The 115,343-nt window shown below is 34.6% G+C and carries 96 protein-coding genes, 5 tRNA genes, 3 rRNA genes and 1 pseudogene (1 of these 105 only partly in view); 46 read left to right on the forward strand and 59 right to left on the reverse strand.

Annotation, left to right across the window (positions count from 1 at the left end; all coding sequences use genetic code 11):
• The first annotated feature begins 1,094 nt into the window (after window positions 1–1,094).
• From ACOOWA_RS09825 to ACOOWA_RS09850, 6 genes are all read left to right on the forward strand, one after another.
• Window positions 1,095–2,611 (forward strand): 16S ribosomal RNA (locus ACOOWA_RS09825).
• A 208-nt stretch (window positions 2,612–2,819) separates the two neighbouring features.
• A tRNA-Ile gene (locus ACOOWA_RS09830) sits at window positions 2,820–2,893 on the forward strand.
• An 82-nt stretch (window positions 2,894–2,975) separates the two neighbouring features.
• Window positions 2,976–3,052, forward strand: a tRNA-Ala gene (locus ACOOWA_RS09835).
• A gap of 202 nt (window positions 3,053–3,254) precedes the next feature.
• Window positions 3,255–6,021: ribosomal RNA gene (locus tag ACOOWA_RS09840) — 23S ribosomal RNA — on the forward strand.
• A gap of 149 nt (window positions 6,022–6,170) precedes the next feature.
• Window positions 6,171–6,278: ribosomal RNA gene (gene rrf / locus ACOOWA_RS09845) — 5S ribosomal RNA — on the forward strand.
• The 16S, 23S and 5S rRNA genes sit together here with 2 tRNA genes alongside, the layout of an rRNA operon.
• A 1,057-nt stretch (window positions 6,279–7,335) precedes the next feature.
• Window positions 7,336–7,815 carry a hypothetical protein gene (locus ACOOWA_RS09850; protein ID WP_421374925.1) on the forward strand — a complete coding sequence of 160 codons (480 nt, stop codon included), beginning with the start codon at window positions 7,336–7,338 and terminating at the stop codon, window positions 7,813–7,815.
• Window positions 7,816–7,823: 8 nt separating this feature from the next.
• On the opposite strand, the gene ACOOWA_RS09855 is transcribed toward ACOOWA_RS09850, so the two are convergent.
• Both ACOOWA_RS09855 and ACOOWA_RS09860 read right to left on the reverse strand, forming a co-directional pair.
• A complete protein-coding gene (locus ACOOWA_RS09855) occupies window positions 7,824–8,291 on the reverse strand; it encodes a VanZ family protein (RefSeq protein WP_421374926.1) in 468 nt (155 codons plus the stop codon).
• A gap of 182 nt (window positions 8,292–8,473) precedes the next feature.
• Window positions 8,474–10,102, reverse strand: coding sequence for an acyl-CoA carboxylase subunit beta (locus ACOOWA_RS09860; protein WP_421374927.1), 1,629 nt, complete (start codon window positions 10,100–10,102; stop codon window positions 8,474–8,476).
• A gap of 378 nt (window positions 10,103–10,480) precedes the next feature.
• Between ACOOWA_RS09860 and ACOOWA_RS09865 the strand changes: the two genes are divergently transcribed.
• The 3 genes from ACOOWA_RS09865 to ACOOWA_RS09875 are packed head-to-tail and all read left to right on the forward strand — an operon-like array spanning window position 10,481 to window position 13,226.
• Window positions 10,481–11,359, forward strand: coding sequence for a DMT family transporter (locus tag ACOOWA_RS09865; protein ID WP_421374928.1), 879 nt, complete (start codon window positions 10,481–10,483; stop codon window positions 11,357–11,359).
• A gap of 13 nt (window positions 11,360–11,372) precedes the next feature.
• The gene (locus ACOOWA_RS09870; RefSeq protein WP_421374929.1) at window positions 11,373–12,455 is read left to right on the forward strand and encodes a PorV/PorQ family protein; all 1,083 of its coding nucleotides are present in this window, start codon (window positions 11,373–11,375) and stop codon (window positions 12,453–12,455) included.
• 9 nt (window positions 12,456–12,464) lie between these two features.
• Entirely contained in the window at window positions 12,465–13,226 is a 762-nt protein-coding gene (locus ACOOWA_RS09875; protein WP_421374930.1) for a hypothetical protein, read from the forward strand.
• An 88-nt stretch (window positions 13,227–13,314) separates the two neighbouring features.
• Here ACOOWA_RS09875 and ACOOWA_RS09880 read toward each other — a convergent pair whose 3' ends face one another.
• Window positions 13,315–13,881, reverse strand: a complete 567-nt coding sequence (locus tag ACOOWA_RS09880; RefSeq protein ID WP_421374931.1) for a fasciclin domain-containing protein — start codon at window positions 13,879–13,881, stop codon at window positions 13,315–13,317.
• Between the two features lie 316 nt (window positions 13,882–14,197).
• Here ACOOWA_RS09880 and ACOOWA_RS09885 point away from each other — a divergent pair, with 316 nt between their 5' ends.
• On the forward strand, window positions 14,198–14,707 hold the full coding sequence (locus ACOOWA_RS09885; protein ID WP_421374932.1) for an RNA polymerase sigma factor: 510 nt from the start codon (window positions 14,198–14,200) through the stop codon (window positions 14,705–14,707).
• A 1-nt stretch (window position 14,708) separates the two neighbouring features.
• The gene (locus ACOOWA_RS09890; protein ID WP_421374933.1) at window positions 14,709–15,533 is read left to right on the forward strand and encodes an anti-sigma factor; all 825 of its coding nucleotides are present in this window, start codon (window positions 14,709–14,711) and stop codon (window positions 15,531–15,533) included.
• Window positions 15,534–15,592: 59 nt separating this feature from the next.
• Here the strand turns inward: ACOOWA_RS09890 and uvrC are convergent, their stop codons facing one another.
• A complete protein-coding gene (gene uvrC, locus ACOOWA_RS09895; RefSeq protein ID WP_421374934.1) occupies window positions 15,593–17,386 on the reverse strand; it encodes an excinuclease ABC subunit UvrC in 1,794 nt (597 codons plus the stop codon).
• A 79-nt stretch (window positions 17,387–17,465) separates the two neighbouring features.
• The gene (locus ACOOWA_RS09900; RefSeq protein WP_421374935.1) at window positions 17,466–18,230 is read right to left on the reverse strand and encodes a hypothetical protein; all 765 of its coding nucleotides are present in this window, start codon (window positions 18,228–18,230) and stop codon (window positions 17,466–17,468) included.
• Between the two features lie 126 nt (window positions 18,231–18,356).
• Between ACOOWA_RS09900 and hutH the strand changes: the two genes are divergently transcribed.
• On the forward strand, window positions 18,357–19,847 hold the full coding sequence (gene hutH / locus ACOOWA_RS09905) for a histidine ammonia-lyase (RefSeq protein ID WP_421374936.1): 1,491 nt from the start codon (window positions 18,357–18,359) through the stop codon (window positions 19,845–19,847).
• A 90-nt stretch (window positions 19,848–19,937) separates the two neighbouring features.
• Window positions 19,938–20,384 (forward strand): GNAT family N-acetyltransferase, encoded by a 447-nt coding sequence (locus ACOOWA_RS09910; protein WP_421374937.1) that lies wholly within the window; start codon window positions 19,938–19,940, stop codon window positions 20,382–20,384.
• 166 nt (window positions 20,385–20,550) lie between these two features.
• On the opposite strand, the gene ACOOWA_RS09915 is transcribed toward ACOOWA_RS09910, so the two are convergent.
• Together ACOOWA_RS09915 and ACOOWA_RS09920 are read right to left on the reverse strand one after the other, a co-directional pair.
• Window positions 20,551–21,309: a TIGR03915 family putative DNA repair protein gene (locus ACOOWA_RS09915; protein WP_421374938.1), complete on the reverse strand. Its 759-nt coding sequence runs from the start codon at window positions 21,307–21,309 to the stop codon at window positions 20,551–20,553.
• A gap of 66 nt (window positions 21,310–21,375) precedes the next feature.
• Complete coding sequence (locus ACOOWA_RS09920) at window positions 21,376–22,632, reverse strand: putative DNA modification/repair radical SAM protein (RefSeq protein WP_421374939.1); 1,257 nt, start codon at window positions 22,630–22,632, stop codon at window positions 21,376–21,378.
• Between the two features lie 136 nt (window positions 22,633–22,768).
• Between ACOOWA_RS09920 and ACOOWA_RS09925 the strand changes: the two genes are divergently transcribed.
• From ACOOWA_RS09925 to htpG, 9 genes are all read left to right on the forward strand, one after another.
• Window positions 22,769–24,097 carry a hydroxymethylglutaryl-CoA reductase, degradative gene (locus ACOOWA_RS09925; RefSeq protein ID WP_421374940.1) on the forward strand — a complete coding sequence of 443 codons (1,329 nt, stop codon included), beginning with the start codon at window positions 22,769–22,771 and terminating at the stop codon, window positions 24,095–24,097.
• Window positions 24,098–24,248: 151 nt separating this feature from the next.
• Entirely contained in the window at window positions 24,249–24,635 is a 387-nt protein-coding gene (locus ACOOWA_RS09930; RefSeq protein ID WP_421374941.1) for a DUF423 domain-containing protein, read from the forward strand.
• 318 nt (window positions 24,636–24,953) lie between these two features.
• Window positions 24,954–26,144 carry an ADP-forming succinate--CoA ligase subunit beta gene (gene sucC, locus ACOOWA_RS09935; protein ID WP_421374942.1) on the forward strand — a complete coding sequence of 397 codons (1,191 nt, stop codon included), beginning with the start codon at window positions 24,954–24,956 and terminating at the stop codon, window positions 26,142–26,144.
• 286 nt (window positions 26,145–26,430) lie between these two features.
• The gene (locus ACOOWA_RS09940; RefSeq protein WP_421374943.1) at window positions 26,431–28,629 is read left to right on the forward strand and encodes a reprolysin-like metallopeptidase; all 2,199 of its coding nucleotides are present in this window, start codon (window positions 26,431–26,433) and stop codon (window positions 28,627–28,629) included.
• Window positions 28,630–28,965: 336 nt separating this feature from the next.
• Complete coding sequence (locus ACOOWA_RS09945; RefSeq protein WP_421374944.1) at window positions 28,966–29,094, forward strand: hypothetical protein; 129 nt, start codon at window positions 28,966–28,968, stop codon at window positions 29,092–29,094.
• A gap of 71 nt (window positions 29,095–29,165) precedes the next feature.
• The gene (locus ACOOWA_RS09950) at window positions 29,166–29,744 is read left to right on the forward strand and encodes a response regulator transcription factor (protein ID WP_421374945.1); all 579 of its coding nucleotides are present in this window, start codon (window positions 29,166–29,168) and stop codon (window positions 29,742–29,744) included.
• Window positions 29,745–29,814: 70 nt separating this feature from the next.
• Window positions 29,815–31,011, forward strand: coding sequence for an oxygenase MpaB family protein (locus ACOOWA_RS09955; protein ID WP_421374946.1), 1,197 nt, complete (start codon window positions 29,815–29,817; stop codon window positions 31,009–31,011).
• A gap of 308 nt (window positions 31,012–31,319) precedes the next feature.
• On the forward strand, window positions 31,320–32,324 hold the full coding sequence (recA, locus tag ACOOWA_RS09960) for a recombinase RecA (protein WP_421374947.1): 1,005 nt from the start codon (window positions 31,320–31,322) through the stop codon (window positions 32,322–32,324).
• A gap of 354 nt (window positions 32,325–32,678) precedes the next feature.
• Window positions 32,679–34,568 carry a molecular chaperone HtpG gene (htpG, locus tag ACOOWA_RS09965; RefSeq protein WP_421374948.1) on the forward strand — a complete coding sequence of 630 codons (1,890 nt, stop codon included), beginning with the start codon at window positions 32,679–32,681 and terminating at the stop codon, window positions 34,566–34,568.
• Between the two features lie 103 nt (window positions 34,569–34,671).
• On the opposite strand, the gene ACOOWA_RS09970 is transcribed toward htpG, so the two are convergent.
• Window positions 34,672–34,968, reverse strand: coding sequence for an MGMT family protein (locus ACOOWA_RS09970; protein ID WP_421374949.1), 297 nt, complete (start codon window positions 34,966–34,968; stop codon window positions 34,672–34,674).
• Between the two features lie 411 nt (window positions 34,969–35,379).
• Between ACOOWA_RS09970 and ACOOWA_RS09975 the strand changes: the two genes are divergently transcribed.
• Window positions 35,380–35,526: a hypothetical protein gene (locus ACOOWA_RS09975; protein WP_421374950.1), complete on the forward strand. Its 147-nt coding sequence runs from the start codon at window positions 35,380–35,382 to the stop codon at window positions 35,524–35,526.
• Window positions 35,527–35,686: 160 nt separating this feature from the next.
• Here ACOOWA_RS09975 and ACOOWA_RS09980 read toward each other — a convergent pair whose 3' ends face one another.
• From ACOOWA_RS09980 to ACOOWA_RS09995, 4 genes are all read right to left on the reverse strand, one after another.
• Window positions 35,687–36,778, reverse strand: a complete 1,092-nt coding sequence (locus tag ACOOWA_RS09980; protein WP_421374951.1) for an acyltransferase family protein — start codon at window positions 36,776–36,778, stop codon at window positions 35,687–35,689.
• A gap of 231 nt (window positions 36,779–37,009) precedes the next feature.
• Complete coding sequence (locus ACOOWA_RS09985; protein WP_421374952.1) at window positions 37,010–37,981, reverse strand: deoxyhypusine synthase family protein; 972 nt, start codon at window positions 37,979–37,981, stop codon at window positions 37,010–37,012.
• Window positions 37,982–38,186: 205 nt separating this feature from the next.
• Entirely contained in the window at window positions 38,187–38,579 is a 393-nt protein-coding gene (arfB, locus tag ACOOWA_RS09990; RefSeq protein ID WP_421374953.1) for an alternative ribosome rescue aminoacyl-tRNA hydrolase ArfB, read from the reverse strand.
• Between the two features lie 39 nt (window positions 38,580–38,618).
• Complete coding sequence (locus tag ACOOWA_RS09995) at window positions 38,619–39,650, reverse strand: AMP-binding protein (RefSeq protein ID WP_421374954.1); 1,032 nt, start codon at window positions 39,648–39,650, stop codon at window positions 38,619–38,621.
• A gap of 96 nt (window positions 39,651–39,746) precedes the next feature.
• On the opposite strand from ACOOWA_RS09995, the gene ACOOWA_RS10000 reads away from it, so the two are divergent.
• Together ACOOWA_RS10000 and ACOOWA_RS10005 are read left to right on the forward strand one after the other, a co-directional pair.
• Window positions 39,747–39,817: transfer RNA gene (locus ACOOWA_RS10000), tRNA-Gln, on the forward strand.
• A gap of 121 nt (window positions 39,818–39,938) precedes the next feature.
• Window positions 39,939–40,009: transfer RNA gene (locus ACOOWA_RS10005), tRNA-Gln, on the forward strand.
• Window positions 40,010–40,216: 207 nt separating this feature from the next.
• On the opposite strand, the gene ACOOWA_RS10010 is transcribed toward ACOOWA_RS10005, so the two are convergent.
• Complete coding sequence (locus ACOOWA_RS10010; RefSeq protein WP_421374955.1) at window positions 40,217–43,444, reverse strand: hypothetical protein; 3,228 nt, start codon at window positions 43,442–43,444, stop codon at window positions 40,217–40,219.
• Window positions 43,445–43,630: 186 nt separating this feature from the next.
• Here ACOOWA_RS10010 and ACOOWA_RS10015 point away from each other — a divergent pair, with 186 nt between their 5' ends.
• Together ACOOWA_RS10015 and ACOOWA_RS10020 are read left to right on the forward strand one after the other, a co-directional pair.
• Entirely contained in the window at window positions 43,631–44,569 is a 939-nt protein-coding gene (locus ACOOWA_RS10015; protein ID WP_421374956.1) for a T9SS type A sorting domain-containing protein, read from the forward strand.
• A gap of 166 nt (window positions 44,570–44,735) precedes the next feature.
• Window positions 44,736–45,593 carry a lamin tail domain-containing protein gene (locus ACOOWA_RS10020; RefSeq protein ID WP_421374957.1) on the forward strand — a complete coding sequence of 286 codons (858 nt, stop codon included), beginning with the start codon at window positions 44,736–44,738 and terminating at the stop codon, window positions 45,591–45,593.
• A gap of 54 nt (window positions 45,594–45,647) precedes the next feature.
• Here ACOOWA_RS10020 and ACOOWA_RS10025 read toward each other — a convergent pair whose 3' ends face one another.
• The 15 genes from ACOOWA_RS10025 to ACOOWA_RS10095 form a co-directional block, all read right to left on the reverse strand.
• Window positions 45,648–48,467 (reverse strand): aminopeptidase, encoded by a 2,820-nt coding sequence (locus tag ACOOWA_RS10025; RefSeq protein ID WP_421374958.1) that lies wholly within the window; start codon window positions 48,465–48,467, stop codon window positions 45,648–45,650.
• 301 nt (window positions 48,468–48,768) lie between these two features.
• The gene (gene pyrF, locus ACOOWA_RS10030; RefSeq protein WP_421374959.1) at window positions 48,769–50,127 is read right to left on the reverse strand and encodes an orotidine-5'-phosphate decarboxylase; all 1,359 of its coding nucleotides are present in this window, start codon (window positions 50,125–50,127) and stop codon (window positions 48,769–48,771) included.
• 410 nt (window positions 50,128–50,537) lie between these two features.
• Entirely contained in the window at window positions 50,538–50,879 is a 342-nt protein-coding gene (locus tag ACOOWA_RS10035; protein ID WP_421374960.1) for a YkvA family protein, read from the reverse strand.
• A gap of 81 nt (window positions 50,880–50,960) precedes the next feature.
• A complete protein-coding gene (locus ACOOWA_RS10040) occupies window positions 50,961–51,500 on the reverse strand; it encodes a TlpA family protein disulfide reductase (RefSeq protein ID WP_421374961.1) in 540 nt (179 codons plus the stop codon).
• Window positions 51,501–51,510: 10 nt separating this feature from the next.
• Window positions 51,511–52,074: a thioredoxin family protein gene (locus tag ACOOWA_RS10045; protein WP_421374962.1), complete on the reverse strand. Its 564-nt coding sequence runs from the start codon at window positions 52,072–52,074 to the stop codon at window positions 51,511–51,513.
• Window positions 52,075–52,085: 11 nt separating this feature from the next.
• The gene (aroC, locus tag ACOOWA_RS10050; protein WP_421374963.1) at window positions 52,086–53,156 is read right to left on the reverse strand and encodes a chorismate synthase; all 1,071 of its coding nucleotides are present in this window, start codon (window positions 53,154–53,156) and stop codon (window positions 52,086–52,088) included.
• A gap of 52 nt (window positions 53,157–53,208) precedes the next feature.
• A complete protein-coding gene (locus ACOOWA_RS10055; protein ID WP_421374964.1) occupies window positions 53,209–54,843 on the reverse strand; it encodes an LIC_10190 family membrane protein in 1,635 nt (544 codons plus the stop codon).
• Window positions 54,844–54,896: 53 nt separating this feature from the next.
• Window positions 54,897–55,430, reverse strand: coding sequence for a glycine zipper domain-containing protein (locus ACOOWA_RS10060; protein WP_421374965.1), 534 nt, complete (start codon window positions 55,428–55,430; stop codon window positions 54,897–54,899).
• Window positions 55,431–55,702: 272 nt separating this feature from the next.
• Window positions 55,703–55,773: transfer RNA gene (locus ACOOWA_RS10065), tRNA-Cys, on the reverse strand.
• Window positions 55,774–55,822: 49 nt separating this feature from the next.
• Entirely contained in the window at window positions 55,823–56,320 is a 498-nt protein-coding gene (locus tag ACOOWA_RS10070; RefSeq protein WP_421374966.1) for an RDD family protein, read from the reverse strand.
• A gap of 16 nt (window positions 56,321–56,336) precedes the next feature.
• Window positions 56,337–57,695: a DUF4403 family protein gene (locus ACOOWA_RS10075; protein WP_421374967.1), complete on the reverse strand. Its 1,359-nt coding sequence runs from the start codon at window positions 57,693–57,695 to the stop codon at window positions 56,337–56,339.
• A gap of 28 nt (window positions 57,696–57,723) precedes the next feature.
• A complete protein-coding gene (gene folB, locus ACOOWA_RS10080; protein ID WP_421374968.1) occupies window positions 57,724–58,107 on the reverse strand; it encodes a dihydroneopterin aldolase in 384 nt (127 codons plus the stop codon).
• Between the two features lie 84 nt (window positions 58,108–58,191).
• A complete protein-coding gene (gene nadA, locus ACOOWA_RS10085) occupies window positions 58,192–59,211 on the reverse strand; it encodes a quinolinate synthase NadA (protein ID WP_421374969.1) in 1,020 nt (339 codons plus the stop codon).
• Window positions 59,212–59,297: 86 nt separating this feature from the next.
• Window positions 59,298–59,861: a guanylate kinase gene (gene gmk, locus ACOOWA_RS10090; RefSeq protein WP_421374970.1), complete on the reverse strand. Its 564-nt coding sequence runs from the start codon at window positions 59,859–59,861 to the stop codon at window positions 59,298–59,300.
• Window positions 59,862–59,936: 75 nt separating this feature from the next.
• Entirely contained in the window at window positions 59,937–60,794 is an 858-nt protein-coding gene (locus ACOOWA_RS10095; protein ID WP_421374971.1) for a YicC family protein, read from the reverse strand.
• A 141-nt stretch (window positions 60,795–60,935) separates the two neighbouring features.
• Between ACOOWA_RS10095 and miaA the strand changes: the two genes are divergently transcribed.
• Entirely contained in the window at window positions 60,936–61,868 is a 933-nt protein-coding gene (miaA, locus tag ACOOWA_RS10100; protein WP_421374972.1) for a tRNA (adenosine(37)-N6)-dimethylallyltransferase MiaA, read from the forward strand.
• Between the two features lie 177 nt (window positions 61,869–62,045).
• On the opposite strand, the gene ACOOWA_RS10105 is transcribed toward miaA, so the two are convergent.
• From ACOOWA_RS10105 to ACOOWA_RS10120, 4 genes are all read right to left on the reverse strand, one after another.
• Window positions 62,046–63,458: an efflux transporter outer membrane subunit gene (locus tag ACOOWA_RS10105; RefSeq protein WP_421374973.1), complete on the reverse strand. Its 1,413-nt coding sequence runs from the start codon at window positions 63,456–63,458 to the stop codon at window positions 62,046–62,048.
• 227 nt (window positions 63,459–63,685) lie between these two features.
• Window positions 63,686–66,868, reverse strand: coding sequence for an efflux RND transporter permease subunit (locus ACOOWA_RS10110; RefSeq protein ID WP_421374974.1), 3,183 nt, complete (start codon window positions 66,866–66,868; stop codon window positions 63,686–63,688).
• A 213-nt stretch (window positions 66,869–67,081) separates the two neighbouring features.
• On the reverse strand, window positions 67,082–68,242 hold the full coding sequence (locus ACOOWA_RS10115; protein WP_421374975.1) for an efflux RND transporter periplasmic adaptor subunit: 1,161 nt from the start codon (window positions 68,240–68,242) through the stop codon (window positions 67,082–67,084).
• 471 nt (window positions 68,243–68,713) lie between these two features.
• Entirely contained in the window at window positions 68,714–69,346 is a 633-nt protein-coding gene (locus ACOOWA_RS10120) for a TetR/AcrR family transcriptional regulator (protein ID WP_421374976.1), read from the reverse strand.
• 258 nt (window positions 69,347–69,604) lie between these two features.
• On the opposite strand from ACOOWA_RS10120, the gene ACOOWA_RS10125 reads away from it, so the two are divergent.
• Entirely contained in the window at window positions 69,605–70,162 is a 558-nt protein-coding gene (locus tag ACOOWA_RS10125; protein ID WP_421375583.1) for a thioredoxin family protein, read from the forward strand.
• Between the two features lie 87 nt (window positions 70,163–70,249).
• On the opposite strand, the gene ACOOWA_RS10130 is transcribed toward ACOOWA_RS10125, so the two are convergent.
• Window positions 70,250–71,113: an AraC family transcriptional regulator gene (locus ACOOWA_RS10130; protein ID WP_421374977.1), complete on the reverse strand. Its 864-nt coding sequence runs from the start codon at window positions 71,111–71,113 to the stop codon at window positions 70,250–70,252.
• 122 nt (window positions 71,114–71,235) lie between these two features.
• Here ACOOWA_RS10130 and ACOOWA_RS10135 point away from each other — a divergent pair, with 122 nt between their 5' ends.
• Genes ACOOWA_RS10135 through ACOOWA_RS10145 form a run of 3 tightly spaced genes read left to right on the forward strand, consistent with a single transcriptional unit; the run spans window position 71,236 to window position 76,409 of the window.
• Window positions 71,236–72,465 (forward strand): MFS transporter, encoded by a 1,230-nt coding sequence (locus tag ACOOWA_RS10135; protein WP_421374978.1) that lies wholly within the window; start codon window positions 71,236–71,238, stop codon window positions 72,463–72,465.
• A gap of 2 nt (window positions 72,466–72,467) precedes the next feature.
• Entirely contained in the window at window positions 72,468–73,946 is a 1,479-nt protein-coding gene (locus ACOOWA_RS10140) for a trehalase family glycosidase (protein WP_421374979.1), read from the forward strand.
• Between the two features lie 27 nt (window positions 73,947–73,973).
• On the forward strand, window positions 73,974–76,409 hold the full coding sequence (locus tag ACOOWA_RS10145; protein ID WP_421374980.1) for a TonB-dependent receptor: 2,436 nt from the start codon (window positions 73,974–73,976) through the stop codon (window positions 76,407–76,409).
• Between the two features lie 192 nt (window positions 76,410–76,601).
• Here ACOOWA_RS10145 and ACOOWA_RS10150 read toward each other — a convergent pair whose 3' ends face one another.
• Complete coding sequence (locus ACOOWA_RS10150) at window positions 76,602–77,237, reverse strand: MBL fold metallo-hydrolase (RefSeq protein WP_421374981.1); 636 nt, start codon at window positions 77,235–77,237, stop codon at window positions 76,602–76,604.
• Between the two features lie 61 nt (window positions 77,238–77,298).
• Between ACOOWA_RS10150 and ACOOWA_RS10155 the strand changes: the two genes are divergently transcribed.
• The gene (locus tag ACOOWA_RS10155; protein ID WP_421374982.1) at window positions 77,299–78,510 is read left to right on the forward strand and encodes a DUF5103 domain-containing protein; all 1,212 of its coding nucleotides are present in this window, start codon (window positions 77,299–77,301) and stop codon (window positions 78,508–78,510) included.
• A gap of 131 nt (window positions 78,511–78,641) precedes the next feature.
• Here ACOOWA_RS10155 and ACOOWA_RS10160 read toward each other — a convergent pair whose 3' ends face one another.
• The 4 genes from ACOOWA_RS10160 to ACOOWA_RS10175 all read right to left on the reverse strand — a co-directional run bounded on the left by ACOOWA_RS10160 (window position 78,642) and on the right by ACOOWA_RS10175 (window position 81,340).
• Window positions 78,642–78,908, reverse strand: a complete 267-nt coding sequence (locus ACOOWA_RS10160; RefSeq protein WP_421374983.1) for a hypothetical protein — start codon at window positions 78,906–78,908, stop codon at window positions 78,642–78,644.
• A complete protein-coding gene (locus ACOOWA_RS10165) occupies window positions 78,908–79,135 on the reverse strand; it encodes a hypothetical protein (protein WP_421374984.1) in 228 nt (75 codons plus the stop codon). Before ACOOWA_RS10165 ends, ACOOWA_RS10160 begins: the two co-directional genes overlap by 1 nt.
• Window positions 79,136–79,353: 218 nt before the next feature.
• Window positions 79,354–80,382 carry a ferrochelatase gene (gene hemH, locus ACOOWA_RS10170; RefSeq protein ID WP_421375585.1) on the reverse strand — a complete coding sequence of 343 codons (1,029 nt, stop codon included), beginning with the start codon at window positions 80,380–80,382 and terminating at the stop codon, window positions 79,354–79,356.
• A 79-nt stretch (window positions 80,383–80,461) separates the two neighbouring features.
• Window positions 80,462–81,340 (reverse strand): NifU family protein, encoded by an 879-nt coding sequence (locus ACOOWA_RS10175; protein ID WP_421374985.1) that lies wholly within the window; start codon window positions 81,338–81,340, stop codon window positions 80,462–80,464.
• Window positions 81,341–81,499: 159 nt separating this feature from the next.
• Between ACOOWA_RS10175 and ACOOWA_RS10180 the strand changes: the two genes are divergently transcribed.
• Window positions 81,500–82,015, forward strand: a complete 516-nt coding sequence (locus ACOOWA_RS10180) for a gamma carbonic anhydrase family protein (protein WP_421374986.1) — start codon at window positions 81,500–81,502, stop codon at window positions 82,013–82,015.
• Between the two features lie 320 nt (window positions 82,016–82,335).
• On the opposite strand, the gene ACOOWA_RS10185 is transcribed toward ACOOWA_RS10180, so the two are convergent.
• Window positions 82,336–82,779, reverse strand: coding sequence for a hypothetical protein (locus tag ACOOWA_RS10185; protein ID WP_421374987.1), 444 nt, complete (start codon window positions 82,777–82,779; stop codon window positions 82,336–82,338).
• A 66-nt stretch (window positions 82,780–82,845) separates the two neighbouring features.
• Between ACOOWA_RS10185 and ACOOWA_RS10190 the strand changes: the two genes are divergently transcribed.
• From ACOOWA_RS10190 to ribB, 3 genes are all read left to right on the forward strand, one after another.
• The gene (locus tag ACOOWA_RS10190) at window positions 82,846–84,975 is read left to right on the forward strand and encodes a helix-turn-helix domain-containing protein (RefSeq protein ID WP_421374988.1); all 2,130 of its coding nucleotides are present in this window, start codon (window positions 82,846–82,848) and stop codon (window positions 84,973–84,975) included.
• Between the two features lie 290 nt (window positions 84,976–85,265).
• Complete coding sequence (locus ACOOWA_RS10195) at window positions 85,266–86,267, forward strand: LLM class flavin-dependent oxidoreductase (RefSeq protein WP_421374989.1); 1,002 nt, start codon at window positions 85,266–85,268, stop codon at window positions 86,265–86,267.
• Between the two features lie 334 nt (window positions 86,268–86,601).
• Entirely contained in the window at window positions 86,602–87,723 is a 1,122-nt protein-coding gene (gene ribB / locus ACOOWA_RS10200) for a 3,4-dihydroxy-2-butanone-4-phosphate synthase (protein WP_421374990.1), read from the forward strand.
• Between the two features lie 49 nt (window positions 87,724–87,772).
• Here the strand turns inward: ribB and fmt are convergent, their stop codons facing one another.
• From fmt to folK, 5 genes are all read right to left on the reverse strand, one after another.
• Window positions 87,773–88,720: a methionyl-tRNA formyltransferase gene (gene fmt / locus ACOOWA_RS10205; protein WP_421374991.1), complete on the reverse strand. Its 948-nt coding sequence runs from the start codon at window positions 88,718–88,720 to the stop codon at window positions 87,773–87,775.
• A gap of 67 nt (window positions 88,721–88,787) precedes the next feature.
• The gene (locus ACOOWA_RS10210) at window positions 88,788–90,689 is read right to left on the reverse strand and encodes a RecQ family ATP-dependent DNA helicase (RefSeq protein WP_421374992.1); all 1,902 of its coding nucleotides are present in this window, start codon (window positions 90,687–90,689) and stop codon (window positions 88,788–88,790) included.
• A 77-nt stretch (window positions 90,690–90,766) separates the two neighbouring features.
• Window positions 90,767–92,218, reverse strand: a complete 1,452-nt coding sequence (locus tag ACOOWA_RS10215) for an OmpA family protein (RefSeq protein WP_421374993.1) — start codon at window positions 92,216–92,218, stop codon at window positions 90,767–90,769.
• Window positions 92,219–92,267: 49 nt separating this feature from the next.
• Window positions 92,268–93,377 (reverse strand): OmpA family protein, encoded by a 1,110-nt coding sequence (locus ACOOWA_RS10220; RefSeq protein ID WP_421374994.1) that lies wholly within the window; start codon window positions 93,375–93,377, stop codon window positions 92,268–92,270.
• A gap of 23 nt (window positions 93,378–93,400) precedes the next feature.
• The gene (folK, locus tag ACOOWA_RS10225) at window positions 93,401–93,817 is read right to left on the reverse strand and encodes a 2-amino-4-hydroxy-6-hydroxymethyldihydropteridine diphosphokinase (RefSeq protein WP_421374995.1); all 417 of its coding nucleotides are present in this window, start codon (window positions 93,815–93,817) and stop codon (window positions 93,401–93,403) included.
• A gap of 19 nt (window positions 93,818–93,836) precedes the next feature.
• Here folK and sppA point away from each other — a divergent pair, with 19 nt between their 5' ends.
• Complete coding sequence (gene sppA, locus ACOOWA_RS10230; RefSeq protein ID WP_421374996.1) at window positions 93,837–95,588, forward strand: signal peptide peptidase SppA; 1,752 nt, start codon at window positions 93,837–93,839, stop codon at window positions 95,586–95,588.
• Between the two features lie 69 nt (window positions 95,589–95,657).
• Here the strand turns inward: sppA and ACOOWA_RS10235 are convergent, their stop codons facing one another.
• The 6 genes from ACOOWA_RS10235 to lnt all read right to left on the reverse strand — a co-directional run bounded on the left by ACOOWA_RS10235 (window position 95,658) and on the right by lnt (window position 99,519).
• Window positions 95,658–95,909 carry a GlsB/YeaQ/YmgE family stress response membrane protein gene (locus ACOOWA_RS10235; RefSeq protein ID WP_421374997.1) on the reverse strand — a complete coding sequence of 84 codons (252 nt, stop codon included), beginning with the start codon at window positions 95,907–95,909 and terminating at the stop codon, window positions 95,658–95,660.
• Between the two features lie 55 nt (window positions 95,910–95,964).
• Entirely contained in the window at window positions 95,965–96,918 is a 954-nt protein-coding gene (ftsY, locus tag ACOOWA_RS10240) for a signal recognition particle-docking protein FtsY (protein WP_421374998.1), read from the reverse strand.
• A gap of 146 nt (window positions 96,919–97,064) precedes the next feature.
• The gene (locus tag ACOOWA_RS10245) at window positions 97,065–97,217 is read right to left on the reverse strand and encodes a DUF4295 domain-containing protein (protein ID WP_002976755.1); all 153 of its coding nucleotides are present in this window, start codon (window positions 97,215–97,217) and stop codon (window positions 97,065–97,067) included.
• A gap of 19 nt (window positions 97,218–97,236) precedes the next feature.
• Entirely contained in the window at window positions 97,237–97,419 is a 183-nt protein-coding gene (gene rpmG, locus ACOOWA_RS10250; protein ID WP_027373683.1) for a 50S ribosomal protein L33, read from the reverse strand.
• Window positions 97,420–97,422: 3 nt separating this feature from the next.
• Window positions 97,423–97,665, reverse strand: coding sequence for a 50S ribosomal protein L28 (rpmB, locus tag ACOOWA_RS10255; protein ID WP_034760742.1), 243 nt, complete (start codon window positions 97,663–97,665; stop codon window positions 97,423–97,425).
• 213 nt (window positions 97,666–97,878) lie between these two features.
• Window positions 97,879–99,519: an apolipoprotein N-acyltransferase gene (gene lnt / locus ACOOWA_RS10260; protein ID WP_421375002.1), complete on the reverse strand. Its 1,641-nt coding sequence runs from the start codon at window positions 99,517–99,519 to the stop codon at window positions 97,879–97,881.
• Between the two features lie 55 nt (window positions 99,520–99,574).
• Here lnt and ACOOWA_RS10265 point away from each other — a divergent pair, with 55 nt between their 5' ends.
• Window positions 99,575–99,997 (forward strand): VanZ family protein, encoded by a 423-nt coding sequence (locus ACOOWA_RS10265; protein ID WP_421375004.1) that lies wholly within the window; start codon window positions 99,575–99,577, stop codon window positions 99,995–99,997.
• Here ACOOWA_RS10265 and ACOOWA_RS10270 read toward each other — a convergent pair.
• Window positions 99,986–100,246 (reverse strand): annotated as a pseudogene (locus tag ACOOWA_RS10270) (winged helix-turn-helix transcriptional regulator); the annotation flags it as partial. The gene ACOOWA_RS10265 and the pseudogene ACOOWA_RS10270 overlap by 12 nt on opposite strands.
• A 166-nt stretch (window positions 100,247–100,412) precedes the next feature.
• Here ACOOWA_RS10270 and ACOOWA_RS10275 point away from each other — a divergent pair.
• Complete coding sequence (locus tag ACOOWA_RS10275) at window positions 100,413–100,994, forward strand: hypothetical protein (RefSeq protein WP_421375006.1); 582 nt, start codon at window positions 100,413–100,415, stop codon at window positions 100,992–100,994.
• 149 nt (window positions 100,995–101,143) lie between these two features.
• Here ACOOWA_RS10275 and proC read toward each other — a convergent pair whose 3' ends face one another.
• The 4 genes from proC to ACOOWA_RS10295 form a co-directional block, all read right to left on the reverse strand.
• Window positions 101,144–101,947 (reverse strand): pyrroline-5-carboxylate reductase, encoded by an 804-nt coding sequence (proC, locus tag ACOOWA_RS10280; protein ID WP_421375007.1) that lies wholly within the window; start codon window positions 101,945–101,947, stop codon window positions 101,144–101,146.
• A gap of 234 nt (window positions 101,948–102,181) precedes the next feature.
• Window positions 102,182–103,195, reverse strand: a complete 1,014-nt coding sequence (murB, locus tag ACOOWA_RS10285; protein WP_421375009.1) for a UDP-N-acetylmuramate dehydrogenase — start codon at window positions 103,193–103,195, stop codon at window positions 102,182–102,184.
• A gap of 25 nt (window positions 103,196–103,220) precedes the next feature.
• Complete coding sequence (locus tag ACOOWA_RS10290; protein ID WP_421375011.1) at window positions 103,221–103,658, reverse strand: hypothetical protein; 438 nt, start codon at window positions 103,656–103,658, stop codon at window positions 103,221–103,223.
• Window positions 103,659–103,706: 48 nt separating this feature from the next.
• Window positions 103,707–104,912 (reverse strand): pyridoxal phosphate-dependent aminotransferase, encoded by a 1,206-nt coding sequence (locus tag ACOOWA_RS10295; RefSeq protein WP_421375013.1) that lies wholly within the window; start codon window positions 104,910–104,912, stop codon window positions 103,707–103,709.
• 265 nt (window positions 104,913–105,177) lie between these two features.
• Between ACOOWA_RS10295 and ACOOWA_RS10300 the strand changes: the two genes are divergently transcribed.
• From ACOOWA_RS10300 to ACOOWA_RS10325, 6 genes are all read left to right on the forward strand, one after another.
• Window positions 105,178–107,760, forward strand: a complete 2,583-nt coding sequence (locus ACOOWA_RS10300) for a T9SS type A sorting domain-containing protein (protein WP_421375014.1) — start codon at window positions 105,178–105,180, stop codon at window positions 107,758–107,760.
• A gap of 122 nt (window positions 107,761–107,882) precedes the next feature.
• The gene (locus ACOOWA_RS10305; protein ID WP_421375016.1) at window positions 107,883–108,341 is read left to right on the forward strand and encodes a DUF1801 domain-containing protein; all 459 of its coding nucleotides are present in this window, start codon (window positions 107,883–107,885) and stop codon (window positions 108,339–108,341) included.
• Complete coding sequence (locus tag ACOOWA_RS10310; protein WP_421375018.1) at window positions 108,316–108,969, forward strand: YiiX/YebB-like N1pC/P60 family cysteine hydrolase; 654 nt, start codon at window positions 108,316–108,318, stop codon at window positions 108,967–108,969. Before ACOOWA_RS10305 ends, ACOOWA_RS10310 begins: the two co-directional genes overlap by 26 nt.
• A 271-nt stretch (window positions 108,970–109,240) precedes the next feature.
• The gene (locus ACOOWA_RS10315; RefSeq protein ID WP_421375020.1) at window positions 109,241–109,546 is read left to right on the forward strand and encodes an NIL domain-containing protein; all 306 of its coding nucleotides are present in this window, start codon (window positions 109,241–109,243) and stop codon (window positions 109,544–109,546) included.
• A 105-nt stretch (window positions 109,547–109,651) separates the two neighbouring features.
• Window positions 109,652–110,203, forward strand: coding sequence for a LemA family protein (locus ACOOWA_RS10320; protein ID WP_421375021.1), 552 nt, complete (start codon window positions 109,652–109,654; stop codon window positions 110,201–110,203).
• 3 nt (window positions 110,204–110,206) lie between these two features.
• Entirely contained in the window at window positions 110,207–112,153 is a 1,947-nt protein-coding gene (locus ACOOWA_RS10325) for a DUF2207 domain-containing protein (RefSeq protein WP_421375022.1), read from the forward strand.
• A gap of 289 nt (window positions 112,154–112,442) precedes the next feature.
• Here the strand turns inward: ACOOWA_RS10325 and murA are convergent, their stop codons facing one another.
• The 4 genes from murA to ACOOWA_RS10345 all read right to left on the reverse strand — a co-directional run.
• Entirely contained in the window at window positions 112,443–113,750 is a 1,308-nt protein-coding gene (gene murA, locus ACOOWA_RS10330; protein ID WP_421375024.1) for a UDP-N-acetylglucosamine 1-carboxyvinyltransferase, read from the reverse strand.
• Window positions 113,750–114,415, reverse strand: a complete 666-nt coding sequence (locus tag ACOOWA_RS10335; protein ID WP_421375026.1) for a DUF4290 domain-containing protein — start codon at window positions 114,413–114,415, stop codon at window positions 113,750–113,752. The genes murA and ACOOWA_RS10335 overlap by 1 nt, the downstream gene beginning before the upstream one ends.
• A gap of 118 nt (window positions 114,416–114,533) precedes the next feature.
• Entirely contained in the window at window positions 114,534–114,947 is a 414-nt protein-coding gene (locus ACOOWA_RS10340) for a thiol-disulfide oxidoreductase DCC family protein (RefSeq protein WP_421375027.1), read from the reverse strand.
• Window positions 114,948–114,954: 7 nt separating this feature from the next.
• Window positions 114,955–115,343 carry the 3' portion of a heme-binding domain-containing protein gene (locus ACOOWA_RS10345; protein WP_421375028.1) on the reverse strand. Its footprint extends 70 nt past the window's final position, so only the last 389 of its 459 coding nucleotides appear in the window; the start codon falls outside the window, past its right edge; its stop codon occupies window positions 114,955–114,957.

A 115,343-nucleotide genomic window follows, 5' to 3' on the forward strand; every position in this document is an offset into this window, starting at 1 on the left:
TTTGCTCTTCGTTGCTCATCACAAAAGGATGCCGTTTCGATCGGGGCTATGGGTTTGGGTTTACGAGAGATTTTATGCTCTCGTATCAATATAGGTGATTCTATATCTATAATATGTATTTATAATTTCCATTCTTTTATTTTTGAATCAAGATTTAGCTCAACAACAAATTATCTGCTCCAAGCTTTTACTTAAATTTAATGTAAGTGGAAAATTAATTATAATAATACGTTTCCGGATATTGCTCAAAACTTCCACGAGCTGTATCTTAACAGAATCATTAAAGCAGTTTTATCTACGACTCCGTAGGAGCTAAACCTTTGTAGAAAGATATTTCAAAACAACCAGAGCTCCTTAGGAGCGGCACTTATGTCATCTTTGATAAAAGTTTGCCGGTTCTCGTTTTGTTGATCGCCAAATCTCCTTCAAATCCCCACGAACAGTACTTCTCTTCGTTATATCCACCCCTTTATTGCTCACCGCACATCAAATATCAACCCGTTTGATGCAACCGTAACACCCAACAGTCAAAATTTTCTTTGCACCAAACCAGTGAGTTAAGCTTTAATATGAATTAAATAACAACATTATGTTAAATAAATTAGGTTGGTAAAGGAAAAATTTTCTACTTTTGCCGCACTGAAAAACGAGAGAGCTTCAGTAGCGCAGAGGAGCTTTTAGATAAGCGGGGAACATTAAGAAATACTTTTATTAGGGGATGTGTGATCGAAAGGTGATGCATTATTTAATAGGATATGAATTAAAAAAAACTTTTAAAATTTTTAGAGATAAGAGTTGCGGGGGTTAAAAATATTTGTATCTTTGCAGTCCCAATACGGGGAGCGCAGGAGTAGAATTGAGGAGATGTAAATAAAAGGAATTAAGGTCATCAAAAAACTTTAAATTTTCTTTAAAAACATTTTGTCAATTAGAAATAAAGTTTTACTTTTGCACACGCAAATACGATAAGCGAAACGACAGAAAGTAGCGAAGTAGGAAGCGGAAGATAAGAGATCATTGAAATACAATATAACAACCAAAATAAGGAAAAACTAAAGCGTATTAAATAAACTTTGAGTGAGTCAGACAAACATACAATGGAGAGTTTGATCCTGGCTCAGGATGAACGCTAGCGGGAGGCCTAACACATGCAAGCCGAGCGGTATTTCTTCTTCGGGAGAGAGAGAGCGGCGTACGGGTGCGGAACACGTGTGCAACCTGCCTTTATCAGGGGGATAGCCTTTCGAAAGGAAGATTAATACCCCATAATATATTGACTGGCATCAGTTGGTATTGAAAACTCCGGTGGATAGAGATGGGCACGCGCAAGATTAGATAGTTGGTAGGGTAACGGCCTACCAAGTCAGTGATCTTTAGGGGGCCTGAGAGGGTGATCCCCCACACTGGTACTGAGACACGGACCAGACTCCTACGGGAGGCAGCAGTGAGGAATATTGGACAATGGGTGAGAGCCTGATCCAGCCATCCCGCGTGAAGGACGACGGTTCTATGGATTGTAAACTTCTTTTATACTGGGATAAACCTACTTTCGTGAGAGTAGCTGAAGGTACAGTATGAATAAGCACCGGCTAACTCCGTGCCAGCAGCCGCGGTAATACGGAGGGTGCAAGCGTTATCCGGATTTATTGGGTTTAAAGGGTCCGTAGGCGGATCTGTAAGTCAGTGGTGAAATCTCATAGCTTAACTATGAAACTGCCATTGATACTGCAGGTCTTGAGTAAAGTAGAAGTGGCTGGAATAAGTAGTGTAGCGGTGAAATGCATAGATATTACTTAGAACACCAATTGCGAAGGCAGGTCACTATGTTTTAACTGACGCTGATGGACGAAAGCGTGGGGAGCGAACAGGATTAGATACCCTGGTAGTCCACGCCGTAAACGATGCTAACTCGTTTTTGGGCTTTCGGGTTCAGAGACTAAGCGAAAGTGATAAGTTAGCCACCTGGGGAGTACGTTCGCAAGAATGAAACTCAAAGGAATTGACGGGGGCCCGCACAAGCGGTGGATTATGTGGTTTAATTCGATGATACGCGAGGAACCTTACCAAGGCTTAAATGGGAATTGACAGGTTTAGAAATAGACTTTTCTTCGGACAATTTTCAAGGTGCTGCATGGTTGTCGTCAGCTCGTGCCGTGAGGTGTTAGGTTAAGTCCTGCAACGAGCGCAACCCCTGTCACTAGTTGCCATCATTCAGTTGGGGACTCTAGTGAGACTGCCTACGCAAGTAGAGAGGAAGGTGGGGATGACGTCAAATCATCACGGCCCTTACGCCTTGGGCCACACACGTAATACAATGGCCGGTACAGAGGGCAGCTACTTAGTGATAAGATGCGAATCTCGAAAGCCGGTCTCAGTTCGGATTGGAGTCTGCAACTCGACTCTATGAAGCTGGAATCGCTAGTAATCGCGCATCAGCCATGGCGCGGTGAATACGTTCCCGGGCCTTGTACACACCGCCCGTCAAGCCATGGAAGTTTGGGGTACCTGAAGTCGGTGACCGTAACAGGAGCTGCCTAGGGTAAAACAAGTAACTAGGGCTAAGTCGTAACAAGGTAGCCGTACCGGAAGGTGCGGCTGGAACATCTCATTTTAGAGCGTCTAAAGACGTTAAACAAAACAGTACGCAAGTACAAAAAGTACTTATTTAAAGTTTTTTAGCTTTAGTTTTTTATTTGGTTGTCATATATAATAAAATACAAACCCACTAGAAATTAGTATCAGGGAACAGAAGAGACGGGAGAAGATTTTGTGAATCGTTAAAACTCGAAACACAAAACTCGAAACTCGAAACAACAAAGAGTCTCGTAGCTCAGCTGGTTAGAGCGCTACACTGATAATGTAGAGGTCGGCAGTTCGAGCCTGCCCGAGACTACTAATTGAAGCGGATGGCGAATAGCTTTTAGCTGCTGGCAATTAGTCAATAGCAAGAAGCGATAAGCTGGAAGCACCTAGAGGGGGAATTAGCTCAGCTGGCTAGAGCGCCTGCCTTGCACGCAGGAGGTCAAGGGTTCGACTCCCTTATTCTCCACCATCACCGATGGTTTATTCTTAAAAAAGCAGATAGAGCCAAAAACAATATTTTGCGGAATAGATCAGAAGTAGCAAAAAGATCATTGACATTAACGGTAAAGATATCACAAAGAGAAAACCGAGCGCAATAAAGCGTTTGAGTTTACAAAAATATTTTAGCAGCAATGCTAGGAAAAAAATACTGAACTAATGTAACAATTAGGAAAGAAATCGTTAAGGGCGTATGGCGGATGCCTAGGCTTTCAGAGGCGACGAAGGACGTGGTAAGCTGCGAAAAGCTCGGGGGATTGGCACACACGAATTGATCCCGAGATGTCCGAATGGGGCAACCCGTCTGGTTGAAGACCAGTCATCCCGCTTAATGCGGGAAGCAAACCAGGAGAACTGAAACATCTAAGTACCCTGAGGAAAAGAAATCGAAGAGATTCCGTAAGTAGTGGCGAGCGAACGCGGATTAGCCCAAAAGCTTTTATATGTTTAATAGAATGTTCTGGAAAGAACAGCCGTAGAGGGTGATAGCCCCGTATATGAAAGGCATATTAGAGTGATAAATGAGTAGGGCGGGACACGTGAAATCCTGTTTGAATATGGGGGGACCATCCTCCAAGGCTAAATACTCCTGAAAGACCGATAGTGAACAAGTACTGTGAAGGAAAGGTGAAAAGCACTTCGAATAGAAGGGTGAAATAGAACCTGAAACCGTACGCCTACAAGCGGTCGAAGCCCACAAGTTGGGTGACGGCGTGCCTTTTGCATAATGAGCCTACGAGTTAATGTTACTAGCGAGGTTAAGTACTTCAGGTACGGAGCCGGAGCGAAAGCGAGTCTGAATAGGGCGCTTAGTTAGTAGTATTAGACGCGAAACCTTGTGATCTACCCATGGGCAGGTTGAAGCTTTGGTAACACAAAGTGGAGGACCGAACCGGTTGACGTTGAAAAGTCTTCGGATGACCTGTGGGTAGGGGTGAAAGGCCAATCAAACTGGGAGATAGCTCGTACTCCCCGAAATGCATTTAGGTGCAGCGTCGTGTATAAGTTTATTAGAGGTAGAGCTACTGATTGGATGCGGGGGAGTCAAATCCTACCAATTCCTGACAAACTCCGAATGCTAATAAATGTTCCACGGCAGTGAGGGCGCGGGTGCTAAGGTCCGTGTCCGAGAGGGAAAGAACCCAGACCAACAGCTAAGGTCCCCAAATATATGTTAAGTTGAAGCAACGCGGTTGGACTGCATTGACAGCTAGGATGTTGGCTTGGAAGCAGCCATTCATTTAAAGAGTGCGTAACAGCTCACTAGTCGAGCGGTCCGGCATGGATAATAATCGGGCATAAACATATTACCGAAGCTATGGATTTACAGTCATAGGACTGTATCTGGTAGGGGAGCATTCTATAGGCACAGAAGCTGAGTCGTGAGTCTTGGTGGAGCGTATAGAAAAGAAAATGTAGGCATAAGTAACGATAAAGCGGGCGAGAAACCCGCTCACCGAAAGACTAAGGTTTCCTCAGCCATGCTAATCAGCTGAGGGTTAGTCGGGACCTAACGCGAACCCGAAAGGGGTAGTGGATGGACAATGGGTTAATATTCCCATACTTGCTCACACTAAAAAGGGGACGGAGTGCCGTACTTACTGGAGACTGACGGAATAGTCAAGACCTAGCCTTCGGGCGAAGTTGCTGTAAGGAAAGTGCTTCCAAGAAAAGCCGAAGTGAAGCAACCCGTACCAAAACCGACACAGGTAGTCGAGGAGAGAATCCTAAGGTGCTAGAGTGAATCATGGTTAAGGAACTAGGCAAAATAGTCTCGTAACTTCGGAAGAAGAGACGCCATCAGCAATGGTGGCCGCAGTAAAGAGGCCCAGGCGACTGTTTATCAAAAACACAGGACTCTGCTAAATCGAAAGATGCTGTATAGGGTCTGACACCTGCCCGGTGCTGGAAGGTTAAGGAAGGGCGTTAGCAGCAATGCGAAGCGTTTGACTGAAGCCCCAGTAAACGGCGGCCGTAACTATAACGGTCCTAAGGTAGCGAAATTCCTTGTCGGGTAAGTTCCGACCTGCACGAATGGTGTAACGATCTGGGCACTGTCTCAACCATGAGCTCTGTGAAATTGTAGTCTCGGTGAAGATGCCGAGTACCCGCAATGGGACGAAAAGACCCTGTGAACCTTTACTATAACTTCGTATTGACTTTGAGTAAGTAATGTGTAGGATAGGTGGGAGACTATGAAGCAGGCACGCTAGTGTTTGTGGAGTCAACGTTGAAATACCACCCTTTACTTACTTGGAGCCTAACTTCTGAAAGGAAGGACACTGCGTGGTGGGTAGTTTGACTGGGGTGGTCGCCTCCAAAAGAGTAACGGAGGCTTTCAAAGGTACCCTCAGCACGCTTGGTAACCGTGCGTAGAGTGTAATGGCATAAGGGTGCTTGACTGTGAGACCTACAAGTCGATCAGGTGCGAAAGCAGGACATAGTGATCCGGTGGTTCCGTATGGAAGGGCCATCGCTCATAGGATAAAAGGTACTCCGGGGATAACAGGCTAGTCTCCCCCAAGAGCTCACATCGACGGGGAGGTTCGGCACCTCGATGTCGGCTCGTCACATCCTGGGGCTGGAGAAGGTCCCAAGGGTTGGGCTGTTCGCCCATTAAAGTGGCACGCGAGCTGGGTTCAGAACGTCGTGAGACAGTTCGGTCTCTATCTATTGCGGGCGTTAGATGTTTGAGAGGGCTTGAATCTAGTACGAGAGGACCGATTTGAACAAACCTCTGGTGTATCAGTTGTTCCGCCAGGAGCACCGCTGAGTAGCTACGTTTGGAAGAGATAAGCACTGAAAGCATATAAGTGCGAAACTCGCCTCAAGATGAGACATCTTTTAAGGGTCGTTGGAGATGACGACGTTGATAGGCTACAGGTGTAAAGTTGGTAACAGCATAGCCGAGTAGTACTAATTACCCGTAGATTTATAGCCTGATTGGCTGATGCTTTATTGCGCAATTAAAGGTTCTCTCTTTGTGAATGTTTTTATCGATTAAAATCAGAAGTTAGAAACTAGAGATTAGAAGTTAGTCATTCACTAACCTCTGACGACTAAAATCTAACCTCTTAATATACAGCCTTTAGGGTGGTTTTAGCGGTGGGGCTCACCTGTTCCCATTCCGAACACAGAAGTTAAGCCCACCAGCGCCGATGGTACTGCGAAAGCGGGAGAGTAGGTCGCCGCCAGTTTTTATTCAACTCCTCAATCGAAAGATTAGAGGAGTTTTTTGTTTTTAAGTTTTACAGTCTCATACAGTCTCATAAAGTTTCATACAGTCTCATACATCTTTGTATCAGACTTTTTTTGGATCTAAACTAAAGGATATGCAAAAAGAATTCAAATTAACAATTTAAAAAGGCAAAGGGCAAATTCAAATGCAAAAGGCAAAAGACAAATGCAAAAAGAAAACAACATCCAAAATGTAAGTTTTAATATTCTTAGTTCAATATTTATAGTTCAAAACTGAAACACCATTACCAAAATTAAAACTTCAGAGCTCAACATGAAAATTCTAAATTCTCTGCTGTAAATTATATTGATAGTCAACATCGGAAATTTCTTATCCAAGCTCAAAATTCAGATTCATTTATAGTATAAACTTTATATTAAAGCTGACTAGAATTAACAGCAAAAATCTTGAAAAAGTAATGAATCTAGTAGTTAATGTTTTTAGAATAGTAGTGACTTTAATGCACACTTATTGTAAATAACATTTTACTATCATAAGTAGCTGAAGAAATGTTTCTTGAAACTTCTGAGTATAGAAAAGATAGTAGTGAGGAAGATCGGCTGAGATAATATGAAAATTATAATTTATTTTCCAATTATTGGGATATACTACTTTCTATTATTAACTTTAGCCTAAATATGTACTTTTATGTTCTCCAATATTAAGATTTCTTTTATTTTAAAATTAAGCCTGTTATTGTGTAATATTATTTGGCTACAAGGTTGTAATGAAAGAAGAAATATAAGTATGTTGAGAAGATAAAGAATTCTACAGACATTAAAGCAACCTATAAAACGAATGTTTTTTATTCTGATAATGATACATTAGCATACATAGAAGCATATAGGAAATTTAAGGCTGGTGAAAGAGTAAGCCGTTTTTCCAAAAGTAAATTCAGGGAAAAGTATGTTAAGCCAGTTAATTTTAATCTTTTCAGAGCTGATTCTGATTTAACAAATATAGATTTTGAATCCAAAAATAAACAAATAGCAAAAGTTAATAGTGAATTTTTAAGATTGCAAAGTTCTCCTTCTAAAAAATTAACTTTAAATGAAATTTCACTTCTCAGAAAACAGTTTGATTATAAAAAATTAGATAAAAATTCAGATTTATATCTTCAAAGAAATCAAGATTGGGATAAAAATGTGTCGATGTATGGTTATATTACTGTGGAAAATGACTGCATAAAAATTTTCAGGCTAAAATTTAAAGGAACAGTTGATCAGTTAATTTTACCTTATGAGTGCAATGTCATCATCGATGGTAAAAAGTTTGAAGTTAATCATTATAGTCTTACAGGAAGTATGAATTTAAATGAAGAAGGTTTTGACGATGATATTAGTAAAAACTTACAATTTATTTTGGCTCTTAATGAATCTAAATCGATGGAAATCGAAATGAAAGGAAAAATGCTTTCAAGTCGTAGAGAAATTTCTGAAATTCATATTCAGAATCTTAAAGAAATTGTTTCTGCGTATTTAAACTTAACAAAATAATTATCAAATTAAGAGGCTGGACTTAACTTTTTTTCATCCAAAAGTTGAAAGTGAAACCTAATATTGGCAATATTCTTCCAGGTTGCATATTTAAAAAGGAAAAATCCGATTAACATCCCTAAAGTATTAAGAAAAATATCATCAATATCTGCAACACCGCGACCTGTGATATATTGTAGTGTTTCGACAGAAGTAATAATTAACAGGAAATACAAACTTGTTGGAATAATTTTATTAAATCTCTTTACGCATAATCCCAGCCAACCAAAAGGACTGAAAACGAAAATGTTTCCTACAATATTGATGAAAAAATCTTCTTTACCAATGCTTGAATCCTTGAAAAATTTTTGGATGGTAATAAAAGGTTCTGTCTGAACATAAGAAATATCAGAAGCTTCTCTTCCTGAGCCAAAAAACATCATATAGAGTAAAAAAATAGTGTAAATCGTAATAAATACCGCAAAATATCTTTTCATAGGTTTCCTTTTGGGATTAGTAATAAAAAGAGTTTTGCAGGTTTAGTTTGGTATTGCTATAACATCAAATATCTAACCTTTATTGTGGGCTTTAAAAGACTTTATTATTCTTTAATACTATTTAACATAATAAAAAAGCCTCACTGTTATGTAAGGCTTATTAGTTTTATCTAAATGTTTATTTAAACCTGAATGACTCCCAAGTTAAATTTCTCGGTAATCGGAGAATGATCTGCTGCTTCAATTCCCATAGAAATCCATTTTCTGGTGTCTGCAGGATTGATGATTGCATCAGTCCATAATCTTGCAGCAGAATAAGTAGATTCAGTTTGTTTCTGATATTTTTTAGTAATAGAATCTAAAATTTCGTTATGTTCTTTTTCAGAAATTTCTTTACCTTGTTTTTTCAAAGTTGATTCCTGAATTTGTGCTAAAACTTTTGCAGCCTGAGTTCCTCCCATAACCGCTAAATCTGCCCATGGCCAAGCTACAATTAGTCTTGGGTCATACGCTTTTCCGCACATAGCGTAATTTCCTGCTCCGTAAGAATTTCCTGTAATGATTGTAAATTTAGGAACAACAGAATTAGAAACTGCATTCACCATTTTTGCTCCGTCTTTGATAATTCCTCCGTGTTCGGATTTTGAACCTACCATAAATCCTGTTACATCCTGTAAAAAGATCAAAGGAATTTTTCTTTGGTTGCAGTTGGCAATAAATCTCGTTGCTTTATCCGCAGAATCAGAATAAATAACTCCGCCAAACTGCAATTCGCCTTTTCCGCTTTTTACCAGTTTTCTTTGGTTGGCAACAATTCCTACAGACCAACCGTCAACTCTTGCTGTTGCACAAATAATCGTTTTACCGTAATCGGGTTTGTATTCTTCAAATTCAGAATTATCAACGATACATTTAATGATTTCTAAAGTATCATATTGCTCAGCTCTTGAAGCCGGCATAATTCCAAAAATATTTTCAGGTTTTTCTTTTGGAGGAAAACTTTCAATTCTGTCAAACCCTGCTTTTTCATAGCTTCCGACAGATTTCATAATATTTTTAATTCGGTCTAAAGCATCTTTATCGTCTTTAGCTTTATAATCAGTAACTCCCGAAATCGAACAGTGAGTTGTTGCTCCGCCTAGAGTTTCATTATCAATCGTTTCACCAATCGCAGCTTTTACCAAATAACTTCCGGCCAGGAAAATAGAACCTGTTTTGTCTACAATCATTGCTTCGTCGCTCATGATCGGAAGATAAGCTCCTCCCGCAACACAGCTTCCCATAACCGCAGAAATCTGGATAATTCCTGCAGCGCTCATTTTTGCATTATTTCTGAAAATTCTGCCGAACATTTCTTTATCAGGGAAAATTTCGTCCTGCATCGGAAGATAAACACCTGCAGAATCTACCAGATAAATAATCGGAAGTCTGTTTTCCATGGCGATTTCCTGAGCTCTAAGGTTTTTCTTTCCGGTAATCGGAAACCAAGCTCCAGCTTTTACAGAGGCATCATTGGCTACAACCAAACATTGCTTTCCGGAAACGTAACCCATGACGACTACAACGCCGCCACTTGGGCAACCTCCGTGTTCTTCATACATTTCATAACCTGCAAAAGCACCAATTTCTATGGAATCTGAATCTTTATCAAGAAGATATTCTATTCTTTCTCTTGCCGTCATTTTTCCTTCATCACGAAGCTTCTGAAGTCTTTTTTCGCCACCGCCTTTTTTAATTTCATTCAGCAAACGGTTGATTTCAGATAATTTTAATTTATTTTGATCTTCTCTTTTGTTAAATTCAATATCCATGAAATTTATATTTTAATCTGCCTAAAGATACTATTTTTAGGCAAAGTAGTATAATAAGAAATTTATCTGGTTAAAGTTTTGGTTTTTAGTATTTTGTGAAATTTTTAACGAATTTTGTGTTTTTTTTGGTTCATATTTTGCTAACTTTACAATAGAGTAATTGAAGCGAAAGTTTCTACTCTAAGTTCCTAGTTTATTTTTTTAATAGTTTATTATTTGAAGGCCCTGAAAGTTGCATAAACTTTCAGGGTTTTTAGATTTTTAAAGGTTTTTTGTAAATTTAATTATCTCTGAAAATAATCACCTTTCATTTGTGTTTTTTTTAATTTAATGGAATGCTATTCGTAAATTTGTCTGTTTTAAATTCGACAGATCAACATGCAAAAATTAGCACTTTTCAGATTACATTTAATTGTTTTTTTATGGGGCTTTACAGCAATTTTAGGTAAACTGATTACAGCAAATGCTCAGATTCTGGTTTTCTACAGGATGTTGTTTGCCGCTGTTTTTCTGTATGCTTTTATCAGAATTTATAAAAAAGAAAGCATCCGGGTTTCGAAAAAATTATTTTTCCAGTTAGCGGGAGTAGGTTTTTTCATGGCGCTGCATTGGTACTGCTTTTTTTATTCTATTAAAGTTTCCAATGTTTCTATTGCGTTGAGTTGCCTTTCTTTATCAACGTTATTTGCTTCAGTTTTAGAGCCGATAGTTTTTAAAAGAAAAATAGATATTTCCGAAGTCATTATGGGAATCGTCATTGTTGCCTGTATACTATTAATATTTAAAACAGAATTCCAGTACAAAGAAGGGATTTTCTACGGTATTTTGTGTGCAATTTTCGGAACTGTCTTTTCTGTTTTTAATGGTAAACTTTTCGGAAAAACGAGTTCAGGAAATATTATTTTCTACGAAATTTTCTCAGGATGGTTTATTTTGATGCTATTTTATCTGGTAACGGGACAAATCATGCAGATGAACGAAATAAATTACAAAGATTTGGCGTTAATAGGCTTGTTGGCAAGTGTGTTTACAGCCTATCCGATGTTTGAATCTGTAAAGCTCATGAAATACATTTCGCCTTTCACACTAATTTTAACAGTTAATTTAGAACCAGTTTACGGAATTATACTAGCTTTTTTTATCTTTGGAGAATCGGAAGAAATGAGTCCTGTATTTTATGGGGCATCTTTGGTGATGATTTTAGCAATTGTAGCCAACGCACTGATAAAAACTAGAAAACAAAAAAACATTAACTAAGCATCAATTATACATGATGAAAAAATATCTACTATTAATATTCTCCCTTTTATTCGGGTTTTCTCAATCTCAGATTATCAGAAAATATTCCAATGAATTTCTAAATATCGGAGCCGGAGCAAGAGGTATCGGTATGGGCGGTGCAGTAATTACCAGTCAGGATGATGTATATTCCCCAATGTGGAACCCCGCTGGTTTGAATGGTATTACAAAAGATTGGCAAGGTGCAGCAATGCACGCCGAATATTTCGAATCTATCGCAAAATATGATTATTTAGCTTACTCAAAAGTTTTAGAAAACGGAGTTTTTGGAGTTTCTGTAGTTCGTTTAGGTGTTGATAATATTTTAAATACGACTCAGTTAATCGATACGGAAGGAAACATTGATTATGATAAAATTACAAAATTCTCTCAGTCAGATTATGCAGGAATTATATCTTACGCATTCAATCCTGGTGGAAATCCAAAATTAGATGTCGGTGTGAATGCGAAAATCGTTTACAGAAATGTAGGTAAATTTGCAAGCGGATATGGTTTTGGTTTTGATGTTGGAGCAATTTATAAAGCTGATAACGGTTGGAAATTCGGTGGAGTTCTTCGTGATGCAACAACGACGGTCAATTTTTGGAGTGTTAATCAGAAAGAATTGTCGACCATTGTAAACGGAGAAGAATTCAACCCTGCTCCAACCGATAAAATGGAATTAACAATGCCCAAATTAAATGCAGGTGCGAGTAAATTATTCAATATCAACAGCAGCTTATATGTTTTACCGGAAGCAGGAATTAATGTAGATTTTGCTAAAACTGCCGCACTTCTTTCAACAGATTTTGCAAGTATTACACCTTATGCAGGAGCTGAATTAGGGTATCAGAAAATGATTTTTGTAAGATTGGGAGTCAACAGATTTCAGTCTATTACAGATATTGAAGATCTTCAGAGAAAAGTTTCTTTCCAGCCGAGTGCAGGTATCGGAATTCGTTACAGAGGTTTAACACTGGATTATGCCATCAGCAATTCAGGAATCGGAGGTTCTAATTTTTATTCTAATTTCTTCTCATTAAAACTGGATATGGGAGAATTTAGAAATGACTAATTAAATTTTATGAAAAAATTATCAATCGTTATATCGTCTTTTTGTGTCATGTTATCGTATGCACAGAAAGTTTCAGATTATAAATACGTAGTTGTTCCGAGTACGTTTGAAAGTTTTAAAAAAGATAATTATGGTCTCAGCACTTTTTTAACTACTAAATTAAAATCAAAACAATATACTGTAATCTCAGAAAACAGAGGTCAATGGCCGGAAGAAGCCAATGCAAATCCGTGCAGTGTTTTGAATGCTGATATTACTAATGACAGTGGTTTTCTGAGAAATAAATTAGTTTTAGATTTTAAAGATTGCAACAACAAAGTAATTTCTTCTCAAAAAGGAAGTACATCAATAAAAGAATTTGAAGAAGGTTTTAAAGATGCTTTGTCTAAAGCTTTGGTTAATATTCCTGTTTCAAGACCTGTTGAAAATACTGTTTATAAGCAGGAAGTGAATGTAAATAGAGAAACTGTAAAACAAGATCCGCAAAGTAGCGAGCCAAAATCTCAAGCTTCGACAAAAGCAGAAAGATACAGCAACGGAAAATTGAATCTTCAGAAAATCCAGATGGATGCTTCCCAGTTTATTTTAGTAGATGGAAACAGTTCAGTTCCTTTTGCAACTTTAAAAGAAACAACCAAGAAAGATGTTTTCAGAGTAAAATTAGGTTCAGGAGAATCTACAACCGGTTATTTTGAAAATGGAAACATAGTCATCGAAATGCCTAAAGGTAATGAGGAATTTTCTAAAGAAGTTTTCGCTCCCATAAAATAAGCTCAAAATCTTTTCAATAAAACATAAAAAAGCCTTACCCGATAATTTCAGGTAAGGCTTCCTTAAAATAAACCATAAAAAACTAAAACTACGGCATTAATACCGTATCAATTACGTGAATCACACCATTTGACTGATTAACATCGGCAATCGTAACTTTCGCTTTGTTACCTTTTGCATCAGTCACATATAAATCTTTTCCTTTTGTCCAGAAAGTTAATTCTTCACCTTCAACAGTTTTCATCATTGCTTTTCCGTTTCCTGCTTTTACAGCTGCCCAAACTTGTTTCGAACTGTATTTTCCAGGTAAAACATGATACGTTAAAATCTTAGTAAGCATTGCCTTGTTTTCAGGTTTCACTAAATTTTCAACAGTTCCTGCAGGTAATTTTGCGAAAGCCGCATCTGTAGGTGCGAAAACTGTAAACGGGCCTTTACTTTGCAATGTTTCAACCAAACCGGCTGCTTTTACTGCGGCAACCAATGTTTTGTGGTCTTTAGAGTTCACTGCATTTTCAACAATATTTTTAGAAGGATACATTGCTGCACCACCTACCATTACTGTTTTTTCTTTCATTTGTGCAGCTACATTTCCACTGAATGCGAATGATAAAGCCACCATTCCGAATACTGCGATTTTTGATCTTGAGTTCATTTTTCTTTAATTTTAAATTATTATTACTACTTGAGTGATCTTATAAATTTCTGTTCTTACTCTCATTTACGAATAGCGGATTGCTTTAGATTTAGAAATTTTAATTTTAACTATAATTAACTGTTTTTTAGTTTGTTAAATTTTATACATTAAAATTTGTGTTAAAATTTTTAATTTTTATTTGCTGCTTCCTGATCAAAAGATTTTGTTTTAAAACTTTTTCTGAGAAATTTCTTATTGTCATTTTGTTTTATTATATTTGAATTGAAAATTATTCACAATTAAAACAAAATATTCAGAGGACGAACTTATCATTTTGCTGAGACAGCAAAGTGAATCTGGTTTTCATCATTTGTATGACAACTATTCGGGCGCATTATATGGTGTGATCCTGAGAATTGTTCAGTCTAAAGAATATACAGAAGAAATTATTCAGGATGTTTTTGTGAAAATCTGGAATTCTATTCATCAATATGACTCTGCGAAAGGTAGATTTTATACCTGGATGATTAATATTGCAAGAAATACAGCGATTGATTATCTTAAATCTAAGAGCTTTCAAAACCAACTCAAAAACCAACCTCTTCCGGATTTCGTATATGAGAATGCGGAGCTTTCAACCACCAATAATGCAGATTTTATTGGCTTTAATAAAGTGCTTGAAAGTTTGGAGTCTGATAAGCAGGAACTTATTGATCTTGCCTATTATCAAGGATACACGCAGAGTGAAATATCAGAAAAACTGAATATGCCTTTAGGCACTGTTAAAACTAAGATGCGTAGTGCATTGATGAAACTAAAAGACTTGTTAAAAGATTATCAATAAATTGGATAGTAAAGAATACATATCATCCGGAATTCTAGAATCTTACATTCTAGGTCTTGCTTCTCCCGAGGAAGCAGGTATTTTGGAATGTGTGATGAAGAATAATGCAGAAGTAAAAGCCGCTTTTGAAGAGGCGCAAAAAACTTTCGAATTGCTTGCAACTGCGCAGGCAGTGACACCACCCAACGATTTAAAATCAAAAATCTGGGATAAAATTCAACTTGAACAAAATGTTCCTGATGAAAAACCTGTAGTTCCGATCAATATTGTCGAGCCAAAAGCGGAAATTCAACAATCAGAGCCGGAAATAAAAATTGAGAAAAATAACAGCTGGAAGAACTTCGCAGTTGCTGCCTCTGTTTTATTTTTAGTAAGTATTGGAGGAAATCTTTATTGGATGAATAGCCAGAAAGAAATCAAAAATGAAATTGCTGTTTTAAAATCTGAAAAGCAGTCTCATGACCTTGCAATGCAAAATTTAGAACGAAAATTGCAGGTTACTTCTAATCCGAATATGCTTAAAATTGTTTTGGCAGGTGTAGAAAAACACCCCGAATCCAATGCTGTGGTATATTGGGATAAAACGTCTAAGGATGTTTATTTGACTTCAAATAGCTTGCCAAAAGCTCCTGAAGGAATGCAATATCAATTGTGGGCAATTGCAGACGGAAAACCAGTAAGCGCAGGAATGTATTCTGATGAAAAAGATGCAAAAATAGCTCTTGCCAATATTCCAAATGCGCAGGCTTTTGCTATTACTTTGGAAAAACAGGGTGGAAGTACAGTTCCTACAATGGAAAACATGTATGTAATGGGCGGAGTTTAATTTCCAGCTCTTCTATATCATAAAAAAATCTCTTATCGAAAAAGATAAGAGATTTTATTTTATTCTGCATTGAAAAAATCCCAGATTACTTTTGCTTTAGATTTACCTAAGATTTCTTCTAAAGTTTCGAGATTAGATTCTTTAATTCTTTTTACCGATTTCAGTTTAGATAAGAGCATCTCAATTGTCTTTTCTCCAACACCCGGAATTTCTTCCAGTTCAGATTTTATGGTTGAGTTTTTTCTTCTTGTTCGGTGATGTCTTACTCCAAAACGATGGGCTTCGTCACGTACCTGCTGTAATATCTTCAGTGTTTCAGATTTTTTATCTAAATATAAAGGAATGGGATCTTCGGGAAAGAAAATCTCTTCCAGTCTTTTTGCGATTCCTACGATGGTTATTTTTCCGTAAAGTCCCAGAAGTTTTAAACTTTTTACTGCGGAAGATAATTGCCCTTTTCCACCGTCAATCAGAATTAATTGGGGTAAACTTTCGCCTTCTTCCAACATTCTTTTATAGCGTCTGAAAATGACTTCCTCCATTGTTTTAAAATCATCCGGACCAACAACTGTTTTAGGATGAAAAATTCGATAATCGGCTTTGCTGGCTTTTCCATTTTTGAAAACAACACACGCTGAAACAGGATGGGTTCCCTGAATATTCGAGTTGTCAAAACCTTCAATATGTCTCGGTTCAACGGGCATTCTCAGTAACTTTTGCATTTCTGCCATAATTCTGTTAGAATGCCTTTCGGGATCTACAATCTGCACCTGCTTTAGTTTTTCAATTCTGTATTCTTTAGCATTTTTTTCCGAAAGTTCAACGATTCTTTTCTTATCACCCATTTTAGGAACAATCAGTTTTACATTCGGAATTTCAACACTTAAATGAAAAGGCAGCAAGACTTCTTTAGAATCTGAATTAAATTTCTGACGGATTTCAATTAAAGCTTCTTCCATGATTTCTTCATCGGTTTCCTCAAGCATTTTTTTGATTTCTGTGGTGAAACTTTGGATGATATTTCCGTTTCTTATTTTAAAATAATTGATATATGCAGCGGTTTCATCACTCGTCATCGCAAAAACATCCACGTCATCTATATTTGGGTTTACCACGGTGTGTTTCGCCTGATAATCTTCCAGAATATTCAATCTTTCTTTGATCATCTGAGCATTTTCAAACTGTAAATTTGATGCATATTTAGTCATCTGGTTCATCAGATATTCTTTCGCATACCGGAAATCTCCTTTTATAATTCCTCTAATGGCATTTACTTTTTCATCATAATCTTCTTTGCTTTCAAGACCTTCGCAAGGTCCTTCACAGTTTTTAATGTGAAACTCCAGGCAAACTTTGTATTTTCCTTCCTCAATTTTTGCAGGAGCTAAATTTAAGTTACAGGTACGGAGCTTATAAATATGTTTAATCGTATCCAGTAAAATTTTTGCAGGGCGCACTTTTGCGTAAGGTCCGTAATACTCAGAACCGTCTTTTATTTTATTTCTTGTAAGAAAAATTCTAGGAAAATTTTCATTTTTAATGCAAATCCACGGATAGGTTTTGTCATCTTTCAACATTACATTATAAAAAGGCTGATGTTCTTTTATCAGATTGTTTTCCAATAATAGTGCATCATACTCACTATTAACAATGGTAGTTTCTAAACGGTTGATTTTTCCAACCATAATTCGGGTACGATAACCTGAAAGTGTTTTGTTGAAATAAGAAAGGACTCTTTTCTTTAGGTTTTTTGCCTTTCCAACGTACAGAAGATTTTCATTTTTATCATAATATCGATAAACGCCGGGTTCGGAAGGTAAAGTTTTAAGCTGTAGTTCTAAAGAAGGATTCATAGAACAAATTTAAGCAATTATGATGCACAAAAAAAAGCTGCAGAAATTTCTACAGCTTTATTATGTCTTAAATTTAATTTTATCCGTTGCTCATTTCGGTATATTCGTTAACTAAAAAACTGAAAAATCCCCATTCTACAGATTTTTTAGGATATTTTTTCATGAATTCTGCATTGTCACCGAATAAGAAATCATAATTGTCTTCAAAATCATCTTTGTGAAGCCACATTACTTTCTCTCCTTTTTTTACATAGTAAGATTTTGCAAGTCCGCCACCAAGCTGCATCCCAAATCCTACGGTCATACCCGAAGTTTCTTTTGCTCTCGGATCATTATAAACAGCTATGACGTCACTGAATTCAGGATTAATCAATTGCATCAAAAACTCTTTTTCGTCTTTTTTGTTTTTTAACGAAACGTTTTGGTTGACAAATTGAATTTGACCATCCGGCGTATTTTTACTCAATTTTTTTGTGTTTAAGCTTCTCAGGTTAGTCATGTGTTTACCGACTTTCAAAATTTTTGCCAATTTGGTAGGGTAAATGTACATTTCGCTCACGTTGTCTGCATTGAAAACCATGTGCTTTTTCGTAGCACTGTCTTTTATAGAAATTTCGTAAATCTGACCTTTTTTGGTTTCAATATTATCGCAATATCCTTTGTTAACAGTTCCGTCTTTTGAGATGATGGTTGATATTTTTTTTGTGGATGGGCCAGGAAATCCTTCATTAAAAAGATACTGTTCCATTTTCTTGATTTGATCTTTTGTATATTTTACTTTTTCCTGCGCAAAAGTAGAAATGCTCATTAAAGAAAGAGCCAGTAATAAAGCTTTAAATTTCATATAAATTAGTTTTTAATCGGGGATAAAAATAGTAAAATAAATGACTTACTGCTGAATTATTTTATCCTTCGAAGATGACTTTTTCAATATGCATCAAAATGTGTATTTTTAGGCAAATTTTTAAAAATGATTTACGGTATAGATACTTTCAGTTTTCACGATGTTTTGGAAATCTGTAAGAATCCAAATAAAGCTCAATTAAGTAAGGAGGCGAAAGAACAGATTTTAAAATCTCAGGATAATGTAAGACAGATTGTAGAGTCAGATCGGTGTGTTTATGGTATTAATACAGGATTCGGACCTCTTTGTGATACAAAAATTTCACCTGATGAAACAGCGCAGCTTCAATATAATTTAATTATTTCTCACGCAGTTGGTGTAGGAAAACCTATTGATAAAGAATTTTCAAAAATCATGATGATTGCGAAAGTTCATGCTTTGTCTAAAGGTTTTTCGGGAGTTTCTCTGGAAGTAATTGAGCGTTTTATTGTAATGCTTGAAAAAGACATTATTCCTGTGGTTCCTGAGCAGGGTTCTGTAGGAGCTTCAGGAGATTTGGCGCCGCTTTCACATTTGGTTTTGCCACTTTTAGGTCTCGGACAGGTTTGGGTCGGAAACGAAATATTCGAAACTGCCGAAATTTTAGAAAAAAACAATCTTGAACCATTGGTTTTAGGACCGAAAGAAGGTTTAGGTTTAATTAACGGAACTCAGTTTATTCTGGCTCATGCGATAAAAGGTTTAGAAAAGTTTGAATATCTTCTGGATTTAGCAGATATGACTGCTGCAATGAGCCTGGAAGCTTACAGGGGTTCGTCAAGTCCGTTTAAGAAGGAACTTCATGATATCAGACCATTTGAAGGAAGTAAAAAAGTAGCGGCAAGAATGCTTAAGTTTTTGAAAAATTCTGATAATCTTAAAGCACATGAATATTGCGACAGAGTGCAGGATCCTTACTCTATGAGATGTGTTCCGCAGGTTCACGGAGCAAGTAGAAATGCTTTTGAGCATTTGAAAAAGATGGCAGAAACTGAATTGAATTCTGTGACAGATAATCCGATTGTTTTAAGTGCTGAAGAATCTATTTCGGGAGGAAACTTCCACGGACAATTGATGGCGATGCCTTTGGATTATGCAACTTTAGCAGTGGCGGAATTAGGAAATATTTCAGACAGAAGAAGTTATTTGTTATTGGAAGGAAAGTATGGCTTGCCAAGATTATTAACGGAAAGCTCTGGTTTAAATTCAGGATTTATGATTCCTCAATATACTTCCGCAGCTTTGGTGACAGAGAATAAGACACTTTGTTTCCCGGCTTCTGCAGATTCTATTCCTACAAGTTTAGGTCAGGAAGATCATGTTTCGATGGGAAGTATTTCGGGAAGGAAATTTAATCAGGTACTTGGAAACTTAGTCAATATTTTGGCAGTTGAATTAATGTTTGCTGCACAAGGTTTAGAATTCAGAAGACCTGCTAAATGCTCAAAAATCATTGAAGAAAACTTTGCGATTCTTCGTTCAAAAGTTGATAAACTGGAAGATGACCGATTAATCGGAAAAGATATGTTGGCAATTGCTGAGTTGATTAATGAAAGAAAATTTGTAGTGAATTTTTAATTTAAATATCTCACAGATTAAACAGGTTGAAATGATTTTATTTTCAACGAAATTTGCTAAATCTACGAGAGAAATTTTAACCTAAGTAACATGCAAATCTTTAGAACAGATTCTTCAAATATAGATTTTCAAAATTTAGTTAAGCTTTTAGATGCAGATTTGGCCATTCGTAATGGTGAGAATCATGCGTTTTTTGACCAGTTTAATAAAATTGATATGATTAAAAACTGTATCGTAATTTATGTAGATGAATTTCCTGTTGCTTGTGGAGCTTTCAAAAAGTTTGACTATAAAACGGTTGAAATCAAAAGAATGTATACCAATCCGGAATTCAGAAAAAGAGGTTTGGCAACTGCAATTGTAAAAGAACTTGAAACTTGGGCGAAAGAAATTGGTTATGAGAAAGCTGTATTAGAAAGTTCGTTGGAGCAAAATGAAGCACTTTCAGTCTATGAAAAAAGTGGTTATCATAGAATTCCAAACTATGGTCAATATATTGGAGTTGATGCAAGTGTCTGTTATGAAAAAACTATATAAAATATCAATTGAGTCGGGCTTTAGTCCGACTTTTTTGTGAAAGTAATTTGGCTTATTTGCCATTTCCCACGAACAGCTCCGGAGGAGCGATAGCTTTGTAGGATAATAATAAAACCAACAATTAGAACTCCGTAGGAGTTCAATATTTTATGTAAGAATTATATTTTTACCATTTCTCCGTCAGATATTTCCAATACCGTTTTGGAACATGCTGAATATGAAGCTTGGTATTTTTCCTCTCTTTAATATTTGTTTTGGTAAAATAACTTTGCCACAACGTTTGATATTTTTTTTCTTCCTCGTGAAATTTCTGTTGATACTGGTTTAAATCTAATTTTTCATCTGGATAAAAGAATTCGCAGTTTTCCAGATCATAAAACAAACCGTAATGTCTTCTTAAATCATAAATCATCCATTTTTGGTCGGCGTATCGATCTTTGAAATGTTTTCTTATTAAAGGTAAAACATTAAAATCCGGATCTATTTTGGCAAAATAAATATCGTCCTGCAATTTTTCAAACCGTACAAAAGCGGTCATTCGATGACGTTCTCTGCTGATGGACTTGCATAATTTTGAAACTTTCAAAACGTCGTCATTAGCAAAATTTTTCAGAATATTCTCATTTGGGAATTTTATAGATTGCCTTACAATAGATAAAATCAGCTGTTCCAGTTCGCTGTTTTCAGAAAGATAGACACGAAGTAAATCGTTAATTCCTGATTTTCCAATACTTTTTTCTAATTTATTCAAAACTCGCTCCGATTTTTCCTGTTGTGTAACAACCTCATGGATCTCTGCAAACATATTTTCCTGCTGAAAACTTTCTCTGCTACAAATTTCAACATCTTTATATTTATATTCAAAAACTTCAAATATTGCTGTGAAAAGTCCGTCGAAACTGCCGTCGTAGAGAAGCGTGTTCATTTTTGAGTAGGAGAGTTGTAGAGGGTATTAGTGTTATCCGTGAAAAAATATTCGTGAAATTTGTGTTTAAAATAAAGTCAACTGCTGCGAAAACTGATTCTGAAATTTAGACTGACTTCCGCCAATAATTAATTTTCTTAAATTCAAATCAGTTAAATGTCTTAAAAATATATTTCCATAAGTAAAATCAATGAAATATTTTGCTCGGTTTACAGCAGCTCCCAATTTCTTTAGATGATCAATATTCAAAACCTGAAATTTTCTTGCACTTACAATTTTCTGTGCAGTTTTCACACCAATTCCGGGAATTCTGAGAATCATTTTATAATCAGCAGTTTGAAGATTTACAGGAAACTGATCTAAATGTCGCAAAGCCCAGCTCAATTTCGGATCCACTTCCAGATCCAGAAAAGGCATATTAAAATCTAAAATTTCATCAGCCTTAAAACCATAAAAACGCATCAGCCAATCCGATTGATACAATCTATTTTCCCGTAAAACAGGAACTTCCGCCGTAATTGCAGGTAAACGATTGTCAACGGTTACCGGAATGTAGCCTGAATAATAAACCCTTTTCATTCCGTAATTTTTGTAAAAATGATCGGCAACTTTGATGATTTGCAAATCGTTTTCATTGGTTGCGCCCACAATCATTTGAGTCGATTGTCCTGCAGGAGCAAATTTTGGAGCGCTTCGGATGATTTTTTTCTCGTCTTTATATTGCTGAATTCCTTTTTGAACAATTCTCATCGGCTGAAGCATATCTTCACGGTTTTTATCGGGAGCCAATAATTTCAAACCAGATTCAGTTGGAATTTCCAGGTTAACGGATAATCGGTCTGCATAAAGTGCAGCTTCATTCATCAAATCATCACTCGCTCCGGGAATTGATTTGAGATGAATATAACCGTTGAAATTATGTTCAATTCTCAATTTTTTAGCAACACGAACCAAACGTTCCATCGTGGTATCCGCATCTTTGAAAATTCCTGAACTTAAAAATAATCCTTCAATGTAATTTCTGCGATAAAAACTGATGGTTAAATCAACCACTTCTTCCACCGTAAATGCAGCGCGCTTAATATCATTTGATTTTCTGGAAACGCAATAAATACAGTCGTAAATACAGTGATTGGTCAAAAGAATTTTCAGAAGAGAAACGCAACGACCATCTTCTGTATAAGTATGACAGATTCCGCTCGCCGAGCTGTCACCTAAACCACCGTTATTTTTTCTTTTTCCACCGCTTGAAGAGCATGAAACATCATACTTTGCAGCGTTTGCAAGTATTTCAAGTTTCTCTTTTACACGGTCGAAATTCATTTTATTTTAGGTTTAAAGTATCTGTTTTCTGTAACAAAATTAAGTCCAAAATTGAGAAAAGTCAGTGTTTTTAAAACAAACTTATTCAAACTTTCCAAAGCAAATTTAGTATATTTACGGTCATTAAATTTATGTTATGAATCATAAACCGGTTGAAGGTTTTTCAAAATTAACCAAGCAGGGAAAGATTGACTGGCTGGTCAACGAATATCTCGAAGGAAATCAGGATTATCAAAATATACTCAATCAATATTGGAACGAAAATACAGAATTACAGAAACTTCACGACGAATTTTCTGAAAACACAATTTCCAATTTTTATATGCCTTACGGAATTGCGCCCAATTTTTTAATCAACGGAAAATTGTTTGCTTTGCCAATGGCGGTTGAAGAAAGTTCAGTGGTTGCTGCTGCTTCAAAAGCTGCAAAATTCTGGATCGATAAAGGGGGTTTCAAAACAACTATTATCAATACCGAAAAATTAGGTCATACTCATTTTATCATCGATGTAGAATCTCATAAACTCCAGCATTTTTTTAATTTTAACTTAAAGAAAAAGCTTTTTGAAACTACAGAAGCGATTACAGCCAACATGAGAAATCGTGGCGGTGGAATTTTAGACATAAAATTAGTCGACAAAACGTCTGAAATGCCGAATTATTATCAGTTGAAAGCTAGTTTTGATACGGTAGATTCTATGGGAGCCAACTTTATCAATTCATGTCTGGAGCAGTTTGGTAAAACTTTAAAGCAGGAAATTGCAATCAGTGAAGATTTCACGCAGGACGAGAAAAATTCGTTACAAATTGTAATGAATATTCTTTCAAATTTTACTCCGGATTGTGTCGTAAGAGCTGAAGTTTCCTGTAAAATTGAAGATTTAAAAGACGACAGCGGAATTTCTAATGAAGAATTTGCAAGAAAATTCAAACAGGCCGTAACAATTGCAGAAATTGAACCTTTCCGTGCAACGACGCACAATAAAGGGATTATGAATGGAGTTGATGCAGTTGTCATTGCAACCGGAAATGATTTCAGAGCAACAGAAGCTTGTGCACATGCTTACGCTTCAAAAGACGGAAGATATTCTTCATTAACGCATTGTACAATTGATAACGGAATTTTCAGATTCTGGATTGATCTGCCAATTTCTATAGGAGTTGTTGGTGGTTTAACAAATCTTCATCCTTTGGTAAAATTCTCGTTAGCACTTCTTGGAAAACCTTCAGCTCAGGAATTAATGAGTATTTTGGCAGTTTCTGGTTTGGCTCAGAATTTTGGAGCACTTCGTTCTTTGGTGACAACAGGAATTCAGAAAGGTCATATGAAAATGCATCTTTTGAATATTTTAAATCAAATGGGAGCAACGGAAGATGAGAAACAACATTTCGTAACTTATTTTAAAGATAAAACGGTTTCTCATCATGAGGTTATTAATGAGTTTAACAGATTAAGAGCTCAATAATGTTTGGAATTATTGTCGCTGCTTTAATGTTGGCTTTCGGGGTATTTCTGAAAGTAACAAAAAATCCTGGATTTGCTCAAAATAAGAAATTCGCCTGGATTTTTATAGCAATCGGAGCATTATCATTACTATTTAAGATTATAATTTACAAATGAAAACAATTACTTTAGTATTCGGAGCAGCTTACGGAATGTTATCCGTTATTTTAGGAGCTTTCGGAGCTCATGCTTTAAAGAAAATTTTATCTGTGGAAAGACTGGAAAGCTTTGAAACAGGAGTAAGATATCAAATGTACGCTGCATTCTTTTTATTGATTGTTGGGTATATTTTAAAATTCGACACTTCATCTCAAAAGTGGATTTCCATTTTGATGATTGTAGGAACAATGCTGTTTTCTTTCAGTATTTACGGCTTAAGTTTACAGGATCATTTCGGAATAAATCTTAAATTTTTAGGCCCCATTACACCGCTGGGAGGATTGTTTATGATTTTAAGCTGGTTGATGTTGATTTTTTATTTTGTGAAAAATAGAATGTAATAAAAAAAAATATTTTGAATCATTAAGAAATTTGAGCTTTTAAGAATTAAATCTGATCATAATTTTAAGATTTACTAAAGTGAAAGTTAAGCAATATGATAAAATCAGTTTTTTGATGCTTAAAATTATTAACCTTCATTATTTCATGTTTTTAAAAGAACTTTAAACAAACTATACATTTGGAATATAAATGCATGAAAGGAAACTTGGTGAAAGAATAAATATCATCTTAATTTTTAATCTAATAAACTTGAATTTCCGTGTCTTTTTATTAAATTTGTCAACCTTTAAATATTAAAATAAAATAATAAAAATAATATGAATCTTCACGAGTATCAATCTAAAGAGATTTTATCAAAGTATGGAGTAGCTATCCAACGTGGTTTCGTTGCAAACAACGTAGAAGAAGCTGTAGCAGCTGCTGAGAAATTGACTGCTGAAACCGGAGCTCAGGCTTGGGTTGTAAAAGCACAGATTCACGCAGGTGGTCGTGGTAAAGGTGGTGGTGTAAAGTTTTCTCCAAACATGGATAAACTTAAAGAAAATGCCGGAAACATCATCGGAATGCAGTTGATCACTCCACAAACTTCTGCTGAAGGTAAATTGGTAAACTCTGTATTGGTTGCAGAAGACGTTTATTATCCAGGAGAATCTGAAACTAAAGAATTTTATGTTTCTATTCTTTTAGACAGAGCTGAAGGTAAAAATACAATTGTATATTCTACTGAAGGAGGTATGGATATTGAGCACGTTGCAGAAGTAACACCTCATTTGATTCACAATGAATTAATTGATCCTACTTTAGGTCTTCAGGGTTTCCAGGCTAGAAAAATTGCCTTTAATTTAGGTCTTGAAGGGAATGCTTTTAAAGAATTCACAAAATTCATCACTTCTTTATATAATGCTTATGTAGGAATTGATGCTTCTCTTTTCGAAATCAACCCGGTTTTGAAAACTTCTGATAACAAAATTATCGCGGTAGATGCTAAAGTAACTTTAGATGGTAATTCATTGTTCCGTCACAAGGATCTTGAAGCGCTTAGAGATACAAGAGAAGAAGATCCTATCGATGTTGAAGCTGGTGAAGCTGGTCTTAACTTCGTAAAATTAGACGGTAACGTTGCTTGTATGGTAAACGGAGCTGGTCTTGCAATGGCAACTATGGATATCATCAAATTATCTGGTGGTAACCCTGCAAACTTCTTAGACGTTGGTGGAACTGCAGATGCTGCGAGAGTACAGACTGCTTTCGGAATTATCTTGAGAGATCCAAACGTAAAAGCTATTTTGATCAATATCTTCGGAGGTATTGTAAGATGTGACAGAGTTGCTCAGGGTGTTGTAGACGCTTATCACGCAATGGGAAGCCTTCCTGTTCCATTGATCGTAAGATTACAGGGAACTAATGCTGTGGAAGCTAAAAAATTAATTGACGAAGCCGGATTGCCGATTCACTCTGCAATTACTTTAGAAGAAGCTGCAAATAAAGTAAAAGAAGTTTTAGCTTAATTACTAAGTAAACTTTGAAATATAAAATCCGTTTTCGAAAGAAAGCGGTTTTTTTGTTAAAAAATTATTTTCGTGGTATTTTAATTATTATTTTTATACTAAATTATTTTAAAGAGGATAAAAATATATTAAGACTGTTTAAACTAAAGTTTTGTGTGCTTTTTATACTCATAAACTTTAAATAGTAATATTTAAATCTTTTGCCTCTTTTGTGGTTAAATAAAAGTTTAAATAAGTTTTAAAAAAATCGTCACTAAATATTAATAAATTAAAAAAGTTAAAATTAATGAAAGCAAAAATATTTATTATCTCTTGCCTGTTGATTGCAGGGCAAAGTTTTGGGCAGCAAAATTACTGGTCTAAACGGAAAGACAATAATGTTGAAAGAGGAGAATTAAAACCAAGATGGGTAACTCCTAAAACTTTCTCACTTTATCAGCTAGATTTAGATAAAATAAAATCTGATCTTAAAAATGCGCCACAACGTTTTTCAAACAATGAAAGTTTGATAATTAAATTTCCGGATTCTAATGGTGGAGTTAGGGATTATGTTGTTCAGGAAGCATCTGTTATGGCACCGGAATTACAAGCTCAATTCCCTGAAATAAGATCTTATACCGGTTGGGAAAAAGGAAATCCTTCGAATACCATTCGTTTTAGCTTAACGCCACAAACAGGAATCAGTGTAATGTACTTTGATAATTGGGATGTGAGTTACTTGGATAGTTATACTCAGGATAATTCTTCGTTTATTTTATATAAAAGGAAAGATCTTCCAAAAAATGACCGGCTTTTTGAATGTCATGTTGAAGATCTGTTAGATCAAAATACAGATCAGAATATTTCTGTTCAGAAAAAAGCACCTTTAGTTTCCGACGGACAATTCAGAACTTACAGATTGGCATTGGCTGCAACTGGAGAATATACTACGTACCACGGAGGCATTCCCGGAGCTATGAGTGCAATGGCAACTACGATGACAAGGGTAAATGGTGTGTATGAAAAAACAATTTCTGCTACAATGGTCATGGTAGCAAATAACAGTCTTTTGATTTATACAAACGGCAGTACAGACCCTTACACAAACAATAATGGCTCTACCATGCTGGGCGAAAATATTTCAAATGTAAATAATATTATTGGCTCGGCTAATTACGATATTGGCCACGTTTTCAGTACTGGTGGAGGTGGAGTCGCTTATTTAGGTTCTGTTTGTACTACAAATAAAGCAGGAGGCGTTACAGGTTCCGGAGCTCCGGTCGGTGATCCTTTTGACATTGATTATGTAGCTCATGAAATGGGGCATCAATTTGGAGGATCGCACACTTTCAGAGCAAATACAGGATCTTGTAGTGGTAACGCAAGCACAGCTACAGCATACGAACCGGGAAGCGGAACTACAATTATGGCGTATGCAGGGATCTGTGGATCGAATAATAATGTTCAGAATAATAGCGATCCGTATTTCCATGCGGCAAGTGTAGTTCAAATGTATGCGGTCTTGCAGAGATCTACCGACTGTTCTGCGAAAGTTTCAAATAATAATGGAGTTCCCACAGCAGATGCAGGAGCAGATTATATTATTCCAAAAGGAACTGCGTTCGTTCTAACAGGAATCGGAACTGATCCGAATAATGATCCGATAACTTATTTATGGGAGCAATATAATAATACAAGCAGCACTCAGCCACCGGTTTCTACTGCAACTGTAGGTCCGGTTTACCGCTCATTCCTTCCGTCAGCTTCTCCGATGAGGTACTTCCCCAATATGACATCGGTTTTGGCTAATAATTTGGTTCCGAAATGGGAAGTTACACCGAGTGTTGCAAGAACTTTAAACTTTGCTTTACTGGTAAATGATAATAAAGCAACAGGAAATCAGGCTGCAAATGACGCAATGGTTGTAACGGTTACGAATGACGGGCCTTTCGCAGTAACTTCTCAACCTACAAATGCCTCTTACAGCGCACAAAACCCAATCACAGTAACGTGGGATGTTGCGGGAACAAACACCGGAACAATTAATACTCAAAATGTTACTATTCTTCTGTCAAAAGATAATGGAGCAAATTTTAATACTGTTTTGGCGGCAAGCGTTCCGAATAACGGTTCTGCTGTAGTAAATTTACCTAATGAAAATGTTGCTTCAGCGAGAATTATGGTGAAGGCCGTCGGAAATATTTATTTTGCATTGAATCCTTCAAATTTCTCTATTCAATCGTTCCTTTCTACATCGGAAAGTGCAGTGAAAACTTTTGCAATTTATCCGAATCCTGTGAAAGATGTGATTAATATTAAGTTTAAAAACAAATCAGATCAGGCAAAATATACGATCTATGATATTTCAGGAAAACTGGTAAGTTCAGGAGATTTGAAAGGTGATAATCAAATCAGAACAGACGGATTTTTATCCGGAAATTATATTCTTTCCTTACAAATGAGTAACGGCGAAGTTTACAATGAAAAACTGATTATTAAGAAGTAAGTAATAGTCTTGAAATATAGAATACGGTTGGAGTTATCTGGCCGTATTTTTTTTGATTTATAAAATTAAAAACCATTTAAACAATGTTAAATGGTGCAATTAAAATAAACTTCTCATCAAGGAATTTTGAAATCTGATTCATTTAATTTCAAAAATCGGTATTTTTCTATGATCTCAAAAATTAAGTTAAAATAAATTATTTAAAGCTTTGTACAGAAAAAGGCTTCATGGTTATTAGTTTCATACAAAGATTAGGAATTATTTACTATGAAAAAATACCACTTTGGGCGTATTTTTTATGAAAATTTAACTATTTTTAAGTTTAAATCCGAGTTAATGAAAATCTCTGAAGAAAATCACCCTCTTATTGAGATCTGGAATACTTTTCCCGGGATAAGAGATTTTAACGAAACAGAATTTAAAGTTCCTCCGATAGAAAGAATTATCGGTGAAATGTTTCCGTAGGTGAGTTTTACTATTATGTTTTAAATTTAGCAGATAGCACATTATCAAATCATCACGAAAATATTTTAAAGATGCACGGACTCAAAAAATATCCTTCCCATCTTAAAGAAATCATCGATTTGATTCACCCTGCAGATATTCCTTTTGTTATCAAAGCAGAACAGACAATCGTTGAAAAAATGGTTGAAATCGGAAGTGAACATCAGCGTTTTTTGAAACCAAGCTATTGTTTCAGAATGAAAACAAGAAAAGGAAATTACGAGCTTTTTCATCATCAGGCGATTCATACATTAGAGAATGAAAGTTCGTTTTTGATACAGTCGGTTAATATTCATACAAATATTCAGCATATTACTTCAGAAAATTCGCATATCGTTTTACTTACCGGGATTGGTCCGAGACAGGATTTTTATCAGTTTAAAATTGAACAAAATCTTTTGTCATTGCAGACAGAAGGTGATCATCTTACAAAACGTGAAAATGAAGTTTTATCATTAATTGCTAAAGGATATTCGGGAAGAGAGATTTCTGCTGTTTTGGTGCTTTCCGAGCATACCATTCGTACACACAGAAGAAATATTTTAAAGAAAACCAAGTGCAGAAACAGTAAAGAATTAGTGAAAAAAGCTTTTGATTTAGGATTAATTTAGCAGAGTCTAAATTTAAAAGTGACAAATCTCACCACTTATTTTCGGCTTGAAACTTGTATCTTTATCAGTGATGAAGCAGCATAATTTACAGCCAAGATTTAAAGATTCACCTCATTTTATAGATTTTTGGAAAAAAGGTAACGGAAAACAACTGATTGAATTTTCCGGAGCAGAATTGAGTTTCAAAGACTTTGAAAAATTTTCGCATTTTTATTATCATGTAGATGAAATTGGTGATGAGGTTGTAAAAGATGTCTATTTAACGAGAAAATATACAGAAGCGTCGAGAGAAATCGAACGGTACATCCGAAATGGAGTTTCAGAAAATGAAGATGTTCCTGAAAGTGTCTGGAAATTATTTGCTCAGACTCAGGAAATTCCAGATTGGCTTGATTATGATTTAATTAAAAGCGGTGCAGAATTATGTATGCGAAGCAATCTCGATTCCTTGATTTCACTCAGAGATTACTGTTTAATCGGCGGTTACGATTACGCTTACCTCAACAAACCTTTGATTGCTACCGAAGCCCTGAAAAAAGGTGCAGTAAAAAGACTTTCTGAAACGTTGGATTTTTGGGTCAATGTTACAAGATATAATGCTCTTGAAGTTCATAAAAAAGGCTATGAATTTGCCATTAAAACAAGATTGATTCATTCTTACGCAAGGCTTTCTATCAAAAAGCATTACAAAAACTGGGATGCCGAAAATTGGGGAGAACCCATCAATTCATGGGATATGATGGCAACTTATGTGGGTTTCAGTCTGGTTTTTCTTCACAGTTTACACAAATTGGGAAATACTTTTTCTGAAAAAGAAGAAAAAGGCTTGTTTCATCTTTGGAAGTATGTAGGATATTTGCTGGGAATTCCCGAAAACCTTCTTCCGGACAACAAAAAACAGGCAACAGAATATTTTTATTTATGGACTTCCATTCAGCCACCTTCTGACAAAGATTCTGTTTTGCTGGCACATTCTTTATTGAATGAATCTTTAGAAAATCCTATTTTAAAATATGAGTTTCAGCGAAAAAACCTGCGGTACCTGCATATTTGCTGTACTTGGTTTTTGTTAGGCGATGACGTTTGCAAACGACTGCAGATTCCCGAAGTTCCTTTCAGAAAAGGTTTTCCGATGACTAAAAGAATCATTAATAAAATTTATGATTCCACAGTAAGCCGTGAAGCAAGAATCAAAAAAGGAAACAAAGACCAAATGAAAGTTTTGAAAGACTATTTGAATATCACTCAAAATTCAAATTTTCACTAAGTATATTACTGATTATACATTATTTATTACTCACTTTTTCTGGAGCTATTTCCGGCTTTCACGACTCGCTTTTTTATGATTACTTCGACAGGCTCAGCAACCATAAAAAGAGCTCAGACAAATCGTTCAATCCAGGCTAGAATATTCAGTGAATATTCAAAAATATTCTTCATATAAAATTATTTACCAACCCTTAGATTAGAGAATTGTTAATTTAAAATTTAACAGTTTTTACCATTGACTTATGATTAAAATATTGGTTTTTGAGATTAAAATTCTGTACTTTTGATAAATTATATACAATCGGAATGAGCAACATAGATGATAAGAAAAAAGCACTCGCTTTAGTGCTTGAAAAATTAGATAAAACCTACGGAAAAGGAACCGTAATGACTTTAGGAGACAGCGAAATCGATACAACCATCGAAGTGATTCCTTCAGGGTCTTTAGGTCTAGACATCGCTTTAGGCGTTGGTGGTTACCCAAGAGGTAGAATCATTGAAATCTACGGACCGGAATCTTCGGGTAAAACAACTTTAACTTTACACGCAATTGCCGAAGCTCAAAAAGCCGGAGGAATTGCAGCGTTTATTGATGCAGAGCATGCTTTCGACAGAGGTTACGCAGCAAAATTAGGAATAGATCTTGAAAACTTAATCATTTCTCAGCCGGATAACGGTGAACAGGCTTTGGAAATTGCAGACAACCTGATTCGTTCGGGAGCAATTGATATTGTGGTGATTGACTCTGTAGCCGCTTTAACTCCAAAAGCGGAGATAGAAGGTGAAATGGGAGATTCTAAAATGGGGCTTCACGCAAGATTGATGTCTCAGGCTTTGAGAAAATTAACGGCTACGATTTCAAGAACAAAATGTACGGTAATTTTCATCAACCAGCTGAGAGAAAAAATCGGTGTCATGTTCGGAAACCCTGAAACAACGACAGGAGGTAACGCATTGAAATTTTACGCTTCAGTAAGAGTAGACATCAGAAAAGCTTCTGCTCCAATTAAAAACGGTGATGAAGCTGTTGGAAGCCGTGTAAAAGTGAAAATTGTGAAAAACAAAGTAGCCCCACCTTTCAAAATGGCAGAATTTGACATTATGTATGGTGAAGGTGTTTCTAAAACAGGAGAAATTCTTGACACTGCAGTAGATATGGGAGTTGTGAAGAAAAGCGGTTCTTGGTTCAGCTACGGTGATACAAAATTAGGTCAGGGTCGTGATGGAGTTAGAGATTTGTTGAAAGATAATCCTGAACTGGCTGAAGAGCTTGAAAACAAAGTAAAAGAAGAAATTGCAAATAAGAAGTAATTTCTTATTTTGATGAATACATTGAAGACAGCTTTTAGGCTGTCTTTTTTTGCAATAAACTGGACTTCTGAAATTAATTTAACGGTTTTGGAAACCCCATTAAGTTTTTCGTTCAAAATATAAACTGTTAATTCATTTTGTCATTTCATAAAAATCCAAAATTCTTTATTTCAGTGTGTTGAGTTTCTTTCGGAGTGACAGAGAAACAGTTAAAATCAAATTTTTACTATACACGGATATTCATTATTTATTTTGAATGATGAGAATCATCCAGACAAAAAAATGTCAAATTGTCACTTTTGTCTAAACGGTATTTATTTTGAGAATTGATAATCAAATTAAAAAAATAAAATTATGACGAAAGGAAGTATTAATGTATCGGTGGAAAATATTTTTCCGTTGATTAAAAAATTTCTTTACAGCGACCACGAGATATTTTTGAGAGAATTAATCTCAAACGCAACAGATGCCACTTTAAAATTAAAGCATTTAACGTCAATCGGAGAAGCTAAAGTAGAATACGGAAATCCGAAAATCGAAGTTAAAATCGACAAAGAAAATAAAAAACTTCACATCATTGACCAAGGTTTGGGAATGACAGCCGAAGAAGTTGAAAAATATATCAACCAGGTTGCATTTTCTGGAGCTGAGGAATTTTTGGAAAAATATAAAGATTCGGCAAAAGATTCAGGAATTATCGGGCATTTCGGACTTGGTTTTTACTCTGCATTTATGGTAGCGGAAAAAGTGGAAATTATTTCTAAATCTTTCAAAGATGAATCTGCAGTGCACTGGATTTGCGACGGAAGCCCGGAATTCACTTTGGAAACTGCTGAAAAATCTGACAGAGGAACAGAGATTATCCTTCATATTGCTCAAGATTCTTTAGAATTTTTAGAAGAAAATAAAATCCGTGAGTTGTTGACGAAATACAACAAATTCATGCCCGTTCCCATTAAATTCGGAACTAAAACTGAAACCCTTCCTTTACCTGAAGATGCTGCAGAAGACGCTGTTGCAGAAACGGTTGAGGTTGATAATATTGTTAACAATCCTACTCCAGCCTGGACGAAGGCTCCGAATGAATTGAAAGACGAAGATTATAAAGCTTTTTACCATGAATTGTACCCAATGCAGTTTGAAGAGCCGCTTTTCAATATTCATTTGAATGTAGATTATCCGTTCAATTTAACTGGAATTCTCTATTTTCCGAAATTGAGCAACAATTTGAATATCGAAAAAGATAAAATTCAATTATACCAAAATCAGGTTTACGTGACAGATGAGGTCAAAGGAATTGTTCCCGACTTTTTGATGTTGCTTCGTGGTGTGATTGATTCTCCGGATATTCCGTTGAATGTTTCACGTTCTTATCTTCAAGCTGATGGTGCAGTGAAGAAAATTTCTTCATATATCACGAAAAAAGTAGGCGATAAAATGGCTTCGTTAATTAATGAAAACCGTGAAGATTACAACAAAAAATGGAACGACATTAAAATCGTGATTGAATACGGAATGATTTCTGAAGATAAATTTTTCGAAAAATCTGACAAATTTGCACTCTATCCTACAACTGACGGTAAGTTTTTCCTTTGGAATGAATTGGAGGAAAAAATTAAATTAAATCAAACGGATAAGGATGGAAACTTAGTTATTCTTTATGCTACAAATGCTGATGAACAGCACTCGTATATTCAGTCGGCAAAAGATAAAGGGTATGAGGTTTTACTTTTAGATTCTCCGATCGTTCCGCATTTAATTCAAAAACTGGAAACTTCAAAAGAGAAAATTTCTTTCGCAAGAGTAGATGCAGATCATGTTAATAATTTAATTAAGAAAGACGAACCAGCAATTTCTAAACTAAATGAAACTGAAAAAGAATCTTTGAAGAAAAACGTAGAAGAATCGATCAACGATAAAAAATTCACCGTTCAGCTTGAAGATTTAGACAGCAATGATGCGCCTTTTACGATCACTCAGCCCGAATTTATGCGCAGAATGAAAGATATGCAGGCAACCGGTGGTGGCGGAATGTTTGGAATGGGCGGTTTCCCGGAAATGTACAATTTGGTAGTGAATTCTAACAGCGAATTTGCTTCAAAAATTTTATCAAATGAAAATACTGAAGAGAAAAATTCTCAGATCAAGCACGCTTTAGATTTGGCGAAATTATCTCAGAATTTGCTGAAAGGAAAAGAGTTGACAGACTTTATCCAGAGAAGTTATCAGCAATTGGAAAAATAATTTAACTAAATTATCTTGAAACCGCCGCTTTGATTGTATCAAAGTGACGGTTTTGTTTCTGCATTGAACCTTGAAGGTTTTTATCTCCAAACGATATTTTATTTTAAATTTCTTCCAAAGGATTCCAGAATAGATTTTTGAAATTTTTCACCTTAAAATTCTCAACAACAATTCCTTCAGCTTCCAATCTTGATTGAAATTCAGGAACAGATAAAGTTCCCGAACTTGAAATCACACGATGAGCAGGAACATCTTTCGTACAACCGCCCATTGCTTTACCCACATGTCGGGAATGGTTCGGAAAACCTACGGCTTTGGCAATAGCTCCGTAACTTGTAACTCTGCCTTTCGGAACTAATTTTGTAATTTCCCAGACTTGCTGTTTGAAAATTTCATTCATTTTTTGATTTAATTAATAGTCAAATGTAAGAAAATCTGATTTGCATTTACAAACATTATCAGCGAGATTAAATCTTAATGATATTAAAATAAAGTCAAAGAAATTGAAGATAACTTTACTATTGAAAAACAAAGAGACATTTTTGTTTTCTACTATTCAAAATGTATCACTCAAAAGTCTATCTTCTAATTTATGTAAAAACCGCACAATTTTTGAATTATTAAAATAATTCTTTATGTATATCCGTAATTTGTAATAATTTAATTTTTAGCTCTATTTTTGTCATTCTGAAAGAATCTCATCACGTTGAAAATAAAATGATTTAGATTCCTTCGGAAAGACAAAAAGACTGTCGATTTTCTGTATTATAATTAAAAACGGACATTCATATAATTATTAAAATAATCTGCAATGAAAAAATCAGTATTTAGATTTTTAAATAAAATCAATAAGAAAATTTTACCGAAGTTGAGTGATAAAGATCCGTTGAAACTTACAAAATTTCAGAAAGGAATTTTGGCGTACCGATATTTTGTTTTGATTAATTCTATGGATTAGATTTCTCCAAGAGAAAAAAATCTCACGCAGATTTTGGAGATTAAAGTTATACGAACTATTTCCCACAGATTGCACGGATTCCACAGATTATTATATTTTAAATTGAAAGTGAAATTTTTTTAAATCAGAATAATTTGCCAATTTACGGGAAACTAAAAAATTATCTGATCTTTGCGATCCACTTTCTGCAGACTTCATATAAAGGCTTTTCAATTAAAAGATAAATGATCATCGAAAAAATCCAAAGCAGAACAAAATTTTTGTCGGGAAGATAGATATATGATTTCAGTTTCATATTGAAATAACTCAGATGAATCAGATAAAAGACAAATGATGCATTTCCCAGGAGAATAAAAAATTTAGATGAAAGTATTCTTGAAATCAAGGTTTTTTCTGTCGTTAATCCCCAAAAGAAAACAACAATTCCTGCTGGTAAAAGCAACTCGTGAATCAGTCTTCCTTCCCATCTTTCAACGCCGTGAACGAAATTATTACGCGCAAAAAACCTAATCGCAAAAATTAATACCAAAATTGAAATTCCACCCCAAAATGTTGGTTTTTTAATCTTGTTTAAAAACTGAATTCCTTTTTCATTCTTTATTAAATAAGCAAGCAACATTCCAAAGAAAAATTCTAAACTCCGACCAAAAAATGTGCTTCCAATCATGAAATTCAACGGATATAAAAATCCTTTCGGATTACCGTTCAATTCTTTTAGTCCATATCCTATTCCCCAACCTAAAAAAAATAATCCAATCAAAAACAGAATGCAGTTTTTCCAGTTTTTCTTTAATAATAAAAATAAAAAAGGCGCTAATAAATAAAAGAAAAATTCAACAGTTAATGACCAAGCCTGAACAATTCCTGAAACGGAATATTTATCAAACAAAGAGTAAAACAGTGAATATTGCAAAAAATATGTTTCGACATCTTTGGAATATGCTCTGTCTATAAAATAGCAGCTCAACAAAATCCAATACATGGGAAAAATTCTTGCAATACGAAGCAGAATATATTTTAAATAAGATTTTTTAGATTCTAAAGGTTTTTCTTCATAGCGATAAGCCAGCAAAAATCCGCTCAACACGAAAAATACCGTCACCCCAATATGCCATTCGCTGATGAATCGCATGATTTCAAACGGCAAATCGTTTCGCCAGTATTTTCGGTTGTGATACACAAAAACCATAATGGCGGCAATGGCGCGCATTCCCGTTAAAGCATCAAATTTATTTTTCTGAAAAGCTTTCAAGTATTAAATAATGAAGTTTTTAGTTATTTTAACCGCAAAAGAAACAAAGATTTTCTCTTGTTTAAAGTATTTCAAAAGTTGACAAAACAAAAAAATTGAATAATCACATTTTGACAATTTTTGATTTCTATTTTCAATTATTTCTTTTGAACCTTTTGCGGTTAAATAAAATTACAGATACTAAAAAAGGCTTAATAAATAAGCCTTTTAATATATGGTTTAATGGTAAAATTAATTTTCAAGAATATAAGAAAACATCAATGGTGCACAGATTGTAGCATCACTTTCAACGATAAATTTTGGTGTTGTGATATCTAATTTCCCCCAAGTAATTTTTTCGTTTGGAACAGCTCCGGAATACGAACCGTAAGAAGTCGTAGAATCTGAAATCTGACAGAAATATGACCAAAACGGAATGTCATGCATTTCCATATCCTGATACAGCATCGGAACCACACAAATCGGGAAATCTCCTGCAATACCTCCACCAATCTGGAAGAAACCAATTCCTTTTCCTGCAGAATTTTTTGTGTACCAATCTGCAAGATACGTCATGTATTCGATACCAGATTTCATTGTTGTAGCGGTTAATTCACCTTTAATACAGTAAGAAGCGAAAATATTCCCCATTGTAGAATCTTCCCATCCCGGAACTACGATTGGTAAATTGGCTTCAGCTGCAGCAATCATCCATGAATTTTCTCTCGGAATTTCGTAATACTGCTCCAAAACTCCCGAAAGAATCATTTTGTACATAAATTCATGCGGGAAATATCTTTCACCTTTAGATTCAGCATCTTTCCAGATTTCAACGATGTGCTTCTGCAATCTTCTGAAAGCTTCTTCTTCAGGAATACACGTATCTGTAACTCTGTTTAAGCCTCTTTCCAAAAGATCCCATTCATCCTGAGCCGTTAAATCTCTGTAATGAGGAACTCTTTCATAGTGAGAATGCGCTACTAGATTCATCAGATCTTCTTCAAGATTCGCTCCTGTACAGGAAATAAAATCTACTTTTCCCTGGCGAATCATTTCAGCTAAAATCTTTCCTAATTCTGCTGTTGACATTGCTCCTGCAAGCGTAATCATCATTTTTCCACCATCTTTAAGGTGCGCAACATACCCTTTTGATGCGTCAACTAAAGCGGCAGCGTTGAAATGCAGATAATATTTCTCGATAAATTCCGTGATCGGCTTATTCATTATTTTTTAATTTTTTGCAAAGATAATGAAAGATGTTGGAAGCGGGAAGTTGGATGTGAGAACTTGTGGTTTTTTTAATATTATTTTGGCGTACCCTTCGCCAACGCTTTTCCCACTTCTCAGGTCGGGCTATACGTTGCAATCTTTTTTTCACAAAAAAGGATTTTCACTGCTATCCCTTACGCAACATGGTCCTTCGAAAAAACTAAAATTTAAAACGACGGTTTTCTTTTTTATCCGAAAGTTTCTTTTTAGTATCTAATCTTTTTTGAACTTTAGCCTTCGAAGGTTTAGTTTTATATCTTGTTTTAGGAGTAATTATAGAATCATTTACGATTTCCAGAATTTTTTCAGTGGCAATTTTTTTATTCTGCAATTGCGTTCTCGATTCCGAAACCGTGAATTGTAAAATTCCATCCAGGTTAATCCTGTTTTTAAGCTTAGTGAAAATTAAATTTTTCTGAAAATTATTAAAAAAATCAGAATCTTCAACTTTCCACATTACCGTGACAGAAGTTTCTACTTTATTTACGTTTTGTCCGCCTGCACCGCTGCTTCGGGAAGTTTTAAAGCTGAGTTCTTTGGTGAAATCTTTCATGATACAAATTCTGGAGATTCGATTTTTGATGCGGGATGTTTACTTGTTGCTAATCAAATTTAATAATTCTTTTCGGTTTACTTTTCCATTTTGTGTTCTCGGAATTTTATCAACAAATATGATTTCTTTTGGTTTATGAAATTTTTTCTGGTAATTGATGGTTGCTAATTGCTTGTTTATCAATTCGGAATCTTCACCTTCTACAATCAAAATCAATTTCTGTCCCAAACTTTCATCTTTTATTCCTAAAAATATAACTTCATTCGGAATTTCTTTTTTAACTAAAGTTTCAAGCAGTTCGGGGAAAATTTTTGCACCTCCGGAATTTATAACGTTATCGATTCTTCCTAAATATTTAAACTTATTTTTACTCATAATTTCTACCAAATCATTGGTCTGCAGAATTTCTGAATTCAATTTTGGAGCGAAAATTTTCAGGCAGCTTCTTTCATCTAAAGAAATATCAATATTTTCAAAAGCAGTAAAATAATTGTCAGATTGTGGATAGATTTCTTTTAGAGCAATATGCGAAAGCGTTTCAGACATTCCGTAGGTCTCATAGATTTTAGTTGCAGAGTGGGAGAGTTGGAGCATTTGAATTATTTTCTTTTTTAAAGATTCTGAAACGGCAGCACCTCCAATAATTAAATTTTTTATGAGATGGATTTTATCCAAAGAATTTTCAACCTGCAAAGGAGTCATCGCACAAAAATCAATATCCTGATGAAGATTTTCCAAAGGTTTTAAAGAGGGTTCAGAAATCAATAATTTTAACTTTCGTTGAATAGAGCGTACCAACATCATTTTCCCTGAAATATATTCTATAGGAAGACATAATAATGCGGTGTCATTATTTTTTAATGCTAAAAAATTACATGTCATTTCTGCAGAGTTGAGCATCTTTTCTTTTTCAGTATCAAAAATCTTTGGCACGGCGGTAGATCCGGAAGTCTGCACTTTTACCGTTTTTGAATCTGATAACCATTCTTCAATGAAAAAAAATACTTTTTTTTCGAATTCTGTTTTAGGATGTAAATTATTAATTTCGAGATTATTGAAGTTAATAAGCATGTTTCTGGCGGTTAATTTGCACTGTAAATTTAAAGAAAAATTAAAAAATGATTTGCAAATAAAGAAAAAAGCTTTAAATTTGCATCACAATAAAACAGACCCATGGTGTAACGGTAGCACTCTGGTTTTTGGTACCATCAGTTGGGGTTCGAATCCCTGTGGGTCTACAAACCACTCTTTTTTAAGAGTGGTTTTTGTTTTTTATATTGTGAAATAATTATGAATTTTTTATGATTATTTTTTGACAGTAAAGAAAAAAGTTTTAAATTTGCACCACTAAAATAAGACAGACCCATGGTGTAACGGTAGCACTCTGGTTTTTGGTACCATCAGTTGGGGTTCGAATCCCTGTGGGTCTACAAACCATCCTTTTTAAGGATGGTTTTTGTTTTTACAAGATTGTTTGTTTTTTTATCTGAAATACAATAGTATAGAGATTCTAAAAACTAGCCCAGATCGTAACGGCATCCTTTTTTTGTTTGAAGGGAAATGGGGTTGGGGAAAAAAGATATAGAGAAGAGCTGGAAAAAGCTTCAGAAATATCTTTTGATGTAATTAATTGACTCTTAAAAACTAGCTTTTACCTGCATACTTCCAATGTGAATGGTTCTTTCGCCGGAATTTCTGCCCTCATAATTTAAATTCAGCTGTAAGAAAGAGTTGATTGCCTGCTGAATGAATACGCTCCAAACCTGATTTTTTCCAGGTTTTAATCCGTCAAGCATTTGGTTTCCGACAATACTGAAGCTGTTTCCGGTAAAATCATTGTTGATGAAAGAGAAGTTTCCTCTTATCGATGTTTTCTTACGTTCCCACTGAATGGTTCCGGTAATATCAAATGCTTTCAAAAGTTCTTCCCCGTCCTTTCTCTGTTTTTCGCGGTAAGCCGACGAAAATTCTGCCTGAAAGGCGTCTGTGAATTTGTAAGTGGCTTTTGGTTTTGTTTCGAAATTATTTAATCTATAATCTCTCGTTGCAAATAATTGGGAAGAATTTTTCAGATCGTGAACAGAATTTTCCCAGTCGATTCTGAATTCTTTATTAAACCAATATCCGAGATTGACGAAATGAGAAGTCTGATTTCTTTCTTCATTACTGAAATTGGCATTAATGAGATTGTCATTTTGTATAAATCGATAATTTCCGTTCCAGCCTGATTTTTCAGTAGGATTGAACTGCATCGACATCAGAATATTTTGATTTTTAAGAATCTGATTTTCACCTTTTTCAAAAGGATTTAACACCAAAACTTTATCTTTTTTATAGAATGAGTTTTGAGAATTTAATGAAATGTTGAAATTCCAGCGTTTTAAAAATTTATTTTCCGAACTGAAAATTACGGCCGGATTTACAAATAAAGCCAACTGTAATTTATTTTTGTTAGACGGAATATAACGCACCGAATTGGTGTAAATTCTGATATATTGCGCCAAATCAGAATACTCTGCAATTTCAAATTCATCGAGCTGCTGCACGCCGTCACCGTTGTAATCGGTCCATTTGTAAATTCCCTGTCCGTCTGTAACTTTTATGTATTGAAATTCTCTCTGCGCTTCCTGTCCGTTTCCTAATTCATAAAAAGCCTGAAGTCGCATTCCGTTTTTAAATAACTGTTGATTGTATAAAATGTTTCCAACCACAAAATCTTTATTCTGATCAATATCTACATCATCATTTTTATAGAAAAACTTCCTATAGTGGAGTAATGCGTTTAAAGTGGTTTTTTCAGTTTTAATAATCTGGCTTTCTGCCATAAATCCTAAAATCCTGTTCATGTTCTGAAGTCGGTTGTCTCGCACCGAATCATTGTCTCTCACATAAATTTTAGATAAAAGTTTCGTTCTCGTGCTGTCTCCGATTTTCTTTTGTACAAATAATTCTTTCCAGCTGAAACTCGTCACATCCATCAAACCGGTATCGTTGTATTTTTTTTCATTGTGTTCCATGCTTCCGCCGACTGCCCAACTTCCTTTTTTGCCTGTGTATTCGGTTCCAGCTCCTCCACGAATAAATTTGGTGTCCTGAAGAATGGCATTCGTATTTAGGAAAGATAAATTCCCTTTTGTATTGAATTTCCCTTTAATCCAGCCAAAATCCAGGTCGTTTTTTGTTCCTTTATAAGAATCCTGTTCGTCAAGATAGTTGATACGGTAATTTAAGACCGATTTATTATTCCATTTATTTAAAAAGCTGAAAATAAAGCGGTTTTGGGTTAAGCCATTAAATTCTTTAGCTAAGTTGAAGTCACGGGAGAATTCTACATCATTGATTCGGTCTAAAATATGGAATTGTTTATCGATGTATTGATATTCGAAGCTAGGAGTTCCTTTCCAGTTATTTTTGGTAAATGTTTTATTTCCGAAAATTCTTGCTGCGTAACCTAAATTTTGATCTGAATCTTTTGACGAAAATAAATTAATATCGTAATTACTCATCGAAACATCGGCTCCGATTTTTCCGTCTTTCAGTAAATATTCAGAATTAAAAGTATAAACCTGAGCTTTTTGCGGAGAAGGAAGTTTTCTTACCGCTCTGTAATCTCCTTGGTTTGGACCAACGTATTCAAAAACACGTCCGTTATTGGTTGTTTGTGTTAATTTGTAATCTCCCAAATTTGCTCCAAAATACGTGAATGAAACCTGATATAAAGTTTGTGTGGCGTCCGTTGAAAATTGGTAGTAATTCCCATTAACACCGGGAACAAGACTGTACAAGATTTTATTCACATCAAATTCTGCAACAACTCCTGAAGGAGCATACATTAGATTGGGATCATTTCCGGCATCGGCTAAAATCTGCTCGTCTTCTTTGGATAAATTCAAAGCTAACGGAGCATTTTTATTGTCATTCTCCATGAACCAATTCAGCCCGATTCTCAGTTTTTCTCTTTGATGCTGAAGTTTCCCGGTAAATAAATATCTGGAATAATTTCTATTCGCATAATTAAAAGAAATTGTAATGAAATTCTGCTGGAAAATCGGTCGGAAACTGGTAAATGTAACTTCTCCGGTATTATAATTAATAATGTAATCCTGATTTTCTCCACGCTTCATCAAAATACCATCAATAAAAACCTGTTCAGAACCTGAAATTAAAGTGATAAATTGTTCGCCATTCTTTCCTGTTAAGCGATAAGGACCCTGGTTTCCTTCAATCCCCTGAAAACGGATTCTGTGGAATTCACTTCGCGCAACACCTGCAGAAACATCTACAAAAGTCTTATTGTCAGTTCCGAATTGCGTCTGAAACTGAATTCCCATGCTTCGACGCTGATATTTGGCGAAATAATTTTTATCGTCAACAAGATCTAAATGCCCCGCTCTAAGAATAGATTTATCCTTAATATTAAGCTGCATATAGATTTTGTCGAATTCTTCTAAAGTCTGCGTATAGCCATCTGCCTGAATCGGTAAGTTGTGATCTGAAATACTCGCCAAAACCGTCACATCTTTCGAAAGCCTCCCTGAAATCTGAAGATCCATTGAGCTTTGAACTGATTGCCCTTGATTATTACCAAAAGTAATTCCCCGAATAATAGAACCTTTTGAATTTAATTCTCCTAAAAATCTTTTGGAATCATTTTTTGCTAAAACAGCTTCGTCTACTATAATTCGGTTGCTGGTTTTTACAAAATCCATCGTGTCTTTTGCAAAAATATCCTGTCCGAATTTTAAAGCGAGAATACTGTCTTTTTTCTTTATAAATATACTGTCGTTTTTAGCTGATGCAGAATCTTTTGGGATATTGGGATTTTTCCATGAGAATATTTGAGCATTATTCAATGATAAGCCCATGAGAAATACGAAGAATATCAGTATCGAATTCCGCAATTCTTTAAAAATAATTTGTAAAAATAGCTAAAAAATGTGAGTGACACGGCTTTTAGCATTATTAACAGAAAATTAACCTTATTATTGTCTCAAATGAAAAAAATGCCTTATTTTTGTTGTGTAAATTATTAATAATTAAAAAATTAAGTTATGAAAAAGATTTATTCTTTATTTGCTTCTTTGGCTATTGCTGGAAGTTTTTTTGCGCAAACTGTCGTAGCATCAGATAATTTCAACTATACTGGAGCTTTAACTGCAAATGGATGGGTTTCTCATAGTGGAACTGCTGGTCAATTAATGGCTAATGGAACAGTTGCTAGTTTAGTAGCTGGTAATTCTGAAGATGCTAATTTAGCTTTTTCAACACCTTATACAATTGCTTCAGGGGCTATAAATAAAGCAGACTATACTGCGACCATTAATGTTGCAAATGCTACTGGTCTTACTACTACTGGTGATTATTTTCTCATGTTAGGTGGAACTGCTGGAACTTCAGTGACTTTTTTCTACGGAAGATTATATATTAAAGGTAGTACTACAGGTTATACTTTGGGTATTTTAAATAATGCAGGTGGAACTGCTACACCCACCTATGGTATAGAAATTCCGTATGGAACTCCAGCAAATATTATTGCATCTTACACTGTTGATAATATAGCATCTACTAATGTAGCTACTTTACAAATCAATTCTCAACCATTGTTATCAAATTCTACGGGTACTTCTGCTGCTGCAACTGTATTAGCTTCTGTTGCAATTAGACAAGCTGGTAATACTACAGTTGGAACAGGTAATGTCACAATTGATAATTTAGTAGCTAGAACTTATGCCACTGGTTCATTAGCTGTTACTGATGTCAACAAAACAAAATCAAATTTTGTAAAAAACACTTTCGTAAAGAATGACGAAATCACTTTCGGAACTGATGTAAAAGACGTGAAAGTTTATACTTTAACAGGTCAGTTGGTAAAAACGAGTTCTTTAAAAGAAGGTTCTTCTTTAAATGTTGCTGAATTACAAAAAGGTAACTATATCGTTACTGGTACAGTAAACAACCAAGCTGTTTCTCAGAAAATCTTAAAAGACTAATTTGATTATTTTCATCTTTTAATAATTATAAACCGTCCTTTTAGGGCGGTTTTTTTTGCACATATTGCATGTTAAATTTATTAATATTTTAATTTATATGGTACGTTGTTGTTGATTTGGTATTAATTTTGTATAAATTATATTAAACCAATCAAAATATCACGTTATGAAAAAAGTATTTACTTTTATCGGGCTAGTTTCGATAGCAGCATTTTCTAATGCACAGATTGTAATTAATGAGATTTATACTGGTGGCGGAATTCTGGGAGCTGCCATCACAAATGATTTCATAGAACTGAAAAATATTGGCACATCTGCATCTTCTCTTAACGGTGCAACTCTTCAGTATGCATCTGCAACAGGAGCCTTCACACAGTACAACACTTTACCTAATGTCACTCTTGCACCGGGGCAAACTTTTCTGATTCAGCATGGAAGTGATGGCTTCGGGGGATTGATTAATCTGATAAATCCTAATCTTATTGTTAGTGTTTTGCTGAATATAGATGGTTCTCCTGCTGTCGGAGTAGGTATTGGCCTTGCACTTGCCTCAGGAAAAGTTGCTTTGGCAAGCAACACAACCCAGGTTACAGAACCCACATCTTCTAATGTTCTCGATTTTGTAGGATATGGATTGGCAAATCAGTACGAAGGTTCTGGGGCAGCTCCATCACCTACAATTTTAAATTCAATTTCAAGAACAAGTGGAGATACGAACAATAATTTAGTTGATTTTACCATAACATTACCAACTCCGCAATCTTCTGGAACTTTGGCGGTAAGTGATGTAAGTAATAGTAAGCGGTCTGAATTTATCAAAAATTCATTAGTAAAAACCGATGAAATTATCTTCGGAACTGATGTGAAAGACGTAAAAGTTTATACTTTATCTGGTCAGTTGGTAAAAACTGCTTCCGTAAAATCAAATGGTACTGTAAATGTTGCCGAATTAGCTGAAGGTAATTATATCGTTACCGGAACTGTGAATAACAAATCGGTTTCTCAGAAAATTTTGAAAAATTAACTTTAATTTATACCTATAATTGAAAAGAGTTGCAATCCGCAACTCTTTTTTCATTTAATACCAACCTCTTCTTGCGGCATTAATAATTGTACTCAGATTTAAAACCAAAGTATATCGTATTCTTTTTCCGTAATCTTTAAAAGCGGGTTCAAAGCCTAAAGAAGATTGTACAGGAAGGAATATTTCAAGGAAATCCGGGATAACCCTTACTTTCAGACCGCTGTCCCAAATAAATTGGGTAGGATTATTTTTGTTTTTATACAAACCGGCATCAGCATAAATGTGAAAAATTTTCCAAACGCTGGAATCTACATTAAAGGAGGTAATAAACTGATTAGCCGTTCCGGGAATAAAAGATTTGAAACCACCATCAGCCAAAATATATTGCTGAGACAAAACACCACTCGTAGCACTTTGTCCTAAAAGATTGTATGAGAAAGAATAGTCGGAAACTCTTGAAATTCCGTAGTCAAAAGTATTGTTTCGGGTTTCGTTTCTTGCAAAATATCCGGCAAAAATTCTAAGGCTGAGTTTCTGTCTTGGTGCAAATTCCCAGCGATAAAATCCTTCTGCAGTAATTTTATTGTAATCTTCCATTCCCTGCGTACTCAAACTGAAACTTTTCTCATGAATCATCTGATTATCAGTGTAACCATAACCCACTGTCCAAAGATTATACTTGCTGTAATCATCTTTTGCAATCATTCTCGCATTGAGATCCCGTTCAAAATAAGTGTAGGAAATTCCCAATCCACGGCTTACAGTACTTCTGGGGTTTTTTCTGAAACTAATATTGGAGGAAATTGAATTTTTCTGATACGCCAAATCATAATCATAATGAAAATACGATGCTGAAACTCCGAAAGTTAACCTCTGGATCACACTTTCAGCCGGTAAAAAAGAGTAGGCAACAGATCCCGAACCGGTCATTTTCTGTGTTCCAGTACTGTAGTAAGGGGTGAAAGAATATAAAAACTTCTGATCAAAAAGCGATTGGTTTTTAAAATTCATACCGATCAAAAATTTATCGTAAGTATTCGAAAAACGGATTCTTGGGTTTAAGTAAATTTCATTAAACTCAGGATTCGGAATGTCTTTTATTAATTTAAGTTTTATCTTTTTGGCATTAGAAAATAAACCTTTTGTATAAAGAAAATTATCTCGGTAATTCGATTCCGGGAAAATATAATCATTGTTTAATGTAATCTTATAAACGTCTTCTGAGGGAAGATTGATGGTTTTTAGTCTTTCGTTTTCTTTAGTTTCAATCCAATAAGAAGTTCGTGTTCCGTCTTTGGTCTGCGTTTCCAATTTTACAGGGATTGCTTCGTCGGTATTTTTTACAATTTTAATATTCAGAGAATCATCTTTCGCTCTGAAATTTTTCAGCCTGAAATTGACTCTGTTTTTCTGCTTTAAAAATCCTTTTAAATAAGATGTTGAAGATTCTTCCTGAGCAAGTTTGTCAAGAAAATCTTCGGGGTTTACTTGTCTGTCTGTATTTTCGGCAATATAATTTTTAAGTAAACTATTAAATTTTCCTGTTCCCATTTTGTCTGCAGAATAACTGAAAAGAGTTCCCATTTCAAAACTGCTGATTGCCATATCGTTGAAATTACTCAAAACCGCAAAAGGCTCATCAATTTTCTGATCCAGATTCTGCGACATAATATATTGATACGCCAAACCATAGCGATCTAATAACTTCACACGCGAAGCATGAAACCACTTTAAAGGTTTAATTCCTAAAACACTTGTTTCAGGAAGATTTCCTAACAGCTTTTTGTCGCTGTAAAATTTCTTTAAATATTGAATTTCCAGATAAGATTTTAAACCATTTTTAAACCAGTGATTTTCCTGTTTATCTGTGATGATCTTTTCATCAAGAATCTTTTTAGAGATAATCCCAAAATAATCTAAGTCTGTATTTTCAGCGTCTGAGAATAATTTAAACCTGAATTTCCAGAATTTAATATCATTATTACCAAAGAAGTCTTCCTTAGCCCTGAATTTTTCGGAAATAAAAAGCTGTTCGGGAATTGAACCTATTTTATCTTTAATAAACCTCAACTGTAATGGAAGGTAAAACTCAAGATTCTGAATTTCCTGTGGACTGATATGGTAACCAAATTTTATTTCAGTTTTAATATCATCTGCACTAATTTTTATTGTAGGATAATTGTTATTGGTAATTATAAATTCAGGATCAGAATCTAAATATCCTTTAAAAGAATTGGGCTGAATCTGCTGAAGATTACTTTGTACAAAAGAACTTGCAGGAGTTTTAAAATCTACATTCCAAAAGGTGTTGAAATTCACAGATTCTTCAATGTCGTGATAATCTCTTTTTACAGTGTTGTCTGAATCAAAATGATCAGGAACGATAAAGAAATATTTCAGGGAAATATCCTGTGCAGAAGTTCCGTAACCGGTGAATTTTTTATCAGGAAGCTGCATTTTATATTGTAGCTGAAGCTTAATGGTTTTTCCGGGTTGTAAAGATTCATTTAAGTGTAAAAATAAATTTTCCTCAGAAATGCTAGTCAATGAAAGAGTTTGATTTTCAGTATTTTTAATATTTAATTCTAAAACTTTTCCCAATTCTTCCTGTTTTGCAAAGTGAAGACTGTTATTTCGGTCTTCCAGTTTTCTGTAAACCAGTGAGGTTCTTCTTTTGTTGTAGGCTGCAATCCAGTTGAGTAATTTAATGTTGTTCAGATCTTTATCAGAATGATTGTGATATACAATTTCCTGACTGACTTCAATAGTTTTTCTGTCTTGGGATAACTTTGCCTGAATATAAATGCTGTCTTTTTGTGCAGAAACCTGTACAACTCCCCAAATCAAAAAAAGACCAATGCTAAACTTTTTCAAAATATTGATAAAGCATCAAATATAACTTATTTTAGATGGAAATGTTATGATTTTTAGTTAAGATTTAAAAAATATTGTGAATTCCTATAATTGGCGATAACTTGGTTTTTAACAGTTTAATTATCATTTTGTTGGAATTTTGATACACTGAAAATAAAAGATTTTAGATTCTTACAGAATCACAAATGACTCCTTATTTTGCATTACAATTAAAAATAAATGTTCATAAAATTATTTATTTCTTCTGCTGAAATAAAAAATGCTCTCAAATAAATGAGAGCATTTTGGTAATTTATTTATTTTATAATGATGCTAAATATGCTTTCCAGCCTTCATTTTTGTAATTAACTGCGGCTTCTGCAGGATCTTCAGATTTGTAAATTCCTCTTCCGACGATGATAAAATCTGTATGTAATGTTTTGAAAACATGTTCCGGAGTGTTGTATTGCTGGCCTTTTCCGTCTCCTGAATCAGCTAAATTTACTCCCGGAGTAAATAGTAAAATGTCGTCTGGAAGTGCATTTTGAGAAACTCCACCAATGACGTTCGGATGAGATAAAGCTATTTTTAAAGCCTCTTCCCTGTAATTATTGGTCGTTAAAGTTCCTTTAGAAGACATTCCGATGATTGCAACAACCCCCACATTATTAAAACAATCTAAAGATTCAAAACCACCGATGACCTGAGAAGTCACAAAATCTGCCCAATCTGTAATTTTGAAAACTCCGCTTGTAAACTGTAATTCCTGAGTGTTTCCTATGTCTGCGAATTTTCTGTCTTCCATTAATAAAAACTGATGTTTTACAGCCAATTCTTTCAACGGAACAATCGTGTTCTGATAATCAAAATCTGAAATAATATCAATGTGCGTTTTTAAAGCAATAACGTGTGGTCCGACTTTTTCAGCCAGTTCAAGTAATTCCTGAGTCGTCGTTACATCAGCCGAAGCAATTAGGTTTGATTCTTTTGCTAAAGCTGTTTCTAATAATTTTTTTGAAACTGAATGTTGTGCAGCTTCAAATTTCTGCTGATAAGAAAGTCTTGTTTTTTCTTCAAACTGAATATGATTTCCCTGTAAGAAATCCTGGATTCTTTTAACCTCTTCATCGCTCAGTTCACCGTTTTCCTGAAGAATGGTACATACTTCAGAAATATTAAATAAAGTATGAACTCTGTAACCTCTGCTTTCCAAAAGCTTTTTTCCGCCTTGTTCTCTATCTAAAACAACAACGATGTCGGCAACTTTAAGATCTTCCTGCTCAACTTCGGCAATCGTTTCTATCAAAGATTTTCCTGAAGTAATTACATCTTCTACCAAAAGACAGTTTTGCCCTTTTTGGTAAATCCCTTCAATTAATTTTTTTGTTCCGTAGTTTTTTGCTTCTTTTCTTTTAATAATTAATGGAATATAGCTCTCCAAAGACATTGCGGTTGCCATCGGAAGCGCAGCATAAGGAACTCCACAGATCAGATCAAAATTATCCAAAGGAAGCATTTCCAATAAATAATTGGCAAGGTTTTTTAAAATTTTAGGATCAGACGCCAACGGTCTCAAATCTACATAAAACGGACTTTCAATACCACTTTTTAACGTAAATCTTCCAAATTTGATGATGCCCAGTTTGTAGCATTCCAAAAAGAATTCTTTCTTACTTTCCATTAATTTTTTATTAGATAATGCAAATTTAAGTATTTGATGTTTAAAGTCAATTGTGAATTATAAATTTTGCTTGAAAAGAGATTTTAAAAATTTGCCATTAAGTGTTTAAGATTTATTAAGATTCAATACATTGATTTAAGAGGAGTGCTTAAGAATTCGCTTTAGTAAAGCTTTAAAAACTGAATTGATTTTGTAATTAAATTCATTTTGATAAAATTTGACGCATTCAATCTAAAAATTGTCAAGACTAATAATTTGATTGAAGAACACTGCTTAATGATTTATTTTAGTAATCTTAAAAATCTAAAGTTGATTTCATTCTTAAAAAATTTAATTTACTTAATGTTTTAAAATTTTGTTATTGATGCTATTATTTATAAAAAAACATCCCCGAAAGGATGTTTTATTTATTAAACGATTTCTGCATCGATAATTTTTGCGTCATTTGTAGTATATTTCCGCTCGGCTTCCCAAAGTAAAAACTTATCTACTTCCCGAATGAGTTTTGGAATTGCTAACGATAAAACTGCCAAATCATCTAAAACTCCCGCTACAATAATAAAATCAGGGATGAGATCAATCGGGGAAATTACATACAGAAGACCTGCTAAAGGTAAAATCATATCAATTGATTTTACGGGATAGATGCCTTTTCTCCACATATTTACCATTCTGAAAATATCAGGTATTTTTTTTACGAAGCCTTTGTGGGCAATTGCTTCTTTAGCAAGATTGAGTTTTGAATATTTCATTTTGTGCTTATTTTAAAATAATTTTCAACTCTGTAAATTTCGCAATATTTGTACCAACTCGATCTAAATTTTAGTTAAAGTTTATTTAACAATATTATCAATGAACTGATGAATAGATTCTGCATCCCAATCAGTTGCGGCATCTTCCTTGATCAGAATTCTTCCGTTTTGGTCTAAAAGAAACGTTGTAGGGAAAACTTTTGGAAGTATTTTCTCCGAGATTGGGCTTTGTGCAATGTATACAGGAACGGTGTAATTATTTTCCTTTAAAAATGCTCTTACTATCTCTTCTTCATCCTTCATTGCGATCAAAACAAAATCTATGTGCCCTTTTCTTCTGTCGTATAATCTCTGAATTGACGGCCATTCTTTTCTGCACGGAGGACACCATGTTCCCCAGAAATTTAAGAAAACGGGTTTGTTTTTAAAGTTTTTCAGATTCGTGCTTGGTACGTTGATGCCCTGCAGATCAACATCGTAATCATCCTGACTGATATGAACTGCATTTTCTATCGATGCTACAGGAAAAAATTGATCTTTAAGAAAGTTTCTTATTCCCGGAACTAAAAAAATAATACCTAAAACGACAAGAATGATAATGTATATAGCTATTTTTTTCATATTGACTGTTTTACAATAATTCTAAAATCTCCTGAATAGCATCTTTTCCTCGGTTTCTTGAGTAATAAACCTGTAAATCGTTATAAAAAGTTTCTCTAGGATAATTTTCAGGATCAGTTTTAAATTTTAATAATAACTCGTGGCCAAATTTCGGACGCGGTCCCCATGAATTTTTTACTTCGAAGTCTTTATCTAAAATAATAACTTTCGGAATAGATTCTGTTCCGTTGGTTAAAAACTGATTGATCAAGTTTTTGTCGCTGTCTCTTAAGAATATTTTCACTTCGTTGTGGCCTTCAAAAAACTTCGCCAACGCAGGAACTGTCGCACTCGCATCACCACACCAGCTTTCAGAAATAATCAGAATTTTTCCGTTGAAATTTTTAGATTTCAGTTCATTGATCTGTTCTTCATCGATAACAAACTTTTTCAGAGTTCTATCCATTCTCTGGATTCCCAACTCATAATACTTTCTATATTCAGAATCTTGAGGAGTGGCAGGATTTTCTAATCTTTCATGCGCAATCTGAAGATATTCTTCAAATGAAATTGCTTTATCCCAGTAATTTTTCATTACTAAATCTTTTAAAATTGATTACTATTTCGTGTTTTATTAATAAGAAATAAGTCTGCCAAAACAAATGCAGCCAAACTTTCCACCACAGGAACTGCTCTCGGAACTACACAAGGATCGTGTCTTCCTTTTCCTTCCACAGTCACAGCATTTCCGTCTTTATCGACACTTTCCTGAGGTCTTAGAATAGTTGCAACAGGTTTAAAAGCTACTCGGAAATAAATATCCATTCCATTTGAAATTCCACCCTGAATTCCGCCTGAAAGGTTTGATTTTGTTGAAAAATCAGTGTTAAATTCATCATTGTGTTCGCTTCCGGTCATTTTTGCACCGCAAAAACCGCTTCCGTATTCAAAACCTTTACAAGCATTAATATTAAGCATTGCTTTTGCCAATTCAGCCTGAAGTTTAGAGAAAACGGGTTCACCAATTCCTACAGGAACATTTTTGATGACGCAGGTAATTGTTCCACCAATTGTGTTGCCTTCTTTTTTGATTTCTTTAATTTTTGAAATCATTTTTTCGGCAGTTTCGGCATCGGGACAACGTACTTCATTGCTTTCAGTTTTAGAAAAATCTAAATCCTGATAAGGTTGTACACAGAAAATTTCGCCAACAGAAGAAACATAGGCATTAATTTCAATACCTTTTAAAAGCTGTTTTGCTAAAGCTCCCGCAACTACCCAGTTGATGGTTTCTCTTGCAGAAGATTTTCCGCCGCCGCGATAATCTCTGATTCCGAATTTTTGGTCGTACGTGAAATCTGCATGACTTGGTCGATAAGAATTTGCAATATGGTCGTAGTCTTTTGATTTCTGATTTTCATTTTCAATCATGAAACCAATCGGAGTTCCCGTTGTTTTCCCTTCGAAAATTCCTGAAAGAAACTGTACCGTATCACTTTCTTTTCTTTGTGTAACGATTGTTGACTGACCTGGTTTTCTGCGGTCTAATTCATATTGAATTTTTTCAAAATCAACTTCCAGACCTGCAGGAAAATTATTGATGATTCCGCCATAAGCTGCGCCGTGACTCTCGCCAAAAGTAGTAAGGCTAAGAAGATTACCTAAAGTATTGAACATAATACAAAATTACCGCTTTTTATTCAGATAATAAAAGTCTTTGGGAATTGGTTTACTGATAACTCTTTTTGATAATTTCAATGGTTTTGTCAAGTTCTTTTTTCTCTTCAGTAGTAAGTTTTTTCCAGATAAACCCTTTTCTAATATCATTTTTGTCTATTGGTTGTGGAAATATTCTTAATTTCTGATAATCTAAAACATAGTTTTCTGAAATTGCGGGAGTGGGAGTATTAAAATTGAAAGGATATTGTTTTGAAATATTGAATTTTAAATCTCCAACTCGATAAGAATTATATTGATTATAGTCGTAATTTGAAGGTTTTATTAGTTGTGTCTTATCAAATTTGCTCATAAATTTTCCCAGCTGAAAACTCGGAACAAATTGCTGAATGAGATTTGGAAAAGAGAACATTCCAACAGCAATAACGATCATCAGTGAAGAAAATAGAATTGATTTTTTCTGGGTTAAATTTTTATAAAGCACTACAAAAAATATCACGAAAAAACCATCGATGAAAAATCTGTATTGCGCAGAAAAAAGAAAAATCAACACACTTTTAATTAAAATCGAAATACAAATTAAACTGATGATTTTATTTCTTTTAATGATTGAAAATACAATGAACCCAGTTAAACTTGCGACAAATAAAATGTTGATTACTGATTTGATTCCATCTAAAAATAGCCAGTTTTTAATGTGATCCAACCATGAGAATTTTAAAATTTCACTGTAGGAATATTGCTCATCATATGTTTTCACCAAAGCAAATTCTGAAGAAGCTTTTAAAAGTTCGGGATTTGCTTTCCAGAAAAGTCCTAAATCAAAAACTGCCATTGGAAAGAAAGGGTATCCAAATGTCCAAAGATTTTTTATGATAAATAAAAGAAAAACGAGCGAACCAAAAATTAGCTTTTTATATTGAAATTTGGAAATAAAAATAGAGTAGAGCAGAATGAAAATCGGCAACCAAATCACTGTAGGTTTTATGGCAAATGTAAAAACCGAAAATGCAAGCAGGAAAGAAATGTTTTTGCTTCCGGATAAAATTTCATTGAGAATAATTAAAGAAAATACAATTATCGGCAAATCAGGACTTGGAGATTGAGCGAAAATCAATAAAACAGGTATGAAAATCAATTGAATCCAGCTTTTGTTTTCGATGATATAAAGTCCATAAATAATTAGTAAAATAGTATTAAACTTAAAAAAAGGATCCGAAAAATTACTGAAACCCGCCTGAAAGATATGCCAAACCGACATTTGGCCTAAAATCAGATCAAGATTGGAAATTCCTTTTACCAAGCCGTATTCTGTAAGCCATTTTATTGTAGGAATGTAATATCCAAAATGGTCTAAAATAAAAGGATAAAAAGAGCCACAGAATAAAATTACAGCTGTTAAAAATCCTAAAATAGCTGAATCTTTTTTTGAAAACTGATAAAAACCCAGGTAGAGTTTGTTTTTAAAAAAGAAAAATAATCCAATTAAAATTGTGGGAATCTCAATATATATATTTAAAGGAAGAAAAAATGATAGAACTGTGAAAATTATTCCTACGGAAAATATTCCGGTCAGGATTTTTCCTGAAATTCCTTTTAGATTTTCTCCTATGAAATTTTCCATCAATTTTCCCCAACCCAGTAAGGTTGAGATCATGAGAATCGAGGAAAGTAGAATTAACAGCATAAAAAAAGATTGCCTAAAAATAAGCAATCTTTCATGTTTTTGAAAATATTTAATTATCTGGGTTGTACTCGACCGCTTTTTCTATCTTGCGCTCTACCCAGAGTATATCCTGTAGCACCACCGATAATACCACCTACAACACCACCGCCAACTCGGTTTTTCTTATTAACGATTGCTCCTAAAGCAGCACCACTCACTACACCGATTGCTGTACCTTTTGCAGCTTCACTGATTCCTTTCTTTTGTGCAGTTGTTCCTTGTGATGAACTTCCACTAGAAGAAGAACCTCCGCTGTTTGAAGCGGGAGCATTTCTATAAATAGTTTTTGTTTCTCTGATTACCTGTGGTTTTGAAGCTGCAGCTACTTTTGCTTTTTCAACTTCAGCCAAACTGTCTGCTCTTTTCTGGGTTTCGTAAGAAAATCTTTCTCTTTCGATTGCCAGTTTCTGTTGTTCAATTTCAAGTTGTCTTACCTGAAATTCCATTTTTTGTTGCTCTAAAGTCTTTTCGGCAACTTTATTATCATCCTTCTTACAGGCACTCAATGTTAAAACTGAAATTAAACCTGCTAAAACTATCTTTTTCATAACACAAATTTTTTCTATTCATAATTAAAGCTCGTAGCTTTATACTAAACACAATTTCAATTATGAAGCCAAGTTTTAGTTAAGAAAATGTTAAAATCTTGAACGTGCCTTAAATAGAGGCTTTCGAAAGGCAGAAAATATCCTTATAGTTGTATTGAAAATTTTATTGTGAAAGTTTTATTGTAAAATTTGATTAAACTAATGAATTTATTCAATTAATATAAAAAAATGTTACTTTAAAAATAAAAGCTTTCCTGGAAAGGAAAGCTTAGAGGTGCCTAGCGGATTCGAACCGCTGTAGATGGTGTTGCAGACCACTGCCTAGCCGCTCGGCCAAAGCACCATTTTTGGGTGGTGCAAATATAGTGAAATTTATATTTTCTCCAAATTTTTCACGCTGTTTCTTTAATTCCGATGTTGTCGATTTCGTTTTTAGTCTGTCTTTCAGTCTCATAATTTTTATAATTAATAACTCTGGTATCGGTCATACTATCGTGCCAACCGTCAGTTCCAAAAAAAGTAAAGGCTTCGAAGGGAATAATTCTGTAAAGACTTCTTGATACATACTGTCGCTGTGTAGGTCTCTTGCCATCAATACTAATAACTTTTGTTCCTGTTATATACTTTCCCGGAGTTTTTCCATCAGAATAGTATTCCCATAAATAAAAATAGATAAATGCGACAACGGCACCGATGAAAATATCCCAAATAAACCCGCCGTTATTGAAAAAAAAGAAAAAGTTGTTGTAAGTAAGAATGTAAATTAACTGAGATACTATTGCTAATATTATATGAATAATCGCAAGAACTATCAAATCGACTAAGTTATTAACGAATCTTGTTCCTAAAGAAGCTTTATTTCTGTCGACAATCTGTAAATATTTTCTCATGTGTTATTAGTTTTTATTAAAATCCTTTTAAGATAAATCTCAAATTGGCATTGGTGTCAATGACTGCGGTAATTCCGAAATCATTTAATAGAATTTTTGATGGTCTTAAATTAAATACTTTTCCGGAAATTTTCAAACCTTTGTAATATTCTTTATTAAAAGCTTCCTCAATGCTTTTCTTAGACGAGTTTTCAATTTCATCCGTCGGAATTCCGTATTCATCCTCAATCATTTTAACTATTTTACCTTTGAAAAGGGAAGTTGCTAATTTTTGAAGGATATTAGAGGTTTTAAGCTTAAATTTTGTATTAGAGAGAACTATTTTTTTCTTTATCTCATCATAAACAGGAATACCTGAAATAAATGCCGTTCCTTTTACATAACCTTCTGTTTCAGCCTCAATCATGATGCGATTTGCTTCTCCGTACACTTTAATATCCGTAATTTTCACTTTAGAATCTCTGATGTCAAATTCCTTATTCAAAAATGATCTTTTTGCAATAGCAGTTGCTTCAGAGAACGGAATATTTGCTGTTGTCTGCAGAAGAAATTTATCAGCTAAAAGCGGAATGAAATTAAAATTCATCATCGTTTTTGCAGGTTGTGAAGCTTCAGGTCTTGTTCCGGTAAAGGTTTCAGAAAAAATATCGATCCCAATATTAGTGTCAATTTGATTTCCATAGAATTTTAGCGGGGTGATATTGACGTTGATCGGTGTGATTTTAAGCCAGGTATTGTATTCTTCCGAAATATTGAATGGTTGAGAAAATGCATTCCATGCTAAAACGGCGTATTGCTGAAAATTAAGCTGTGAAGCCATTTGCTCATCAATTGTTTTACAAAATTTATATTGCTGATCTTTTAAACTTGATTCAACAAGCGAAGTGATAGGAATTTTAATTTTACCAAAATCCAGGACGGGTTTTTTCACCCATTTAAATCCCATTGGCTGGGTAAAAGTACTCACCGACCAGTTATTTTGGAAACTCAGAGCTGTTTTAAAATACATTACAGTCTCAAAAGTGGTTTCCTGATAAGTGTATAAACCGAGTGTACCGATACCTTTTTCTGCCCAGATTTTCAGCGGAACTTCAATCGCAATATTCTGATTAGCATCTCCCACCAATCGGATCGGTCGGGTTTTCCAGACTTTTACTTTAAACTGATCGTTATTGTTGTCGGTATATGAATCATCCTGGAAAATCAAATCTTTAACAGATGAATTCACCATATTACTGATCTCGGACATAGGAATTGTTACGGGCATTGTAATGCTCGACTTAATCTTCGGAAAACTGTAAACGATTTGATTATTTTCAGTCTGAGCAAAAATATTGACCGAAGTAAGTATGAAAAGAAAACTTAAAATTCTCACTTTGAATGTTGTTTTTTGAAAAGTGAAATTAGTTATTTTCCGTTGAACTGCCCAATAAAAAACTTTTTTCAAGCTCTATACTCGCACCTTTCATTTCGCCTTTCATGGGCGGACTTGTTTTGGTAATTCTCAATTTGATGTATGAAACCTGTTCAAAATTCTCACGAATTTTAGCAATAATTCTTCCTGCGACGTGTTCCAGAAGTTTAGAATTGATTTTCATTTCTTTATGAATAATCTCGTTGATATCTGCGTAACTGATAGTATCATTTAAATCATCAGATTCAGCTGCATCCCACAAATCTGTATGAATTTCTGTATTTATAATATAATAAGTTCCGATGATGTTTTCTTCCGGTAGAACTCCGTGAGAGGCGTAAATTTTAACGTCTTCTAAAAATATTTTGCTCATGATTTTATTTAAAAATTTAAAAATAACCAAACTGAATAATTAAATTTTAGTGTGAAAAAAGCGAGTAAAAACCCGCTTTAAAATTTATTTAATACTTTTCGAAAGATCAAGCATTGCTTCAATCGGCTTCAAAGCTTTCAGTCTGAGTTCTTCTTCAATGATGATTTCAGGAAGTTCATATTTCATGCACAAATACAGCTTTTCCATCGTATTTCTTTTCATGTAAAAACATTCCGAGCAGTTACAGCTTTCGTCAAAAACCAGAGCGGGAATCAATTCTTTGTGCGGTGCACGTTTTCTCATTTCGTGAAGAATTCCTTCTTCGGTTGCAATGATGAATTTCTGACAGTCTTCTTTTTCGACATAATTCAAAAGAGCAGAAGTCGAACCGATAAAGTGAGCCAGTTTTAAAACAGATTCTTCACTTTCCGGATGTGCAATCAATTTAGCATCAGGATTTTCAGCCATCTGTTTTGCGATTCTTTCCATGGAGAACGCTTCGTGAACAATACAGCTTCCATCCCAAAGAATCATATCACGACCAGTTTTCTGAGATAGATATCTTCCTAAATTCTTATCCGGAGCGAAAATAATAGGTCGGTCAGTCGGAAGGTTTTCAATAATTGTTTCAGCATTTGAGCTTGTTACAATAATGTCACTTTCGGCTTTTGTTTCAGCATTACAGTTGATGTAAGTTGCAATCAAAGCATTGGGATGTTGTTCACGCATTTTTCTTAAACCTTCACCGCTGCAGCCGTCTGCCAAAGAGCAACCCGCCATTGTATCTGGAAGGACAACTTTTTTAGTCGGGTTAAGGATTTTTGCAGCTTCCGCCATGAAATGCACTCCGCAGAATACAATCATATCTGCGTTGGTATCTTTTGCCTGTCTTGCCAATTGGAGAGAATCTCCCAGGAAATCAGCAATATCCTGAATTTCTCCGGGTTGGTAATAATGCGCAAGAATAACGGCATTTTTTTCTTCTTTAAGTTTAAGAATAGCCTTCACCAATTCTTCTCCTTGCGGTATGTCTATGTCTTTTAAATCTAAAAAACCTTTTACAGGAAGTGTAGATTTAGCTTTTTCTAATGTTTCGGTGCTCATTTCAGCCTCAATGTTTTTATTTTTTTTGTAAGAAACTAAATATCAACTGTTTATTTGGGTCTGTTAAAACTTCCATCACCCAGATTCTAGCCTCTAATAAAATTTTTTATTAAACTTTCTATTTCTAATTTTGCTTCGTTCAAATCGGAATTAATCACAATTTTGTCAAATTCTATTGCGTAGGTAAGCTCTTCTTCAGCTTTTTCTACGCGTGTTTTTATGGTTTCAGCATCATCCGTTCCTCTGGAGTTCAATCTTCGTTCCAACTCGGCAATCGATGGTGGTTCTATGAAAATCGACAATGCTTTTTCGCCAAAATATTTTTTTAATGAAATTCCGCCTTTTACGTCTACATCAAAAATAACAACTTTTCCCTTATTCCAGATTTTTTCGACCTCAGATTTTAAGGTTCCATAATATTTATCCGTATAAACTTCTTCAAACTCCACAAAAGCATCTTCGGAAATTTTCTGTCTGAATTCTTCGGGACTTAAAAAATGATAATCCACCGCATGAACTTCATTTCCTCTCGGCTGTCTCGTAGTGCATGATATAGAAAATTCCAACTCCGGAATTACTTCCAGAGAATGTTTTACCAAAGTTGTTTTCCCGCTTCCCGACGGCGCTGAAAATATGATAACTTTATTCATATCGTTGTTGGTTGATAGGTTTTAGTTGATAGCAGAAAAAAATCCAATGACCACCAACTAAAACCATCAACAAATTTAAAGTACGTTTAACGTCTGTTCTTTAATTTTCTCCAAATCATCTTTCATCATCACGACCAATTTCTGAATTTCTGCATGATTGGCTTTTGAACCCAAAGTATTGATTTCACGACCGATTTCCTGAGAGATGAAACCTAACTTTTTCCCATTGAAATCTTCATTTTCCATCACTTCAGAATAGTATTTTAAATGTTGGGAAAGCCTTACTTTTTCTTCAGAAATATCTAATTTCTCAGTAAAATATGCCATTTCCTGATAGAAACGGGTTTCATCTACATTTTCAAATTCTTTAAGCGTTTTCATGTAACGTTCTTTCACTGAATTTATTCTCACCTCTTCAAACGGAATGACTTCAGACAAATATTGGTCAATATTTTTAATATTTCTTTCTAATTCTTCGTGAAGAATCTTGCCCTCAGTTTTTCTGAATTCAAGGAATTTATCAACTGCTTTATTGACGATTTTAGCTAAAGCTTCCCATTCTCCCTCATTCAGTTCGTCTGGTCTGGAAGTAATAGCATCCGGAAGTCTCACTGCCATTTTCAGGTATTCGAAATCGGGTCCGTCTGAGGCAATATTTTTAAGCTCATTCATATAAGAATCGATCAAACCTTTATTGATTTTTACATCATTAGACTCTTCAAGATTCTCAAGATTAATGTAGCAATCTACCTTTCCACGAATGATTCTATCGTTTAGAATTTTTCTTACTTCGAATTCTTTTTCTTTATAACGCAGAGGAATTTTAATATTTAAATCAAAACTCTTAGAGTTGAGAGATTTAATATCGATTGAAATTTTTTTCCCTTCAAAAACGTCTTCGGCTCTACCAAAGCCGGTCATTGATAAAATCATACTTTTCTATTGTCGTACAAAGATAAACATTTAATTTAGCACATTTAAATATTGATTTGATATTTGAGGTTTGAAATTTGAGATTAAAACTGCAATTATTTAGCAAACTTTAGATATTGATCATTCAACACATAACATTCCATGAAAACCCTAATTTCTGTTGTAGGAACTACCGGAATTGGCAAAACAAAACTTGCCATCGAACTGGCGAATCATTTTCAGACCGAAATTATTTCCTGTGATTCCCGTCAGTTTTTCAGCGAAATGAAAATCGGAACCGCTGCACCTTCAGAAGATGAACTTTCGCAGGCTAAACATCATTTCATCGGACAGCTTTCCGTGAAAGATTATTATTCAATCGGGCAGTTTGAGCATGATTCTTTGGAATTATTAGATCAACTTTTCGAAAAATACAACATCATCATCATGGTTGGCGGAAGTATGATGTATGAAAAAGCGGTTATTGAAGGTTTAAATGATCTTCCGGAAGCCAATGAGGAAAATCAGGAAAAATTAGAAACCATTTGGAAAACGGAAGGTATCGAAAAACTTCAGGAAATGCTGAAAGATTTAGATCCTGAGTATTATGAAAATGTTGATATTCATAATCAGAGAAGGCTTTTTCGGGCCATTGACATTATTTGGCAAACCGGGAAAACCTATTCTGAAAATATTTCGCACGATAAGAGTCCAAGAAATTTCAAAACGATAAGAATAGGAATTGAAGCGCCACGGGAAGAGATTTATGAACGAATTAATCTTCGTGTCGATAAAATGATGGAAAATGGTTTGTTGGATGAAGCTAAGAATCTTGATGAGCTTAGAAAATCACCGGAAGGAAAAAATTTGGCATCACTTAATACCGTTGGTTACTCTGAACTTTTTAAATATTTTGATGGAGAATGGGATTTGGATTTTGCTGTTTCTGAAATCAAGAAAAACTCAAGAAGATTTGCAAAACGGCAACTGACATGGTATCGAAAGGAAGAAAATATTCATTATATACATTTGGGATATTCACAGACGGATTTTGATGGATTGATTGAGTATATTGATGAACAAATTCCAACGTGAAATGAAACGCAGCGCACACTTTGTTATTCTGAAAGAATCTCAGCATAAATTTAAATAATTCAGATAAATGTCGTTTAGATTCCACGCTACACTGCGTTTCGCTCTCAATAACAATTCGGAGAATAAAAAAATGCAGCCTCGAAAGACCGCATCCCATTAACAATATAATTAAATTTACTACTTCCAACCGCCTCCTAAAGCTCGGTACAAGTCTACAATACTGCTTAATCTCTGTCTTTTTACAGATGCCAGATTAAGTTCTGCCTGTAGAGAATTTCCCTGAGCTGTTATTACTTCTAAGTAATTTGCCATTCCGCCTTTGTACAACATTTCGGCACTTTTAATTCCGTTTTTTAAAGTTGTAACCTGTTCGGTTGCTTTCTGTTCCTGAACTTTTAAGCTTTCGTTAGAAACCAATGCGTCAGAAACTTCACCTACTGCATTCAAAACAGATTGACGGAACGCCAAAACGTTTTTCTCTCTTTGGATTTTAGCAACATTAAGATCCGTTTTCAACTGTCTTTTCTGGAAAATAGGTTGGGTAATTCCACCTAAGACAGAACCGAACAATGAAGCAGGAATTGAAAACCAGTTATCAACTTTAAAAGAATTGACGCCACCGTTTGCCGTGATTTTCAATGAAGGATACATGTTTGCCTGAGCAATTCCCACCCTTGAATTGGATTCCAACAATACTAATTCCTGTTGACGAACATCATGACGACGACTCACCATCGCAGCCGGAAGTCCTGCAGAAATATCCTGTGGCAGAGATGTATCCGACATTTCAATCGTTCTGTCTACTTTATTCGGATTTTCACCCACCAAAATACTCAAGGCATTTTCCTGAATGGCGATATTTTGTTCCAATTGGGTGATCAACAGTTCCGTAGATTGCTTTTGAGCAGTTGCCTGCTGAACTCCCAATGAAGTGGTGTCACCGCTTTGCCATAATTTTTCTGTAAGAGAAAGCGTGTTTGTACTCAATTCTAAATTTGATTTTGCAATCTGTAATTGTTTGTCAAGCATCAATAAATTGTAATATCCCTGAGCAATTGCTGCAACAACCTGTGTCTGAATCGCTTTTGTAGCTTCATAAGTCTGCAGATACTGCATTTTTGAAACTTCCTGCTGATTTTTTATTTTTCCCCAAATATCGGCTTCCCAAGATAAGTTGAACGCGGCATTATAATCTTCGACATAGCTTTTTCCTAAAAATAAGTTTAAGCTTTGTCCGTTTAAACTGTTATCAGATGGTCTGGTAATTTGTGCCGAAACTCCGAACCCAACGTCGGGATATTGAAGATATTTTGCCTGTTTCAGCTTTTCCTGAGACGAAGCGACCTGTTTTAAAGCAATCTGTAAATCGTAATTGTTTTTAATACCTTTTTCGATTAAATTCTGCAACATGGGATCACTGAAAAACTGCTTCCATTCCAGATCGGCAACGCTTGCTGTGTCTGCGGTTGCTGTATATTTGAATGTTTCGGGAAGTTCGGGTTTCGTTTCCTGATATGCCAGTTTTGGTACACAAGAAACAGCACCTAATGCAATTCCGAAAGCAATGATTATATTTTTTACTCTTTTCATAATTTAATTTTTATTGATTGAAAAACTTTGAGACGCAGCAAAGATGTCTTTAGTAGGAGAAATGCTTTGCTTTTTGATTTGTCCCACAGATTTCACGGATTTTCACAGATTTTTGTTTTTGAAAAACTTATTTGAACTTTTGTTTTCAAACATTTAACTCAAAAAAATTGCATAATCTTTTGTGACTGTTGTGGTTAAATTATTCTCAAAGTTTATCAATCATTTTATTAATGAGCCGGATTTAAAAGTTCTCCTTCTAATTTTTGTCTTTGAAGTCTTTTCTTTTTTCTGCTCGGTATTTTTTCATGCAGATACTGGAAAATCACAAACATTACAGGAATAATGAAAATCCCGAAAACCACTCCTGTGAACATTCCTCCAACGGTACTGATACCAATAGAGTGGTTACCTTTTGCAGCGGCACCTTGCGACCAAACCAATGGTAACATTCCCACGATGAACGCAAATGAAGTCATCAAAATTGGTCTTAAACGTAATCTTGAAGCCTGAAGTGCTGCTTCAATCAATGATCTTCCTGCATTTCTTCTCTGAACAGCAAATTCTACAATCAGAATGGCATTTTTGGCGAGCAATCCGACGAGCATGATTAATCCCACCTGAACATAGATATTATTATCAATTCCTGCTAATCCTGTGAATGCAAATACTCCGAAAATCCCTGTTGGAATTGTTAGAATAACGGCAAACGGAAGAATATAACTTTCATATTGTGCTGCCAGTAAGAAGTAAACAAACAAGATACTTAGTGCAAAGATGAAAGTCGTTTGTCCGCTTGTTTTAATTTCCTCACGGGTAATTCCTGTCCATTCATATCCGAAACCTCTTGGAAGTGATTTTTGTGCAGTTTCTTCTACCGCTTTAATGGCGTCTCCGGTACTGTAACCAGGTTTTGGAGTTCCGTTGATGGTAACGGCATTGAAAAGGTTGTTTCTCGTTACTGTTTCAGGTCCAAACGTTCTTTTTAGAGTTACTAATGTTTTTACAGGAACCATTTCGCCCGATTTATTTTTAACATAAATTCCTTCCAGAGAATTTGCATCCGTACGATAAGGAATATCTGCCTGAGCCATTACTCTGTAGTATTTCCCAAATCTGTTGAAATCTGAAACAAAGCTACTTCCGTAATAGATCTGCATCGTCTGCATTAATTCTGTAATAGAAACTCCCAACTGATTTGCTTTATCTGAATCTACATCAATCGTAAACTGTGGATTTCCAGCGGCGTAAGTTGTAAATGCAAATGCAATTTCCGGACGTTTCATCAACTCTCCGATAAATGCCTGAGTGGTTGTTCCCAATTGTTCAAAAGAACCGTTGGTTTTATCCTGAAGCATAAATTCAAAACCGGAAACGTTACCAAATCCCTGAACCGTAGGGAAATTGAAGAAAAATGCGTTGGCATCTTTTACCTGAGATACTTTTCCAGTTAAACCTGCTGCAATCTGATCCGGGTCTTTTACATCACCACGTTGGTCATAATCTTTCAGTTTAATAAAACCTGCAGCGTATGGAGAAGCATTAGAATTGCTGATGAAGTTCATTCCATCGGCTACCCAAAGGTGATTTTTAGCTTTTTCACCGTTAATAATCTGGTCGATTTGTTCTGTCGCTTTGTGCGTTCTGTCTAGTGAACTTCCCGGAGGTGTGTTCACTGCATACAAAACGAAACCTTGATCTTCTGTCGGAATAAATCCTGAAGGAGCTTTTTGAATTAAAAAAATACTTCCAGCAATCAGAACTGCTAAACCTCCAATAGCAACCCATTTATTTTTAATTAAAAATTTAAGACTGTAAATGTATTTTTTGGTCATGTTATCGAAACTCGCATTGAAAGCATTGAAAAATCTTGCTCCAAAACCTGTTTTCTTTCCATGTTCACCGTGTTCTCCTTGAGGATCATTCAGGAAGATTGCACATAAAGCAGGACTTAATGTTAATGCATTAATTGCAGAAATTAAAATTGCAATCGCCAGTGTAAAGGCAAACTGTCTGTAGAAAACTCCTGCAGGACCCTGCATAAAACCAACCGGAATAAACACAGCACACATTACCAAAGTAATCGAAATAATCGCGCCTGAAATCTCACTCATCGATTCTTTAGTTGCATTTTCCACAGGCATTCCTGTTCTTTCCATTTTTGAATGGACAGCTTCTACAACCACAATGGCATCATCCACCACAATACCAATGGCGAGTACTAATGCGAACAATGTCAACATATTAATACTGAATCCAAATAGCTGAAGGAAGAAAAATGTACCGATAATCGCAACCGGAACGGCAATCGCAGGAATTAAAGTAGATCTGAAATCCTGTAGGAAAATAAATACCACAATAAATACCAAAACAAAAGCAATAACCAAGGTTTCAACAACCTGATGAATTGAAGCATCCAGGAAATCCTTAGAATTGTACATGATGATCGGTTCAACTCCTTTTGGAAGGGTTGTTTTCATCTGCTCAACCTGTTTTTCAATTTCTGTTAAGATCTCATTCGCGTTTGATCCTGCCGTTTGAAGTATGGCAAATCCGGCAACCGGTTTACCGTCCATTCGGTTTGCTGCTGTATATGTATATGAACCAAATTCTACTCTTGCCACATCTTTCAGTCTTAAAAAAGAACCGTCGCTGTTTGCTTTGATGGCAATATTTTCGTAATCTTCGTTTTTGTTTAATTTACCTTTATATTTTAAGATATATTCGTAGGTTTCTTTACTTCCCTGTCCAAGACGACCGGGAGCTGCTTCCAGGTTATGATCTTTTACGGCATTCAAAACTTCCTGAGGAGAAAGTCCGTTTGCTGCTAATCTGTCTGGTTTCAGCCAAAGTCTCATCGAATAATCTCTTGTTCCGAAAACCTGTGCCTGAGCAACCCCCGGAATACGCTGAATTTGCGGAATAACGTTGATTTTCAAATAATTTTGAAGGAAAAGTTCGTCATATTGTTTAGGATCATTACTTGATAATCCCATAAACATAATCATACTGTTTTGAACTTTCTGCGTGGAAATTCCAGCCTGTACAACCTCCTGCGGAAGCTGGCTCATCGCTTTGGATACACGGTTTTGAACGTTTACGGCTGCATTATCAGCATCTGAACCCTGCTTGAAAAATACGCTCAAGGTCATAGTTCCGTCATTACTTGAGTTTGAGGTCATGTAGGTCATATTCTCAACCCCATTTACGGCTTCTTCAATTGGTGTTGCAACCGAACGAGCCACGACTTCCGCATTCGCTCCCGGATAAAATGCCGTTACCTGAACACTTGGCGGCGCAATATCCGGAAAGAGGGCGATGGGTAAATTAAAGAGAGACAAAGCTCCCAATAATAAAAGTATAATGGAAATAACCGTCGAAAGTACCGGTCTTTCTATAAATTGTTTTAGCATACGAAGTTTATTTTTTAATGTTGTTTAAACCGTAATTTTTACCACAAAAGGCACAAAAGCTGATGCTTTATCTTTTAAAGCCAGATTAGCACTGCTTAGAAGTTTACAAAATTGGAAATCAAATATTCGACTGCCTTTTTTATCTTATAATGCATAATGATTGAAACTTAGTTTGGAAAATAAGTCTAAAAAATTTTGTGGTTAAATAAACAGTTACAACGGTTTTGCTTTCAGTAAACTGTCAGAAGAAATGGCTTTTGGCTTGATAGGAGCACCATCTTTTAAGCTGCCCAATCCAACGTATACTATTTTTTCTCCAGGTTTTACACCTTCAGAAATGAAGTAATAGTTTTCTGTTTTTCCAGAAATTGTTATTGGTTTGCTGTTTACTTTATTGTCTTTTCCTACGATGTAGACGTAAGTTTTATCCTGAATTTCAAAGGTAGATTCCTGTGGAATTACCAATGCGTTCGACATTAACTGTGGCATACGGACTCTTCCTGTATTTCCGGTTCTCAAAGTTCCGTTTGGATTTGGGAAAACCGCTCGAACACTAATTGCTCCGGTTGTTTTGTCAAATTGCCCGTCAACAATGGTCATTTTACCTTTTTGAGGATAAATGCTGTTATCTGCAATAACCAGTTCTACCATTGGCATGTCTTTCAGTTTTTCTTCTAAAGTTGCTCCCTGATATTTATTCTGAAAAGCAATAAAATCAAGCTCGCTTAAAGAAAAGTAGGCATAGATCTCGCTGATGTCTGATAATAAAGTCAGTGGATCTGCATCTGTTCGTGAGATTAAACTACCTTTTTTGTGAGGGATTCTTCCAATATATCCGCTTACCGGAGCTGTAATCGTTGTAAATCCTACGTTGATTTTCGCACCGCCAACTGAAGCTTTTGCCTGAGAAGCGGCTGCAACTGCGGCGGAGTAATTGGCTTTTGCAGTTCTTAATTGTACATCAGAAACTACTTTTGCAGCAACAAGAGGTTCAAGTCTGTCAACTTCCACTTTTGCTTTTTGGATATTGGCATTGGCAACTTGTAAGTTAGCATTTGCCATATTTACCTGCTCTCCGTAAGCTCTTGAATCTATTTTAAATAAAGGTTGTCCGGCTCTTACATAAGCGCCTTCTTCCACATAAATTTTATCTAAATAACCGTCTACCTGCGATCTGATTTCCACATTGTTTTTTCCTTCTAAAGCAGTCGGGAATTCCTGATAAGTTGTTGCAGGAGATGATATTACAGTGTAAACAGGCAGTTCTGGAGCAGAAGGAACGGCATTTCCTCCTTCAGCGGCTTTTGTACAGTTTTGTAAAAGGATAATACTTGATATAAGTACGATAAACCTTATTTTTCCAGGTATTTTCATTTTTAGTTTAAGTTTTTAATGAAGTGTTAAATTAATTAATGTTGTTTCTGAATTAAATTCCGTTAATTTTACTAACAGTGTTAACTTTTTAAAAAAAATTAAAGAATTTTTAATGTTACTTAACTTTTGATTTTCATGATTTTAAATTTTGTTTTTAGAATAAAATGAGATGATAGTTTTGAATTGTGCGTGATAATTACTAACGGTGTTAATTGATTGTGAAAAAAATATATTTTACTTTTCAAACTGACGATTCTTATTATTTTGCTTAATATTTAATGAAGGAAAGCCTAAAACCATTGTTATTTATTCTAACACCGTTAATGATAAGGAAAGAAAATTGCCATGAGCATTGTTATAAAATCGTATTTCATTTTTTAAAATTTATTTTAGATTAGTTGAATTTTTTAATAGTCTTGATTATTACACGTTACTTTTCCTAACGGTGTTAAGTTTTGGTTCAAAAAAAATTTACAAAGACTTAATAAAAGCAGAAACTGTTTCGTCTAAAGTCGTTTTATTCATCGTAGAAGGAATATCATCGTTACGCATCATCATAATCGAGATCAAACCGTGCACCGCTGAAAATAAGGCGTGAGAAGAATGACAGGCATTATCAGGATTTGAACCTTTTTTCTTGATAATCTCATAAGTACACTCATAAAGCATATCCTGAAAAGACGAAAATTCTTCTTTCATCATACCTTTTCCGCTGCACTGCATTCCCAAACCAAACATCAATTGGTAATATTCTTTATTCTTAAAAGCAAATTTCCAATACGCATCCACAATGGCAACAATTTGTTCTTCCGGACTGTCGTGTTTTTTCTGAGCTTTTAATAATTCAATGTGAAGACAGTGAAAACCATTTAAAGAAATTTCAAATAAAATAGCTTCTTTGTTTTCAAAATAATCATAAACAACCGGAGCACTGTATTCAATAGCATCAGCAATTTTTCTTATCGAAAGAGACGCCCAACCTTCTGTTTTAGCCAAAGTAAATGCCGCATCCAGAATACTGGTACGGATATTTTCTTTTTCTCTCTGACGGCGTTCGTGAACTCCCATAATATTTATGACTGCATTTTCTAACAGCGTTAGCAAAACTACTAACTTTTACTCTTATGTTCCAAACATTTTTTACATTTAACTTATATGTAAGCCGGTTTCTATTTTTTGATAACTAGTTAAATGTAGTAAAAATGGGAACTAAAGGTTGATTTTGGTCGATTATTGTAAAAGTGAATAGATTTGATAGTCTTACTCGATCAACTGTTTTACAACACCAAATTCGATCATCGATATTTCAGCTTACCACCTAAATAACAAAAGAAATTTTTATCTTTGTCAACAAATAAATAAATTATGGATACTCCCTCAAATATGATGGAATTAGGCACAAAAGCACCTTTTTTTGAACTTCCGAATCCTTCAAAAACCAATGAAATTCAATCGCTGGACGAATTGAAAGGAGAAAAAGGAACTTTGGTAATCTTTATGTGCAACCATTGTCCGTTTGTTCTTCACGCAATTGATAAATTAAATGAATTGTACGAAGATTATAATGAAAGAGGAATTGAGTTTATTGCCATCAATTCAAATAATGCAGAAAAATATCCTGCAGATTCCCCGGAAAAAATGATTGAGTTTCAGATTGAAAGAAATTTTGATTTTCCTTATTTATATGATGAGAGCCAATCGATTGCAAAAGCTTACGATGCAGCTTGCACACCGGATTTCTTTTTCTTTGATGAGAAATTAGACCTTGTTTACAGAGGGCAAATGGATGATTCAAGACCTGGAAATCATAAAGATGTAACTGGTGAAGATCTGATTATTGCTTTCGAAAATCTTTTGTTGGGCGAGCCACAAGAGGAAATTCAAAGACCAAGTATGGGTTGTAATATTAAATGGAAATAATTTTTGGTTGATTGTTGCAGGTTGTCGGTCGATGGCTATGTAATTTGGTATATAAAGCTGTTCTTCGGAACGGCTTTTTTATTAAATTTAAATCTTAACCTTACTGTGTGAGAAATTCTTAAGAAATTCTGAAGGCGTTTTTGCCGTATATTTTTTGAACATTCTGTTGAAATACGTAACATTATTAAATCCGCAACTATAGCTACACTCTGAAATGCTCTTATCCTGAGCCATCAGTAAACAAGCTTTGTTTATTCTGTATCGATTTACAAATTCTGTAAACGTAATCTGCGTGGCTTTTTTAAAAAAATTGCAAAATGCAGGAAGGGTAAGATTGGCTAACTTGGCAACATCGTCAATATTAATTTCTTTATCATAATTGCGTTCTACAAAAGTGAAAATATTTTCCAGCCTTGTTTTATTTTTTGAAATGATGGTGTATGGCATAATTTCATTATTCAAAAGTTCATAATCCTTCAGTTTTGACAGTTCAAAAAGAATTTCCAACAGCAGAATATATCTTTTATAGCCTTCAGATTCCAGCATTAATTTTAGCTTTGGAATCATATTTTTTTTGGTTTTTCTGCTAAATTTTATTCCGTATTTCGACATTTCAAATAAATCTTTAATTGACCTTGCCTCAACTTCCTTATCGGGAAACTGCAAAATTTCTTCATTGAATTGTAACACGATTTCCTCGTGCGGATCGATCGAATTTAATCCGAATCCTGAGTGAGGAATATTAGAGCCAATCAACACAAGATCTCCGTTTGTATAATTGCTTTTATGGTATCCTACATGACGGGTTCCGCTCCCTGAAATTACACACACCAGCTCAATTTCCGGATGATAATGATACTCCCATTTTAATAATGATACGGGTAGATTATTATGAATTACACAAAACGAACTTTTCTCGTCTGGTATTACATGCTCAAAGGTAACTTTCATTAAATTAATTATAATAATTATGTGAAAATACAAATTATATTAATATAGTTCAAATATTCATTTACTAAGTTAAATTAACGTTAACTGATTTGCTTCTATCTTCGCCAACAAGAAATTAATAAATGAAAAATTTCAACATAAAAGCAGTTTTATTCCTAAACTATTTTGTCTTCGCAATTCTGCTGAATTCCGTAGGAACGGTGATTTTACAAATGCAGCAAAACTTCGGAATCACAAAATCTTCTGCAAGTGTTCTGGAGGGTTTTAAAGATCTGCCAATTGCAATCTGTTCATTTATTTTAGCATCGTTTTTACCAAAAATAGGAATTAAAAAATCAATGCTGATCGCATTGTTTTTGGTGAGCTGTATGTGTTTTGTAATGCCATTTGCCAATGAATTCTGGTTTTTCAAACTGCTTTTTGCGATTGTCGGGATTTCTTTCGCATTGATTAAAATTTCAGTTTTCACATCGATAGGTTTGGTAACAGAAACAGATAAAGAACATTCAAGTTTTATGGGATATCTGGAAGGTTTTTTTATGATTGGTGTATTGATGGGGAATCTGCTTTTCAGTTTATTCATCGATGATCTCAATCCGAGATCTACCAATTGGCTGAATGTATATTGGTTTTTGGGCGGACTTTCTACGTTATCATTTTTATTTTTATTTTTTACCAGATTAGATGAAAGTGATGCGAAAAGTGAGAAAACAGATCTATTGGGAGATTTAAAAAACAGTGTCAGTTTATTCAGTTACAAAAAAGTGTTGTTCTTTTTACTTTGTGCCTTTCTTTTCGTTTTAGTAGAACAGAGCTTCCAGACCTGGACGCCGACTTTTTATAAAGAAATTTTAAAAGTTCCAACTTCAATGAGTATTCAGGCGGGAGCTGTTTTGGCAGGGTCTTTTGCATTGGGAAGATTTTTGTCGGGATTTTTTTCGAAAAAATTCAGTTGGATTTACGTCGTTTCCTTTTGTGTGATAGGTTTTGCAGTGAGTATTTTACTGGTGCTTCCCTTAACACATAATATTCATATTGACACAGGTACAACCTGGTTAAATGCTCCATTAGTGGTGTACCTATTTCCATTAATGGGTGGTTTACTGGCACCGATTTATCCAAGTATAAATTCTGTGATATTAGCTTCAATTCCGAAATATTTACACAGTGCAATGTCTGGGTTAATTGTAGTTTTCTCTGCAATAGGAGGAACCATCGGATCGATTATCACAGGTTTTGTGTTTCAGGAATTCAGTGGACAACAGGCGTTTTACCTTTCATTGATTCCGCTTTCACTGTTAATCGTTTCAGCAGTTATTATGAACAAATTAAAAATAAATCCTAAAAAATAAAAATGAACAAACAGCTATATATCAACGAAATGCAGACTCTTTTTGATGAGGTTCAAAGAATGAAGATTTTTGAAGATCAGAAAATGATGACTGATGCGGTTCCGTTGTTTCCGGTTAATGAAATCAATTCAAAATATGAAAAAGAAAAAAGCGAGGAAGGATTTAATTTAAAAAAATTCGTAAGCTCTAATTTTGATTTTTTAGGAGCTAAAATTTCGATTCAGAGGGAAAATCATTTGCCTATAAATGAACACATTGAAAAACTTTGGGATGAGCTGACAAGATCGGCTTATGAAGAAAAAGGGACTCTACTGAAGCTTCCAAAACCATACGTCGTTCCGGGAGGTCGTTTTAATGAATTTTTCTATTGGGACAGTTATTACATTATGCTTGGATTGCAGGTTTCAGGAAGAACTGAAATGATGGAAAATATTATTGAAAACTGTTCTTATTTAATTCAAACTGTTGGATTTGTGCCGAATGCGAGCCGGACTCATTTTTTGAGCCGTTCTCAACCTCCGTATTTTTCGTTGATGCTGGATTTGCTTTTTGAAATAATAAACGATGAAAATATTTATATCAAATATTACGATACACTGGAAAAAGAATATGCTTTCTGGATGAATGGTGAAGAAGATTTAGAAAATGGTTCAACCATAAAAAGAGTGGTTAAAACTGTTGACGGAGATATTTTAAACAGATATTTTGATGCAGAAAATGAACCGCGCCCTGAAAGTTATTTGATTGATATTGAAGATAGCGAAAATGCAGGAGAAGAATTCTACAGAAATATAAGAAGTGCCTGCGAATCGGGTTGGGATTTTTCCAGCAGATGGTTTGCAGATGGAGAAAATATACAGACCATTGAAATATTGAATCTAGCTGAAGTCGATCTGAACTGTCTTTTGTGGCATTTGGAAAATACATTGGCAAAATCTTCATCACTCCAGAATATGTCTGAAAAAGAAAATTATTATTCAGAAAGAGCGTCAAAGCGAAGACAGATGATCGATATCTATTTTTGGGATGAAAATTCCGGAATTTACAAAGATTATCACACGAAAAAGCAGACAAAAACACCGTCTGAACATATTGCCGCTCTTTATCCATTATTTCTGAAGTTGGCGAATAAAGAACAAGCTGAATATGTAGCTAAAAATATTGAAGAAAAATTTCTTTATCAGGGCGGATTGGTTACAACAACCAAAAACTCGGGCCAGCAATGGGACTTGCCGAACGCTTGGGCGCCTTATCAATGGCTGGGTTTTCAATCAATGAAAAATTACGGATTTGAGGAATTGGCTGGAAAAATTAAAAAAAACTGGTGTTCCAATGTAGAAAGAGTCTACAAAAATACCGGAAAATTAATGGAAAAATATAATGCTTTAGATATAGAAACTGTCGCAGGAGGAGGAGAATATCCCAATCAGGACGGCTTCGGGTGGACCAATGGCGTTTATCTGAAATTAAAAAACAATTAAACAAACTATATAAAAACAAATTTGGCTATGAAAAACAAATCATTTTTTTTGCTTGCCGGAATTGCTACGCTTTATTTTAATAATACGTATGCTCAGGAAACTCCACAGGATTCTACAAGAACTGCATCTATCGATCAGGTCGTTATCACAGGTAACACCAGACCGAAACCAAAAATCGAATCGAGTACGGCAATTTCAACCTTTACTGCAAAGGAAATTCAGAAACAAAACCCAATCAGTGCAGCGGCTTTGCTACAGAGAGTTCCTGGTTTTGCGGTTGAAACTTCGGGTGGTGAAGTGGGAAATAACCTTTTTGCAAGAGGTATTCCTTCAGCTGGAGCTTATGAATTTGTGCAGGTTCAGGAAGATGGTCTTCCGGTTTTTGAAGATGGTGCTTTGCAGTTTGCGAATGCAGATAATTTCTTCCGTGTTGATAATTCTGTAAGCAGATTAGAAGCTTTGAGAGGAGGTTCAGGATCTATTTTTGCGACCAATTCTCCGGGAGGTTTGATTAACTTTATTACCAAAGAAGGCGGAAATGATTTCAAAGGAACAGCAAAACTCGAGACAAGTACTTACGGATTGATGCGTACAGATGTAAATGTAGGCGGTGCTTTGGTTCAGGATAAATTATTCTTCAACGTCGGAGGTTTTTACAGAACAGATGACGGGATCAGAAAAACTGGCTTTAAAGCCAATCAAGGCGGACAAATCAGAATGAATCTGAAATATGTTTTTGATAAAGGTTACGCTAAAATTTATTACAAAAAACTGGATGACCGAAATACATTCTTCCTTCCCATTCCTTTGGTGAGAGATGGAAATGATATAAAAGAATTTGGTGGTTTTGATGCGAATTACGGTACATATAGTTACAGAAATATCAGCCAGTTGAATATTCCACAAGCCGGAGGTGGTTTTTTCAACAGAAATTTAGAGGACGGAATTCATCCAAAAGTTGATGTTTTAGGTGCAGAGTTCAAATATGATCTCGGAAATAATTTTTCTGTTTTAAATAAAACAAGATATACCAATATCGACATGAACTACACAGGAATTTTTCCTGCAGGAGGTCCTACGACCGCTGCTAAGTTTGCAAGTAATAACGGAATTGCAGGAAATACTTTCCAGTATTCGTCTGTAAGTTCGGGAGCAGTCATGAATCCTGCGTATGTTCAGGAATTAGGATTTTGGGCAATCGACAAACAGATGAATAATTTTGTGAATGACTTGCAGTTCAACTATAAATTCGACAAAGGAAATGTAACAGCAGGTTTCTACAAATCTAACTGGAAGTCTCATCAGTATTGGAACTGGAGTAATATTTTGACAACAGCTACAGACAAACCGGAACTACTGAATTTGGTTGATACCTCGTTAACTCCAAACAGTGTGGGTTATTCCAAAACATATAACGGAGTTACGGATATGTCTTTCTTACTGAGAGATACGCAGACTCAGGGTAGTTTGAATGATCTTTATGCTAATTTGGATTATAATATCACAGACGCGCTGAATATTAATGCAGGACTTCGTTACAGCAATGATCATTACAAAGGAAATTTTGCTAACACAACAAATGCTAATCTTAATAATTCAGGATTAACGACAGACGGAACTCACAGTTTTGCAACAACAACAGCAGATGATAATATGTCTGTCTTAGGAAATAAATATACCTATTGGAACTATAATATTGATAAAGTTTCTTTCACTCTTGCTACAAATTATAAGATTAACAGAGAAAATGCGGTCTATGCCCGTTTTTCTAACGGATTCAGATCTCCGAATGAAGAAGCATATTATAATTATTTCTCTAATCCGACACCAGATCAACCTTTAAAATCTGTAACGACTAATCAGGTGGAAGTTGGGTACAAATATTATTCAAGAACATTTGATATTGCTGTGATTCCTTTCTATTCTACATTGAAAAATCTTTCGTTTACGGATGTTTTCTCAGACGGATCTTCAGAAAATACTTTTGCCAACACCCGAAATATGGGGGTAGAATTGGAAGGGTATGCAAGATTGTTTAATAATGTAATGGAACTTTCTTTTAACGGAACAATTCAAAATCCTCAATATAAAAATCTGGAAGCGGGAAGTACGCTGGAAGGAAATGTAGTAAGAAGAATGCCGAAATTATACTTCAATATTTCTCCGGCAGTAAATATTACAAAACAGTGGAGAACGTACGTAAGCTATAATTATTATGGTAAACGTTATCAGGATCAAACCAATCAGGATACTTTGCCTGCATTTGGTGAATTTGGAGCCGGAATGTCTTATCAGTTGGGTAAAATACGTTTTGCTGTTGACGGAACGAATGTTTTCAATACCATCGGAATCACAGAAGGTGACCCAAGATCTCCGTCTGTACAAAGTGCAGGTAGTTCAATGATCATGGCAAGACCAATCATGGGTGCAGCTGTAAGAGGTTCAATTACTTTGGATTTCTAAATTAGTTTTTTCTTAAAATTAAAGAAACCGTCGAAATTTTTTTTGACGGTTTTTATTTTTAATGTTTTGCCAAACTTAAAACATCCAATTTGTCATTCCAGAGGAATCTCAACACGAATTGCTTTGATTACTTTCTAGATTTGGATTCCTCCGGAATGACAAACTTTGTGCTGGAAAATTAAAAAGCATTATTTAAAAAAACGGATTATGCATCTTCTCAAAACCAATACTTGTAGGATTTCCATGTCCTGAAAAAACTTTTGTATCATCATCAAGGATGAAAAGTTTGGTTTTGATTCCTTCAATTAACTGTTCGTAATTTCCTTTATATAAATCGGTTCTTCCGATGCTTCCCTCAAATAAAACATCGCCGGAAATGATGAATTTCTGATTTTCATGATGATAAACCACGCTTCCCGGAGAATGCCCCGGAACATGATAAATTTTAAATTTTTCTCCGTCAAAATCGAGTTCATCTCCTTCGTTTATATATTCTAAATCTACATTAATATGATCCAGTTTAAAGCCAAACCTCATTCCGCTGATTTGAAACATATCCAAAACTTCTTTGTCATCAAAATGCATTGTTACAGGAACTTTGTAGGTGTCAAAAGCCCATTGCAAGCCCAAAACATGATCGATATGAGCGTGAGTAAGGATGATTTTTATAATTTTTAAATTGTTTTCCGTAATGAAACTTGAAATTGCCTTTGTTTCCTGCTCATTCATATTTCCCGGATCGATTAACAACGCATTTTTATTTTCGTTAAAAAGAAGGTACGTATTTTCACCTGCAAAATTGAAAACAAAAGCTTGTATCTGAAACATATTAAGATTAATTTTTCATCAAAAATACGATATTCTTTATAGATTTGTTATCTTCGTAAGAATGAAAACGTTGCAGATATTTTTACTAAGTTTAGGTTCATTTGCTTTTGGGCAGAATATTCAGAGTGTACAGTTGTTTAATCCTCAAACCAATGATGAAACACCGGTAATCACCATGAACCAACAATTGATTTTGAGCTTTGATGATTTAACCAATTCAAGCGAAATTTACCGTTATACGATCAAACATTTCGACAGAAACTGGGAAGATGATAATCTTTTTTTTAGTGAAATTGCAAACGGTCAGATGAATGCAATGTTAGATCAGTTTCAATACTCTTTTAATACGCTACAGGCTTATACACATTATAAATTGACGTTTCCAAACGATAAAATTCAGCCAAAAATTTCAGGTAATTTTGAATTGATTGTTTATAAAAGCTCTGCAGATCAACCTCTTCTCAAAAGAAGATTTTCAATTGCAGAAGACAATGTGAATCTGGCTCTGAATATTTCGAGAATTGCAGATGCTAAAAATCCAAATATTAATCAAAGGGTAGAAGTACAGGCGGTTGCAAAAGCCGGAGATCTTACTTCGAATGTAAATTCTATGACACTTACGGTGATGCAGAATAACAACCCGAATATGAAAATTATCAACCAGAAACCCACGGCTACAATGGGAAATAAATTGCTTTTCCAACAGCTGAATCTGGCCTTTCCGGGGAATAATGAGTTTTATTATTTTGATAATAAAAATATGAGAATGGCTGCAGATATGGTTCGTGAAACTGCAGTTTTAGATGGTGTCAATCAGATTTATCTTCATCCGGTTTGGGCATATCCTTTAAATTATCAATATCAACCGGACGTCAACGGAGCGTGGTATTTCAGAAGAAATGATTTGGGATTGGAAAGAGATGCTAATCGGGAAGGAGATTATGCTTGGGTGCATTTTTCTTTAGATTCCGATTTGATGGATAAGGAATTGTATGTTGTCGGGGGATTCAATGATTTCAAAGCAACAAAAGAATTTCAAATGCAATATGATGAGGCTGCTAAAAAATATGTTGCTAAAATCTACTTGAAACAAGGTTTTTATAACTATATTTTGGCGACCAAAGAAGCAGACGGTTCTTTGAATTTAGGTGAAATCAACGGTAATTTCTGGCAGACAGAAAATTTGTATCAGGCATTTTTGTATTACAAGCCTTTCGGAAGAAATTATGATGGTTTAGCCGGTTACGGAGAATTCAGAACACCGGTGAGATAAAATACAAAACCTTACAGCTTGCACGTCTGTAAGGTTCTGTCAAAAAAGTGTTTGTTGTCTTATAATAAGACTACAACAGAAAAATTAAACTATATAATAATGTCAAAAAAGTTCTAAACTAAAAGACGTTTTTAATTGTTTTCCTTAAAAATCGCCGTTATAAAAAGACTTTCATTGTCTTCAAATAAGTAATGAATCTGAACAGGGAACTTTTCTGTTCTGCAAACCTGCAATTCCCTGTTTTTAATATCTGTGTTTTCAGAATCATGTAGTATTTTGTAAATAGATTCTTTCAGATCATCCAGAAAATATTTGTCTTTATATTGTTCTTCTGCATTAAAAACCCGCATCAGCATTTTGATGTCATTTTTTGCAATCGATGACAGTAAAACTTTCATCACGCACAAATTTTTTCAAGCTCAGTCATATTCTCAAAAAAATCAAGTTTTGTTTTTGGATTTTCGGTATGAAATTCCAATCGATATAAAACCTCATCAAGATGGAACTGCGGAATTACAGATTGCGGAACAGTCTCAAGATTTTCTACAATCTTTGTAAATGCCTCAATAAGATCCGGAGTGAAACTTTCGATCTTTCTTTTTAAAATTTCTATGCTTGTTTCCATCGTTTTAAAAGTTTTTAAATCTAACCCCTGTTTTTTAATAGGGTAAAGGTAGTAAAAAATATTAAATTACAAAACAAACCCCAATAAAATTTAATAAAATTTTAAAAAAATACATTTTGTATTAATTGATCCCTGTTTTTTTAGGGGTGTGTTGAAAAAAATATACAAAAAAGACACTTAAATAAAATTAAGTGTCTTTATATATGATGAAAATTATTTTAAACTAAATAAAATTCGTTCAGTTTTTCTTCGCAAAGCGTTTTTACCACCTCAATCCATCGGTCTTCGTCATTGAGACAAGGAATGTAATGGAAGTTTTCTCCACCACCATGCTCAAACTGGTGTTTTCCTTCTACTGAAATTTCTTCTAAAGTTTCCAGACAGTCAGAAACGAAAGCCGGGCAAACAATGGCTAAGTTTTTAATTCCTTTTTTACCGATAGTTTCCAATGTTTCGTCGGTGTAAGGTTCCATCCATTTGTCTTTTCCCAATCTCGACTGAAAGGTTACCATTACTTTTTCTTTCGGTAAACCAATTTTCTTTATCACAGAATTGGTTACATCAAAACACTGATGACGGTAACAAAACTGGTGACTCGGGTTGTTTTCACGGGTACAGCAATCATTCAGATTACAGGTGTTCGTAGGATCGGTCTTATAAATATGTCTCTCGGGAACGCCATGATAAGAAAATTGCAAAGCATCGAAATTTTCGGGAAGTTTTTCTTTGATGCTTTCCGCTAAACAATCGATATAAATTTCTCGGTTGTAAAAAGGTTGTACATAATTAATCCTAATTCCCGGGAATTTCTTTTTTCTTACTTCTTCCGCTTTTTCAATTACCGTTTCAGTGGTACTCATCGCATATTGCGGATAGAGTGGAAATAAAACAATTTCTGAAACGCCCTGATCCACTAATTTCTGAATTCCTGCTTCAATACTCGGTTGGGCATATCGCATCCCGATTTCTACCGGAACATCAACCAATTTCTGAAGTTTTTTCTGAATTTTCTGAGTAATGACAATCAAAGGTGAGCCTTCATCGGTCCAGACCGTTTTGTAGGCTTCGGCAGATTTTGCAGGTCTTGTATTCAAAATAATTCCCTGAACCAGAAGCGCACGGAAAAACCACCGGTAATCAATCACTTTTTCGTCCATCAGGAATTCATCAAGATATTCCCGAACATCAGGTACGGAAGTAGATTTTGGTGAACCGAGATTAACTAATAATATTCCTTTCATATTTATAAGTAATGAGTAATGAATAATGAGTAATAAATAATCTGCATGCAAATTACTTATTACCCATTACTTATTGCTAATATTTTTATCCGTTTACGGCTTCCACTCTTTCTACCAATTCCGGAACGAACTGTTTTAAAATATTTTCAATTCCGCCTTTTAATGTAGCAGTAGAACTTGGGCAACCCGAACAAGCACCTTGTAGCAACATCTTTGCCGTTTTATTGGCTGCATCGTATTCCATTAAAGAAATTTTTCCACCATCGTTTTCTACAGCCGGAGCAACATATTCATTTAAAATATCTGAAATTTTCTGCTCATCGTCTGTATAATCCCTATTAATGATTTTTTCTACAGGATTTTCATGTTTTTGAGCTTCAATGGTAGAAATTTCGCCTCCTGTTTGAAGATATTCGGCGATGTATCCACGAACCGCCATCATTACCTGATGCCATTCTACGGAATTGTCTTTTGTAACAGCTACAAAATTATCAGAAATAAAAACTTCGTTTGCAAAATCAAATTCAGTGAAAACTGCCTGAGCTAATGGAACTCCTTGAGCTTCGTTTCTGGATTTTACTTCCACAAAACCATCCATCAGCATTTTACTTGAAACGAATTTCATTACATTGGGATTGGGAGTCATTTCAGCATAAATCTCAATCATTTCTTTTTTCTTCTGTAAATAAATTCTCGGATTGGCTAAAAGTTCATCTTCGATTACATTTTTCAGGCTTTCTGCAACGTGTTCCCATTCTACAGTGTCCTGTTTTGCAACCGCCACAAAATTTGCAGTAATGAAAATTCTTTCCACAAAAGGATAGTTGAAAAGTTCCTGTGCCATAGGAATTTCTGATATATCTGAATCTCTGTCCAATTCTAATGAACCCGGAATCAAATTGTAATCAGCTACAAATTTCATCACTTTCGGGTTTTCTGTTGGCTCTATAAGTATCGTACGCATTTTTTCGTTAAATTTGAGAGTACAAAAATACGGATTTAGAATGGAGACAAGGGTAACTGGAATTAGATTTTTGCTATCGCTGCAATTTAAAAAGCCAGAGCGATATTTCTTCACTTAAAAATTTCAAATTAATACAATATCAAATTTCAAATTAATTACATGGCACTTATAAAAGAACTTTTAGGAAAAACACCGCAAATTGGTGAAAATACATTTTTAGCAGAAACAGCAACGGTTATCGGAAATGTAACGATGGGAGAAGACTGCAGTATTTGGTATAATGCCGTAATCAGAGGTGATGTGCATTACATCAAAATGGGAAATAAAGTAAACGTACAAGACAATGCAATGCTTCACTGTACCTACGAAAAATTTCCTTTAGAAATCGGAAATAATGTTTCTATCGGTCATAATGCGATTGTTCATGGTTGCAGAATTCACGATAATGTCTTAATCGGGATGGGTTCTATTGTAATGGATGACTGTACTATTGAAGAAAATTCTATTGTTGGTGCAGGTTCTGTTGTAATCCAGGGAACACATATTAAATCCGGAGAAGTTTGGGGCGGAGTTCCGGCAAGAAAAATTAAAGATATTTCAGCGGCACTTTTGGAGGGTGAAGTAAACAGAATTGCAGATAATTATGTGAAATATTCTTCTTGGTATAAAGGCTAGGTTAGTTGTTGGTTTTTAGTTGTTGGTTGATGGATTTATATAGTGTTTTTAAGCGTTCGAAATATATTAAATAATCTCAACTACTAAAGTATATATACATTTTGGAGTGAAATTCAATAGAAACGAGCTTTAGCTCGTTTTTTGTTTAAAATAATTTCAAAGGCTTTAACCAAAACTTAAGTATAATTATCCACAGATTGGCAGATTATTTAGCATTTAAAAATTTGCTTAATCTGCAAAATCAGCGAGAGATTTAAACAAAAAAGTTCTGATTGGTTTTAATCAGAACTTTTTACTTTTGCCTTGTATCTTGAATCTTTTTAAAATACTAAAACTCCTTTTCCGTTTTCACATCTCACAGAAGTAGGTTCCGGAGCCATCATACAGTCTGATGTAATGTTGTATTTTTTATTAAAATCCGACATTCTTTGATTGTAACTTTCTATTTTAGGAAGAATTTCGGTTTCTATTTTTTTAGGATAAGCAATGTAACCGGTTGGTCCGCCACATGCTTTTGAACCGATGGGTGCGAAAGTCCAGTCTGCATTTCTAGTACATTTTTCTTTTGCAATTTCAGATTCTATGGCGATTTTTATTTTTTCCAAAGCAGCAGTTTCGTATTTTTGATTGTTCTCATCTGCCGGTCTTTCCGAAATATCTTTTGGTAAAGTTGAAGGGTCTCCAGAGCTTTTAGATACACACGAAATTATTGTAAATGCAGTAATTATTGCAATTATCGATGATTTAAAAAGTGAGTTTTTCATAATTTATTTTTTCAAAAGTTCATCAAAGTTTATGCCCTACTAACATTTTCCGTAAATTTGCAAACGATGAACAATCATTTTTTTGACTTAATAGAATATACCAGCCGAAGCGTTTTTCTTACAGGAAAAGCAGGTACGGGTAAGACAACATTCCTCAACGAATTTGTAAAGAAAACGAAAAAAAAGCACATTGTTGTAGCGCCCACCGGAATTGCTGCCATCAATGCAGGCGGAGTTACCATTCACTCGATGTTTGGTTTGCCTTTGCGTACGTTTTTGCCGACAACAGACCGTATCGACAGCAGTATTGCCAATAATATTATTGATCTTCAGCAACATTTTAAATACCGGAAAGATAAGCTTAAACTTTTAAGAGAAGTTGAAGTTTTAATCATTGATGAGGTTTCCATGCTTCGTGCAGACGTTTTAGATATGATGGATTTTTCATTACGATTCATCCGCAGAAATAACCAGCGTTTTGGTGGTGTTCAGATGTTGTTCATCGGAGATTTGTATCAGCTTCCGCCGGTGGTAAGGGATGAACATGTCTTGAAAATGTTTTATAATTCGCCTTTCTTTTTTGATAGTTTGGCGATTAAAGATATTCCGTTATTAACGATTGAATTAACGAAAGTTTACCGGCAAACCGATGAGGAATTTTTAGAAATTCTAAATGCAATTCGTGACGGCGATGTTGCCAATATCGATTTTAATCATTTAAATGAAAGATTCGATCCTGGTTTTGAGGCCGGCGAAGAACCTTACGTTTATCTCTGTTCACACAATAAAATGGCAGACGATATCAATCAGGAAAAACTGAAAGATTTAAAAGTCAGTCCAAATACGTATGAAGCCAAACTTTTTGGTGAATTTAAAGAAAACCAATATCCGAATGAGCAGTTTTTAGAACTGAAAATAGGAGCTCAGGTGATGTTTATCAGAAATGATATTTCAGGCGAAAAGAAATATTTCAACGGAAAATTGGGTGAAATTTCTTCTTTAGACGAAAACGAAATTAAAGTCGTTCTTGAAGGAAGCGAACGAGAAATTACTGTTAAAAGAGAAGTTTGGGAACAGAAAAAATATTCTCTTGATACTGAAAAAAATATTAAAGAAGAAGTTTTGGGAAGCTTTGAACAGTTTCCGATAAAATTGGCTTGGGCGGTTACCATTCACAAAAGTCAGGGTTTGACGTTTGATAAAGTAATTATCGATGCCGGAAAAAGCTTTACTGCGGGACAGGTTTATGTAGCATTGTCGCGTTGCCGAACTTTGGAAGGAATTGTTTTAAAATCGAAAATTACGCCTGAAGTTATATTTAAAGATAACAGAATTCTTAAATTTCAGGGAGAAACTCGCGCCAATGATAACGTTGAAGCTATTTTAAATAAAGAAAAATACGACTATAGCATCAGAAAACTGCTTCGTACGCTCGATTCTCAATGGCTGTTAAAAGAGGTGGAGCAGTGGAATAACCTTTCAATTGTAAATAAAAGTATAGACCGTTCAAAATCTAATCAATTATATATCCAGTTGAAACGTGATGTTTTAAACTTAGGTAAGATTTTTGAAAAATTAGAAAGAATTATTTTCCAGAAAGTCAACCTGTTTATCGAACAAAAAGAGAAGTGGAGTGAGATTGAAGCTAAATCAAAAGGTGCGGTGAATTTCTTTTTTACCGAAATCAGAGATAAAGTTTTCAATCCACTTAAAGATTTTTATTCGGAAATAAAAGGGGCGAAAAATTTAAAACAATATAATGAAGAACTCAGAAACTGGCTTGAAGATATTGAAGAGTACCTGAACAGTCTGAAAGAAATTTATTTGCTTGAAACTAAACTTCTGGATGAAAAAAACGATAAAGAAATTAGCATGAAAATTGCAAAAGTTCCGTCTCAGGTTCTCACTTTCCAATTATTCGAACAGGGAAAAACCATTTCAGAAATTGCTTTGGAAAGAGGTTTGGTAAAAGAAACGGTGATTGGTCACTTGGCAAAATTTGCAGAACAGGGTTTGCTGGATATTTCAAGAGTAATCACATCCGACAAAATCAAGACGTTCCAGGAAATATATCATAAAAATCCAAAAGAAAATCTTACCGATTGGAAAACTGCTTTACCCAATAATTTTGAGTTTAATGAAATCAGGATTCTGATAAATCATTTTACGTATCAAAAAGAGAAGAATACTATTTAATTTTTTTTTGGAATGTCATAAAGCTAAATCAGCACACACTTTATCATTCCGCAGGAATCTACACTGCTTTATTTTTTATTGTATTGAGATTGACTTCGTCGAACCACTTCGTTAGGTTTCCTACGGAATGATCTGTGTTAAAAACAAACATTCATCTTAATTTTAGAATAATCTTCGGTTCAATATTTTTCCAATAGTTTTTCCCACAACACACCAATCAATTCCATCAATTACAAAAAGTAACTAATGCAGTTTATTAGCTTTAAATTTGCTAATTCAAATTAATAGTAATGAAAAATTTTGATATATCCGTTCTTGATCTTGCTCCTGTAAAGCAGGGAAAGACCATCAACGATACCTTTCAGGACAGTTTGTCTTTAGCAAATCACACTGAAAATTTAGATTATAAAAGATTCTGGTTAGCTGAACATCACAATATGGAAAGCATCGCCAGTTCCGCAACTTCAGTTTTAATTGGTTTCATCGCCAACGGAACAAAGAAAATCAGAGTTGGTTCGGGAGGAATTATGCTTCCGAATCACAGTTCGCTTGTGATTGCTGAACAATTCGGAACGTTGGAATCACTTTTTCCAGGGAGAATTGACCTTGGTTTAGGAAGAGCTCCCGGAACGGATGGCTTGACTGCACAAGCTTTAGGTAGAAATCCTGCAGCAATCAATGAACAGTTTCCAAGACAGATCTTAGAATTGCAGAAATATTTTTCTAGCGAAAATTCAAATGCCTTGGTTCGTGCAATTCCTGGAGAAGGATTGGATATTCCGATGTATATTCTCGGATCGAGTACAGACAGCGCCTGGTTAGCCGCAGAATTAGGACTTCCATACGCTTTTGCTGGACATTTTGCTCCCGAACAGATGGATATGGCTTTCAAAATTTACAGAGAACATTTCGAGCCTTCAAAATATTCAGATAAACCTTATGTTTTGGCCTGTGTAAACGGAGTTGCCGCCGAAACTTCTGAAGAAGCTCATTTTCTTTCCACCACTTTGTTTCAGGCGTTTATCAATATCATCAGAAACGACAGAAAGCCTTTTCCGGTACCGATTGAGGATATGGATTCGGTATGGTCTGCAATGGAAAAATCCATGGTTTTACAGAAATTAAAGTTCAGTTTCATTGGAAATCAGGAAGAAATTGCTGAACAGATCAAAAACTTTCAGGAAAAATATCAGGTGGATGAATTGATGATTAATTCTCATATTTACGACCATCAGAAAAGACTGGAATCGTATGAGATTATAAGAAAAGCTACAGATGCTTTGATGAATTAACACATGAGTCACAAAGAATTTTTTATTTGCTGAAAATATTTTAGAGCACATTAGAGAAAAATCGAAGATTTTTAAAGTGAGTGTTTATTTTTTGCTTAGAAGGATTTTAAATGATTTACTTTTAACGTGAACAAGTATTTAATTTAAGTAGTGCACAATGAAAATCTTGATTTTCAAAACTTATGTGTTCTAAAATATTTTCAATAATTTAAGCTAAAAACTAATGTGACTAATGTGTGAAAATCTTTTGTGACTTTTGTGGTTAAAACAAACCGCTCTTATTAATTGTTGATGCTTATTTTATTGAGTATCTTTGCGAAAATTTAAAGTAAAAATGTCTGATATTAAATTAAATACTATTCCAGAGGCGATTGAAGACCTTAAAAATGGTAAAATAATCATAGTTGTAGACGATGAAGACAGAGAAAATGAAGGTGATTTTCTTTGTGCTGCAGAATTAACAACACCTGCATTGATCAACTTTATGGCAGTTCACGGAAGAGGCTTAATCTGTATGCCGCTTCCTGAAAAAAGATGCGATGAATTAGGTTTAGATGTAATGGTAAGCCGAAGCAGCGATCCTAAAGAAACTGCTTTTACAGTTTCGGTCGACCTTTTGGGTGACGGAACATCTACCGGAATTTCTGCCGGTGACAGAGCAAAAACAATTTTAGCTTTGATGGATGAAAAATCTAAACCGACAGATTTTATGCGTCCTGGTCATATTTTCCCGCTTCGTGCCAGAAAAGGTGGTGTTTTGAAAAGAGCGGGTCATACCGAAGCTGCAATTGATCTGACTTGTTTGGCAGGATTGAAAGAAGGTGGTGTAATTTGTGAAATTATGAATGAAGACGGTTCTATGTCCCGTTTGCCGGATCTACAGGTTTTTGCTCAGAAGCACGACATGAAAATTGTTTCTATCGAAGATTTGATTCATTATCAGCTTAAAAAAGGAAATCTAATTGAAAGAATAGAAGAAAGAAAGGTGAAAACAGCCTACGGAGATTTTGATTTCTGTGCTTTCAGAGAAACTTCGAACGATCAGATTCATTTTGCTTTAACGAAAGGAACTTGGACTGTTGATGAGCCGGTTTTGGTGAGGGTTCAGTCTTCAGATTCTTATTTTGACGTTTTAACGAGATTAAATAACGGCGAAAAACCTTTACTGGAGAAAGTAACCAATATGGTCAATGAAGCAGGGAAAGGTGCGATTATTTTCATCAACAATGTTTCAAATTCTGAGAATACTTTGAGAAAACTACAACAGTTTTTAAATTACCAGGACGGACAGCAAAAACATCCGACTGCAGCATTCAATTACAGAGATTACGGTATCGGAACGCAGATTCTGAAAAATTTAGGAATTAATAAATTCAGAGTAATCACTCAAAATCCTAACGTAAAACCTCAGGTTGGAGGTTATGATGTTGAGGTGACGGAGATGGTTCAGCTTTAATAATTACTAAACCTTCAAGGTTTCAAAAACCTTGAAGGTTTTATTTTTTTTAAGCCATTTTTATTTCGTCAAAATTTCTAAATCCGTTTAGAAAATCTTTAATATTCATTCTTTTCTTTCCTTCTAACTGAAGTTCTGACGGATAATAAATTCCGTCTTTCGTGTAGATTTTAAATTCGCTTTTAGAGATTTCTAAACTTCCGACTGAATGGTCATGATTTAAAATTTCAAATTTTCCATCATATATTTTTAACCCTTTTTCATCTTCTCCGATTTTCAAAGTCGTAAAAGCTGCGGGATAAGGTGACATTCCTAAGATAAACTGGTGAATTTCTCTTGAAGATTTTGTCCAGTCGATTTTAGTATCTTCTTTAAATATTTTATAAGCATTTTTTGGATGCTCAACTTCTGGTTGAGGTTTTTCAATGATTGAATTTTCAGCTAATCCATTCAAGGTTTTCACAACTAATTTTGAACCCATTTCCATTAATCTGTCGTGAAGTTGACCTGCATTTTCATCCCCCAAAACAGGAATTTCTTCCTGTAATAAAATATTTCCTTCGTCGATTTTTTCGTTGATGAAAAATGTTGTTGCACCCGTTTTTTCTTCTCCATTAATAACAGCATAGTTAATCGGAGCTGCACCTCTGTAATCAGGAAGCAGGGAAGCATGAAGATTGAAAGTTCCCATTTTTGGCATTTCAAATAAAACTTTTGGCATCATTCTGAAAGCAACAACTACAAAAACATCGGCCTCTAATTTTCTCAGTTCTTCTAAAAATTCGGGGTTTCTCAGTTTTTCAGGTTGGAAAACAGGAAGATTATTTTCAACAGCATAAACTTTTACGGGAGACTGATTGATTTTTTGTCCGCGCCCACTTGCTTTATCTGCAACGGTGACAACGCCTACAACTTCGTGATGGGATTGATGAATGGCTTCCAAAGAAGTCTTCGCAAACTCCGGGGTACCTAAAAAAACGACTTTCAATGATTTCATGATGCAAAGATAAAACTCTTGAGTTATAAGTTAGAAGATAAGAGTTGTGAATTTCATTACTCATTATTTATGTCAAGGCATAAGTACGGAAATTCAACATTTTTACTTTTCCGGAATCCAACAAGAAAATAAGGTTTTCTAGGATGTTTTCTTTTGTTTGAAACTGTAATTGAATTGAAATTTCTTCAATGGTTGCCGGATTTTTAGTTAAAACTTTAATGATTTCTGAAGAAATATTTTTACCGAAAATAGATTGCTTATTTTTTTCGCAAACCGTACATTGTCCGCAGTTTTTTGGCGTTTTTTCACCAAAGTAGGAGAGAATCAGCTTCATCTTACAATATTGATGGTCTTCAATATAAAACTTCATTTCTTCCCACTTCTGGATTTTATTTTTTTGAATATGCTCAAACAATTTCCAATAAGCTCCTCCGCTTGAGCGTTCATCTCTTGGTTTTAAAAATTTTACTGAAGCTAATGCGCCATCAATATATTCCAAATAATTTTTCTGCTGAAGTTCTTTTAGCCTTTCTTTAATGATATGAACGCTTACTCCAATTTTATCGCTTACTTTTTGTTCGCTGAACATTACTTTATGCGTTGTAATTCCTGAAATAGTTCTCAACATTAATTCAATGAAATAAGCGTCTTTTGAAGGGAGCTGATCGATTTCATCAGGTTTAATAAGAAGTTCGAGTGACGAAAGACTTTTGTTACTGTTGTGAAAAATAATTTCCTGGGTATGAAGAAAATTCAGAACATTTTTAATTTTTGCCATTGAAAGTTTTGTGAAACTCTGAATTCCTGATGTATTTAGTTGAAAAACTTTCTCGGGAAGCTCAAATTCAGCAACCTTAAATTTCGAATACAAATAACTGATAATTTTTAAAAATTCTGTTTTACTTGGAATTTGATTTCTTAAAATTTGATCAAAATTTGAAATTTCCTGCTGATTCCACAGCATGAATGCATAACTTTTTTTACCATCCCTTCCGGCACGGCCAATTTCCTGGTAATAATTTTCAATCGATTGGGAAGGGGAGAAGTGGATGACAAAACGTACATTATCTTTATCAATACCCATCCCAAAAGCGTTGGTGGAAATTAAAACATTTTGATTGCTGTTATTCCAAAAGTTCTGCCTCTCATTTTTTTCTTTGGTAGACAGTCCAGCATGGAAGTAATCAACATTCTCAATTTTTTTCCGGTGCAGAAATTCTGTGAGTAATTCAGCATCTTTACGGGTTCTTACATAGATAATTCCGGATTCTTTAGCATATTTAAGAATATTAAAAACCTTTTGATATTTGTCTGAAATTTCGTCTGAAAATATCTTAATATTATCTCTTTTGAAGCTTTTCTGAAAAATCTGAGGATTTTTGAGTTCCAGTTTGGTCTTAATTTCATTTAGAACTTTTGGAGTTGCCGTTGCCGTTAATGCAAGACATGGAATCTCAGGATTGTTTTTTCTGAAATCTTTAATATTCTGATAACTGGGTCTGAAATCTTGTCCCCATTCTGAAATACAGTGCGCTTCATCCACCGCAATAAATGACAACTGAATTTCTTCAATTTGTTGTAAAAAAAGCTTATTGGTCAATCGTTCAGGAGAAACGTATAATAATTTAGTTAAACCATCTTTGCATCGGTTATAGATTACTTCAGCATCAAACTCATCCAATTCCGAACTTAGATATTCTGCTTCAATTCCTCTGAATTTTAATTGGTTTACCTGATCTTTCATTAATGCTAAAAGCGGAGAAATGACGAGACAAGTTCCTTCCTGCAACAAAGATGGAAGTTGGTAACACAGTGATTTTCCTGCTCCTGTGGGAAGTAAAACCAGGGTGTCATTTCGTTTCATTACAGAATCAATAATCTGTTCCTGCGAATCTCTGAAATGATCGTACCCCCAAAAATGCTTTAGGGTTTTACTTTTTAAGTCTGTAAAATCTTGCGGAGAAATCATAGAGTAAATGTAATAAAAGTATTAAGACAAAAAAAGCCACGCAATGCGTGACTTTTAATTTATAATAAGAAATTTTATTATTTAGCTTCGAAGTAAACTCTTCTGTTTGCTCTGTTTTTCCATTCAGGACATTTAGTAGCAGGATCACACTCAGGATATTTAAGGTCTTTTTCACCTCTACCTACAGCATTTAATTTTGAAGAATCTACACCATTTTTGATCAGGTAGTTTTTTACACTGTTTGCTCTTCTTTCAGATAACTTTTGATTGTACTCATCAGATGCTCTTGTATCAGTTGCTCCGATTACAGTATAAGTACCGTTTGAAGAATTGATATAGTTTACAGCATTGTTAAGAATTGGGGTATTTGAAGATAAAATTCTATCAGAATTTAGATCAAACTCAATTCCTTCCATGTTTGTAACTGATTCTTTTACGGGTCCAGTTGGTTCAGTAGGAGTCAATGGACAACCTTGGTTTTCAACCGGTCCTGGAACTGTCACACATTTATCGTAAAGATCAATCACTCCATCTAAATCTGTGTCTAAAGCTACACCTGCACCGTCAACTCTTGCTCCAGCAGGAGTATCAAGTTGTCTGTCCCAATCGTCACAAACTCCGTCATTATCAGCATCTCCTTTTTTACAAACTTCAATATCCTGGTTTTTGTTGGCCAAAACATCAAGCTTGTAATAGATTTCCTGCAACGGATCGTGCCACATCAAGTGAGATTCGTGTTTTCCTAATTTTAGGGACAAACCAACTGTAGCATTGAAGAAGTTATCTGAAACCTGCTCTTCACGTTGGTTGATTGCACTGTATTGTGCTCCTCCGCCGTCAAATTCATCATCACCTGTGTAAACATACATTAATCTTGTTTCAAGATCTAATCTGCTGTTTACTTTAAATTTAACTCCTGCTCCTGCTTGTCCGAAGAATGATCCAAATTTAAAAGGTTTAATTTCGGTCATCAGTCTTTGTCCTGTAGCGTCTTTTTGGTAGGCTCTGTAGGCGAGTGTACCGATACCAGCGTAACCATGTAATGCCCATCTGTAAGTAGATTTGTTATCCACTCTTCTCAACAGATTTGAGAAATTGAGGTCTCCTAAAATTGATATTGCATCATATTGTGTTCTTGCACCAACTTTGCTTAAATCAGCCGGAGCAGCATCTTTTGTATTAAACCATCCTTGTCTGGTTTCTCCTCTGTCATACTGTAAATTAATTCCGAAAGCATGAGTAATTGCTTTATCAATACTTACATAAGCGGAATAGCCAAACAGGTTTTTACCATTACCATTTTTTATAGATGTCAAATCAGCCGACTGCATCAACGGAACACCTGCTCCAAATGAAACTGCCCAATCATTAAATCTTTTTGATTTTTGAGTAAATGGAGAGATATTGGCAGAGCCGGAAGAAAAAGTATTTGGATATTCGTTTGTAGAAGCTACCGCTATTGAATCTTGTGCATAGCTCACTGTAGGTACAGCCAATGCTAAGGCAACAATTGCTAAACTTAATTTCATAGTGTATTTTTTTATTTGTTATTAAATGAATTTTTGGTTGTGCAGATTATTAATTAATAGGACAACCGTTATTATCTGGAGAACCTGGAACTGTAACACATTTGTCATAAAGATCTATTACGCCGTCAAGATCCATATCCAAAGCTACACCAGCACCATCAACTCTAGCTCCAGCCGGAGTATTAAGCTCTCTGTCCCAATCATCACAAACGCCATCATTGTCATTATCACCTTTTTCACAAACAACCAATTCATTGGTGGTATTGTCTAGTACATTGGCTCTGTAATAAACTTCCTGCAAAGGATCATGCCATGCAAGATGAGACATATGTTTCCCTAATTTAAATGATACACCTAAATTAACGGTAAGCATATTATCTGATCTCTTATCGTTGATCATGTTATATTTGGAGTTTGTACTTGTAGGATCATAATCATGCGGATCTGCATTTCCTCCACCATCAAATTCATCATCTCCGCTGATGATATACATTGCTCGTGCTTCAATGTCAATAAGTCTTGATACTTTGTATTTAAGACCAGCTCCCATTTGAAAGTAAAATGAGTTGATATCCAATTTCTGATCAATGAACAAAGGTATACGTTTAGGTGAATTGCTCCATCTAAATTCGTCATTGTCGTGTAAAGAAGTATTGAAATTCATCAGACCGATTCCACCGTAGCCATGAAAAGCCCATCTGTAGCTGGAATAATTGTCGACTCTTCTCAAAAGATTTGAAAGATTAATATCTCCCAAAACGGCAATCTGGTTGTATTTTGTTTTTGCAGTTCCTACACCAGCAAGCTGTCCACGTGCACCATCCTGCATTCCTTTTTGATTCGTCTCACCTCTCTGGTACACAATGCTGATTCCGAATGTGTGAGATATCTGTTTGTCAATGCTTACGTAACTGTTGTATCCCCAATTGATCTTTTTATCATAAAATGATGTAAGATCCGAATTCATCATAAACGCTGCACCTCCTCCAACGGAGATAGACCAATCGTTAAATCGCCTGGCTTTGTTATCAAACTTTTGAATATTTGCAGAGCCAGAAGAAAACGTATTGGGATATTCGTTTGTAGAGTTTACCGAAATACTGTCCTGAGCATAAGTAGCAATGGGCAAAACGGCCAATAATAATAAACCTAATTTCATACAATATGTTTTATTTGTTGTTTTTATAAAATAAAATCTCTCAATAATATCTGAGAAAATTCTCTTTCAAAAAGATGTTTCTTATGGGGAATTTCTAATCTTTCTGATTTGAATTTTAACTCATCATACCTCACTATATCAATGTCTATAATTCTATCTGTGTAAACTTTTGAGATTGTAGAGTCTGTAAGCCGTCCCATATCAATCTCTATTTTTTTCACGTAATCAAGCAGTTGGATTGGTGATTGGTGAGTAGATATTAATGTTGCAATATTACAAAAAATATTAGAACTGGCAAATTCTACGGCTTCAGATATTAAATATTCACTTTTTTTTAATATAGAACAGGTCTCACTAATTTTATTTAATGCGATATCAATGTTTTTTTTTTGATCACCAATGTTACTTCCGAGTAACAAAACCACTGTATGTTGCGACATATAAGAAAAATGATTGTTTATGAAGAGTTTCTTTAAAAATGTATTAGCAAATATAGTCGCTATTGTACTATTATGCTTCGTGTTTTTCTTCTTTTTTATTATAATGATTGCTGTGGGCTCTATAAGTGGTGAGAAATCTGTTTCAGTAAAAAAGAATTCTGTTTTAACTATTAATCTCAATACTGCTATCATCGACAGTCCTACTGAAGAGCAACAGAGTATATTTAATATGAAAAAGAAAAGCAGCATTCTTATTTATGATGCTGTGGAAGCTATCCATAAAGCCAAAGAAGATGATAATATCAAGGGAATCAGTATTGAGGTAGATAATTTCAGTGCAGGTACTACCCAGATTGATGATTTAAGAAATGCGATTGAAGATTTCAAGAAAAGCGGAAAATTTGTCTACGCTTACGGAAATTCGGTTTCTCAGGCTTCTTATTATTTGGGTTCAGTTGCTGATCAATATTATTTGAATCCGTCAGGTGGGATTGAATTAAAAGGTTTGGCTACAGAAGTTACTTTCTTTAAAGATTTTGCTGAAAAGTACGGGATCGGAATTGAAGTGATCCGTCACGGAAAATTCAAATCTGCGGTAGAGCCGTTTTTAAGAAATGATATTTCACCCGAAAACCAGGAGCAGCTAAGTACTTTATTAAATGATATTTGGGGAAATACATCTTCAAAGATGGCTGCTTCAAGAAAAATGAAAGCTGATGAGTTTAAAACTGTTGTGGATAGTTTGTACGGAATGATTCCTGATTTAAGCTTAAAATATAAATTAGCCGATAAACTGATTCAGAAAACAGAGTACGATCAAATTATCAGAGCAAAACTAAATCTGAAAGCTGATGATAAATTAAACAGAGTTTCTTTGCATAAATATATTGATTCGTTTACAGATAAAGAAAAATCTGGTGACAGAGTAGCTGTTTTATACGCTTCAGGTTCTATCAATAATGGTGATGAGTACAACGAAATTTATTCTGAAAAATATATTAAATACATCAAAGATCTTCAGGAAGACAATAAAGTGAAAGCCGTAGTTTTAAGAATTAATTCTCCGGGTGGAAGTGCAAATGCTTCTGATGAGATTCTTTTTGAGCTTCAACAGTTGAAAAAGAAGAAACCTTTGGTTGTTTCATTTGGTGATTACGCTGCTTCAGGTGGATATTATATAGCAATGGGAGCAGATAAAATTTATTCTGAACCTAATACTTTGACGGGATCAATCGGTGTTTTTGGGGTAATGCCTTACTTTAAAGATATTGCCAATAAAAATGGTGTTCGTTCTGATATTGTGGCGACCAATGCCAATTCAGCATACTATTCTTCATTGCACGGTCTTACACCTTACGGAGTGAATGTAATGACGAGAAGTGTGGAAGGAACTTACAAAAGATTCGTTCATTTTGTAACTCAAAACAGAAAGAAAACTTTTGAAGAAATCGATAATGTGGGTGGAGGAAGAGTCTGGAGTGGAGTTCGCGCAAAAGAGATCGGTCTGGTTGATGAATTGGGAACTTTAAATGATGCTGTAAAATTTGCAGCGCAGAAAGCAAACTTAAAATCTTACAGTGTGGCTTCTTATCCTAAAAAAATGACGGCTTTTGAGCAGATCTTTGAAGACTTAAATGAAGATGATATTTCTGCAAGAGTAATTAAAAATAAAATTGGTAAAGCCAACTATGAAATCTTAGAACAGCTTACCGATGAAAAACTGAAATCTGAGGTGAAAATGGAAATGCCTTATAAAATTAAGATTAACTAAATTAATATTGTTCATAAAAAATCCCGATTTGAAATTATCAAATCGGGATTTTATTTTTAGTGAATGTTTCTATTTTTTAGTAACCATTCGGTAGATTGCTAAAAGTAAAACTGATCCTCCGATTGCAACAAGAAAGCTGGAAAAGTTAAATCCTGTTACATCTACTCCAAAGATCATAGAACCAAGCCATCCTCCCAACATTGCACCTAAAATACCAATGATGATTGTTATTACCCAGCCTCCAGGATCTTTTCCAGGGTGTAAAGCTTTTGCAATTGCTCCTGCGATAAGTCCGAAGATAATCCATGTTAAAATTCCCATAGTCTACAATTTTAATGTTAATAATTTGATTGATTTGTTATATTCAAAAGAAGAATTACCTCTTTTTGAAAAATGAATCTACAAACTCTGTACCATTAAAAAGCTGAAGGTCCTGCATCTTTTCGCCAACACCAATATATTTTACCGGAATCTGAAATTGGTCTGAAATTCCTATTACTACACCTCCTTTTGCTGTTCCGTCTAATTTTGTTACTGCTAAAGCATTTACTTCTGTTGCTGCTGTAAACTGTTTTGCCTGTTCAAAAGCATTCTGACCTGTAGAGCCGTCAAGAACCAGTAAAATCTCATGTGGAGCATCAGGAATTACCTTTTGCATCACTCTTTTGATTTTAGAAAGCTCATTCATTAAATTAATCTTATTGTGAAGTCTTCCTGCAGTATCAATGATTACAACATCTGCATCTTGAGCTACCGCACTTTGTACGGTATCAAAAGCAACGGAGGCAGGATCTGAACCCATTTCCTGTTTTACAATCGGTACACCCACTCTTTCGCTCCAGATAACCAATTGATCGACAGCAGCAGCTCTGAATGTATCTGCCGCACCTAAAACTACTTTTTTTCCTTCAGATTTAAACTGATGAGCCAGCTTTCCGATTGTGGTGGTTTTTCCTACGCCGTTTACACCGACAACCATAATTACGTATGGTTTTTTTGAAGTATCAATATTGCCGCTTCCAGAATGAGGGTTTTCTAAGAGAAGTCCTGAAATTTCTTCACGTAGAATCTGGTCTAGTTCATTTACGCCGACATATTTGTTTCTTGAAACACGTTCTTCAATTCTCTCGATGATTTTAATAGTGGTAGAAGCGCCTACATCAGAAGCGATAAGTATTTCTTCTAAGTTGTCCAGAACTTCGTCATCTACTTTGCTTTTGCCGACTACGGCTTTCGTCATTTTTTCAAAAAAACCCTGATTAGATTTTTCCAATCCTTTATCTAAAGTTTCTTTTTCTTCTTTTTTAAAAATATTTTTAAACCAACTCATTGTATGAATTATGGAATTTATTGTTACTGATGGAAGCTGGGTGTTTGAAGTTTGATGTTAGTAACTTCCAGCCAGATTGAAAGCAAAGATAACAAAAAAACTACCCAAAAAATGAGTAGTTTTTATATTGTAAATAAAGTAACTGATTATTTTTTCAAATAACCGTCAACTTCGTCTGCATTCATTACTTTTTCTTCGAAAACGTAAGCACCTGATTTAGATGACTTCACCATTTTCACAACTTTAGTCATTTTTTTTGACTGTCCGCTTTGTAGGGTTGCTACTACTTTCTTTGCCATGGTAAATTATATTTATAAATTACTTGATTTCTTTGTGAAGGGTAGATCTCTTAAGAACCGGATTGTATTTTTTCAATTCCAATCTTTCTGTAGTGTTCTTTTTATTTTTTGTAGAAATGTATCTAGACATTCCCGGCATACCGCTTTCTTTGTGCTCTGTGCATTCAAGAATTACTTGAACTCTATTTCCTTTTTTTGCCATGATTTAGTTCTTTTTAATCAATCCTTCTCTGATGCCTCTTTCGATAGCTTCTTCGATTCCAATCTTGTTAATGATTCTCAATCCATGAGCTGATACTTTCAAAGTAACGTGCTTATCTTGCTCTGGAAGGTAAAATTTCTTTTCCAATAAGTTAATTTCAAAACGACGCTTCGTTTTGTTATTAGCGTGGGAAACGTTGTTACCAACCATTGCACGCTTTCCTGTTATCTGGCAAATTCTTGACATATCTCGATGTTCTTATTTGTATAATATTTGAGGTTGCAAAATAACAAATAAATTTTTAGACAGACAAGTTTTATGCAAAGTTTTTATAATAAATATTTGTCATTTATTTTTACTTTGAAATCATTTGAATGTAATAACTGCTTGATAGAGCGGTTTTAATATTATTTCTAAAATAACATCAACGGTGAAAATTAAGATTTTAAATATTTAAAATTATGCCTTCTTTTTTTGCATCTTATCCTGAAATCTCTTAATTAAAAAATAAAACAAAAGAAATCCTAAAGCAAATATAGAAACTCTGGATAGGAAATCTCCGGCTCTTACATAAAACGTCTCACCTTCATACAGATGTACTTTTGCGAATAAAGCAGTTTGGTCGCCATAGAACGTATCTTCCAAAATCTCACCTTTTGCATTGATATGCGCAGAAATTCCGCTATTTGCAGAGCGTACGATTTCTCTTCTGGTTTCAATAGCTCTCATTTTGGCATAAGATAAAAGCTGTTTGTGACCTTCTGTAACGCCCCACCAGGAATCATTGGTCATAATTCCTAGAAAATTGGCACCTTTTTTTACATAATCTGTTACAAATTCTCCATAAATACTTTCATAGCAAATAATAGGAGCAATTTTTCCTTTATTAAAAGGGTTTGAAAAAGCGACACGTTCTTTATCTGTTCCCAATGAAGCGACAGTTCCGCCTAAATTAATCATCGCATCACCCAAAAGTGGCTTTAAAACATTCATGTAAGGGAAAATTTCAACTCCCGGAACCAATTTTCCTTTGTGGTAAACTTCAACTTTCTGATTCGGGATAATCTGAACTGCAGAATTGTAATTTTCAACCCAAACTCTGTCGTTGATCTGATAAGCATCTCTCGGCAAATTATTTTCATCTAAAAAAAAGCGATGTGATGAAATTCCTGTCACAAATGTAGATCCGGGATGTTTGGTGAGAAATCCTTTCACGTTATTTAATAACTCACTCTTTTCAAAAGCTGTTTCAGAGATTGAACCTCTTCCCGGAATTGCGGTTTCGGGAGCAATATAATAATCAATTTTTCCTTTTGTATTATTTTCTGCTAAAGCGAGAAGCTCATTCTGAATGGTGATGCTGTCTTTAGAATATTTTTCACCATAAGGATCAAGATCGGGTTGCAGCATTAAAACGCTCACTTCACCAATTGGTTTTTCATTAAATTGATTATATTTTATTAACGAAATAATCATCGGTAAACCAATTAAAAGCACCGTTGCAGAAATATTTATTATTAAATCTTTTCTTTTTCTTCCAGCCTGCCAAATTCTGATGGTGTAGAATATCAATAAATTTACAAGCAAAATCCAGAAGCTTCCACCTGTTGAGCCCAAAGTATCATACCATTGAATAAGTTTAGGATAATCTGAAAAAGAATTTCCAAGATTCAGCCAGGGCCAGGTAAGCTGCCAGTTCAAATGAAATTTTTCAAAACCCATCCATATTGCCACCAAAAAAGCCATTCCCCAATACGTTCCCTGCGCATTTTTATACCAATGATAACATTGAAAAACCAGTGAATACAAGAAAGAATTAACCAAAACCGGAAATAAAACTGCCATCATCGAATGACTCCCGTCCGGATTTTTTGAACCGTACAGCCAACCTGTCGTTACAACATTCCAGATTACGAAACATAGATAAGAAAGTCCGAAAACAACCCAGCTTTTTCTGTTGTATTTTGAAAATTTAGACACATCATGTTCCATGATTAAAAGAGGAACCAATGCAAAAAATATAAAAAACGGAATTCCGTATGTCGGCCAGGAAACCGAAAGCAGCATCGCTGAAATGAGCGTAAGTAAAACGTATTTCATTAAATTAATTTAACACACAAATTTAATGTTTTTGAAATGAATAACTTTGCAATTGATGTTAAAGAAATTTTATAAAATTATTATCGTTCCTTACACCTTGTTTTTGCTCTATCTCATGTTTTTCGGGATGGGAAGAACTCAGACGGAGAATAATTTATTGACAATAAAACCTGTATTTTCTACGATTAATTTCATTATAGGAAGTATTTCCTGGGAAGAGATTATGATTATTGTTGTTGGAAATGTTGTAATGTTTATTCCTTTCGGATTTTTGGGATGGATTTTTTCTGAGCTTAAAGATTTAAAAAGCTTACTTTTTAATTTTATTTCGGCAATCACAATCATTGAAGCACTTCAGTATTTTACAAGAATGGGGATTTTTGAAGTAGATGATATTATTCTGAATACTTTTGGCATTTTTCTTGGATTTTTGCTCCGGAAATTTATAGAAAAGAGCTTCCCAAACCTAGTGATTTAATTCCATATCTTTCAATCCCCAATCCTGAATAACATTAATGACAGAAATGAAAGATTCTCCATATTCTGTAAGACTGTATTCAACGCGTGGCGGGATTTCGGCAAAAATTTTTCTTTCAATAATAAAATCTTCCTCCAATTCTCTTAATTGATTGATCAGCATCTGTTTACTGATCATCGGAATTGCCTTTTGAAGCAAGCTTAAACGATTTACATTTTTGCTGATACCATACAAGATCACCGTTTTCCATTTTCCTCCTACCTTGTTATAAAAATGTGTAACGGGACAATTATGAGGATTGAAATTCTTTTATTTTCCATTGGTCTTAAAAAATGTACTAAGTGTAAATTTTTATCTTAATAACAATTATCAGACAAAAATATTACTTTTGAAATAATTAAAAACAATTTAAAAGATGGATAACAAAGGATTATTATTAGAAGAAATTAAAAAAGACGCATTAGGCGATTGGAAAAGCATTGTTGTTGAAGTTCGTCCAAGCGCATTCAAAAACGAAGATGGAAGTTTAAAACCATTTTATTTAACAAGATCATTCAGTTTTTTACCGGAAGATCAATTTACGTTGGAAATTATCAATTATGCAGATGCTTTCGGAAAGATTCCTTTGGTGAAAATGCTGATAAAAGGTAGAATGGAATTTCAGGGTGATTATCCAATTGCTGAAGGCGCGCAAAAAGTAGATTTTACTGCGGACCATAGTTATGAAGTAACTCCATTGATTCAAAATTTTGCAGATGTATTGAATAACCTGGCAAAAGATGGATTCGATCAATGGGAAATTGGGAAATCACAAGATATTCTAAAGAAAAAATTTCTTCCTTTTGGTTTAAATGAGGGAGATGTTTTCAAAGAATACGATTTGATTTATCTGTACAAAGACATGATGTTTTGGGGAGCGAGAAACATCGATGGAAGAGGTTTTGATACAGAAGAAAACCGTCCTACAAACTTGCAGATTCCGATGATCAGGAAATAAAACAAAGATTTTTTTAGAGAAAAACCATTAAGGTTCTATTATAAAGTTGAGAAAAGTTGAGTTTTCGTAAGCGAATTTAAAGCTTAAAAAATATTGAAGATATTTTCTTAATCATCTTAACTCTTTAATAAAACCTTAATGGTTTAAATTTATCCGTTCAGTTCCTTTGCACGTTTTTCAGCATTTAAAATTCCTTTTTGAAGAATTTCTTTGAAGTTATTTTCATCAAAAGTTCTCAGTGCGGCTTCAGTAGTTCCGCCTTTTGAAGCAACATCTTTGATGAGTTCTTCAAGGTTTTTTTCGGAATTATTAATCAGATGATAAGCGCCCAACATCGTCTGCTTTACAAAAAGTTTAGAAAGATTTTCTTCAATTCCCATTTCTGTTCCGGCTTTAATCATTGCATCAACGATGTAATAAAAATATGCTGGTCCGCTTCCTGAAAGCGCAGTAACGCCGTCTAATAATTCTTCATTTTCCAGATAAACAGATCTTCCGGTGCTGTTGAGAAGTCGCTCAATATTCATTAATTCATTGAATGCAGTTCCTTCTGCAGAAGTATAGCCTGTAATTCCCATTCCTAAAAGAGTAGGAGAGTTGGGCATTGCGCGCACAACCAATTTATGATTTAGTAATTTTTGAATTTTCTCAATTTTAATTCCTGCCATAATCGACAAAATCATCTGATTTTGTTTTAAAGAAAACTGAAAACTCTCAGCCGCTTTTTGAAAATCCTGCGGTTTTACAGCGATGATAATTAGATCAGCATCCAGTTCTCTCACTTCATCAAATATTGAAATTTTAGATTTTGGAAATTCTTCTGAAATTTTCTGAATTTTAGACTGATTTCTTGTAATAAGATGAAGGTTTTCAGGCTTTATCAGTTCATATTTCAGAAATGATTTTGAAAAAGATAAGCCCATGTTTCCGGCTCCAATGATGGCAATTTTCATATTTGTGTTGTTTTATTTATTCAATTATATATTTTCTGAAAACGACAGAGTAATTATCATTAAAATTAAGTCAATATGATTTTTTATAATTTTCTTGAATTCTTTATCAGAATAAGTTTTTTCGGCCATAATTATTTTAGAAATATAAAACTAAAATAAACTATTCTGTTAAAACAAATGATAGAATTGTTTTAAATAGAAATTAAATTTACTTTATCTGAAAAAAATATAATTTTAAAGAATATTCACCTCTCTCTCCAACTCAATCGCAAACTTCTCTTTCACAGAATCAATAATCATCGTGGAAAAATCAAAAATTTCCTTTCCTGTTGCGTTTCCTGTTGCATTAACAATTACTAAAGCCTGTAATTGATGCGAAGCAACGTTTCCGATTTGTTTTCCTTTCCAGCCACATTGTTCGATCAGCCATCCTGCAGGAACTTTTACAAATTCACCATTCGGATAGCCCTGAATATTAGGAAATTGTTTTTTTAAATTTTCAAATTGAATTAAAGGAATTGTAGGGTTTTTAAAGAAACTTCCGGCGTTCCCGATTTTTTTTGGATCGGGAAGTTTGCTTTGTCGGATATTAATAACAGCTTTCGAAATATCCTGAATGGCAGGATTTTTTATCCCTAAATTTTCCAGTTCAGATTGTATGGCGCCGTATTCTGTTTTCATTGAATGGTTTTTGGTTGTCAGTTTAAAACGAACTTCCAAAATCACATATTTTCCTTTTCCTTCCTGCTTAAAAATAGAATCTCTGTATCCGAATCTGCATTTTTCAAGATCAAAAGTTTCTACTTCAAGTGTTTCAAGGTTTAGAACTTTACAATCCACAAAAATATCTTTAATCTCCGTTCCGTAAGCTCCGATATTCTGCATCGGCGAAGTTCCCACGTTCCCGGGAATTAATGAAAGATTTTCTAAACCTCCATAATTTTTATTCAAGCAAAATAGCACGAATTCATGCCAGTTTTCTCCTGCTTTTGCAGTGACTAAAACTTCATTTTCATTTAAAATCTCTTCAGAAATTCCTTTTAAATTTAATTTGATCGCTAATCCGTCAAAATCCTGGGTAAACAGGAGATTACTTCCGCCTCCGATAAAAATGAGTGGGAGAGATTTAGTGTTTGGGGATTTTAGGGTTTCAATTAATTCGTCAACAGAATTTACCTCAATGAAATATTTTGCTTTTGCTTCTACACCAAAAGTATTGAAAGGTTTTAATGAAAAATTTTCCTGCATTGGATTCTCTGTGAATTTGAATTATTTATTGATATTCTTTAGGAAGAATCTTTAAAATTTGCTGTTTGAAATTCGCAAATTGTCTGTAATGAATATCATTTTGTGCATTAACGTAAACGTGAGATTTTTTATTGGTTTTAATCTGAAAACTCTCATCAATTCCGTCAATCGGCTGAATGCTTGGTGAACTTTCGATACGGTCTAAATTCTTAATTTTAAAAGAAGAAATAATGTTTTTCCAATCTTCAGGTTTTATTGCAGCATGCCATTCTTTGTGATTTTTCGTTAAGGTTTCGCCAGTTTCGAAATGAATAGAATCCTTTGTTGCTTTCACGACTCTGTAATATCCCGATTGACCGCCAATATCTGATAAGCCAATTGAAATAATTTCTTCAGTTTTAGAATCTGAATTTTTATCCGCAGTTTTTTCACTGCACGAAAAGAAAATCAGCAGTAAAAACATTGAAAAAAAGATTTTCAAACCATTCATTCTACTGCCGATTTAGTGAGATTAAAGATTGAACTCTAATTTATATTTTTCAAGCGCATTCTTCAGAATTTCTGCGCTTTTTCTTAAATCTTCTTCTTTCAGAACGTAAGCAATTCTTACTTGTTTTTTTCCTAATTCAGGATTGCTGTAGAATCCTCCTGCAGGAGCAACCATGATGGTTTCGTTATTTAAAGTATATTTTTCAAGAAGCCATTGTGCAAACTTTTCAGTATCATCTACAGGAAGTTCGGCAACACAATAAAATGCACCTTTTGGTTTCGGGCAGATAACTCCGGGAATTGAATTCAGCAAATCAACCAAAACATTTCTTCTGAGTGTGTATTCTTCTCTTACAGCTCTGATGTAAGCTCCATCATTCTGGTGAGCTGCAGTTGCAGCAATCTGTCCCAATAAAACAGGACTTAATCTTGCCTGAGCAAAAAGCATTGCGGCATCATGAATTTTTTTCGAACGGGTAATTAAACATCCTATTCTTACGCCACACATTGAATAACGCTTAGATTCTGAATCGATAATAATACAGTTTTCTGCTAATTCAGGAAAAGCAAGCATAGAAATCTGCTGTTTTCCGTCATACACATATTCTCTGTAAACTTCGTCAGAAATGATAACGATATCATATTTTATGGCAATTTCTGCTAATTTTTGAAGTTCTTCACGGGTGTAAAGATAACCCGTAGGATTTCCGGGATTGCAGATAACAATTGCTCTGGTTTTAGCGGTAATTTTATTTTCAAATTCTTCGATCGGAGGAAGAGCAAAACCAGTGTCAATAGAAGAAGGAATGGCTACTACATTTACATTAAATGTACTCGTAAAACCATTGTAATTAGCATAATATGGTTCGGGAATAATTACCTCATCACCATCATCACAAAGCGTAGAAATAGCAAAATTTAAAGCTTCTGAGCCACCATTGGTAACGATGAAATTATCTGGCGTAAGATCTGTGAAATCTAGAGAATGATAATATTCTGTCAGTGCTTTTCGGTATTCAATATTTCCTTCTGAAAGAGCATATTCTAAAACTTTTAAATCAATGTTTTTTAAAGCATTGAGAGCGGTTTCGGGAGTTTCAATATCCGGCTGACCGATGTTTAAATGATATACTTTTGTACCTCTCTGTTTAGCTTGTAAAGCAAAAGGAACAAGTTTTCTTACCGGTGAAGGCGGCATCTGCTGCGCTCTGTTTGAAATATTTGGCATTATCTAAAAATTTGTATGTACAAAAATAGCAAAATATTTCAGCACACCTCAAAATTTCACTAAAGGTTATCATATATTATGTATTGCATTTTGATTATTAAATCTGTGTTAATAATTCTAAAATTTAGATCATTTTAATTGTTCAATTGCTTATGTATTGGGTATATTATGTTAATAGCTAAGTTTTTCTTAAAAATAATTTAAAAATAATATTGTGGTTTTGTATTTAATTCATAGTTTTACACCTTACTAATAAAAATTATTTATGAAAAGAAAACAACCAGCTCTCATGCTGGGTGCGCTGGGAATTCTTACCAGTTCGCTTGCATTTGCACAAAATTATCAGACAATGCCAATTGCTTCAGGCTTTAATGCTGATGTGATTGCTAATGGTGTAGGATCTTCATCTGTTACAACGAACAACGATGTAGATGGTGTTTCTTACGCATTTGTTGCCAGAGATTTTCAATTGACTGCAACAAGCACCCCCATTACTTATGGTATTCCTGTTAATGGAATTATTAATTCTGCTATAAATACCACTCCTGGATTGAGTTATCAACTTGCAAGTTTAAGTGCAAATAATTCTTTGAGATTAGCTGCAATAAATGACGCAGGAACCTTAACTTTTACAACACCTAAAGCTGCAACAAAACTTTATATGCTTGCTGTTACAGGTAGTGGAACATCTACGGTAAATGTGGTTGTGAATTTTTCAGATGCCACTTCGCAGACATTTTCAGGAATCAGTATTGCAGATTGGTACACAGGTACTAACATTGCTATTCAAGGTATCGGAAGAATTAAAAAGCCAGGTGTAACTCCAGCAACAGGCGACGATGTACCATCTCCTGAAGGAGGAACAAATCCAAGGCTATATCAGTTTGAATTAACAATTGATGCGGCAAATCAAACGAAAACAATACAAAGTGTTACAGTCACAAAAGCAAGTGGCGCAGGTCTTCCAAATATTTTTGCATTCTCTGCAGATGCTTATTCTACTTGTATGCCTCCGGTATTACAAGCTGCTACTAATATTACGGCAAATGGTGTAACTCTTAACTGGGCCGCATCATCAAGTTCGCAAGCAGCAACTTATGGAGTTTATTATAGTACAAGCTCAACTGCTCCAACTTCTACAACAGCTCCTGTTTTAAATAATATTGCTGGGATAACAACTCCTGTTGGAAGCTTACAGGCTAATACAACTTATTATTATTGGGTAAGAACAAACTGTGGTGGTGCAACTGCTCAGAGTGTTTGGTCTTTTGCCGGGACTTTTAAAACCGCTTGTGGACCAATGACATCATTGTCTGAGAATTTTGATTCTTATGCTGCAACAACTACATTACCAGATTGTTGGGTTAGGAATTTTGTAAATGGTACAATGTCAATAAGTTCGACTACACCTGCATCGGGAACACGAAATCTTTATCAGACTAATACTGCTACACAAACACCAAGTACAGTTGTTTTACCAGAATTCAGTAACATTAATGCAGGTACTCACTGGCTAAAATTAAAAGCAAGAGTAAGTGCTGCAACCGGAACATTGAATGTTGGATACGTAACAAATCCTACGGATCCAAGTACTTTTGTTTTGCTTCAGGCTTTAAGCATTACTAATGTAAATTATACAAGTACAAATCCTGAATATACAGTAATTGTACCTGCTACAGTTCCTGCAAACGCAAGATTAGCAGTACGTAACACTGCCGATGGAAAAGGTTATTATTGGGATGATGTAGTTTGGGAGGCGGCTCCTTCATGTTTTCCGCCAACAGCTGTATCAACTTCTGCTGTTACTGCAAATAATGTTACTGTTTCATGGACTGCTCCAACTTCGGCTCCAGCAAACGGGTATGAATATTATTATTCAACAACAAATACAGCTCCTGTAGGCACAACAACGATTTCAGGTAGTTCTGCTGCAGGAAGTGTCTCAACAGTTGTTCCTGGATTAAATGCTGCTACAACTTACTATCTATGGATACGTTCTTCATGTGGAGCAACAAATAAAAGTACGTGGTCTTATGTAGGTTCATTTACTACTTTATGTGCTGCAATAGTTCCATCTTATACTAATGATTTCAGTACTATTCCAGGTAATTGCTGGACAAATAATCAAACAGGTGGTACACCAGCAACGGGTCCAACTGGAACAACAACTAGTCCACTTTGGGTATCCGGAGGTTTCTTAAATGTTGGAAGCGCTAACTCTATGAGAATAAATCTTTATGATATTAACAGAACTGGCTGGTTAAAGACTGCTGCCTTTAATTTATCAGCTGGAGGTTACAGAGTTAAATTTGATTATGGTGTAACAGCTTATAACGCCACAGGAGCTTCAGCAATGGGATCTGATGATAATGTTCAATTCCTGGTTTCAAACGATGGAGGTACTACTTGGACATCACTTCAAACTTGGAATGCTGCCAATACGCCTTCAAATACATCAACAGTATATTCATATGATTTAGTAGGATATAATAATGCTAATACCATTTTTGCATTCTATGGTACAGATGGAACAGTAAATGATACTCAGGATTATGATTTCCATATCGATAACTTTACTGTAGAAGCTGCTAATTTGAGTACTTCAGAATCTACTGTTAAGAACAACAATATTAAGGTTTATCCAAATCCTTTTACAGACGTAATTAATATTTCTGAAACTAAAGATTTGAAAACTGTGAAAATCTTCGATTTTAATGGAAGAGTATTAAAAACAATTGAAAATCCTACCAAGGAAATCAATTTGCACTCATTGAATTCCGGACTGTATTTGATTACAATGTATTTCAAAGACGGTTCTCAAAATACCGTGAAAGCCATCAAAAAGTAAACTATTTTTGAATTATTTTTTTATAAGCAGCTCTACATCTTTTTGTAGGGCTGTTTTTATTTTATTTAAAATTTAAGTTTAACCGAAACCATTTATTTTTAAATTTGTTAAAAATTATAACAATGCAAATTCCCGCAACAATCGTAGAAGACTATTTCTCACAAATTCCCGAAGAAAGACAGGAGGTTTTCAAAAAAATGTTTGATACCATCACAGATAATTTACCGACCGGTTTCGAAAAAGGGATCAGTTACGGAATGGTTGGTTGGCAAGTTCCTTTAGAGAAATATCCCAATGGTTATCATTGTACACCAGGTTTGGCGTTGCCTTTTATGAGCTTGGCTTCACAGAAGAATTTTATCGCTTTATATCATATGGGAATGTATGCAAAACCTGAGCTTTTAGATTGGTTCGTTGCTGAATATCCAAAGTATTCAAAAAGAAAACTGGATATGGGAAAATCTTGTGTGCGTTTCAAAAAAATGGATGAAATACCTTTTGAACTGATTGCCGAACTGAGTAAAAAAATGACTGTTGATGAATGGATTGATATTTATGAAACCAATTTTAAAAAGAAATAATTTTTTCAACCTGATAATAGTTTTTATTTTTCTGATTGTATTTTCAGGATGTAAAAATTCAATTTCATCAGGTTTAAAAAATGGAGATTTGTTGTTTGTTACTGCAAAAGAAACAGGCTTATCCGGAGCAATTAATAATGTAACCCAAAAACAAAAAAATGCATCTTTCGATCATATCGGAATTTTACAGAAAGATAAAAACGGAACATTCGTTCTTCATGCAGCTCCGAAAGGAGGTTCTCAAAAACAAAATTTGCATGATTTTTTAAAAGATCAAGCTGATGACGGACAAAAAGTTGTGTTGTATCGCCTGAAACCTGAATTTCAGAAAAATATCCCCGATGCCATTGAGAAAGCAAATTCAATGTTGGGAAAACCGTATAATTTCAATTATATTTTAGAGGAAAACTCATATTATTGTTCAGATTATATTGAAAGAGCTTTTAGAAAAGATCATATTTTCAAATTGGAGCCAATGACTTTCATCGATCCGAATACCGGAAATACCAATACATTTTGGGAAGAGTTTTATGCTAAAAAAAATCTTCAGGTTCCGGAAGGAAAGCTTGGTTGTAATCCGAATGGTTTAGCAGCTTCAGACAAAATTCTGCGGATTAAAGAATTGTAACAATCTTTTTTTGCCACGAATACACGAATTTTTTTATTTTAACTAACAGTTTAGATGATTAAATTCGTGTATTCGTGGCTATCTTTTACACGTTCAAACAAGAATAATAGCAGAGAATCTGAGAAGTTTCTCTTTTTTTATGTTAAAATTGAATTTTATTACTCTACTAATTTGGTAGACTAATATTTTTTTATACTTTTGTCAGGAATTAATTATTAAATATTTCAAAATGTAATTCACAAAGTATTGTTTAATCAAAAATGTTTTAGTCATGATTACACCCAATTTGCAGGCGCAACCAAAAAATGTAAACCTTATTAGAAAGGAACTGATCTTAGAAGTAGAGTTGAACGGGAAAATGAAATTTGATCACCTTTTAAATGCAATCTATCAACAAACAGGAATTTGTTACAGAGTGCTCAGCGCAAATGTGGAGTATATGAACGGAAACAATTTTGGCTCATTTCAGCTATACATCAATGCAACTCAGGAAGAATCTCAGGAATTGGAATTTTTTCTGAACAACAATAAACTCTTGAATACCACTGTAGAATATACCTGCAGAAAGTATTCATAACTGTAAGTCCATATAGTTTGAGGGGCGTTCAATTTATTGAGCGCTTTTTTTTATTCAATTTTCCGGGAAAAGGTTTATTTTTAATCTAAAATAAATTACAAAATTATGATTGCACTTATTATTGGTGGTGTTTTAGCAATTGTATTGCTTTACGGAGTTTCCATTTACAATCGTCTCGTGAAACTGAGAAATCTGGTTCAGGAAGCGTGGAGCAGTATTGATGTCATGCTTAAAAAACGTCACGATTTGATTCCCAATTTGGTTGAAACTGTAAAAGGTTATGCTAGTCACGAACGCGAAACGCTTGAAAATGTAACAAAAGCCAGAAATCTTGCGGTAGGTGCAGATTCGGTAGAAGGTAAAGAAATTGCAGAGAAAAATCTGAATCAGGCAATGGTCAATTTATTTGCAGTTGCAGAGCAATATCCTGATTTGAAAGCGAATGCTAATTTCCAGCAGTTACAGGCAGAATTAAGTTCAATCGAAAACGACATCGAAAAATCAAGAAGATATTACAACGGAACAGTGAGAGAAAACAATACTTTGGTAGAGTCTTTCCCAAGCAACATCATTGCAAATATGTATAAATTCGAGAAGTCAAAATTCTTTGAATTGGATAATATTGCAGACAGAGAAGTTCCAACGGTAAAATTCTAAGGAATGAAAAAGCTTACAGCATTTTTTCTTCTGCTCTTATTTTCTTTAGGCTTTGCACAGGATGAGGTGATTGTTCCGGAACAACCAGCGATGGTCGATAATATAGAGAGAATTATTAATTTCCATACAGATATTGATGTCAATAAAAACTCAGGATTAAGCATTACCGAAAAAATAAAAGTTCACAGTGAAGGTGAAAATATCAAACGTGGAATTTTTCGAACATTGCCTTTGGTAAGAAATCTTAATGACAGAACTCAAAAAGTAAATTACAATATCGTTTCTGTAAAGAAAAACGGGGTAGATGAAGATTATCACGAAGAAATTGAGGATGGTTATCTCAAAATTTACCTGGGAAATAAAGATATTATTTTGAGCCCGGGAGATTATGATTATGAAATAAAATATACTACCGAAAAACAAATCGGTTTTTTTGATAAGTACGACGAATTGTATTGGAATGTCAACGGAACGGAATGGAATTTTCCGGTTGACAGTATTTCAGCAACGGTAAATCTTCCTCAAGGTGCAGGAATTATTCAGAACTCTTGTTATAAAGGCGGTTACGGAAGTACTTCTCAAGATTGTATGGCAAAAGTTCTATCAGAACATTCAATTGAATGGAGCGCAAAAAATTTAGGTTCGGGTGAAGGTTTAACAATTGCGGTTGGTTTTAAAAAAGGAATTATGATTCCGCCACCGCCACCAACTTTTCTTGAAAAATTCGGAATTTTAATTGCCGGAATTGTCATCTTTCTGGTATTATTGATTTACTATTATTCAACATGGAAAAAATACGGTGTAGATCCCGAAACTCCAACAGTTTATCCGCAGTTTAATTCTCCCGATAATCTATCGCCGGCTTCTCTGGGTTATATTCAGAGTGAAAGTTTTAAAAATAAATATCTCACTGCATCTTTGGTTAATTTAGCCATAAAAGGTTACGTTCAGATTATTGAAAGTGAAGATCCAGGGATTTTTGGTTTGTTTAAATCGAAACAGTTTTCTGTAAAAAAATTGAAAAATTCTGACCAGAATTTGGCGAAAGAAGAAATCAGTTTGATGGACAATTTATTTACAATGGGATTAGACATTGTGAAATTTGACGGCAAATACGATTCAAAAATTGAACAAACCGTTCGTAGTTTTCAGTCGGCTTTAAAATTCCAGCATGATCAATTATTGAATGAAGGAAATAATTCCGGTAAACTCATTTTTCCGATCCTGACGATTTTGGGAGTTTATGCAATCGGACTTTTTGTGAGTTTTAAAATTTTTCCTGAATTTGAAAAGGTCTTTTTAGGGATTTTTATTCTTGCAATTTTAACTGTTGCATCTATACTCGCCATTGTTCTTTTTAAGTTTTTCCCGGGATTATTCAAAGTATTTTTAATTTTTCCGGTGATCGCATTTGTCCTTTTAGGAGTATTAATTTACCAGGGAAGCGATTTTATGATTGATAATAATTTCAATGTTTGCTACCTGTTTATTGTCTTAGGTTTCATGTCGTTGGTCATTTATCAGTTTTTAATAAAACGACCTTCAGAAGAAAAATTGAGAAAAAAATCATTGATTGAAGGTTTTAAAATGTACATGGGAGCAGCCGAAAATCAACAGATTAAATTTCACAATCCACCTGAAATGACGCCACAATCTTTCGAAAAATTATTGCCTTTTGCAATGGTTTTGGGTGTAGATGAAATTTGGGGGAAGAAATTCGATGATTTGCTCAAAAAAATGTCTTACGAATATCAAAGCAATTGGTATGTTGGTTCTTCGATGAATCATTTTGCAATGGCAAGTGTTTTAAATTCAAGCTTAACGCAATCGATACAGTCTTCTGCTACACAGCCTTCCAGCTCAGGAAGCGGTTCTGATTCGGGATCAGGATCAGGAGGCGGCGGATTTTCTGGCGGTGGCGGCGGTGGCGGTGGTGGCGGTGGTTGGTAACCATTATTGACAATGAAATTTACTTAAATTTTAAAAATTATTAAGATCAATACATTGAATTCAACTTAGTGTCTCGCATCTGTGAATCTTAATAAATCTGAGTTTTTCTTTCATCTTAAAAATTTATTATCCTTACTATTGAACTTACGGTAATAGATTTATAACTTCTGCCATAAAACAAAATCGTTCAGAAAATAAATTCTGAACGATTTTTATATTTTAAAAGGAAAACTGTTGAAATTAAAATCCTAGAAAACTCCTAGCTTCAAACTCCCATCTTCCATCTTAATCAAATTCTCTCAATATCTGCTCCGATCGCTTTCAGTCTTCCGTCGATATTTTCATAACCACGATCAATCTGCTCGATATTATGAATAATTGATTTTCCTTCGGCTGAAAGTGCTGCTATTAGAAGAGCATTTCCGGCTCTGATATCCGGAGAAACCATTGTTGTTCCTCTTAATGGAGATTCCTGGTTTAAACCGATCACTGTGGCTCTGTGTGGATCACATAAAATAATTTGCGCTCCCATATCGATTAATTTATCTACGAAAAATAATCTTGATTCAAACATTTTCTGATGAACCAGGAGGCTTCCTTTTGCCTGAGTTGCGACTACTAAAATAATCGAAAGTAAATCTGGTGTAAAACCTGGCCAAGGAGCATCTGAAACCGTAAGAATAGATCCGTCGATAAATTTCTGGATTTTATAATTTTCCTGAGACGGAATGTAAATATCATCACCACTCTGCTCCAACTGAATTCCCAGTTTTCTGAAAGTATTTGGAATTACTCCTAATTGATTCCAGTTAACGTTTTTAATGGTAATTTCAGATTTTGTCATCGCAGCAAGACCTATCCAGGAACCGATTTCCACCATATCCGGAAGCATCTTGTGTTCTGTTCCGTTTAAATGAGCGACCCCTTCAATTGTCAATAAGTTTGAACCAATTCCTGAGATGTTTGCACCCATTCTGTTCAACATTTTACAAAGTTGCTGAAGATAAGGTTCGCAGGCTGCGTTGTAAATTCTTGTTTTTCCTTTTGCTAAAGCTGCAGCCATCACAATATTTGCAGTTCCTGTTACAGAAGCTTCTTCCAAAAGGATAAATTTTCCGTTCAGTTCTTTCGCTTTTAAAGAATAAAAATATTCTTCTTCATCATAATGAAATTCTGCGCCAAGCTCCACCAAACCTTGAAAGTGAGTGTCTAATCTTCTTCTTCCGATTTTATCACCTCCCGGAGTCGGCATATATGCTTCACCGTAACGCGCCAACATTGGTCCCATTAGCATAATTGAACCTCTCAGTTTAGCACCGTCTTTTTTAAATTCATTAGATTTAATATAATCAAAATTGACTTTATCTGCTTTGAAAGTAAAATCGCCGTGAGCATTTTTGGTCACTTTTACGCCAAAATCGCCTAAAATTTCAATTAATCTGTTGACATCATGAATGTCGGGAATGTTTTTAATTCTTACCTCTTCATCGGTCAGCAAAACAGCACATAGAATCTGAAGCGCTTCGTTTTTTGCTCCTTGTGGAGTAATTTCTCCATGTAATCTCTTTCCTCCTCTTATTTGAAACGTCCCGTTCATTACCTTCTGTTCTTATTATTGTTGTTATTGAATCTTCTTTTGTTGATATTGTTGTTAGAATTACCTTGATTTCTATTGTTATTATTCTTATTAGCATTATTTCTATTAGCAGTTGCATAATAGATTTTACTCTTATCAAGAGATTCAATATTGGTTAAATCAAGTCTGTTTGCTGAAAGTTCTTTCAAATGACGGAAAATTACGTCGTCTGTAACGTGTTCTTTATTATAAACATTATAAGACTTCTTCATGTTATTGGCAATCACTTCGATTAGGGCTTCTTTTTCGTCGCCCGGTTCTAGTTCGATTGCTTTTTCGATTAACTGAAGAATGCTTTTCCCGTAAAATTTGAAGTCGCCCTGAAGTTTAGGATATTCCATTCTCTTGGGTTTTTCCTCAAGTTCTTCTTTAGTCGGGAAAGGGTAAACAGGATCAATATCTAAATCATGATTTGATAAAATATATAAATGATCCCAAAGTTTATGTTTATAGTTTTCTTCATCACGAAGTTGCGGGTTTCTCTGGCCCATAAAATCAATGATTGCCATCGCCATATCGTTTCTTTCTTCTTTTGTAGAAAGTTCCTTACAACGCTCAACCAATTGCTGTATGATTCTGCCATATTCCGGCATATTAAGCTGAGTTTTTTGGGTATTGTATTCCATAGTCTGCAAATATATGGATTAATAAAAATATGGATTCGAAAAACTTAAATGTTTATAAAAATTTAATAAAATTTTATTGTTTTGGTTGATAGATCAAAAACTGAAAATTCAAAACAGATTAAACTTCTATAAATTTCTTTTTCTGATGTTTGTCCGGAAGAAAACACTTTTGAGATGAAAGTTTCATCCGGTTTTTTGAAATTATATCGTAAATACGATCACTCATAAATTTAGGAAATAATGAACCAACAGCGGCAACACTATAAATGCCACCTAATAAATTGGCGATTTTTAAAACAGCTTTAGATTTCACCAAATAATACCGATGAGGTTTCCATAGATATAAAGTATTGAATTGTTTTGTTTCTAAACCTCTTTCAGTTAAAAATTTCTGCCCGAAATCCGATTGCAGGGAAGCAAACATGAATTGATCTTTTTTGTCTCTTTCAAGAATCCACCGTACCCAGAAATTACAGACACCGCATTCGCCATCAAAAAAAACAATATGTTTCTGTTCCCAAATTTCCTGCATGATTCTGCTATTTTATCTTGAATTTTGTTTCTTCTATTTCTTTTTTGAAATATTTAATGAGCTCTTGTCTCTGAAGGTCGCTCAATTTGGCGTCTTGATGCCCGATATAATATGATTCTAAAGGCATTTCGTGTTTTTCAAGCATTTCTACACATTCCTCCATCTTATGAATTTGTCTTTCCGGTTCATAAGTTGCAAAAATTGAAAAATTAAGGTGCTTCCTTCCTTCGTCAATGTGATTTTTCAGCCACCATGAAGCCGGTGCAATGCTGGAATACCATGGATATTTTGTTTCATCAGAATGACAATCGTAGCATGAAGTATTGATGAGTTTTGCAATTTCAGGTTTTGTATTTTTAATTTTAATAAAATCCATTCCCGGATTTAAAGGTGCAT

The sequence above is a fragment of the Chryseobacterium sp. GP-SGM7 genome (genome assembly GCF_049166575.1).
In the GTDB taxonomy this organism is placed as follows: domain Bacteria; phylum Bacteroidota; class Bacteroidia; order Flavobacteriales; family Weeksellaceae; genus Chryseobacterium.

Bases quoted from the DNA above. Each gene is read 5' to 3' on its own strand.
- folB (WP_421374968.1), bottom strand. From the start codon at position 58,107: ATGAGCAAAATATTTTTAGAAGACGTTAAAATTTACGCCTCTCACGGA.
- ftsY (WP_421374998.1), bottom strand. From the start codon at position 96,918: ATGAGTTGGTTTAAAAATATTTTTAAAAAAGAAGAAAAAGAAACTTTA.
- ACOOWA_RS10340 (WP_421375027.1), bottom strand. From the start codon at position 114,947: ATGCAGGAAATTTGGGAACAGAAACATATTGTTTTTTTTGATGGCGAA.
- lnt (WP_421375002.1), bottom strand. From the start codon at position 99,519: ATGAAATACGTTTTACTTACGCTCATTTCAGCGATGCTGCTTTCGGTT.
- ACOOWA_RS10190 (WP_421374988.1), top strand. From the start codon at position 82,846: ATGAACAATCATTTTTTTGACTTAATAGAATATACCAGCCGAAGCGTT.
- ACOOWA_RS10185 (WP_421374987.1), bottom strand. From the start codon at position 82,779: ATGAAAAACTCACTTTTTAAATCATCGATAATTGCAATAATTACTGCA.
- ACOOWA_RS10175 (WP_421374985.1), bottom strand. From the start codon at position 81,340: ATGCGTACGATACTTATAGAGCCAACAGAAAACCCGAAAGTGATGAAA.
- ACOOWA_RS10325 (WP_421375022.1), top strand. From the start codon at position 110,207: ATGAAAAAGCTTACAGCATTTTTTCTTCTGCTCTTATTTTCTTTAGGC.
- htpG (WP_421374948.1), top strand. From the start codon at position 32,679: ATGACGAAAGGAAGTATTAATGTATCGGTGGAAAATATTTTTCCGTTG.
- recA (WP_421374947.1), top strand. From the start codon at position 31,320: ATGAGCAACATAGATGATAAGAAAAAAGCACTCGCTTTAGTGCTTGAA.
- ACOOWA_RS10220 (WP_421374994.1), bottom strand. From the start codon at position 93,377: ATGAAATTAGGTTTATTATTATTGGCCGTTTTGCCCATTGCTACTTAT.
- ACOOWA_RS10215 (WP_421374993.1), bottom strand. From the start codon at position 92,218: ATGAAATTAAGTTTAGCAATTGTTGCCTTAGCATTGGCTGTACCTACA.
- ACOOWA_RS10040 (WP_421374961.1), bottom strand. From the start codon at position 51,500: ATGAAAAAAATAGCTATATACATTATCATTCTTGTCGTTTTAGGTATT.
- ACOOWA_RS10035 (WP_421374960.1), bottom strand. From the start codon at position 50,879: ATGAAATATTCAAAACTCAATCTTGCTAAAGAAGCAATTGCCCACAAA.
- aroC (WP_421374963.1), bottom strand. From the start codon at position 53,156: ATGTTCAATACTTTAGGTAATCTTCTTAGCCTTACTACTTTTGGCGAG.
- ACOOWA_RS10195 (WP_421374989.1), top strand. From the start codon at position 85,266: ATGAAAAATTTTGATATATCCGTTCTTGATCTTGCTCCTGTAAAGCAG.
- ACOOWA_RS09925 (WP_421374940.1), top strand. From the start codon at position 22,769: ATGAATCATAAACCGGTTGAAGGTTTTTCAAAATTAACCAAGCAGGGA.
- gmk (WP_421374970.1), bottom strand. From the start codon at position 59,861: ATGAATAAAGTTATCATATTTTCAGCGCCGTCGGGAAGCGGGAAAACA.
- arfB (WP_421374953.1), bottom strand. From the start codon at position 38,579: ATGAAAGATTTCACCAAAGAACTCAGCTTTAAAACTTCCCGAAGCAGC.
- ACOOWA_RS10210 (WP_421374992.1), bottom strand. From the start codon at position 90,689: ATGATTTCTCCGCAAGATTTTACAGACTTAAAAAGTAAAACCCTAAAG.
- ACOOWA_RS10095 (WP_421374971.1), bottom strand. From the start codon at position 60,794: ATGATTTTATCAATGACCGGCTTTGGTAGAGCCGAAGACGTTTTTGAA.
- folK (WP_421374995.1), bottom strand. From the start codon at position 93,817: ATGTCGCAACATACAGTGGTTTTGTTACTCGGAAGTAACATTGGTGAT.
- ACOOWA_RS10245 (WP_002976755.1), bottom strand. From the start codon at position 97,217: ATGGCAAAGAAAGTAGTAGCAACCCTACAAAGCGGACAGTCAAAAAAA.
- ACOOWA_RS10320 (WP_421375021.1), top strand. From the start codon at position 109,652: ATGATTGCACTTATTATTGGTGGTGTTTTAGCAATTGTATTGCTTTAC.
- ACOOWA_RS09880 (WP_421374931.1), bottom strand. From the start codon at position 13,881: ATGAACTCAAGATCAAAAATCGCAGTATTCGGAATGGTGGCTTTATCA.
- ACOOWA_RS10140 (WP_421374979.1), top strand. From the start codon at position 72,468: ATGAACAAACAGCTATATATCAACGAAATGCAGACTCTTTTTGATGAG.
- hutH (WP_421374936.1), top strand. From the start codon at position 18,357: ATGATTTACGGTATAGATACTTTCAGTTTTCACGATGTTTTGGAAATC.
- ACOOWA_RS10055 (WP_421374964.1), bottom strand. From the start codon at position 54,843: ATGCTGTTAATTCTACTTTCCTCGATTCTCATGATCTCAACCTTACTG.
- murA (WP_421375024.1), bottom strand. From the start codon at position 113,750: ATGAACGGGACGTTTCAAATAAGAGGAGGAAAGAGATTACATGGAGAA.
- ACOOWA_RS10115 (WP_421374975.1), bottom strand. From the start codon at position 68,242: ATGAAAATACCTGGAAAAATAAGGTTTATCGTACTTATATCAAGTATT.
- ACOOWA_RS10135 (WP_421374978.1), top strand. From the start codon at position 71,236: ATGAAAAATTTCAACATAAAAGCAGTTTTATTCCTAAACTATTTTGTC.
- ACOOWA_RS09940 (WP_421374943.1), top strand. From the start codon at position 26,431: ATGAAAGCAAAAATATTTATTATCTCTTGCCTGTTGATTGCAGGGCAA.
- sucC (WP_421374942.1), top strand. From the start codon at position 24,954: ATGAATCTTCACGAGTATCAATCTAAAGAGATTTTATCAAAGTATGGA.
- ACOOWA_RS10015 (WP_421374956.1), top strand. From the start codon at position 43,631: ATGAAAAAGATTTATTCTTTATTTGCTTCTTTGGCTATTGCTGGAAGT.
- ACOOWA_RS10165 (WP_421374984.1), bottom strand. From the start codon at position 79,135: ATGGAAACAAGCATAGAAATTTTAAAAAGAAAGATCGAAAGTTTCACT.
- ACOOWA_RS09950 (WP_421374945.1), top strand. From the start codon at position 29,166: ATGCACGGACTCAAAAAATATCCTTCCCATCTTAAAGAAATCATCGAT.
- ACOOWA_RS10070 (WP_421374966.1), bottom strand. From the start codon at position 56,320: ATGAGAAAATATTTACAGATTGTCGACAGAAATAAAGCTTCTTTAGGA.
- ACOOWA_RS10020 (WP_421374957.1), top strand. From the start codon at position 44,736: ATGAAAAAAGTATTTACTTTTATCGGGCTAGTTTCGATAGCAGCATTT.
- ACOOWA_RS09915 (WP_421374938.1), bottom strand. From the start codon at position 21,309: ATGAACACGCTTCTCTACGACGGCAGTTTCGACGGACTTTTCACAGCA.
- ACOOWA_RS09855 (WP_421374926.1), bottom strand. From the start codon at position 8,291: ATGAAAAGATATTTTGCGGTATTTATTACGATTTACACTATTTTTTTA.
- ACOOWA_RS10105 (WP_421374973.1), bottom strand. From the start codon at position 63,458: ATGAAAAGAGTAAAAAATATAATCATTGCTTTCGGAATTGCATTAGGT.
- ACOOWA_RS10130 (WP_421374977.1), bottom strand. From the start codon at position 71,113: ATGAAAGTTACCTTTGAGCATGTAATACCAGACGAGAAAAGTTCGTTT.
- ACOOWA_RS10290 (WP_421375011.1), bottom strand. From the start codon at position 103,658: ATGTTTTTACTGCTGATTTTCTTTTCGTGCAGTGAAAAAACTGCGGAT.
- rpmG (WP_027373683.1), bottom strand. From the start codon at position 97,419: ATGGCAAAAAAAGGAAATAGAGTTCAAGTAATTCTTGAATGCACAGAG.
- ACOOWA_RS09975 (WP_421374950.1), top strand. From the start codon at position 35,380: ATGAAAAAATCAGTATTTAGATTTTTAAATAAAATCAATAAGAAAATT.
- ACOOWA_RS10045 (WP_421374962.1), bottom strand. From the start codon at position 52,074: ATGAAAAATTACTGGGATAAAGCAATTTCATTTGAAGAATATCTTCAG.
- uvrC (WP_421374934.1), bottom strand. From the start codon at position 17,386: ATGAATCCTTCTTTAGAACTACAGCTTAAAACTTTACCTTCCGAACCC.
- ACOOWA_RS09995 (WP_421374954.1), bottom strand. From the start codon at position 39,650: ATGCTTATTAACTTCAATAATCTCGAAATTAATAATTTACATCCTAAA.
- ACOOWA_RS10180 (WP_421374986.1), top strand. From the start codon at position 81,500: ATGGCACTTATAAAAGAACTTTTAGGAAAAACACCGCAAATTGGTGAA.
- ACOOWA_RS09930 (WP_421374941.1), top strand. From the start codon at position 24,249: ATGAAAACAATTACTTTAGTATTCGGAGCAGCTTACGGAATGTTATCC.
- ACOOWA_RS09920 (WP_421374939.1), bottom strand. From the start codon at position 22,632: ATGAATTTCGACCGTGTAAAAGAGAAACTTGAAATACTTGCAAACGCT.
- ACOOWA_RS09970 (WP_421374949.1), bottom strand. From the start codon at position 34,968: ATGAATGAAATTTTCAAACAGCAAGTCTGGGAAATTACAAAATTAGTT.
- ACOOWA_RS10155 (WP_421374982.1), top strand. From the start codon at position 77,299: ATGAAAACGTTGCAGATATTTTTACTAAGTTTAGGTTCATTTGCTTTT.
- ACOOWA_RS10265 (WP_421375004.1), top strand. From the start codon at position 99,575: ATGTTAAAGAAATTTTATAAAATTATTATCGTTCCTTACACCTTGTTT.
- sppA (WP_421374996.1), top strand. From the start codon at position 93,837: ATGAAGAGTTTCTTTAAAAATGTATTAGCAAATATAGTCGCTATTGTA.
- ACOOWA_RS10275 (WP_421375006.1), top strand. From the start codon at position 100,413: ATGGATAACAAAGGATTATTATTAGAAGAAATTAAAAAAGACGCATTA.
- ACOOWA_RS10060 (WP_421374965.1), bottom strand. From the start codon at position 55,430: ATGAAAAAGATAGTTTTAGCAGGTTTAATTTCAGTTTTAACATTGAGT.
- ACOOWA_RS10235 (WP_421374997.1), bottom strand. From the start codon at position 95,909: ATGGGAATTTTAACATGGATTATCTTCGGACTTATCGCAGGAGCAATT.
- ACOOWA_RS10335 (WP_421375026.1), bottom strand. From the start codon at position 114,415: ATGGAATACAATACCCAAAAAACTCAGCTTAATATGCCGGAATATGGC.
- ACOOWA_RS09900 (WP_421374935.1), bottom strand. From the start codon at position 18,230: ATGAAATTTAAAGCTTTATTACTGGCTCTTTCTTTAATGAGCATTTCT.
- ACOOWA_RS09875 (WP_421374930.1), top strand. From the start codon at position 12,465: ATGAAAAAATTATCAATCGTTATATCGTCTTTTTGTGTCATGTTATCG.
- ACOOWA_RS09910 (WP_421374937.1), top strand. From the start codon at position 19,938: ATGCAAATCTTTAGAACAGATTCTTCAAATATAGATTTTCAAAATTTA.
- ACOOWA_RS10305 (WP_421375016.1), top strand. From the start codon at position 107,883: ATGCAAATTCCCGCAACAATCGTAGAAGACTATTTCTCACAAATTCCC.
- ACOOWA_RS10145 (WP_421374980.1), top strand. From the start codon at position 73,974: ATGAAAAACAAATCATTTTTTTTGCTTGCCGGAATTGCTACGCTTTAT.
- ACOOWA_RS10315 (WP_421375020.1), top strand. From the start codon at position 109,241: ATGATTACACCCAATTTGCAGGCGCAACCAAAAAATGTAAACCTTATT.
- miaA (WP_421374972.1), top strand. From the start codon at position 60,936: ATGAAAACCCTAATTTCTGTTGTAGGAACTACCGGAATTGGCAAAACA.
- ACOOWA_RS10310 (WP_421375018.1), top strand. From the start codon at position 108,316: ATGAAACCAATTTTAAAAAGAAATAATTTTTTCAACCTGATAATAGTT.
- ACOOWA_RS09860 (WP_421374927.1), bottom strand. From the start codon at position 10,102: ATGGATATTGAATTTAACAAAAGAGAAGATCAAAATAAATTAAAATTA.
- ACOOWA_RS09945 (WP_421374944.1), top strand. From the start codon at position 28,966: ATGAAAATCTCTGAAGAAAATCACCCTCTTATTGAGATCTGGAATACT.
- proC (WP_421375007.1), bottom strand. From the start codon at position 101,947: ATGAAAATTGCCATCATTGGAGCCGGAAACATGGGCTTATCTTTTTCA.
- ACOOWA_RS09870 (WP_421374929.1), top strand. From the start codon at position 11,373: ATGATGAAAAAATATCTACTATTAATATTCTCCCTTTTATTCGGGTTT.
- fmt (WP_421374991.1), bottom strand. From the start codon at position 88,720: ATGAAATCATTGAAAGTCGTTTTTTTAGGTACCCCGGAGTTTGCGAAG.
- ACOOWA_RS10160 (WP_421374983.1), bottom strand. From the start codon at position 78,908: ATGAAAGTTTTACTGTCATCGATTGCAAAAAATGACATCAAAATGCTG.
- rpmB (WP_034760742.1), bottom strand. From the start codon at position 97,665: ATGTCAAGAATTTGCCAGATAACAGGAAAGCGTGCAATGGTTGGTAAC.
- ribB (WP_421374990.1), top strand. From the start codon at position 86,602: ATGTCTGATATTAAATTAAATACTATTCCAGAGGCGATTGAAGACCTT.
- nadA (WP_421374969.1), bottom strand. From the start codon at position 59,211: ATGAGCACCGAAACATTAGAAAAAGCTAAATCTACACTTCCTGTAAAA.
- ACOOWA_RS09955 (WP_421374946.1), top strand. From the start codon at position 29,815: ATGAAGCAGCATAATTTACAGCCAAGATTTAAAGATTCACCTCATTTT.
- ACOOWA_RS10300 (WP_421375014.1), top strand. From the start codon at position 105,178: ATGAAAAGAAAACAACCAGCTCTCATGCTGGGTGCGCTGGGAATTCTT.
- ACOOWA_RS10295 (WP_421375013.1), bottom strand. From the start codon at position 104,912: ATGCCAAATATTTCAAACAGAGCGCAGCAGATGCCGCCTTCACCGGTA.
- murB (WP_421375009.1), bottom strand. From the start codon at position 103,195: ATGCAGGAAAATTTTTCATTAAAACCTTTCAATACTTTTGGTGTAGAA.
- ACOOWA_RS10010 (WP_421374955.1), bottom strand. From the start codon at position 43,444: ATGGGCTTATCATTGAATAATGCTCAAATATTCTCATGGAAAAATCCC.
- ACOOWA_RS09985 (WP_421374952.1), bottom strand. From the start codon at position 37,981: ATGAATAAGCCGATCACGGAATTTATCGAGAAATATTATCTGCATTTC.
- pyrF (WP_421374959.1), bottom strand. From the start codon at position 50,127: ATGGAAAGTAAGAAAGAATTCTTTTTGGAATGCTACAAACTGGGCATC.
- ACOOWA_RS09865 (WP_421374928.1), top strand. From the start codon at position 10,481: ATGCAAAAATTAGCACTTTTCAGATTACATTTAATTGTTTTTTTATGG.
- ACOOWA_RS10150 (WP_421374981.1), bottom strand. From the start codon at position 77,237: ATGTTTCAGATACAAGCTTTTGTTTTCAATTTTGCAGGTGAAAATACG.
- ACOOWA_RS10110 (WP_421374974.1), bottom strand. From the start codon at position 66,868: ATGCTAAAACAATTTATAGAAAGACCGGTACTTTCGACGGTTATTTCC.